The sequence below is a fragment of the Shewanella sp. 1CM18E genome, from assembly GCF_023161665.1.
GTDB lineage: Bacteria > Pseudomonadota > Gammaproteobacteria > Enterobacterales > Shewanellaceae > Shewanella.
Genome location: NZ_JALNTW010000001.1, coordinates 61125 through 176467, shown reverse-complemented (window position 1 = coordinate 176467; position 115343 = coordinate 61125). Strand labels below are relative to the sequence as shown.

Genomic DNA, 115343 nt, shown 5'->3' with positions numbered 1-115343 from the left:
CCCTAGTTTTAGCTGGCGTTGATATTTTGCTAATTGACTCTTCACATGGACACTCAGAAGGCGTTTTGCAACGCATTCGTGATACTCGTGCTAAATACCCAGACTTACAAATCGTTGGTGGTAACGTAGCAACAGCTGAAGGTGCGTTAGCACTAGTTGAAGCTGGCGTTAACGCAGTTAAAGTCGGTATTGGTCCTGGCTCTATCTGTACGACTCGTATTGTTACTGGTGTGGGTGTACCGCAAATTACTGCTGTATCTGATGCTGCAGCAGCGGTTAAGCACCTAGACATTCCAGTGATTGCTGATGGCGGTATTCGCTTCTCTGGTGATTTAGCTAAAGCACTTGCTGCTGGCGCATCGTGCATTATGGCTGGTTCTATGTTTGCAGGTACTGATGAAGCGCCAGGCGAAACTGAGCTATATAACGGTCGTGCATACAAGTCATACCGTGGTATGGGCTCTCTAGGGGCAATGACCCAAACTCAAGGCTCATCTGATCGTTATTTCCAAAGTGATAACGCAGCAGACAAGCTAGTACCTGAAGGTATTGAAGGTCGCGTAGCTTACAAAGGTAAGTTAAAAGAGATCATTCACCAGCACATGGGCGGTCTTCGTTCATGCATGGGTCTAACAGGTTGTGCAACGATTAAAGAGCTAAACGAGAAAGCTGAGTTTGTGAAAATCACCGCTGCGGGTATGGGCGAGTCGCATGTTCACGACGTAACGATTAGTAAAGAAGCACCTAACTATAGCACTCGTTCTTAATTAGTGTCTTAAATCTTAAGGGCGACATATAATGTCGCCCTTAAATTAAGCTAAGTAGTAAGTTCATAAAGTACTCATTGCTTAGTTAGTTAACAATAAAGAAAAAATAGAGATAAGGTACCCCATGAGCAACATTCATGAGCATAAGATCCTCATTTTAGATTTTGGATCGCAATACACTCAACTGATCGCCCGTCGTATTCGTGAAATCGGCGTGTATTGTGAACTTTGGGCTTGGGATGTTTCTGAAGAGCAAATTCGCGAATTTGCTCCAAACGGCATTATCTTAGCCGGTGGCCCTGAAAGTGTTACCGCTGAGAACTCACCACGCGCACCAGAATATGTGTTTAACGCTGGCGTACCTGTACTAGGTATTTGTTACGGCATGCAAACTATGTCTGAGCAGCTTGGTGGTAAAGTAATTCAAGGTGTGGGCGAAGGCGAGTTTGGTTATGCGCAAGTAGAACTACAAGCTGAATCGGCACTGTTTAAAGCAATTGAAGACGCAGTTAGCGAAACTGGCAAGCCATTACTTGATGTATGGATGAGCCACGGTGACAAAGTATCTGAAATCCCAGAAGGTTTCGTAGCCGTTGCTAAGACTGAGACTTGCCCATTTGCAGCTATGGCAAATGAAGACAAGCAGTTCTACGGCGTGCAGTTCCACCCTGAAGTGACTCACACTCGTCAAGGTAAGCGTATGCTTGAGCATTTCGCACTAGACATTTGTGCGTGTGAAGCAAACTGGAAACCAGCATCAATTATTGAAGATGCGGTAGCTCGTATTAAAGAGCAAGTGGGTGACGACGAAGTTATCTTAGGTCTATCTGGTGGTGTTGATTCATCAGTAGTTGCTATGCTTTTACACCGCGCGATTGGCGATAAGCTAACTTGTGTATTCGTTGATAACGGTTTACTACGTCTAAACGAAGCGCAGCAAGTCATGGAAATGTTTGGTGACCACTTTGGTCTAAACATTGTTCATGTTGATGCTGAAAACCGTTTCCTAGACGCTATGGCTGGCGAAGCTGAACCAGAAGCTAAGCGTAAGATCATTGGCCGCGTATTCGTAGAGATCTTCGACGAAGAATCTAAGAAATGCGTTAACGCTAAATGGCTTGCTCAAGGCACTATCTACCCAGACGTGATTGAGTCTGCAGGTAGTGCAACAGGTAAAGCACACTGCATTAAGTCACACCATAACGTTGGCGGTTTGCCAGATGATATGGAAATGGGTCTAGTTGAGCCATTACGTGAACTGTTTAAAGATGAAGTACGTAAGATTGGTCTAGAACTAGGTCTTCCATACGACATGCTTTACCGTCACCCGTTCCCAGGACCAGGTCTTGGTGTGCGCGTTCTTGGCGAAGTAAAGAAAGAATACTGTGACTTACTACGTCTAGCTGATGCGATCTTTATCGAAGAGCTACGCAAAGCCGACCTTTACAATAAAGTAAGCCAAGCATTTACTGTATTCCTACCAGTTCGTTCAGTGGGTGTTATGGGCGACGGTCGTAAGTACGACTGGGTTGTTTCATTACGTGCAGTAGAAACTATCGACTTTATGACGGCGCATTGGGCACACTTACCTTATGATTTCCTAGGTCGTGTATCTAACCGTATCATCAACGAAGTTGATGGTATTTCGCGCGTAGTTTACGATATTTCTGGTAAGCCACCTGCAACGATTGAGTGGGAATAATCTTCGGATTATAATTACGCTTAAATAAAGGTGCTTCGGCACCTTTTTTATTTGTACTGACGTGATGAATATTATCTTTGGAGCTTGGTTTGCCACAATTTGACTCAATAGAACAACAAGATCTTCATTTCATGAAAATGGCAATGGAGATGGCAACTAAGGCTGAAGAGAAGGGCGAAGTCCCTGTTGGAGCTGTGTTGGTTAAAGACGGTGAAGTAGTAAGCGCTGGCTTTAATTTTAGTATTGGCCTGCATGATCCAAGTGCTCACGCCGAAATGCAGTGTCTGCGCCAAGCCGGGCAAATTATGCAGAACTATCGTCTATTAGATACCACCTTATACGTTACTTTAGAGCCATGCGCTATGTGTGCCGGGGCAATTGTGCATTCACGTGTAAGCCGCTTAGTGTTTGGCGCTAAAGATCAAAAAACAGGTGCGGCAGGAACCGTAATCGATATCGTACGCCACAGTGCTTTTAATCATTTGGTCGAAGTGGATTCGGGTGTATTAGAGCAAGAGTGTGCTGAGCAGTTGAGTGCGTTCTTTAGACGCCGTAGAAAAGAGATTAAGGCGGCTAAAGCTTTGGCAAAACAACAAGCATTAGAATTGGGTGAAACAGCAACCCGACCTAAGGGTTGAAAAAGTTATCTTCAGACGGCTTAATAAAAACGAAAAATTGCTTCTGACGCCCGAGCACTTTTTGATGGCGTGTTTTTAGCTGGCTACGACGGCGTGCTGCAACATTGTTGATTGTTTTTTTTCTCATAATTAGCCCCACGATATTCGTTACTTTAGCTGCTTTGCTAACTGGTATTATTACTATTTAGCAAACTTTAATAGCGAAAGTCTACGCGAGAGTTATTAATCTTTGATGAATTTTGGGAATAAATGACTTGTGTGATGAAGTTGTCATTCCCGTTAGCTTATTGGTATAAGTCACCGCAAAGCTAAGTGGTGTTTAGCTAAGCGGAGGGGGAGTTTAATTGTCGGCTAGTTAATTTCAGGGGATGCATCAAGCAAAGGCTCTTGAGGCGCCTGTAAGTCAACCACTTTCTCTTGGATCTCAGCGGTTTGCAGTGGCTTATTCCTAAGTTCAAGCAGCATATTCTGGTTATCAATCCACACTAAAGTGTCGTAATAACGGCGAATGCTATCAACATAGTGCACAGCTTCATTACCGCGGGCATAACCATAGCGGGTTTTCTTGTAGTATTTACGTTTTTGCAGTAGTGGTAATACTGACTTTACATCGCGCCAAGCGCTAGGGTTTAAACCTTGAGCTTGTGCTAACTTACGCGCATCTTCAACATGACCTAAACCTATATTGTAAGAGGCAAGGGCAAACCACATCCGCTGACTAGCAGGGATCGACTCAGGTAAACGCTCAAGCATACTGTTTAAGTATTTCGCGCCGCCTTGAATGCTCTGATATGGATCAAGACGATTCTTAATACCCACTTGCTTCGCCGTAGGTAAAGTTAACATCATTAAGCCGCGCACACCGGTGGGCGAGCGAGCATTAGGATTCCAATGAGACTCTTGATAGGCCGTTGCAGCCAGTTTACGCCAGTCAATATCTCCAGCGTACTTTTCAAAGGTTGCTTGATACTTAGGTAGTTTATTGTCGATGGCACGAATGAATGCGCGAGTATCAACGTAATCAAAGCGCTTTACGTGAGCAAAGTACTTCTCATTTAAATGCGCCAATGTACCGCTGCGTTTTTCTATATGCCAAAAAGCCAATAATTCACTCATTAGCTTGTCGCTGTTATTAGGCGGCAACAGCCATACCACAGGTTGCTTCTGTTTTAGTACTAAGCCTTCACGCAGCTCCGGCATAAAGCGGCGGTTGATGTCTAAGCTGGTTGAGTCGGCAATAGTATAAGGAATATCGCCAGCTGCAATCATAGTGAGCAGTTCTTCTGCATCTTTATCTTTTTCTTGATTCCAGACTAAATCAGGATTGGATTTTTGTAATTCAGTCAAAGTATCGACAAAAGAGGAGTCGGTAATAACCGTTATTTCGCCTTTCAGCTTATCAATGCTCTTAGGTACAGGCGTACCTTGGCGATAGACTAAAACTTGGTTAACGCGATACAGCGGTGGACCAACTCGAAATTGCTCGCGTCTGGCAGGTGTGTCGCCAAGGCCTGCGGCTATGATGTCAATCTCACCGTTTTTCATGGCCGTATACAGCTCGCTAATATTAGCAAACGGCTGCATCTTTAATTCGAGACCGAGGTAATTGGCAAAACGCTCAGCCATTTCATAATCGTAACCTGAGTCACCCTGACCTGAAGTAAAGTAAATTTGCGGACCATATAAGGTGCCTACAACTAATTCCGTCTGCTTTGGTGGCTCAACGGGTTTTGCTTGCTCCACGACAACTTTCTGGCAAGCAGCCAGCAAAGCGATACAGCATAGAGTTAGCAAGATTTTTTTCATGATTTAGTCGTATTAGCACGTAAGTTAAAAAGAAACAGCCAGCGATTATATCACATTATAAGTCTTGGTAAAAAAGCGGCTTTTGCCTTGATGTATATTACTTTTATTATGAGCCTAAAATTGAATTTTGCGCATAATTGCCAACAATCGTCGGCTTTTGCGAGCCGTAAAAATCAAGGTACTTTTTTCTAAATAGGAAACACTGTTTTGTACAGCGACTACTGATGATTTGTGACAAACATTTCCCTATAATAGCGCCCAGATCTGACCCTGCAATTATAAATATAAGGTGAAAAGACGTGATGGAGATCATCCGCGGAGCCCCTGCACTTTCGGCGTTTAGAGTACAGAAGCTGATGCAAGCTTGTGAATCGGCAGCACTGCCAGTGCGCCAAATCTATGCCGAGTTTATCCATTTAGCCGATTTAAACGAATCGTTAAATGACACTGAAAATCAACAGCTTGAAAAAATTCTAACCTACGGCCCCGCTATTGAAGCGCACACGCCAGAAGGTCATCTCCACTTCGTTACACCCCGTCCCGGCACCATTTCTCCTTGGTCATCAAAAGCAACAGACATCGCCCACAACTGTGGACTTAATAAGGTAAAGCGTCTTGAGCGTGGTATTGCCTATTATGTTGTTAGTGATGAACTAAGTGCTGAGCAAACAAAAACCTTAACTGCATTACTACACGACCGTATGGTTGAAGTGATTTTGCCAAGCTTTGATGATGCAAGCGTATTGTTTGCGCGCACAGAGCCGGCAAAGTTCACTAGCGTTGATGTATTAAGTCAAGGACGTGCAGCGCTAGAGCAAGCCAATACAAAGCTTGGTTTGGCATTAGCTGATGATGAAATTGATTATCTCGTTGAGAACTTTACGCGCTTAGGCCGTAACCCGAACGATATTGAATTGATGATGTTTGCTCAGGCAAACTCTGAGCATTGTCGTCATAAAATCTTTAATGCAGATTGGACAATCGATGGTGAAGTTCAGCCAAAATCATTGTTCAAGATGATCAAAAATACTTTCGAGAAGACACCAGACAACGTGCTATCTGCCTATAAAGATAACGCTGCGGTAATGACAGGCTCAACAGCCGGTCGCTTCTTCCCGAAACAAGATGGCGTATATGGTTACCACACTGAGCCAATGCACATCTTAATGAAAGTTGAAACTCACAACCACCCAACTGCTATCAGCCCGTACCCAGGTGCAGCGACAGGTAGCGGTGGTGAAATTCGTGACGAAGGCGCAACAGGTCGTGGCTCTAAGCCAAAAGCGGGCCTTACAGGTTTTAGCGTATCAAACCTTAAGATCCCAGGCTTTGTGCAGCCATGGGAAGCGGATTACGGCAAGCCAGACCGCATTGTTACCGCGCTTGATATTATGACCGAAGGCCCATTAGGCGGCGCGGCATTTAATAACGAGTTTGGTCGTCCGGCGTTGGTGGGGTACTTCCGTACTTACGAGCAAGAAGTTAACAGCCACAACGGTGTTGAAGTGCGCGGTTATCATAAGCCAATCATGCTTGCGGGTGGCTTAGGTAATATTCGCGAAGAGCATGTACAAAAAGGCGAGATCACCGTTGGCGCTAAGCTAGTGGTACTTGGCGGCCCAGCGATGAATATCGGTTTGGGCGGCGGCGCGGCGTCATCAATGACATCGGGTCAGTCGAGTGAAGATTTGGACTTTGCTTCTGTACAGCGTGAAAACCCAGAAATGGAGCGTCGTTGCCAAGAGGTTATCGACCGCTGCTGGCAGATGGGTGATGCTAACCCAATCCAGTTTATCCACGATGTGGGCGCGGGCGGTTTATCAAATGCCTTCCCTGAGCTGGTTAATGATGGCGAGCGTGGCGGTAAGTTTGAGCTACGTAAAGTACCGTCTGATGAGCCAGGCATGAGCCCGCTAGAGATTTGGTGTAACGAATCACAAGAGCGTTATGTGATGTCAATTGCACCAGAGAATATCGAGCTATTTACCCAAATTTGTCAGCGTGAGCGTGCTCCGTTTGCGGTTGTAGGTGTTGCTACGGAAGAGAAAGAGTTAGTCCTAAGTGACGAACACTTTGAAAACCACCCAATCGATTTGCCACTTGAAGTGCTACTAGGCAAAGCGCCTAAGATGAGTCGCGACGTGGTGAGTGCTAAAGCTAACTCTGCAGCACTTGACCAATCAGGTATTGAAGTCAAAGAAGCGGCGCACCGTTTACTGCGTTTGCCAACGATTGCTGAAAAGACCTTCCTTATTACCATTGGTGACAGAACGGTAACAGGTCTGGTTAACCGTGACCAAATGGTTGGCCCGTGGCAGGTTCCAGTTGCTGATTGTGCGGTTACTGCATCAAGCTATGACTCATACGCGGGTGAATCTATGTCTATGGGTGAGCGCACGCCGCTTGCACTACTGGACTTTGGCGCATCGGCGCGTATGGCGGTTGCTGAATCCATTATGAACATTGCGGGTACTGATATCGGCTCGTTCAAGCACATTAAACTCTCTGCTAACTGGATGTCGCCAGCAGGTCACCCAGGTGAAGACGCTGGTCTTTATGAGGCAGTTAAAGCCATTGGTGAAGAGCTATGTCCTGACTTGTCACTGACAATTCCAGTGGGCAAAGACTCTATGTCGATGAAGACAGCTTGGGAAGAAAACGGCGTTCAAAAGACAGTAACTTCACCAATGTCATTGGTGATCACCGCATTTGGTGTGGTGCAAGATGTACGCAATACAGTCACGCCAGAGCTACGCAGCGACAAAGGTGACACTGACTTGTTATTGCTTGATCTTGGTCTTGGTCAAAACCGCTTAGGTGGTTCTTGCTTAGCTCAGGTCTACAGTGAGCTAGGTGACATCGCCCCAGATCTTGATAACTCGGCAACGCTGAAAGGCTTCTTTGAAACCATTCAGCCAATGATTGCCGATAAGTCGATTATTGCCTATCACGATAGAAGTGACGGTGGTCTTTATACCACACTAGTTGAAATGGCATTTGCTGGCCACACAGGTCTAAATGTTGATTTGAGTGCACTAGCAGGTACTGACGTTGAACGTCTGTTTAACGAAGAGCTAGGCGCAGTCATTCAGGTTCGTCGTCAAGACGCTGCTATTATCACTGAAAAGTTTGCCGCAGCTGGTGTACCTTGCCACAAAGTTGCTGAGCTGACGGAAACTGACAGCATTGCCATCTTTGATGGTGCACGTGAAGTCTTAACTGAAACTCGTACATCACTACGTACTATTTGGGCTGAAACCACGTACCGCATGCAAGCGCTACGTGATAACCCTGAGTGCGCTAAAGAAGAGTTTGAGCTTAAGCAAGACGCTAACGATTTAGGTCTAACCGTTGATTTAAGTTTTGATCCGAGTGAAGACGTTGCCGCGCCATTTATCTTAAAAGGCGTTGCACCTAAGATGGCTATCTTGCGTGAGCAGGGCGTTAACTCGCATATTGAAATGGCTGCGGCATTTGACCGCGCGGGTTTCGAAGCGATGGACGTACACATGAGTGACATCCTAAGCGGCCGTATTAGTCTTGAGCAGTTCCAAGGCCTCGTGGCCTGTGGTGGTTTCTCTTATGGTGACGTACTAGGCGCGGGTGAAGGCTGGGCTAAGTCGATTCTGTTTAATGAGCGTGCTCGTGAGCAGTTTAGCCAGTTCTTCGAACGTAACGATAGTTTCTCGCTTGGTGTGTGTAATGGTTGTCAGATGTTGTCTAACCTTAAAGACATTATTCCTGGCACTGAGTTATGGCCACACTTTGTGCGTAACCGCTCTGAGCGCTTTGAAGCGCGCTTTAGCTTGGTTGAAGTACAAAAGAGTCCATCGCTATTCTTCCAAGGCATGGAAGGCTCACGTATGCCGATTGCCGTATCACACGGTGAAGGTCGTGCTGAGTTTGCATCGCCTGAAGCGTTAACCGCTGCAGAAGCGTCTGGTACCATTGCACTGCGTTATGTTGACGGTAATGGTCAAATTGCTACTCAGTATCCGCAAAACCCGAATGGTTCGCCAAATGCGATTACTGCATTGAGTTCAACTGACGGTCGAGTGACAATCATGATGCCGCATCCTGAGCGTGTATTTAGAACGGTTGCTAACTCATGGCATCCAGAATCTTGGGGTGAAGATAGCCCTTGGATGAGAATGTTCCGCAATGTGAGAAAGTCAGTCGGCTAATGTACTGTTTGCTGATGTAAACAGTCACTTGCTAATAAAAAGCCCCTAAATATAGGGGCTTTTTTTTGCCTGAAATAATTACATGGTGCTTGTTTAGCCAAAGAAGTACCACTAAACAATAGATTACAGAGCATTTCTTGCTAAATAGATTGCTAATAAAAGCTTTTTGGCGAGCTATCACTAAGATTTTGGATAAGCTGAAGTTATCCGTAATCTTCATTATTCAGAATTTATAAAACATTTTTCGGCTTGGGTAATGAGCAGGTATAAAAAAGCCCCCCTTATTACTAAGGAGGGCCGCTTTGCGCTAACAAAACTTCAAGAATAATCTTGCATTAAACAGTCTTACTTACAGCTCTCTAGCTTTATAAAGTTCAACGAAAACACGCTGATAGCTAACAACTAGACGCTCGAATAATTTTGTCATAACAGTTTCTCCACATAGATAGATGATTTAAGCGGAGTTAGTCTTTACCGGGCTACTTCACCGGGTTGGCTAGACCGTCTCCTTAACTTGGTGCCCATTTTAGGCGAGGTCTAATTTTTGATCAAACGAGAAAAACTTCATTTAACTATTAGTTTTTATTATCCGAAAATTGACGCTTAATATTGGTTGTTTTTGTTGGTTTTGGTTATATGTATGTATTTAAAGGGTTTTGGAGAAAATTAATTTAGGTGGGGTTTTATTTAGGGATACGATAACTGTTGCTGGAATTGTTAATAATTGGTGTTTTGTCTGTTTAGCGTTAAATAAAATGTTTATTGGGTGAAAATAATTGTTTTGCTTATTTTTCAAGCGCTCCTAGCATGAGTATTTTGTGTTGTCAACGGGCTCTAGGGTGGAACTGTGTGCTTCACCTCAAAACCCGTTGAAACCGAATGCTTTGATTGATTTGAATCAATTTTGAATGTTATAAAAACACTGCGGATAACCTTATTTCGTCTTGCAAGTGACTGATATTAACTAATTTGTTTAATCTTTATTTGCGTATTCGAGAAGGGAGTCACAACAGCCATTGAAAATGTGATCGCAAGCGTGGGTTTGCTAGTGTTTTTGGCTTTGAAATACAAAATTTATGAATTAAACAACGAATCGCGGTTGAAGTTGGGTTTTTGTTATAAAAACTGACTGTTTTACTGCATTAATATTCCTATATAGGCAATCACTCTCGTTGATGGGGATCTAACGAAAGTGATTTGACGCACCACCTAAGGAGTCACAAATGATTTTAGAAGAGGTTGTTGACCTGTCGCGTTTCCAGTTTGCGATGACGGCCATGTATCACTTCCTATTTGTTCCCTTGACCTTGGGGTTAGCTTTCTTGCTAGCCATTATGGAATCACTTTATGTGATGACCAATAAGCAAATCTATAAAGATATGACCAAGTTCTGGGGTAAGTTATTCGGTATCAACTTTGCACTTGGCGTTGCAACCGGTCTGGCGATGGAGTTCCAATTCGGAACTAACTGGTCATACTACTCGCATTACGTTGGTGACATCTTTGGTGCACCACTTGCTATTGAAGGCCTAATGGCATTCTTCCTAGAATCTACTCTTGTGGGTATGTTCTTCTTTGGTTGGGATCGTTTCAGCAAACGTCAGCATTTAGCGGTAACTTGGTTAGTAGCCCTAGGTTCTAACATGTCTGCGCTTTGGATTCTGGTGGCGAACGGTTGGATGCAAAACCCTGTCGGTAGCACATTCAATTACGAAACCATGCGTATGGAAATGACGAGCTGGGGTGAAGTGTTATTTAACCCAGTAGCACAGGTGAAGTTTGTTCACACTGTGGCGTCAGGTTATGTTGCTGGTGCGATGTTCGTTCTTGCAATCAGTGCTTACTACATTCTTAAGAAGCGTGACTTACCGTTTGCCCGTCGTTCATTTGCGATTGCTGCAAGTTTCGGTATGGCGTCTATCTTGTCTGTAATCGTTCTAGGTGACGAATCAGGCTACAAGGTAGGTGAAGTACAACGCGTTAAGCTAGCGGCTATTGAAGCGGAATGGCACACTGAGCCAGCACCAGCTGCATTTACTGCAGTAGGTTTCCCAAATCAAGAAACTCAAGAAACAGATTTTGCGGTTAAGATTCCTTATGCAATGGGTATCATTGCGACTCGTTCACTTGATGAGCAAGTTACCGGTATCAAAGATCTGATTGCAGAGCATGAAGTGCGTATTCGCAACGGTATGGTCGCTTATGGTTTACTTGAGCAGCTACGTAACGGTGAAGAAACGCCTGAAATCCGCGCAGCATTTGAAGAAGCTAAAGTTGACCTAGGTTATGGTCTGCTATTGAAGCGTTACACTGATAAAGTCGTTGACGCGACAGATGAGCAAATCAAAGCTGCAGCTGATGACTCTATTCCAAACGTAGCACCTATGTTCTGGTCTTTCCGTGTGATGGTTGGCCTTGGTGTGATTATGTTGTTCGTTTTTGCAGCGGCATTCTGGCAAAGCACACGTCACCAAATCGACGAGAAACCTTGGGTGCTTAAAGCGGCACTTTATAGCTTACCACTACCGTGGATTGCCATTGAGTGTGGTTGGTTTGTGGCTGAATATGGCCGTCAACCATGGACGATCTCTGAAGTATTACCAACGTTTATGTCTGCCTCTAGCTTGTCTGTTGGCGACCTGATGTTCAGTATTATTTCTATCACGCTGTTCTATACCATCTTGTTAGTGATTGAGCTTTATCTAATGATTAAGTTCGCGCGTATTGGTCCAAGCTGTTTAAAGACGGGTCGCTATCACTTTGAAAAGCTTGATGCCTAAACTGGAGATCTGATTATGTTTGATTATGAAATGTTAAGATTCATCTGGTGGGCACTGATTGGTGTGCTTTTCATCGGATTCGCTGTCACAGATGGCTTTGATATGGGTGTGGGTGCCTTATTACCGATTATCGGTAAAGACGACACTGATCGCCGTATTATGATTAACTCAATTGCCCCGCATTGGGATGGTAACCAAGTTTGGTTAATCACCGCAGGTGGTGCATTATTCGCAGCTTGGCCTATGGTCTATGGTGTGTCTTTCTCTGGTTTCTACGTGGCAATGATGCTGACGTTGTTTGCATTGTTTATGCGTCCAGTAGGTTTTGACTACCGTTCTAAGATTGAAGATCCAAGATGGCGTAAGTCTTGGGACTGGGCACTGTTTGCAGGTGGTTTTGTTCCACCGCTAATTATCGGTGTTGCGTTCGGTAACTTGCTACAAGGTGTTCCGTTTAACTTTGACGAATACCTACGTGCTACTTACCACGGCGGTTTCTTCGGTCTACTTAATGGCTTTGGTATTCTAGCCGGCCTAGTGAGCGTGAGCATGTTTATGCTTCAAGGTTCTACTTGGTTACAAATGAAGACAGAAGGCGAGCTACGTGTTCGTGCTGCTAAGATGTCACAGTTGCTATCTGTAGCCCTGTTCGTATTCTTCGGTGCGGCTGGTGTATGGTTAGTTAACGGTATTGACGGTTACGTGGTGACTTCAGTTATCGACACATACGGTGTTTCTGACCCAACGCTGAAAACCGTTTCTGTTGAAGCTGGTGCTTGGTTAGTGAACTACGATAAGTACCCACTGACTATGGCATTCCCTGTAATTGGTTTACTTATGCCTATCCTAGTATTGCTATGTAGCCGCATGAACCGTTCTGGTTTTGCGTTCTTCTTTAGCTCATTAGGTATTGCTGCAGTGATCTTAACGTGTGGTGCAGCTATGTTCCCATTCGTTATGCCATCTTCACTAGAGCCAAACGTAAGTTTGACTATGTGGGATTCGACTGCAAGTGAAATGTCATTGACTGTAATGACTTGGGCTGCAATCATCTTTGTACCGATTGTACTTAGCTATACCGTTTGGACTTACTTGAAGATGTTTGGTCGCTTAACTCGTGACTTCATCGAAAAGAACAAGACCTCACTTTACTAATAAGGAGCCTAGATTATGTGGTATTTTGCTTGGATTTTAGGTGTATTGTTAGCCTGTTCGTTTGGTATTATCAACGCGCTTTGGCTTGAAAATACTGAGAACATGGACCGTGATGCTGAGAGCGAAGATTAATCTTCTGCAATCGTTAAATGGTTAAGCAAAGCCCCGCAATCGCGGGGCTTTTTGTTTTTAGTTTTACTTCATAGATATTATTACCAACTGGTAATAGTGAATTGCCAAAATAACTAGTTATCATTTTATTGTTATTTTCTATAATTCAGCCTTTTGCCAATGGTGTAGGATTCGTCTCTAGCCGTATCTCAAGTTAATCATTGAATTCTCAGCAGCTGCTTAGCTCATCTGTTTATCATTTTTGGAAGTCTTCATGTGGAATAAAATTCGTGGCTCTTTGCCTTTGCAGTTGATATTAGCTGCGTTCGCTGCTTGGTTGTTAGCAACTGGGATCACCGAGTTTAGTGCTCCGAGTGAAGTAAATAACATTAGTCAGCAGAGCTGGTATCAATTCTTGATGCTAGGTAAAACGGTTTATATCGGTTTGCTGAAAATGGTTGTCGGCACGATGGTGATGCTCTCTTTGGTTGAGGGCATAAGCAACATTGGCGCTATTACCAAATTAAAAACACTCGGTAGACGCACATTGGGCTTTTATGTGTTCACTACAACGATTGCGGTAAGCCTTGGTTTAGGTGCGTCTTTGTTAATGCCTGCATGGGAGCCTCTGACTCAAGCCGTTCCTTTGGCAGCTGGCACCAACTTGATTGAAGCAGAAGCCGCAAGTGGCGGCGCGATAGCGACCAAAATGCTACAGATGGCACTGGTAAACCCTGTGGCCGCAATAGCCAATGGTAACTTGCTCGCAGTGGTGGTGTTCTCATTCATGATAGGTATTTCACTGCTTATAGCATTGCCACAAGAACATGTGTTATTTGAAGTTATTCGCGGCATGAATAAAGGCATTAACACCTTAGTTGGCGGCATTATTCGACTTTCTCCACTGGCTATTTTCGCGATTATTCTTGAGTTTTCGATTGGCGGCAGTGAAGCCTTGTTTAGTCAGTTGGCGATGTTTGCACTATTAGTGTTTGGTTTAACCATGCTGCATGGTTTGGTGGTTTTACCTAGCCTGGCAAAGTTACTTACCGGCATAAAAATCCGCACCTTGTTTAAAGGGATTAGTGCGCCGCTCGCCATGGCATTTGCGACATCATCCAGTGCTGCAACGCTGCCGCTATCGATGAAAAGCGCAGAAGAGTTAGGTGTTACACCTGCAACCAGTAGTGTGGTGTTGCCACTTGGTTCAGTGATGAATATGGACGGTACAGCGCTGTTTGAAGGTGTGGCAGCTATTTTTTTAGCGCAGTTATTTGGTGTAGATTTAACTACAACAGGGCTAATCATGATTTTTTTGATGGCAATGGTATCGTCTATTGGCGCGCCGGGGATGCCATCTGGCTCAATGTCCGGGATGCAGTTGGTGTTACTTGCTGCCGGCATTCCATTAGAAGCCATTGCGATCTTATTGATTATCGAAAGACCGCTCGATACCTTCCGTACAGCGGTCAATGTTGAGGGCGATATAATTGCTGCCTTGGTGATCGATAAGTGGCAGCGTAGTTAATTAGAAGAGAAGCGCTAGGCACCAGTGGAACTAACCGTTACTTCATTGGTAACGGTTAGGTTAATTAACTCTTTGCTGTTATAGCTCAGCGCGATAGATAAATAGCGCAGTATCCATCACCATTTCCGATACCGGCGTGGTATTAAATTGCTCTGTTTGTTGGTCAACAATTTGATAGATTTTATCACCTATTTTGTCGAGTTCTTTGACGCTATAGCAATTTTTAGAGGTGCGTAGATCGCAGCCTTTCACCATTAAGTCGGTAGTAAAATAGGTCGCATATAGTGCAATTTCATTAGTGCTTTCATTTTTAGTGTGCAGCACTTTTATTTCGGCAACGCCATCAATGGTTTCATCGGTCATTAAGCGGTTTACTGCGCGTTGATATTCTTGTTTATAGGTTGCTGAGTCTTTACTAACAAACAGGTAAGAGTCAAAGCCAAGTTCTTCAAGTTGTAGGCCAAGATCGGTGGCAAACGTGTTACCAACCTCAAATAGAAAGCGGTTAGCCGCAAGGCTATTCTCATAAGTGGTATTGAGTCCTTCACCTGCAATAATCAGCAATTTCTTGCCTTCAACCGTGTTATTTTGCGGATTGGCACAACCAGCCATAAATAGCATAAACGATGCTATTAATAGTTTTCTAAACATACTTTCTCTTTATGAACTTAATTTAAGCAAAGGAATAGGGCGGACGGTAATGACAAACCGGCTCAAAATCAACAATAAAAAAGCAACAGCGAACTGTTGCTTTGCTCTTTCATTCAGCGTTTTGTTTTAGCCTGAAGCTTTGCATATGCTGTTATTTAAGATTATGCCTTAAACACACTGATCTTAGTGTTTATTTCGTTTGCGATAGTTGCTAAGCTCTCAGCAGAATCGACGCTTTCGCCTGCGCGCTGCTCGCCATCTCTGGCAAGTTCCGTTATCTGATGCAGATTACGGGTGATCTCTTCAGCCACAGCGCTCTGTTGCTCTGTGGCGCTAGCAATGCTACTTGCAGTAGTGGCGAGCTCGGCAATGCTGTTATTAATCTCCATTAACTGTGAAATAGCCTCATTGCCTTGGGCTGCAGAGGCGTCGCCAAGCTCATTGCTGTGATTCATCTGTCCGGCGGTAAGTTTAACTTGAGATTGCAACTGGGTAATGGTGTCAGATATTTCCGCAATAGAGGTTTGAGTGCGCTGTGCAAGGGTGCGTACCTCATCAGCTACTACTGCAAAGCCGCGACCTTGTTCACCTGCTCTTGCGGCTTCAATAGCAGCATTGAGCGCTAACAGATTGGTTTGCTCGGCAATGCTATTAATCACTTCAGTAACTTGACTAATCGCTTGGCTATTTTGATTGACCACTTCTACGCTGCTGTGGCTTTCAGACAACTGAGTGCTTAAATCTTGTAGGCCGCTAACTAGGTTACTTAAGTTGGCTTGGCCGCCTTTAGCCGCATTATCTACGCGCAGGCTCATGCTTGCACCTTCATTGGCGTGGTTAGCTACATCGCGCACTGAGGCTGACATCTCTTCAATCGCTGTGGCAATTTGATCTGTTTGTGCCATTAACGATTGTGCTTCTTTACCGTTTAAACGTGCTGTTTCTTGTGTTTGATTGGAGTGAGCCTGCAGAGCGGTAACCGACTGCTGTAGTGCTAATATAAGATCGCGCAGGTTGGTAGCCATTTTTGATGTGCTGTTAGTAATCAGGTCTACTTCATTTTTGCTGTTTGTGCTTGAGGCTGCAAAATACTGAGAAAGATCACCAGCACCTAACTTTTCTAATTGTGTTTGTAGTGTGCCAAGTGGCTTTAATGCTCTAACTAACACTTGAGAAAGCAATATGGTAATTACAATCATACCAATTACTGACACTGCCATGTTGATTTTCAGTAACGAGATACTTTCTTCATTTAGTTCTTTAGCATCAACTTGGCCAATTAGAGACCAGTTCCAACCTGGGATCTCAATAGTGTAAGCGTAGGCCTTTACGCCCTGATTATTGGTGTATTCCCAAGAGCCTTGATGAGTCAAAGCTTGCTCAATTGTTAGTCCATTGAGGTTGTCGGTACTGAGTTTACTGCCAACAGGGTGTTGACGATGTGCAACAATTGACGAGTCCAATTGGCGCACTAATAAATAAGAACCTGATTCTTCTAACTGTAGCTTGTTGATCGACTCTCTAAGTTGCACCAAGGAGCCACTAATATCAAAACCTGTATATAAAATACCGATGACTTCAGCGTTACTGTTTTTGATTGGACGGTAAATTGTCATGTAATCTTTGCCGAAAAGCTGGGCATAGCCTTCAAAATCTTTGCCTTGAAGCATGGCACTATAAGCTGGATGGTCTTTATCAAGATAAGAGCCTAATGCGCGTTTACCATCGGCATTTTTTAATGATGTTGAGATGCGGATGAACTCATTGCCATCACGCACAAATACGGTTGCGTTACCGCCAGTAAGCTTTGAGTATCTGTCTACTTTACTTTTAGAGGCGTTGATTTGCTCACGTTCATGCCTTAGTGCTGGAGTTGTTTTCCCCATGACTTTGACTGTTTTATCTGGCTTGTAGAAATTACCAGGATACATAGCGCGAAATACATCAGCGTTGCGCTCTGCAAGTGAGACTAAGCTTTCGTACTGTAACTCAATTAAATCTGCAGTAGCGGTAGTTTGCGCCTGCATAGCGCTAATGCCTTTATCACGCAGTACATCAGATGCTGTTAAATAAGATACACAACCTAGGAAGCCAAAAATGAGTACGGTAAGGAGGAGGGCAAGCATGCCGATTTGCTTTGCAATCGGCCAATTTTTATAGTTCATATCGAGTTCAATTCTTTTTTGCGGTAAGTTAAATCTAATTGATTTACAGAACAAAATAATTGATGTAGGTCTATAAGTGTTCGCTTTCTAAAGAAATCTTTACAGCTGAATATTGCTTGGTTTTTAAACTGTGATAGATAGCCATAATTTGAGTCGAGATAAGGTAGAATAGTGATAATGGTCTAAAACAAAAAGGAGAAAGCATATGTTGGGCGAAAACCACTTATTGACCCATGAGTTTCCGGAGTATTTGTCTGCCATTATCGAGCTTAAATCCACTAATAATACATTTTGCTTACTAGCAAAGCGCTATCATAAACTCGATCATCAAATTCGTGGCCTCGAACAGAATCAAGTTCCAAGTAGCGATGCTTACTTTAATCAACTTAAAGCTGAGCGAGTTAATCTTAAAGATCAGATCTACAGGTTATTGGTTGCCCACTCGAAACTGAGTAACTAATTTACATTAGCAATAATCAGGCAGAAATAGGTCGTTGGTGAGCTTTAGTGTGAGTCACAATTACTGAGCCTGTGGCACAACTTTTGTTAAAGCTGAGTTAGCCTTTGTTCTAGGTGCCATGATCAAGTGATACATAGTCGGCACCCAAACTAACGATAATAAGGTAGTTAACAACGTGCCGCCTGCAATAGCAATGGCAAAAGGTGGCCAAAAGCCGCCGCCAGCAATAATTAACGGCAAGAAACCACCGATAGTGGTAATAGTTGTTGAGCCAATATGCCGACCACAGCTTGTTACTAAATCAACAATTAACTTGGTATTTCCCGCTCGTGCATCAGCTTGCTCTTCAAGTTCGGCAATAATTACGATAGCAGCATTAATTGCTAAACCCATCAGGCCGAGTAAACCAATAATTACCGTAAAGCCAAAGGGATAACCGAATGTATAAACCGCGAGTAAACCTAAACCTGCTGATTGCATGGCGCTGAATAAAATTATGCCGGTGAGTCTAAAAGAGTTAAAAGACAAGACTACGGTAGCGAGTAAAAGTGTCACGACTAACACTAGATTTGACATTAAGTTACCGACCGCTTCATTGCGCTTGGCACTTTCCCCACCGAGCTCGATACGGTAACCACTTGGCAGCGCAATGTTCTGTAGTGCTCTACTGGCATTATCCACCACGGTTTGCGGCAATACTCCTGAGGTTAAATAGGCTTCAACTGTATTCACTCGCTGACCATCTCGCCGTGGGATCGCGCCGCGACTGACTTCAATATTACTGCTTGATATTGCTGATAGAGGAATACCGTTACCACTTTCAGAGACTAAGGTAATAGACGACAACTTAGTTTGCTGCTCACGCATACTGTCTGATAAGCGCACTCTTACCGGCAATGACTCGGTTTGCTCCAAAATGCTACCACCATTAATACCAGTGGTTGCCATTTCAACTTGTTTAGCAATATCAGTTAACGATAGGCCGCTCATTAAGCTGGCATCTTCATTGATCTGTAGCCACACTTTTGGCGCGCCGGCGCTCAATGTGGCACGGGTGTGGATAACATCTGCAGTGTCTGACAACACTTTGCGCACTTGCTCACCTAGCGTTTGCAATTGATCAAGATTCGGCCCAAAAATTCTCACTTCAACTGGTGCATTAAAAGGTGGGCCTTGCTCAAGCTTACGCACAATAATTTGTGCTTGTGGGTAGGCTTTATCTAATGACTTTTGTAACGCCGGAATTAAGCGATTAGCTGTAGCAAAGTCTTGGGTTTTGACCATGGCCTGCGCGTAATTACTTGCACCTTGTTGGCGTTGTAATAAGTTGTAATAGAAAGAGGGCGCATTACCGCCCACAACCCAATCAATGCGCTGTACGCCTTGAGTTTGTCTTAGGTCGAGATCAATTTTTTCTATTTGGCTGCGAGTTTGGCTAATGCTTGCTTGCGGCGCTAAATACACCTCTATTTGAAACATGTCCCTATCTGATGGCGGGAAGAATTGCTCAGTCATTTTACCAGCGGCAATAAAGCCCATAACAGGCAGCACACCAATTACAATCGCGGCAAGTAAAGGCCGTGATAGGGCTAAGGTTAACGTTTGGCGAAACGCTTGGCTCATAAAAGGAAGGTTTATGCCGTGGTGATACCAATGCGTGCCTTTGCCATCTACACCAAAGCGACCAGCAAGACCGGCAATAATAGTGTGAGAGATAATAAATGAGCCTAGCAGAGCAAAAATTACTGAGATGGCAATGCCGCCAACAAACTCACCTGCGGCACCGGGCATCAGCACAATTGGCGCAAATGCCAGCATGGTGGTAATTGTAGAACCTGCGAGTGGCAACCATAAGTGCTGTAAAGTCTGTTTAACCGCATTGAGTCTATCCATGCCTTTTTGGCGGCGCTGAGAGATCGCATCAACAATCACAATGGCGTTATCGACCATAATACCGAGGGCAACCACAAGGCCTGTTACCGACATTTGATGAATCGGTAGGCCAATAAACTTCATGCAAGCTAAGGTGAAGAGGGCGGTAAGAGGCAAAGATAATGACACGATTACGGCGTTTCTCAGTCCCAAAGTGAGCATCAACACCACAAGGATAATGATAAAACCGAGTAGCAGACTGCCAATTAAATCGCTGAGTCTTTCTGTGGTGTAACCTTCTTGGTCGAATAGCCACTCTATTTCAATATTGGCAGGAATACTGCTTTGTAAGTCGTTAACTACCGCTCTGACTTGTTCAAGCCATAAATCGACACGGGTATTACTTAGCATTCTAGCTGCGACCATGACACCTTGTTGGTGCTCAATTAACGCAATACTGCTGGCTGGCTCTTTGGGCTGGCGGCTAACACTCGAAATATCTGCTAAGCGAATAATTTGACCATCAGCAGTAATTTTTAAAGGCACTTGGGCTACACGGCTAATGGAGTCTAGTTCACCGGAAATCTCAACGAGAGCTTTAAAATGTTGGTTATTGATTTCGCCTGCAGACACTTTAGTGTCGGCATCTTGCAGAATTTGTGCAATAACTGCTGGTGATAAACCGAGTTGATTAACTTTGTGACCATCTAGCTGAACTAAGATCTCTTCATTAGGTTGGCCGTAAAGATTAACAAAATCAGTGCCACCTAGTAGGCGCAATCGACTTTGTAACTCTTTGGCATAACGATTGAGCATATCGGTACGTACTTCACCGCCACCCCGCCAAGCTATGCCTAAAATGGCGGTATTGGCGTAACCGAGTTGATCATCTAAGGTAGAGTTTTGCGTTGAGGTGGGTAACAAGCCCTTGGCATCGGCAATCAGATCTCGGGCTCTAGACCACACTGGTGCGGTTTCTAATACATCATCTTTTAGCTCTAGCTGGATCACTGAGATCCCCGGCCTTGAAGTCGATTGCACTAGTTTTAACTCTTCTAGTTGTCTTAGTTCACTTTCGAGCTCTTCTGTGACTAAGGCTTCAACTCGTTTAGCTGAGGCGCCGGGATAGTGAGTAATTACAGATGCGAAACGGTTGGTTATTTCAGGATCTTCCATTCGTGGCAAGCTAGAAATTGCCCCCAAGCCTGCAACAATCAATAACGCAATGACCAAGCTGATTAAGCGGCCATTTTCAACCAATGACTTAACCATGCTTTACCTCGTCGCCAACTGTGCTTGCTGGGTAACGAGCTGACCCGCAACGAGTTTATGTAGGCCTTGAGATACGTATTGCTCATTAGGACTTATTGCACCATTGATATAGGCCTTATCTTGCGCGGTATAAATAATTTCAACATCGCGCCGCTCAATGCTAAATAGATTGCCATCAGCTTGGCTTAAGATGTAGATATTCCACAAGCCTCGCACACCATCGGTAAGTGCACTAAGTGGCACCCAATAGCCTTGGTTTGCAATCGTTTGCTGATAGTTTAAATAGCTAAGCTCACCATTTATAACTTGAGCTGAGGTAGGTAAGGTCACGCGCAGATCAACTGTGCGAGTGACGGGATGAAGCTCTGCACCAATACCTGCAATTTCACCTAGAAATTGTTGATCTCTAACGGTGATATCGACGCTTTGCCCTGTGTTTAATGTGGTAGCGATAGTAACGGGTACGCCAATATAAGCCTGAATATTATTATGCTCAATGATAGTGTAAACCGGGCTGCCAAGATTGACGACCTCACCGAGGTTATGAGTACGTTTACTTATGACGCCATCAAAAGGGGCGAGTAAACTCGATTTGTCGATTTTTAATTGGTTAGCGAGTAAAGAGGCATTAAGACGAGTTTTGGCGGCCAATAAGCTGTTGAGTTGACCTTTTTGTTCATCTAATTGTTGCTCTGAGACATAGCCTTGCTGCTGTAAACCTAAGCTTCTATCTAATGTGGCTTTAGCTAAATCTAAGTCGGCTTTGTTCTGCGACAAACTTGCATTTAATTCATTTTGTTCTGCGAGTAGTAAGCGGGTGTCGAGCTTGGCAAGTAGTTGTCCTTGTTTAACATTATCACCACTGTCTACAGCAAGCTCTTTTATTTTTCCAGATAGTTCAAAGCCGATTGCGGTGGTATTACCTGAGCGAATAGTGCCTGAGAATGTTTGGCTAAATTGATATTCATCAGTCAATTCTAGTGAGTCAGCACTTACGGACTGGTAGCTAGGCTGAGGTTTATTCTCTACTACCGGGTCTTGGCAAGCTGATAGAAAAGAAACCGCAACCAAACCCATTAACCACTTTTGATGAGTTAGAAATCTTATCGTTATCATTGCATACAACCCATTTTGTTGCGCACTAAGGTACACAAGGTAGAATAAATGTTAAACTGGACTGCCTAGTCTAGTGTTTAAGAACTAGACTGTCTAGTCTATTTGGCTAATAAATGGACTGGGTAGTCTAGTCTATGCTTAAATAGAAAACTGAATGTGATTAAGGCTAATGGTTGGAGTTTTGCTGGATATGAATGCACCTGTATTGAATCGAAGTGAACAAAAAAGAGCGCAGATCTTACAGGCTGCAAAAGAGCTTTTTTGTGAGCATGGATTCCCTAATACCAGTATGGATGAGGTGGCAAAACTGGCTGGTGTGTCTAAGCAAACGGTTTATTCGCACTTTGGTTGTAAAGATGATTTGTTTGTCGCATCGATAGAATCTAAATGTTTAGTGCATGGGGTTAATCAAGATCTTTTGTCTGATCCAGCAAGTCCTGAAGTCAGTTTAGGGCTATTTGCTAAACATTTCGGTGAGGTGATAATTAGCCCAGAAGCGGTAACTGTTTTTAAGGCATGTGTATCTCAGTCTGATACTCATCCTGAGATCTCAGAGCTATTTTACAATGCAGGACCAAAGCATATTCTAGGTTTACTGGCAGATTATTTAGCTAAGGTAACACTGCTAGGCGTTTATCAGTTTAAGCATCCACATCACTGCGCGGTAAGGCTGTGTTTAATGGTTTTTGGCGAGGTGAGAATGCGCTTAGATTTAGGCCTCAATGTTGATGATTTACAGCCTGAACGCGACGCCTATGTACAAGATACAGTAGAGATGTTTTTAAAGGCTTACAAAGTCAGTTAATACGATTTAGTTAACTAAAAAGCACACTCGAGTCGAATATAGTTAGCTCAAACAACGAGTTCAAACAAATAGCCAAACAGTAATCCCATCACATTGAAAAAGCAGCTAATCGCTGCTTTTTTCGTATTATTAAGATATAACCATCTACTAAATAAAGTGTTCTACAATAATCAGATACAAAATGATCCTTTGGTCTTGAACGCGCGTAGGGTAGAGTCATACCAAATCTACAATTAACATTTACTTGAATAATTATTAGCTAATGGAGTTAGCAATATGAAAAAGTCCCTAGCAATAAGTACGCTAGCCTTATCTACGTTAGTTTCGTCGCCAGCTGTATTAGCAGAGCAGCAAACTCAATCCTCTTCATATCGACCAAGCCCATTTAGTTTAAGCGCCAGCAGAATGACTACTGGTACTGCAGATGTTGGTAATAATGAGTTGCAGCGTGATCAATGGATGTTTGACTTTAAAGCGAGCATGCCATTAGGTAACAAGTGGTTTATTGGCGCCGGTGTTGGTTACGACAACTTGGATTACGACTGGCGTTCACCGAATTTACAAGGTAACACTCAAGCGTGGGACAAAATTGAGCGTTATCGAGCGAGTTTGTCACTGTCATATCGTCCCAATAAAAACTGGATGTTTATGTTAGCGCCTAAGTTGCAATATGCTTACGCTGATAGTGCATCAACCAGCAATGCCGAAAGTTATGGTACCGTGTTATCGGGTATGTACCGCTTTGATTCCGGTAATGTATTAGGCTTAGGTGTGGCATACCTAAACGATATTGACGAAGTTAGGACAGTGCCTTTTGTTGCGGTGAGCTGGCAAATTACTGAAAACTTAAAATTAGGTAACCCGTTTTCGGCAGGCTTTAGTGGCCCGGCGGGTCTAGAGCTGAGTTATCAATTAGATCCTGATTGGAATATTGGCCTCGGTACATCAAAACGAACAAATCGGTTTTTAATCGCTGATGACAAAGAAACTGCCGAAATTGATGAGTGGGTTAGCTTTATTCGTTTAGGCTGGGATATTTCTAAAGCGGTTAGCGTTAATGCTTATGCAGGCTACTTCTTTAATGGTGAGTTGGAGCTAAATCCACAAGATACCACTGAAGATATCGACAACCAGGGCGCAGCAGCCCTGGATGTCACATTTAAATTTTAGATAGACTCTAAAGGTTAAATTACTGGCCCAACATAGCGTCTTTTAAGCTATCTTGGGCTGGTTCATTGCCTAACCAAATCTTTAATACTGCTTGGCGGAAATCTTCACCAGCAATAGTCGCCTGAGCTTGACCATTTTTATAAGCGGTAACACCCGTTACTTTATCCGCTAACAGTGTAAATTGATCACCTTCAACGATTTCTGCACTAAATAGCCCCATAAATTGCTCGATTTTTACAGCAATTGGCGCGGTATTACCATCAGTTGCATCGTCGAAGCCTTCATTAATGGCGTCTTTCATTTTATCGGCAGTGATCATGCCTGAGGTGATATTCAAGCGTACTGCAACACTTGGCGCATCAAGCGCTGCTTGAGCAGTATTAAGATTTACGGGTACATATAGGCTACCAACATATAAATCGATAAAGAACTTGCTACGCACGCCAGCGCCATTTAAGACCAGTGTTTGGCCCTCAACAGTAATAGAGTCATTAAGTTGTACGCCTGAGACTTCTTTAGCTTGTAGAGAAGATGACAGCAATACGCTAGTTGCAAGTAGTAGGGTAGAAAGGGATTTCATCATTATCTTTTATTCATCTTTTATTAAAAATGCGGCGACATTTAGCCGCGAGAACCTAATTGGAACTGCCCGCTTTGGTGAAATAGTGCGGTTTGTTTTTGTTTGGCTGAAATCAATAAAGGACCGTCGTCAAAGAACAGGAAGCACTTCCAGTTGCGGACAAATACGTCCCAACGTGTTTCAACCACTTGGTATTTTTCATAGCAAAAATACACAGGGGTATCGTCAGCCCAGTCAAAATGCTCGCCAAAACCTTCAGGTAGCTTTGGATCTTCGCTATCCCATGCACTTTGCCAATGTTCAGTTAACACCCAAGCACTGTCTTTGGCTGCCCAGTCACCTTTAGTGAATTGTTCGGTACGGCTACTTTTATTACTTATCCATTTATTCCAAACTTCCATCGATGATTTTTGATCAAGCGGTAAGATCAGCGCTTTGTCTTCATCAGTCACAGGAAGGTCTTTATGATTAAAGATCCACTTACGTTTGTATTGTTCAAATGGAATATAGGTATGTGCCAAGCGACGATCTCCGAAATCAAATCATAGAAAATTAATGGTGGCGATTATAAGGCTTTGTATGGGATTTAGATACCGCCGCTAACATAATGTTAGCGGCTTGAGGCGTTAAGCTATCTTGGCTAATTGATTAATTGCAATTTGATTGGTTGGGTCAAGTGCAAGAACTTGGTTGAAGACATCTCTAGCCGTTTGTATTTGTTCGACTTCATATAGAAATGCTCCCAACTTCAACCATATTAAGATGTCATTAGGGTATTTATCTAGGTAGTCCATATAGGTGTTCAGCGCGAGTTGAGCTTGTCCTTGGAGCTTGAGTAAATGTGCATATTGCGGCAGGTACTCATCGCTTAAACTTACCAATTGCTGTAATGCAAGGGCTGCAAGTTCTAGATGTCCGAGTTTTAGCGACAGGACACTTACCTGCTTAAACTCTACTTCAGTAAATAGCTCAGAACCTAACTCTAACAATGTCGTGAGTGCCTGTTGAGGTTCGCCCTGTAGCTCTAAACAATAGGAATAAGCTAAGTGATATAAGCGTTTTGCTAGCTCACTTTCTCTAGCGCGAGGCTTTAGTGTGCTAGCCATAAGCATGAGTCCTTGAAGGTTTTTCTTGATGACTAACGTCATTATCTTATTAAAGGCTTCTTCAAGCGAGTAACCTGCTGCCAGCTTTGACTGGTAACGCTGATGATCGGTTAGCCGTAGTTGAAACTCATTAATTAAAGGCTCTAGTGCTAATACCTCTTTACTTGATAGCTCACGAGTTAAATTGTGTGCCCATACGAGCGAACGCCCAGGTTGATTATCTTGTAGCCATTGCTCGATGAGTGGCTCAATGTCGTCAGGTTGGTTTACTTCGTTTAGGCGAGAGAGACAGCGCTGTTGTGCTCGCTTGAAAATGACTTCAAGCTTCTTAGACACGCTAATAAACGCCTCATAGTAGTTAGCTGTCATTTTCTCTATGTGTACTTGTGACCACTGACTGCTTTCAGTTGTAGAGAGGAAACGGCTAAATTCCAAGTAACCATAGAATTTAATGACTTTAGCGAGTTTACCGTGGTGCTTATTGATCTTGTGTTCAATTTTATCTAATTGCTCTGCTTGGCTCTGCTTTTGATTGAGCTTTAGCGCTGTGGTTGCCAATGTTAATATCGCCTGTAGCGATGATACGGCTTCACTCATCTGCTTTAGACAATATTGGTAGTGCTTTTTTAAATCAATGGTTTGCTTATCAACAAATGAAAATAGCGCTTGGTGACTACAGTTTGCAGCTTTAATAACGATTTTATCTAATGCTAGATGAGCTATATTGGGAATGATCGCGGCATTAGGTGAAAGGTTAATGACTTTACACTGAGGTAGAGTTGACACCTGATAGGCTAAAGCAGTTTTGGCTTCAGTTAGTTGGAAAATAGTCTCGGCTTTATCACCACAATAGGTCTCAACCCAATCTCCGATGTGCCCCATATTGGGACCGAGATTAGCCTCTAATGTGCCCGTGGTGTGGGTATGTCCTGTTTTCGAGTAGCAAAAATCTGCACCAGTGAGTAGTACTTGAGTAAAACCTAGCTCCGCTGCAATTGTTATAGCAGCATTAGTTACAGTTGGGCCAACAGATTTAATATTATCTTTATCATTAGTCTCATCCCATAGGAGACGGTTGCCAGTGAATAGGTGACGTCCACGCCATTGAGAAAGAATTCTGGAACAGATGTGATAGGAGTGAACGAGCAAAGAGCTATCATACAATGCCATCATTTCGCTATTGACCTCTAAGCTCAGCTCTTGAGGATCGACAGAGACAATAATTTGCGGTGCGATTCCCTCTTTGGTTAATTTGGCCGCGACGCGCGAAACCGCAATAATGAAGAGCTTGTCTTTATTATCCTTAATCCATGGTATGTGCTCATCTAATGAGGGGCCGCCCGCAGTCACAATACAGGTTTTGCCCTGATACCGCCCTTTTAGGATCGATGCCGGAATATGGTTTTCTGTTAAATTAAGCAGTTGTTGTTCTACGAAGATCTCTTGGTTAAAAGAGGTTTTATGTTCACATGTTGCTTGATTAACTGTAGTCATGACATCACTGCTCAGCTGGGCGTATTCGGCTAAGTGCTGAGCTCTTACACCGAGAGACTGGTGAACGACGAGCTTATCTTTAATGATGTAAACGGGATTACAACGGCTATTGAGGATCTCCGTAAGCTCATTAATTGTGCAAATAGAGACCTGCTGTTTTAATTCCTCGGGGATCTCGACATTGAGTAGCTCCAATACACTATCTAGTTCAACAAATATAAATTGGCTGTCGGCAGGTAGAACGGACTCAAGAACATAGTTGGCAAGTAATCCCGAGTCGATACCGATAACAACATGCAGCGTATTCTTTTTAGCAAACTCGACTTTAAATAGTTTGTCGAAGTGAGTTTTAGAATCAATAGTTTCAAAGATTTGGCGATTGACACTAGGTAAGTAGTATTCGTTAAACTGACTTATCGCAAAAGTATTAAAGGTATTTGAGTTTGTGCTTTGCATTTTGTCCTCAGTGTTTTGATCGCGGCTGCTTAGGAACCTGTTATTGCACGAGCATTACAGCTAGAAAATAGGTATTCTTTTAAGAAGCAATTTTAGTACCACCTTTATTAAATAAATAGGAGTTAGCTCCTATGAGAATGCTTATTTAGTGGTATAAAGACGTTTTCAGATCAATCGATGCTGTAGTATGTATGTTTTTGGTAGTTTACAGTCGATTTTCTCGATTAGGATCCAGGTGAGTGTTTTTATTTTATGGCACACTTTTTGCCATAAATTGTATTAAAGATAACCCAGTGATATTTTTTTGACAGCTTATATTCCTGAAGGGCGATGGTGAAGAATAATGTTTAATAATAAATCAATTTTGATAACGGGTGGAACAGGTTCATTTGGAAGAATGTACACAAAAACCATCCTTGAACGTTATAAACCAAAGCGTCTTATTATATTTTCACGTGATGAGCTTAAACAGTACGAGATGCAACAAGAATTTAATCAGTCTTGCATGCGCTACTTTATTGGTGATGTACGTGATGGCGATAGACTAAAGCAAGCGTTTCGTGATGTGGATTTTGTTATTCATGCGGCAGCACTAAAGCAGGTTCCCGCAGCAGAATACAACCCGATGGAGTGCATTAAGACCAATATTCATGGCGCAGAAAATGTGATTAAAGCCGCCATTGAAAATGGGGTAGAGAAGGTCATCGCACTATCAACAGATAAAGCTGCTAATCCAATTAATTTGTATGGTGCGACAAAGCTAGCATCAGACAAACTGTTTGTCGCTGCAAATAATATAGTCGGTGAAGGTAAGACGCGATTTTCGGCTGTGCGTTACGGTAATGTAGTTGGTTCTCGTGGCTCAGTTGTGCCGCTATTTAAGTCGATAGTGCTGAAGGGCGAGGCGTGCTTACCTATTACTCATGAAGAGATGACTCGTTTTTGGATCTCTTTACAGGATGGGGTCGATTTTGTTCTAAAAAACTTCTCACGTATGCAGGGCGGTGAGATATTTGTGCCTAAAATTCCATCAGTACGTATTACCGATCTAGCTAAAGCTTACGCGCCACATCTTGAGCATAAGATCATCGGCATTCGCCCCGGTGAAAAGATGCATGAAATCATGTGTCCAGCTGATGACTCCCATCATACAATCGAGTTTGATGATCACTTTGTGATAACACCGAGTATTACCTTTTTTGGCCGAAACAATGAGTACTCAACCAATATGCTAGGCGAGCAAGGCAAGTTAGTTGAGTTAGGATATGAATACCATTCAGGTAACAACCCGCACTTTTTGACACCGAGTGAAATTTTGGCCTTGGATGAGAGCTTGGGTTTATGATCCAATATGGAAAACAATGCATTAATCAAGAAGATATTGATGCTGTTGTGAGTGTGCTTAAGTCTGACTTTCTGACCCAAGGCCCACAAGTACCTTTATTCGAGTCACGATTAAGCCAGTTTACTCAAGTTAAGTACGCTGTAGCCGTTAATAGTGCAACCTCGGCGCTTCATATTGCTTGTTTAGCCCTTGGGGTCGGTAAAGGAGATAGAGTTTGGACCAGTCCTATTACATTTGTCGCTTCCGCTAATAGTGCGTTGTACTGCGGGGCTGACGTGGACTTTGTCGACGTCGAATTACTCACTGGTAATATGGACATGAGTCAGTTACGGCTGAAACTAGCAGATGCTAAGCGCAAAGGTTTGTTACCTAAGGTGGTGATCCCAGTTCATTTAGCTGGGCATTGCTGTGATATGAAATCCTTAGCGCAGCTGGCGACAGAGTACGACTTTAAGGTGATTGAAGATGCTTCTCATTGTATCGGCGCCCGCTATAGGCAGTCCCCTATCGGTAGCTGTCAATACAGTGATATTACGGTATTTAGCTTTCATCCGGTGAAGATCATCACTACAGCCGAGGGCGGCGCGGCAACAACTAATGATGCGACCTTAGCTAAGTCTATGCAGTTATTGCGTAGTCATGGTGTAACACGTGATGAACTGCATGCAGACCATAGTGATGAGGCTTGGTATTACGAGCAGCAGGCATTAGGCTTTAATTATCGAATGACTGAGCTGCAGGCTGCGCTAGGTGTTAGTCAGTTTAAGAAATTAACAGACTTAGTCAGGCGCAGAAATATCCTTGCAGATTATTATGCTGAGCAACTAACAGCACTAAATATTGAGTTTGTGGCGCCTGGTGAGGATAGTTATAGCGCTTGGCATTTGATGATTATATTGTTGCCTGAGCAGATCGATAGAAAGTCTGTTTTTGAACAGTTACGCGAGGCGAATATTGGCGTTAATGTGCATTATATTCCCGTACATACTCAGCCTTATTATGGCAAGCTTGGGTTTAAGGTTGGAGACTTCCCAGTAGCAGAAGCATTTTATCAGCGTATTATCACCTTACCATTGCACCCACAATTAGAGTTTGCTCAACTCGATTATATTTGTGAACAGTTAAAGTTCTTAACTTCCCGCTAAATTTATTCTATAAAATTGAAATAGCGGCAAAAAAATTGCCGCTATTTTAGCCATTCTTATGGCAAGTTTGTGATGAGTTTTGCTAATTGTTCGAGGGTTAATTCATCAATTACAACGTCTTGCGTTGTGGTTTGTTCTGTCCTGTTATTTAACCATTTAAATGCGAAACTGCGGGAGGACTGTCTATGCTTTATAGGCTCGAAAAGCTCAATGGCAAGGCTGTTATCCGCTGCAAGCTGATGTTTAAACTGCTCGATTTGCTGCTGTAATGACATGGGCAGCAGATAAAGTGTTAAGTGTTTGCCATCGTGTTTTAATGCGTCAATAAAAGCCTGCTCTTCATGGTATATTTGGCTATTTTGCGACCGTGTGGCTTGCAGAGTTTCCGTTGTCAGTACATGAAGTTGAGTACCTAAACCGTAGTGTTCCTGTAGCGCTGCCCCTAGCTTTACACTCAATTGATATAGTGCATCATTAGCGACTTGATAAGTACAATACAGTGATACCGACAGGTATTTCTGAGCTGCTTTTTTCTGTTTTACATGACCATTTATCAGCCTTAGAGAGGCTTCTTGTTTGAGAGTCTGTACGACCCACTTCAATGACACGATGGAATCGGCACTGTTTTGCGCATACCAACGTTGATATACCTGTTGCATAAAACGGTAGTCGGCATCAGTATCGACTGAAATCCTATGTTCTACGCCAGAGAAGTCATCACTGTCTTGGATTAATAATGGAGTTAGGCAATGGCATCTTTGATTAGCATAGCCGACATGCTCTTTCTCCATATCACTTACGCTATTCACAAACAGATTATCCCAACCTTGGCGAGTGTAAAATGCCATACCCTCATGTATAGAGCGCACATCTGGCGCTAGAGAAATACTATTGGCTTGTGGGTTTTGACGTAGTTGGTTCACAGCATGATCGATAAACTCAGGTTCAATTAGTGGGCAGTCCCCACAAATATAGACCACTATATCCGCTTGATACTGTTCGACGACGGCATTGATCCGTCCCATTAAGTCATTAACATCACCTGAGTAAGCGAGGCAATGGCTATTATCATTTGCCCAGTCTATGAGTGGCTGGTTGAATTCATCTAAAGTGGTAGCCAGTACGATATCTGTCAATGTTTGACAGCGATCTAGGCGGTTTTGAATATGCTGAATGATAGGCCTTCCGACAAGAGATAGAAGGTGCTTTCCTGGGAGGCGGCTTGAGTTTAGGCGAGCACCGACAATTGCTATAACGTTCATGGTTTAATTAATATCCGTTTTAAAACATGGAGTGATTTGATAGCTAAAGTTCAACAGCTCGCCATCAGCTTTGAGCGTTTCATCGGCCTCAGAAAGTGAAAACCAGGCACGATTTAAGTAACTATTATTTACCCTTTGGCTAGAAAGCATAGGCAGGGCGGCGCAAGACTGAGGTGACCAGCTGATCTTAAGACCTAGGTCGTCACAACCAGTGTAAAAGACACCTTCAGTTGCCCCTAAGGCACTATTTGCAGAAACAATTGATGAAACAGGGGTGCCATGGTTAAAGTCTTGCTCCGGGTGATATGTCTCCAGCAATTTGCCGCCATTGTGGCAGGCAAACCAATGGCGTTGTTTGCAGTTTAGGAGCGTAAGGTAACCGAGTCTGATCGTTGCTTCCGGTCGATGTCGATTTTTAAAATCGAAACCACACTCAATTTGCTCGTTTTCGAGTCGATACCATTTAGTTAGTTTTCCCTGTAGTGTTGCTATCTCTGTACTGATGATCAGCCCTGTACTAGTGTGAGTAATATTAAACTGGGTTCGGCTTAAGTCTGTGACTCTGTCTCTCTCACAGTAGCGCTCTATAACTAAATGGTTAGAATAAAAATCAGCGGCATAGCTGATATGATCAAAATAGCCGTGGGCAAGCGTACCAATAATAGGCTTAAAGTTGTGACGAGCAAAAGCCAAAGACTTTATCGCCATGCCCCGTTTGCCATTAAGCACCAGCTTAATTTGAGGGTGCTCGACAGTGAGTATGTTGCGCTCGCTACAGTGATACACTTGATAGTCGCTATTCGCTTTACGGGTCGCTTCTAAATCTGCTTTTGGTGCAGTCTGGGTTGCCGTCATGGCAATGGGGTAACGGTCCAGTAAGTCTTGGTAGCGCTTATGTGTAAGATGTGTGCGTAAATCACTGGCCCAGAGGCGGCAAAGTTCTCGCCACTGCTGTTCACTGACGTGTTCTAATTCCTTTAGCTGTGAATACTTTCTATAACAGAGGCTGTTAATGCTGAGATCGTTTCGTCCCGATAGCGCCCAGCGGGTTACGTTATATTTTGCCTGTTTTTTTACCGAAATGGGATGGGCTGGGGTCTGGACCTTTAGTGTGCTGTATTCTTGAGTCGCAGATAATAGCTCGCTTGGCATAACCCAGCGGTATTTTTGTTGGGACTTAATTTGAGTGAATAACTGCTCAATGCGATGCCATTCATCGACAAAGAGTGTCGCTTCAGTATGAAAACGCCCTGGCCGGTAGTTGAAGACTTCGGCATCGCTGCCATACAGAGAAAATGCCGTTACGCCGCGGGTCTCTGTGTCTAGATATTCGAAATATTCGGTTAGGGTCATTTCATCATGGGCATAGCGCTGAAACTTTTGAAAAGCGACGGCATGGTTCCAGATCACTTTGATAGTCCGTCCAGAAGCTGCGACAAGTTGCTGCGGTTGATAGCGAGATGATTTGTCCCAATCTGTATTGTGCGAAAAGGGATTATCCCACTCAACAACAACGGCATCAAAGCCACAGTCGATATAGCAATCTAATAGACCCGCTGATACGGCCTGCTCATTAATGTAGGCAACTTTAGGTTGATAATTGAGGAGGGCTTGATAACTTTTTTGCCCAAGTGACAAGTTTTGTATATTCACTTCCCAAGGCAGTAATGGCCCAATAATTTGGCTATCTCCGCTGGCAATAAGCTCACAACATCCCTCTGTCAGTAGCACTTTAAATTTGTCGATCCAGCTAGAGTCAACTGCTTGAATGCATTCGAGAGTATAAGCTGTGAGTTCAATTCCCAAAGGGATATTATTGCGCTCAATTAAATGCAGTAACGGCCAGTAACACAGATTGAGTACTCGCTGATGTTCGCTAGTGTCGATAGAGGAAAACGCTAAGTTCAAATGGAAAATCGCGTAGACATTGGGGAGCGGGGTGTTGGCCATAGGGACTCTTAACGCAATAAAACTTTTTAACAGTAGACAGCTTTATCGCTGTCAGAGGGATTTTAGTTTAAGCATAAATGAGGTGATTCTCAATCACTAGTCACGGTAATAGTTTGACCTAAGATGGTGAATTGCAGTAATAAACTAACTTGAGCCATAGCTTTTAGCTACAGGTGTTTTGGTGTGCTAACAAATTAGCACCGACAAGCTACCGTTTAGGCAACAAAAGTGTTAAAAATGCTGTTTATTACGCAGTAAGCGACTAACTCACTTGATACTGTGATCTTTGTGTTATCTTGCTGATGGTATTTCCTTCATAGCCGCTAAATATAGGTACTAGAGCAATATGACTATTCAGCATGTGATGTTTCGCTGTGATGCATCAATTCAAGTCGGAATGGGCCATATCGTTCGTTGCATCTGCTTAGCTAATGCCTTTGTTGAGGCTGGTCATAGAGTCAGCTTTGTCGTTAATAACGATGCTATTGCTATGCAGGCATTAGCGGGTCATGGCTTTGATGTGCAGTTGTTTGAGCACATTGATTATATGCAATGGTGTCAGCAAGTGATTAAGCAACAATGCCCTGATATCTTTATCGGCGATATTCGTGACGGTCTGCCTTTGCAGGCCATAGCTATGATGCAACAAGCGAATATTTTGACCGTGGCTATCGATGAACCGAGTGACTATCGTTTAGGCTGCGATTTACTCTTTTATCCTCCGAGCCCATTAGTGGAAGCGTTAGATTGGCAAGGCTTTAATGGCAAGCGATATGTGGGGTGGGATTATTTATTGGTCAGAGAAGCATTTTTTGAGCCATTTTTAAAGCCCCGCAATCAACCGCGTAAGGTATTGGTTATGATGGGGGGGACCGATCCTCATCGTTTAACCAGCGCTGTTGTAGAGCGGTTACGACAGTTGGACAGCGAATTGTCTTTGCATGTCGTTATAAAGCAGAGTCACCCAGACTACATGTCATTGAGCCGCGAACAGCAGTTGTCTATGAGTGTAACTCTGTATTCTAATCTTGCGAATATGGCGGAGTTAATGCGGCAGATGGACTTTGCTGTTATCACTTTTGGCATGAGCGCGTATGAGCTTGCCGTACTAAATATTCCTGCTTGTCATATTTGTACTCAGCCCGATCACCATATCGCCAGCCAAAGTTTTGCCGAAAAACAGCTCGCCAGAGCCATTGATATGACAGAGTTGGACAAAATTTGTTTATTTGAATCCGAACCGTGCTCAATTCCCAATGGCATAGACAATATTATGAGTAAAATACTCACTGCGCGATTTTTGCAAGTCAATGACCCCTCCTTTAAAGGTTAATGAAAAGGTCGCTCTAGCTTCAACATTACTTTTGGTGTTTTTTATTCGTCAAAAAATTATCGGTATGCATTTTGCTTGTCACAGCGAAGAATGCGTAAAGGAGAAGTAAACATGGCTGGCACAAACAGCGATGCTCAACAGCACACTGGTAACGTCATCGACAATCGTCATGGCTTTAATGTTATCGATTGTGAAGTATGCGGTTTTAAGCATGTATCGCCAATGCCTACGGCACAGGAGTTGGAGCAGGTTTATCGAGAAGAGTATTACACTAAAGATAAGCCATTGTTTTTAAGTCAAAGCAAAGAGGACGCGATCTGGTGGGAACGTGTTTTTGCCGACCGATTTGATACTTTTGAAACGCATCTACCAACGGGCAATCGGCGCGTCTTTGATGTTGGCGCCGGTCCTGGATTTTTCTTACATCACGGTAAGCAACGAGGATGGGTCACTCAAGGTATTGAACCCTCCAAACAGGCGAGTGAGCACGCCAGAGAACTGGGAATCGATGTGGTAAGCGATTTTTTAAATCCTACCAGCGTAAAGCAATTTGAACCTTTTGATGTGGTTCATGCTTGTAATGTGCTCGAGCATATTCCTAACCCTATTGAGTTACTGGAGTGTATTCATTTACTCGTCAAGGATGGTGGGTTGGTCTGTATCTCAGTTCCCAATGATTACAATCCATTCCAAAAGACCGTTAGAGAGGTCGATGGACTTGAGCCTTGGTGGTTAGCACCTCCTCACCACCTGAATTATTTTGATGTCAGTTCTCTGACTCAATTGTTGAATAACTCTGGGTTTGATGTCTTCTTGAAAGAGTCTAGTTTCCCAATAGATATGTTCTTGTTGATGGGGGATAACTACGTCGGTAACGATGAGTTAGGCAGGGCTTGTCATAAGAAAAGAATGAAATTTGAAATGAGCCTGATCGAGTCTGGTCAGAATGATCTGAAAAGGGCTTGGTATCAATCTATGGCTGAAATCGGTGTCGGCAGAGAGATCTGCATCTACGCCCGTAAGCGCAGTTGCTAATGCAAAATGAAGCCGCTTCAATAGGAATTAACATGATAAAAACAAGAGTATTAGTGCAAGCCAGTTCACGCTCATGGGCTGGTGGCGTCGATATCTGTATGGGGATGGTCGAGGACGAGATTGCTGTTGTTCGTACCATTCGCCGTGTCTTGAGCCATTTTACCGATTTAGAAGTCGTCTTGGTTGCTCCTGAGTTCGATTATGGCGGAGAGCTCGATGAGATCGTTAAGCTTATCGATGATGAGCGTCTTTCTTTGTATTACGGCCACGATGCGAGCCCGCTTAATCGAATGATTGATGCTTGTTCAGATTTAGCCGATAGCGATTATGTGATCAGAGTCGATGGCATTCATTTTTGCTTCGACCCTCAGGCTAGTTTAGCGATGCTGGATATCGCCATCAGTGAGCAATTAGATTGTATCAAGTTACCCGATGATTTTCCTGTGCACTTTACCTCAGAAGTCTTTCGTATCGGTGCACTAAAAGCGATCAATGATGAACTCACTCAGCCTGAGGACGCCAAGTTTCTCGTGCACCCTAAGTGCTACTTTTCGATGAACGCTCAGCGATACAAAGTTAAGTTTTTAACTGAGTTACCAAGCTATTCAGATGAATATTTGACTGAGTGCCGCCGCTTAGCAACGCAAATTTATGCGATTCCGCGCCAAGAGGTGAATGAGCATCGTATTGTCTCTGGTGACAGATTGGGCTTTCATTACGAGCTCGCCTTGCAGCATCTCAAGCCTGATATGAAGATTATCGATATCGCCTGTGCCGATGGTTACGGGGTCAACATTATGGCGAGTCATTTAAAAGAGGTTCACGGCGCCGATTTAGACGAGTTGAGTGTCGAGTTTGCTAAGAAAAATAACAGTGCTGCTAATACCGAATATTTTGTTGAAGACATTACTAAGTTGTCTTTTGCAGATGAGTCCTACGACGCAGTTACCAGTTTTGAAACCCTTGAGCATGTTCCTGAGCATGAGTGCCTAAGCGAAATAAAGCGCGTGCTGAAACCTGGCGGTGTCTTAGTGTTAAGTACACCTCAAAATAGCATAGGCCATATCCCCGTTAACTCTTGCCACCTTATTGAATATTCTCTCGATGAGCTGCTGGCACTCGTTAACCAGTATTTTATTGTCGTCAAAGTGATCGGTATCAAAGCGGGCATTATTTATGACGAAACAGACCCCTATGGCACCAATACTGTGCTTATCTGCGTAAAGCCTAATAGTAAGGATTGATAATGAAAACCCATCAATTAGTCGTGCCGACTCTCAATGAACTGAAACAGCAGTCGGCGGCGCAATTAACCCAATTAGCCGAAGATATTAGGCAGTTTCTTATTAGCAATATTTCTGCGACTGGCGGACATATCGGCGCTAACTTATCAGTGGTAGAACTCACTGTTGCCATTCATGCACTCTTTAACTCTCCAGACGATAAAGTGATTTTTGATACGGGTCATCAAGGTTATACCCATAAGATTTTAACGGGACGCGTGGATAACTTTGCCACATTAAACCAATATCGCGGCATGAATCGTTTCGTAGCCAGAGATGAAAGCGAGCATGACGCAATCGATGCATCCCATGCAGGTACTTCACTCTCTATAGCGTCAGGCTATGCCAAAGCCCTTAAGCTGACTTCGCCAGCTAATTATGTTGTTTCTTTGATCGGTGACGGCTCGATGGTTGAGGGAATGGCTTTCGAAGGGCTTAATTATTGTGCTGAAGATAAAGACAGTAAGCTGGTCATTGTGCTTAACGATAATGAAATGGCAATTGCAAAGTCTGTTGGAGGAATGCGTAACCTTACAGCAGGGGAAAATTGGCAGAGCAATAGCCGAGCCTTCTTCGAAGGGATGGGCTTTGCCTATTTGTTAGTAGAAGATGGCCATGATATGCCGACTCTGCTTGAGCAGTTAGCTGCTGCGAAGCAATTAGCGCGGCCTGTGATTGTGCATGTTAAAACCGAGAAGGGGAAAGGTTTGGCCTGTGCGAAAGATCATCCTTACAAGATGCACTTCTCTATGCCGTTCGATGCTGCCACCGGCAAAGGTGCTGCAGCGACGGTAGTTGGGCGCACCTACGCGGTTGTTGCAGCTGAAGCACTTAAACAAAAGATGGCAACGGATGAAGATGTTTTTGCCATGACCCCAGCTACCCCTTATGCATCATCATTGGATGAGTGCTTAGCATTGTTTCCTGAGCGTGCACTGGATGTAGGAATGGCTGAGCAACAAGCGGTAGGTATGGCTTGTGGTCTAGCGCTGGGTGGCAAAAAGCCTGTCGTCTGTATGCAAACGACCTTCATGCAACGCGCCTACGATCAGCTTATTCATGATGCTTGTTATATGGATTTACCTGTGACGGTATTTGGCGTGCGTGCTGGCTTTGCTGGATATGATGGCGCGACCCACCACGGAATTTATGATATTCCCTATCTGCGCTCATTCCCGAATATGCAGTTGGTATACCCAGCAAGCTCTGCTGCATTAACAGAGTTGATTGAGAAGCGCCTCGCCAATCCCAAGGGTCCTATGGTGATCCTCTATCCCTATGAGCCTATTCCAGATCCAGAACCCGATGCCGGTTTGATTGAGCCTTGTGGTCTATCTGTCCCAGTGCAGGGCCGTGATGGTTACTTAGTCTGTTTGGGCAACCGGTTAGTTGCGGCATATGAGCTTAGAGCACTATTAGCTGCGCAGGGCAAAGACTACGGCATCATCTGTGTGCAATCGATTAAACCTTTCCCTGCAGAGCGTTTTATTGAGTTAGTTGCGCAAACAAAGCACCTGATAACACTTGAAGAAAGCGTGCTTAATGGCGGTTTTGGCTCTCTAGTGCTAGAAACCCTTGCTGATGCAAACATATCTATGCAGGTACTAAGAAGCGGCGTTGATGACAAGTTTGTTCATCCAGGCAGCAAAGATGAGTGCAGCGCCGAGTGCGGCATGATGCCAGGGCAGATCATTGAGCAAATTGCACAGCAATGGCCAAACTATTTAGGAGTGACCAAGTGATGCGTTTAGCTGGTAAAGTTGCGGTTATTACTGGATCTTCAAGAGGCATTGGCGCCGCGATCGCACAGGAGTATTGGGCTCAAGGAGCCAAGGTCGTAATCAATTATGTCCATAGTGAAGCGCAAGCTAAGGCGTTAGCCGATAAGCTTAATTTGGATGGACACAGTGCCATTGCTGTTAAGGCTGATGTTACTGAGCGAGCCGAGATAAAGCAGTTATTCGAACAGACTGTAGCCGCTTTTGGAAAGATCGATATCTTGGTCAACAATGCGGGGATCAATAAGCGCGGTTGGTTTGATGAAGTGACCGATGAAGCTTGGGACGAGATAATGGGAGTGAATCTTAAAGGACCTTTTATCTGTTGCCAAGAAGTGTTCCCTTACATGCAAGCGCAGCAAGGCGGTCGTATTATCAATATTTCATCAGTAGCCGGACAATACCATGGCCCTAAAACGGTTCACTATGCGGTATCTAAAGCAGGACTCAATAGCCTAACTAAAGTGATCGCACGATATGGGGCAGAGCACAATATTCTTGTTAATGCCGTTGCGCCTGGTATCGTTCGTACGGATCAAACCGCCGATGAGATAGATAGTCCTGCGGGGCAAAAAGTGATCGATATGACCTTGCTAAAGAAGGCGGCTCGTATGGAAGATATCACCAGTGCTTGTGTGATGTTAGCCTCTGATGAGCAGCAATATATGACTGCTCAAGTATTAGCTGTGAGTGGCGGTGCTATTTTAGGAGCTTAATAGATGTCGCTAGCTAAATGTCATAAAACAGTACTGCTACTTGGTGGCAGTCGTGATCAGCTGTTTTTGATCAAAACAGCGAACAAGATGGGCTTGTACACGGTCGTTGTCGATGCAAACCCTGACTCTCCCGGGTTTGCGATTGCCGATGATTATGCTGTTGTCAGTACCATGGACTTAGTAGCCTTAAAAGCTTTTGTCGATGACTACCAAGAGCGACAGCGAAAAATTGATGCCGTGTGCGTTATGGGCAGCGATATATCACAATATGTCGCTCAGCTGGCTGAACATATTCAGGTGCCGCATATTCCTATTGAAGCGGCCATGATTACCACTAATAAGCTTAAGATGAAGCAATGTTTTGAGCGCCACGGTGTCGCTATTCCTTGGTTTTGCTTATTAGAAAGTGCCGAGCATTTAGCGCAGATAGCAGCTAAAAGAGGCTTGCCGTTAATCATCAAGCCTCTCGACCGTTCTGGTGCCAGAGGTGTGTTTTTACTGACGCAGGGCTCGGATTTGTCAGCGCTTTATGACAAGGCTAAAAGAGAGTCTTTTGCTGGTGACGTGATGGTGGAGGAGTACCTTGCAGGGCCACAGATTAGCACCGAGACCATCATGTATCGTGGGCAAGCCTATACACCTGGTTATGTCGATCGTAACTACGAAATGTTAAGTCGGTTTGCACCCAATATTATTGAGAATGGTGGTTGGCAGCCAAGTTTAATTCAAGGTGAAAAAAGAGCTAAAGTGGAAGCCTTAATTGAGCAAGCGGCTTTGGCTCTTGGCCTAACAGATGGTGTGATTAAAGGCGATATTGTGTATACCGATGTAGGCCCTAAAATTATTGAGGTTGCAACTCGCCTAAGCGGTGGTGATTTTTCTGAAAGTCTAGTTCCTTTAGGCCTCGGGATAAATTATGTCGAGGCAGCACTTAACATTGCCTTGGGCGAGCCACCAGAGTTAGAGAAGCTAACGCCAATTATCGACCAAGCGGTAGCGAATCGTTACTTCTTTCCAAAGCCAGGAAAAGTCACGTCTATCTCGGGAATTGAAACTATTCAAGCTGAAGATTTTGTTAAGAAGCTTGAGATCTGGTATCAAGTGGGTGATGTGGTACCTGAAACCACAAGTCACGCGAGTCGGTTCGGAGTCTTTATCGTCACCGCCGATGATCGTCAACAATTGGAGCAGAGAGTCAACTGGGTGTATGACACCTTAAAAGTCTCAACCCTGTAGCGTTAACCTGAAAGCCCTTAAGTAGCAATAAGGGCTTAATTAGATGGTGCGTCTAATCTCTAAGCTAACCTTAGGATTAGGCAATAAAAGAGACGAACCATCATCGCTATGGAGTTATGCGTTGGTTCACATTGATTAGCTAGAAAGTGCCTATCTCTCCCATGTTAATGCAGGAGCTGATTGAGCGTCATGAGTACTATTTACAGCTTAATGAGCGAATAGCAGGGCAAGACAAAAAGCTGAAACAGCTTGTCGAGCAAAATGAAGATGCTCAACTGCTGAAGTCTATCCCTGAAAGCTTGCACGGATCTGTTTAAATGGACGTAAACCATCTTCGGGATCGGCGCGCCACTCTCTATCTGCAGTTTCACAGGGGACGAATTGTTTAATAGGGTTACCATCAATAGCATCTATCAGTTTTGCCCCCCGAATAACCGGTGCTATCTGCTGTGGAAGCCAGCAATGTCCAGCTGCATATTCAGCACCTTGCTCATCTAAATCGAGATGAAACTCAATGGTGTCAGCTTGCCACTTATGAATTGCTCGGTTAAGTACAGCGGGGGATACGGTGTGATCAGACCAACCGACTTTCACCCCATATCTTTCTCTAAATGTTTGTAAAACAGCTAAGTTACATTGGTCTTCAGGGGTGGGATAAGCTGAAACACAATGCAATAGCGTAATATCATCGGCACCATGTTGTTTAAGCGTTGCAATCGCACCATCTATCTCTTCAATGGTTGCCATGCCGCTGGAGATCACAACAGGCAATTGGGTCTTGGCGCACTCAATTAATAAGTCTGTCCAAAGCAGCTCATAAGAGGCAATTTTGAAAAAATGTACATAAGGCTCAAGCTCTTTTACTGCTTTTAAATAAAAAGGCGTACAAGAAAACTGAATATTAAAATGCTCACAGGCTTCACGTAATGCTGGAATAAATTCAACAGGAAGTTCCCACTCTTTTCTGGCGCGATGCATTTCACTTTTCTCTAGAATTTCACTCGAGAAAAGCTGATCAATTTTAAAGAGCTGGAATTTGACCGCGTCACAGCCAATTGCGGCAGAAGTTTCAATAAATTCAATACAACGATCTAAACTTTTATGGTGGTTGCTAGACACTTCTGCAATAAATAACGGCTGACTCATACTTGGTGATTCCTAATGCTAAACTTGTCCATTTGCGCTTATTGGTCTTACGGGTTTACAGCAATTGTATAGGCTGATAAATGCGCGTAATCATATCACACTCAAACTTGATAACTTTGCTGAGTATTCAAAGCGATAATTTATACCAATCTTTAGGTAATACTATCGGCGGCGAAACCAATAAATTTAGCATTGTTGGAATTTAAACAGGGTTTTCAGGACATCAAATTAGATGATGCTGGCTTAGCAATAGTGAAGCGACACTACTTCATTAGCGCGAGATCTGGCTGATAATCACTAAATGCATATACAAAGGCATGTATATGGTCTCCCCACAGGGACTCGAACCCCGATCGATCGCTTAGGAGGCGACTGCTCTATCCTGTTGAGCTATAGGGAGACGATGTCGATTATACTGGTTTTGACTTAGATGAAAAGGCCAGATGAAAACTCTTTAAATTTAATTGCTTAATTAATGTTCGTTAGCCGTGTTTTTTAAAAAGAATGATTCATCCTATGGCGATTTTTATCAACTTCATATTGCCTCTTTTGTGAGTTTATGGACTCTTGAGCGCATATTTATGAGGTTATTCGATAACTATGCGCTTAATCATTGTATTTTTAGATTACATTTTTATGGCTAAATCACTAAGTTGTACATTAAGTGATGCCGCTATGCCTTCAAGTTCAGCGGTTGCGCTTTGCTGACTCACTTGGTCAATAGTGATGCTTGCTCTGCTCTTACTGGCCACTGCACGCATATTATCTAATCTGTCAGGCATGTTTTGCTGTAAAACAATCTGTAATTTATCACCAACTCTAACGCCATGCTGGCGCCCGAGGTTAATGATAATTCTATCGCCCTGCCTAGATACCACTTGCCCGAGTAGCGGTCGGCAATTTAGATTTTCATCAATGTCATGGCTAACTTGCGTGAGCACTTGGTCAATAGCTTCACCATATTCGGATTGCCAAAATAGTTCGCTATTTGAGTTCACGGTTTGCTGACGTTTAAATTCCCACTCGGCAGTTTCTCTGTATTGTTGGCTCCAGATTTTTTCGCCGCTAATAGCATGAAATAGTGAAACGCGGATTTGGAACGTACGTAGTGGGTCGTTATCCCACAGGCCTAGCGTGCTAGTAAATGGCTCGGTTGAAATATCAATGATTTCAGGCAATAGAATATATTGGCTATCGGTTATTTCACCTAGCCAAGTTGGCAGTCTATAGCCGCGAACATCCACTAACTCCTGCGCAATATCTAGACGCTCATTGGCATGCACTAACGGAAAGCCTGTATTAGATTGTTGAGTTAACGTCTCGGCTAAGCGCTCAGATAAGTTTTGTTCGAACAAGCCCAAATTGCCGTATCTTAACTGGGTGCGATCTTTGATCAGTGATTGCGGAATTAAGATTGCGGCCTTTAAGTCTCCAAGGCGACAGGTTGACTCGATAGGTTCGATTAAATCGAGTCTGATATTGACTGTCAGTACATTACTATCAATTTGCTCAGAAATCAGTTCGACGTTTTGGCTTTGGGCCTCATGGGCAAGGGTAAATGAGTCATCGATAAGTTGGCCATTATTGACTGTTTGCTGGCTTGTAAATTGAGCTCCAGATTTTAAAGTGGCATAACTTACCGCCTGATGAATGGCATCTTCACGTGCTTGCGCTACATCGTTATTAATTATCTCAGCTTGACCTGTCACAGAGATCCACTTGGCTTCTGCTGTGGGTATTATGCTTGATGCTGTTAAGCATAAAAAAATGGTAAGTGAATATAGCGTTGATCTCATCTCTGCTTCCAATAGTTAAAGCCAATTCTTTTGGGGCAAACGTCGCTTATCTGACACTAGCGCCTCATTCCAATGGTTAAGCAAATTTTGTGCCTGTAATACCAATCAGTATAAACATTTAGTCACTCAGCGAGAGTTTAGCGGTTTTGAGGCAAGGTCATTAAGTGCTCCTGCTTTAATGACATTCGCGGCATCCATGCAGCTCGCAACGAATGAAGAGCATAGTTGAACTAGGTTCAAGTTCCCTCTTTGTTTGTTAAGAGTCACAGCATCAGAATCGCTAAAACTCGCCATTCTGGAACGTTTTTGGCTGCCTACTTCTGCGTTAAATAACTTCACAAGGGAGCAACCATTCTTTCAGTTATTCGTCTTGAATTAGATTGCCAAAAATCGTTCTGAGCTGATCAAATTCTTATACTGATTGGTATAATACACGCTCACATCACTTTGCTAGCTACAGGCTGAGGATTTTCTAGAAATAGTCGCGAAAGCCAAGGGGCGTAGATGAAATACAAAACCAATAAAGTTATTTGGATTGCTGCCGATAACAGCATATAGAGTGAAACTCAGACTTGAGCAGACGCTAGCAACCTTGGTTGGCTTTTTGTTTAGGTTTTCTATTTGCAGTGAATAGCTATGACTATTGGCGCTACAAAAAGGCGTAAGAAAGTATGTATAAAACTATGATTTGTTTACCTGTGCTGTTTGCCTTAGGTTGTCAAACAATGTCACAGGATGAGGCACAACAATTAGAGAACAGTAGTTTACCGCAAACCAGTGCTGTTAATACTATCTCACAGCAAATAGTAAACAGTTTGACATTACAAAACGATAGTCTACGTCCAGATCAGCCGATAATTGTTACAACACCAGTACTATTAGATGATTTACAAACAACCAATGCACTTGGTTTGCAACTGCAACAAGGTTTGATTGCTGCAATGCATCAAAAGCAGTTTAATCTAGTGGATACTAATGTTGCTGAAGCGCTAAGAGTGACACCAAGCGGAGATTTCATTTTAACTCGAGATTGGCAGCAATTACCGGCTGATCTTGCGGTTGAACATGCGGTTGTTACTACGATGAGTTTATCAAGCGCGGGTATGGCGATTAATAGCCGTATAGTGAATGTGACGAACAATAGAGTAGTGTCAGCTGCGCAGGGCTTTATTAATTCAACAGCCATGAATGACTATATAAAGCCTTCAGAAACCGTTGTTTCAGCTCATGGACTTTTATATCGAAATGCTCAGGCAGCGCAAACAGTAACGGTTGTGGGAGATAAATAAATGAAAGCGATGTTATGTGTTTGCTTTGCGTTAATGCTAGCGGGCTGTGCAGCTCAAGACCGTTATGTTCAGTATGAAACTGAAGCGCCAAAATCATTTCCTAAGTTAACTGCCATAGGTTATGCATCACTTGATGTTCAACCTGCTACAGAGCAATCTCAACGAGTGTTAATGGCAATGCAGGCATCAAAAATTGCCGCTTACCGTGAACTTGCAGAGCAAGTTTATGGGCAGCAGTTAAGCGCTAATAGCCAAGTGAGTGATTGGATGTTGACCGCTGATGAGGTTCAGGCGTCAGTGTCAGGGATTATTCGCGGTGCTAAAGTCGTAAAAAGCTACCCAGCAGGTGAGCATTATGTGACTGAGTTAGAGCTAGATTTCGAACAAGTATGGGCGCTCTATCAACAGCAACACCGTTCGCAGCGAGTAAAGCAAGTTACGTATTTTTAAGAGATAGGGCGTTCGCAAGCTCACTTCGAGGACCTAGGGTGGACTTCGTCCTTCTAGGTGCTAGGAAAAACACAAGCAAAGACAAAGACAGACATTCTTATACTGATTGGTATTAACTTTTACTTAGGATTTAGAAGTCGCAACGCGACGCCCTCGAAGTGACGTAGTCACGTCCTAGTAGCGAAGCGTCCTTCTCAACAGCCTCAGTTTTACGCTTGCAGGTTATTACCTAAAGTTGAAATACTCGAGGTTTTACCTTTGCCATCATAGGTCAAGCTCGATGCATTTCTACTGACTTGCAAAGCTTGTGAGAACCGATTCAAGCTGGCTAAACTTAATTCGATTAATGATTCGTTTTCAGCATTAAGCTGTTGGCATTGCGCTAACAAAGCTTTAGCACTGCTCACTTGTGCAATTAGCTCGGCATCGGTTTTAAGTAAGTCAAGGTCAGGTTGCGCTGCAATCATCTCATCATTGTGCTTTAGGCTACTGAGTAAGTTTGCCTTGGTGCTGGCAAGCGCTAGCAAAGCATCGGCTTTTTGCTCATGCAATGCCTGCTTTTCTTGGCTTATCACTGCGTTTAGCTCAGTCAACACTTGGTGTTGCGAGCTAAGAAGTTGAGATAGATTTGTCATATTGCCTTGCTCAATTAGTCATGTTTGCCGCTAAAACTAGCTTAAGTCTTTAAGCTCATTTTCAAAGTTAGCAATGTTAGATGCAAGCTTATCAGGATCGATTTTGTAACGCCCTTCAGCAATTGCAGCCTTAATTTCATTTATTTTGTTTTGATCAACATCGGGCATATCGGCCATCTTCGTTTGCACGTTTTGAATTTGTTGAGCTTGAGCTGTAATAGACACTGAATCGCTTTTTTGAGGCGTCGGTGCTGCGCTAGCTGGAGCCGTTTGTGCGGGCGTTCCTTTTGCGCTTGTCCCTGTGCCAATTCGAGAATTGGCATGAGGGTTTACTTGTTTAATATCAATAGCCATTTTGAGATCCAACATTTTATAAAAAGAGTTTCTTACACATGCTATCGGCAGCATGATTGATTACTTTAGGCTTATTTTACATTCTTACTTCAACTTGGCCAACGGCAGTGACTTGTGCATCAAGGCTTTTATGAGAGTGGCTGTTCTTAATTCTAATTTTATCGCCAACATTGCCATCATGAAGGGCTTCGCCGACGGTTTTAATCACAAAGTTGTCTGAGCGGGCATAAATAGAAACGCTATCACCTTTACAGATAATACATAGCTGATTTTCAAAAATTGGCTGCCCAGGTACCACTCGCCTTTTTAGTCTAGCACCTACCACTTCAGACAAGTCTTCAAATTGGTGACCACGTAAGCTCGTTTGGTCTATGTATTCTATTGCTAGATCGCTCTCTGAGAGTAAATCACCGGGTCCCATTGTCGATTTAGCCACAACTACGGGGTAAAGGATATCAGCCCTAACGGATAGGAATATTTGCCACGGGTAACTTAAATCCGGGCTATTACAGCTGATTTTGACTGTATTAGTGCGCTTGATATCACGATTACTGGCAATTTCAGCCGTGATTGGTGGGTAGCAGTTTGGCAAATTGACTCGGGTGTCGAGGCTTTGTGGAGTGATCTGAATTTTGGCTTTTTCAGGCGCTTGAATTTTTTCTTCAACAGCAGCTATAGCTAATCGAGATAAGGTCGATATAGAAGGGATACTTGCTGGCTCGACTGCATATGTACGAGCAGATAACAAAATCGCGATTAAAACTAACCCAAAGTACAAATTCCTAATGAATGCAATTGCTTGATTCGCTAGAATGCTTCTGTATGGTGTAATTTTTGGGGCAGCAGTCATTGTTATCCTTATATATTGTGAGCGTCATTAGATTGTCGTGCTAGCTCATTGACCATCATTAAGCAAGTTGTGTGCCGAATACTGCAGTAGCAAATATCACCTGTATTACATAGCAAAAGGTGTATTTGCGTAACATTATCAAATGAAACAGATATAAACCTATATAAATAGGTAACAAGGCAAAAAATTGTATGTCGAATATTCTTGAATCAGTAAACAAACGAACTCAATTGGTTGGGCAAAACCGCCTAGAGTTATTGTTATTTAAGCTTAATGGACGCCAACGATTCGGCATTAACGTGTTTAAAGTAAAAGAAGTGCTACAGTGCCCGCCCTTAACTAACTTGCCTAAGCTTAACTCTAAAGTTCGTGGCGTAGCACATGTTCGCGGCATGACTATTTCAGTCATTGATTTAAGTGCGGCAACAGGTGGCCGCCCAATAGAGAACATCGAAAACAGTTTCATTATTATTTCTGAATATAACCGCAGTATCCAAGGCTTCTTGGTGAGCTCTGTTGAGCGCATCATTAATATGAACTGGGAAGCGATTATGCCTCCGCCTCAAGGGGCTGGTAAGTTTTCTTACCTAACAGCGGTAACTGAAATTGATAACGAATTGGTTGAGATTTTAGATGTTGAGAAAATCCTTGATGAGATCTCTCCTGTAAACACTAATACCAGTAAAGAGCTTGATGAAGCGTTAACGATTGATAGAGATAAGCATTATCATATTATGGTTATCGACGATTCATCGGTTGCTCGTAAGCAAATCATTCGCGCATTAACGTCACTTGATCTACAAATCGATACCGCTAAAGACGGTAAAGAAGCGCTAGATAAGCTAAGGGCAATTTCCGCTGAGCTAGACGATGTTTCAACAGAGATCCCACTGATTATTTCAGATATTGAAATGCCAGAAATGGATGGCTATACCTTAACTGCTGAAATCCGTGATGATCCTAAGCTTAAGAATATAAAAGTGGTGCTGCATACGTCATTAAGTGGTGTCTTTAACCAAGCCATGGTGCAGAAGGTTGGTGCTAATGACTTTATCGCTAAATTTAACCCAGACGAATTAGCAGCGGCCGTAAACAAGCACTTAAGTCTGTAATCTCGGTTACTTGGGGGCGAGGGCACTGTGGTTGACTTGTGTTTCTCTCCCCGCTGAGGTATAACGCTGCGTTCGTTTTTGGCTATTGCAGATACATCGGCGATAGTGCCAATGCGGTTTATTTTATTTAATTAGGATATAAGCGTGTCAAATAAATCTCTCGCTGAGAATGAGTACAATCAGTTTCGATTATTCTTGGAGCAGCATAGCGGTATTGTGCTGGGAGAAAATAAGCAGTATTTAGTGCGTAGCCGCTTAGCACCATTAATGGGTAAGTATAACTTACCGTCTTTATCTGATGTGGTTAAACACTCAATGAAACCTACTGAACGTCAATTGCGTACAGAGGTGATTGATGCCATGACCACTAACGAAACCTTGTGGTTTCGTGACCGCTATCCTTTCGAGTTATTAAGTAACTCAATTTTGCCAACTTTTAACCGCTTAGGTCGCCCAGTTAAAATATGGTCGGCAGCTTGTTCATCTGGTCAAGAGCCTTATTCTTTAGCAATGAGCGTGTTAGAACATCAGCAGCGTAAACCTGGTAGCTTGCCAAGTAGCGCAAGTATTCTAGCGACTGACTTATCGCCATCAATGCTAGAGCGTTGTAAAAATGCTGAATACGATAATTTAGCTCTTGGGCGCGGTTTGTCTGATGAGCGTAAGCGTCAGTTTTTTGATGCGTTACCATCGGGTAATATGGTGGTTAAGCCTAATGTAAAACGATTAGTTAACTTTAGAGCCCATAACTTACTTGAAAGTTACACCTTACTTGGCAAGTTCGACATTATCTTTTGCCGTAATGTATTGATCTATTTCTCTCCAGAGGCAAAGCGGAAGATTTTGCGGCAATTTGCTGCCGCACTAAACCCTAACGGCATTTTGTTCTTGGGGGCATCAGAGTCTATTGCTGGCCTGTCTGATGAATTTGATATGGTGCGCTGCAATCCTGGCATCTATTACCAAAAGCGCAGCTAGTGAGCGGCTTTAACTAAAATAAACGCGTCTATTATGACGCGTTTTTTGCATCTTGTTTGTGACCTTTTTTATCTATACCGTCCTTAACTTCTCGCAATTACCCTCTAAAAATCATAAATCGTTTATCCAGCTAATTTTTTGGCACAAGTATTGCTTTAATTTAGCAATGGAGCTTAGGAGGCAATTTTATGGCGATTAGTTTTGATAAAGCATTAGGTGTTCATCAACACACTTTGGGGATCCGTTCTCAACGTGCTGAAGTTTTGTCTTCAAATATAGCTAACGCCGATACGCCAAACTATAAAGCTCGTGATGTTGATTTTGCTAAAGCCATGACCGCAGCGCAGTCAAAGCAATCGGGTTTAACTATGGCTAAAAGTGATAGTAAACATTTTGATTTAGCAGCGCTAAGCCAGCAGCATGTGAGTTATCGCGTACCAAATCAACCCGATACAGGTGACGGTAATACTGTGGATATTCAGCAAGAGCAATCAGCGTTTATGCAAAACGCACTAGAGTATCAAATGTCATTAGGCTTTTTAGACGGGAAGTTCTCCGGTATGAAAAAAGCGATTAGAGGCGATTAATTATGAGCTTATTTAATATTTTTAATGTAGCAGGTTCAGGTATGTCAGCTCAGTCTGTGCGCTTGAACACTACGGCCAGTAATATTGCTAACGCTGATTCAGTCTCAAGTAGTGTTGGAGAGACATACCGCGCCCGTCACCCAATTTTTGAAGCCGAGATGAGCAAGGCACAGCAACATCAAAGTGCGTCTGCATCTGTTGCCGTTAAGGGCATTGTTGAAAGCGACTTGCCACTTAATAAAGAATTTGCGCCAGATCACCCAATGGCCGACACCGATGGCTTTATTTATAAGCCTAATGTCAATGTTATGGAGGAAATGGCGAATATGATCTCGGCTTCTCGCTCTTATCAAATGAACGTACAAGTCACTGAAGCTGCAAAATCAATGCTTCAGCAGACTCTTAGAATAGGCAAATAAACTCAGTGAAAGCTGGAGGTAAATTTTGAGCCTTATTAATCCGCTTGGCGGAACATCGGCAGCGCCAGGGGCAACCCAAGTTGGTGGGATCTCTCCTCAGAGTAATCCTATTTCGCCGCAAACAGCCCAAACAACGCAAAGTAACGTGGCTGCAGCGACTAATACTGAACAAACATCGACAGGTAATCCATTTCTTGACGGATTGCGCTTACCTGAAGAAAGCGCAGTACCGGAGCCTAACAACCAAGAGTTGACCCAAGAAGACTTCTTTGCACTTTTGAGTCAGCAGTTATCAATGCAGGATCCATTTAAGCCAGTTGAAAACGATCAGATGATCCAGCAGATGGCGTCGTTTTCAACGGTAGATGGTATTACTAAGCTGAACGAAGAGATTGTTAACCTTAATGCGTTAACCAGCTCTAGTCAGGCGTTGCAAGCATCGGGTCTTGTTGGGCAAAAGGTGCTTATCCCATCAGATACTGCGCATATCTCTGCGGAAGATACCAGTATGAAGGGCATCATTAGTACGCCTGAACCAGTCGATTCAATCACAGTGCGTATTGAAGATGAAAAAGGTCAGCTCGTTGACACTTACACCGTTGATGGTAGCGCGGGTGGCAACATTGATGTTAGCTGGGACGGTTTAGATAAGAATGGTGAGCCAGTTGCTGAGGGGAATTACACCTTTAAAGCTAGCGGTAAAGTTGATGGTACGAGTGAAGAATTGCCTGTGTCAACTTACGCCCATGTTACCAGCGTTTCGTTAGGTACTGCTGCAACCGGTGCGATTTTGAATCTACGTGGTGTTGGCGGCATTAAGATCAGTGATGTACTCGCTGTATCTGAAACCTAATTGCGAAAAGTTAGCATAAAAAAGTTAGCGGCAAATTAATTACGCAGCGCTGCACAGTGAGCTTGCAACGCTTCAAAATAGAATTACATAAGGACTGGGGTGAATCATGTCATTTAATATTGCATTGAGCGGGATTTCATCAGCGCAAAAAGATCTAAATACAACAGCAAACAATATCGCGAACGTTAATACCACAGGTTTTAAAGAGTCTCGTGCTGAATTTGCTGATGTGTATGCCAACTCTATTTTTTCAAATAGTAAAACGGCAGTGGGTGGCGGTGTTACAACAAGTCAAGTTGCCCAGCAGTTCCATCAGGGCAGTATGCAATTTACTAATAACTCACTTGATATGGCAATTAATGGCGGTGGATTCTTTGTAACCTCATCAGAAATTGGTTCACAAGATCACTCATATACTCGTGCGGGCGCATTTAAGTTCGACTCGAATAACTACATCGTAGATTCGGCCGGTAATTACCTACAAACATTCCCAGTGGATAAAGAGGGTAATTCGACTTCAGTGAGTTTAACTACAACTAAGCCGGTGCAAATTCCTGACACTGCAGGTAGCCCAGTTAAAACTGACAATGTGGGTATTCAGATGAACCTGAATGCCGGTGAGGGGACACTCGATCCTGCGGCGTTTGACCCTGATGATCCAGAAACCTTTAACAATTCGACTTCTGTGACGATTTATGACTCACTCGGTGAGCCACATATTTTAACCTCATATTTTGTTCGTCCACCTAATGCGGCTCATAACAATGAGAGTAACTGGGTAGCGTTTTATGCAGTTGATGGTAAGCCTGTTGATGTTGATCCTGCATCAGGTGAATACGCAACAGACACTACTGGTGATGGTGTTGCGGACTCAACGGCTAAAGCTGAAAACGCAGCTGGCTGGAAAGGCGCTGCAGTGTCATTTAATGCTACAGGTGGTTATGAAGGCAGCGACCCTGCGGTTATTACAACTGAAGCCTTAGGCGTTGGTGGCGCGAACGTATTAGGTCCTGGCGCAGATGGCAGTCAAAAATTGACGCTAAACTTTAATAATCCAACTCAGTTTGCTTCACCATTTGAAGTAACTGAGTTAACTCAAGACGGTACCACAGTTGGTCGCCTAACCAACGTTGAAGTAGGCGCTGACGGTCTTATCAATGCAAGTTACAGTAATGGCTCTACTGTGCCATTAGCGCGTGTAGCTTTGGTTGGCTTTGCTAACGAGCAAGGACTAACACAAGCGGGTAATACGTCTTGGAAAGCCAGTTTAGATTCTGGCCCTGCATTGGCGGGTGAGGCGAATAGCGGCACCTTTGGTAGTATTCGTTCATCAGCACTTGAGCAATCGAACGTAGACTTGACCACTGAGCTGGTGGATTTGATTTCTGCGCAGCGTAACTTCCAGGCTAACTCTCGTACTCTTGAAGTGAATAATACCTTGCAGCAATCTATCCTGCAGATCCGTTAATTTTTAACGGCAATTAAGCAAAAACACGTTGCCGCAAAGGCAACGTGTTTCCTCTTTCTACCGCTTTTGACCTTATAAAACATTTAATAACCACCTCAGACTAATCTCACCTTGCTTAAATCTTAACTTACTCACCAAGACTCTTTGGCACGATGTTTGCTTTGCTATTGTTTAGACGGAAGTTTGACGGAGTGTTAAGTGGACAAATTGCTCTATGTCGCAATGAGCGGCGCAAAACAGAATATGAATTCATTGGCTGTCAGTGCCAATAATTTGGCCAATGCGAATACCGATGGCTTTAAGGCCGATCTCGCTCAGGCGCGCTCTATGCAGGCCTTTGGTGAAGGCTTACCTACACGCGTTTTTTCAATGACTGAAACTCCGTCAGCTAATTTTGCTAGTGGTCCAATTAAAACGACTGGCCGTGATTTAGATATTGCAGTTAAGGGCGATGGCTGGATTGCTGTGCAAGCTGAAAATGGCGGTGAAGCTTATACCCGCTCTGGCAGCTTACGCTTTGATAATACTGGCGTATTGCGTAATGACAGAGGCACAGCTGTGATGGGCGACAATGGCCCAATTGTGTTGCCACTGCCAATTGAAAAAGTTGAGATCTCTCAAGACGGCATAGTGTCAGTTCGTCCATCTGGCGCTACAGCTGAAGTGATTGAAGAGGTTGCTCGGATCAAACTGGTTAATCCGGGTAATCAAAACCTAATGCGTGGAGAAGACGGTTTATTTCGTCTTATGTCTGGTGAGAATGCACCAGCCGATCCTAGTGTAGGGTTATTAAGCGGGGCTGTTGAAGGCAGCAACGTTAATGCAGTACATGAAATGGTATCTATGATTGACCTGCAACGTCAGTTCGAGATGCAAGTGAAAATGATGAAAACCGCAGAAGAGAACGACCGCGCATCTTCTGCCCTAATGCGCATAAGCTAGGAGAGATACTATGCATCCCGCTTTATGGATAAGTAAGACTGGTTTAGACGCTCAGCAAACCGATATTTCTGTTATTTCAAATAACGTGGCTAACGCCAGCACTGTAGGTTTTAAGAAAAGCCGCGCAGTCTTTGAAGATTTGCTTTATCAAAACGTTAATCAAGCTGGTGGTATTAGCGCATCAAACACTAAGTTACCAAACGGTTTAAGTATTGGTGCGGGTACTAAAGTGGTTGCTACCCAAGAGATGTTTACTCAAGGCAATATGCTAACTACTGATAACTCGTTAGATTTAATGGTTGAAGGGCCTGGATTTTTTGAGGTGCAATTACCAGACGGTACAGCGGCATATACCCGTAATGGTCAGTTTAGCTTAGATGATACTGGGCAAATAGTAACTCCTGGCTCGGGTTATGTGGTTCAGCCTGCGATTACGATTCCTGATGATGCAACTAGCATTACGGTTTCTGCTGAAGGTGAAGTGTCAGTCAAAACACCGGGTAACGCTGAAAACCAAGTTGTTGGCCAGTTAGCTATTTCTGATTTTATTAATCCGTCAGGACTCGATCCTATGGGACAGAACCTTTATCTAGAAACTGGAGCCAGTGGTACACCTATTCAAGGCACGGCTTCGCTTGATGGTATGGGCGCTATTCGTCAAGGCGCACTTGAAACCTCAAACGTTAACGTGACCGAAGAGCTTGTTAACTTAATTGAAAGTCAGCGTATTTATGAGATGAACTCAAAAGTTATCTCGGCCGTTGACCAGATGTTGTCTTACGTAAACCAGAATCTTTAAGCATTTTTAAGAGGCTTTAACTATGAAGCATTTGTTGGTGTTTGCCTTGATTGCGGTGATCTCTGGTTGTAATTCAACCAACGGAAAACCAATTGCTGACGATCCTTATTATGCGCCTGTTTATCCAGAAGCGCCGCCGACCAAAATCGCAGCCACGGGCTCTATGTATCAAGATAGCCAAGCGTCTAGCCTGTATTCAGACATTAAAGCGCTTAAAGTAGGCGACATTATTACTGTGTATTTAATGGAGCAAACTCAGGCTAAAAAGAGTGCTAACAACGAGATCTCTAAAGGTACCGACCTGTCACTAGATCCCATTTATGCTGGTGGCGGCAATGTGACCATTGGCGGTAATCCCATTGATTTGCGTTACAAAGACAGCATGAATACTAAGCGTGAGTCTGATGCTGACCAAAGTAATAGTTTGTCTGGCAGTATTTCTGCCAACGTAATGCAAGTGCTGAATAACGGTAACTTAGTCATTCGTGGTGAAAAGTGGATCAGTATTAACAATGGCGATGAATTTGTGCGCATCACAGGTATTGTACGCGCTCAAGACATCCGCCCTGATAACACCATTGACTCGCAACGAGTCGCCAATGCCCGCATTCAATACAGTGGTACAGGTACATTTGCTGAAGTGCAAAAAGTGGGTTGGTTAGCTTCGTTCTTTATGGGTAGCTGGTGGCCATTCTAGGTGTTAGCAACGCGCTAGAGTTAAGGATTTAGGATGATGAAATTTAAATTGGTTTTGCTATGTATGGTGCTGGCTTTATCGACTTTTGCGTTAAGTACGCCGGTAAAAGCGCAGCGCATTAAAGACATCGCCAACGTACAAGGGGTACGTAGTAACCAACTTATTGGTTATGGTTTAGTGGTTGGTTTGCCGGGTACGGGTGAAAAGACTCGCTACACCCAGCAAACGTTTAAAACCATGTTGAAAAACTTTGGCATTAACTTGCCAGACAATTTTCAACCTAAGATTAAAAACGTCGCGGTAGTAGCTGTGAGCGCTGATATGCCACCGTTTATTAAGCCGGGTCAAACCTTAGACGTCACCGTATCAAGCCTTGGTGAAGCCAAAAGTTTACGAGGCGGCACTTTGCTTCAAACCTTCTTAAAAGGTGTCGACGGTAATGTGTACGCAATTGCTCAAGGTAGCATGGTTGTCAGTGGTTTTAGTGCTGAAGGTATGGACGGCTCTAAGGTAATTCAAAACACCCCAACCGTTGGTCGTATTCCCAATGGTGCGATTATTGAGCGCACTGTGGCAACGCCATTTTCAACCGGCGATCACTTAACCTTTAACTTACGCCGCGCCGATTTCTCTACGGCAAAACGCTTAGCTGATGCGATTAACGATCTACTTGGCCCTGGTATGGCAAGACCACTTGATGCGGCTTCTGTGCAGGTGAGTGCGCCGCGTGATGTATCACAACGGGTATCGTTTTTAGCCACGCTTGAAAATATTGAAGTAGAACCTGCATCTGAGTCTGCAAAAGTCATTGTTAATTCTCGTACTGGTACGATTGTTGTTGGCCAGAACGTCAAATTATTGCCAGCAGCAGTAACCCATGGTGGCTTAACGGTGACGATTGCTGAAGCGACTCAGGTTTCTCAGCCAAACCCGTTTGGTAACGGTCAAACTGTGGTCACTACCGACAGCACAGTTGATGTAGCAGAACAAGATAGCCGCATGTTTATGTTTAACCCTGGAACCACGCTAGACGAGCTAGTTCGTGCGGTTAACTTGGTCGGGGCTGCCCCTTCAGATGTACTTGCTATTCTAGAAGCGTTAAAGATGGCAGGAGCTTTGCATGGTGAACTGATAATTATCTAAATATTGTCAGTTTTATTGGAAAGGTGTCATGGAAAAGCTGTCGAACGCATCGCAATTTCTGGATCTTGGAGGCTTGGACTCATTAAGATCCAGAGCACAAAAAGATGAAACCAGTGCGTTAAAAGAAGTTGCTCAGCAGTTTGAAGGGATCTTCGTGCAAATGCTGATGCAAAGCATGCGTGACGCTAATGCTATCTTTGAATCAGACAGCCCTATGAATAGCCAGTACACCAAGTTTTATGAACAGATGCATGATCAGCAGATGTCGGTAAACTTGTCAGGCGAGGGCATGTTGGGTTTAGCTGATCTTATGGTGCAACAGCTTGACCCTGCTAACAGCCCAATGACGCCAGCCTCAGTACTGCGCGGTGATATCAATGCCGGCTCTAAAGCAGCGGCATTAACCATGGATACTGCAGATGTAATGCAGATGCCAGCATTGCGCACTGTAAGTTTAAATAATATGACTACAGAAGCCGGGTTAATGAGTGCTGCCAACCAAATCACAGCGCAGCAAGTTAATCAGCCAAATAATCCAATTACAGCGGGCTCGAATCATGCCGTGGCTGCTAATCACGGTTTATTTTCAGCAAAACAGACCGATACCTTAGATTCATTGTTAAGTGGCAAAGTATTGCCGTCAGCGGCAGTCGATGCTGACAAGTCTCAGGCAAATTTCACTAGCCAACAAGAGTTTGTTTCGCGTTTGTATCCTCATGCTGAAAAAGCGGCAAAAGATCTAGGTACTACACCTGAAGTATTGATTGCTCAGTCTGCACTTGAAACTGGCTGGGGGCAAAAAATGGTTAAGGGCCAGCAAGGTCAGCAAAGTAACAACTTATTCAATATTAAAGCCGATAGCCGTTGGCAGGGTGAGCATGCCTCTGTTAACACGCTGGAATACGAGCAAGGTATAGCGGTTAAACAGCGAGCAAATTTCCGAGTGTATGAGGATATTGGCCAAAGCTTTAATGACTTTGTTGATTTTGTCGGTAATGGCGAGCGCTACCAAGAAGCGTTAAAACAAGCTGCAAATCCACAGGCTTTTATTCGTTCTTTGCAAGAAGCGGGTTATGCAACCGATCCGAAATACGCAGATAAAGTTATTCAAGTAATGCAAACCATTACTCGAGATTTTAAAGATGTCTTACAAGGGGTTAAATAATGCAAACACAAATTGTTCATCCTCTTGATTTAGGGAGTCAGTAATTATGTCTTTAGATTTAATGAATATCGCTCGTACGGGCGTGCTGGCTTCGCAATCACAACTTGCCATTACCAGTAATAACATTGCTAACGCAAATACTGCTGGTTATAACCGCCAAGTTGTTTCGCAATCGACTCTTGATTCTCAGCGTGTTGGTAATGATTTTTATGGTGCAGGTACTTATGTATCTGACGTTAAGCGCGTGTACAACGACTATGCGGCGCGCGAGCTGCGGATCGGCTCAACGGCTGTCAGTGAGTCGCAAACAACATTCACTAAGATGAGTGAGCTTGATCAGTTGTTTTCGCAGTTAGGTAAAGCGGTACCCCAAGGGTTAAATGACTTCTTTGCTAGCATGAACGCATTAGCAGATATTCCTGATGACATCGGTATGCGCGACTCTTTTCTTACTAGTGCTAAGCAGTTAGCAAGCAGCGTTAATCAAATGCAAAGTCATCTTGATGGCCAGATGACTCAAACTAACGATCAAATCTCAGCAGTGACAGATCGCATCAATGAGATAAGTACAGAACTTGGCAATATCAACCGTGAGTTGATGAAGTCGCAAGGCCAAGACATGCAGTTACTCGATAAGCAAGATGCGCTTATTTTGGAGCTTAGCGAGTATGGTTCGGTTAACGTTGTACCTTTAGAGTCTGGTGCTAAAAGCGTCATGCTTGGCGGCTCAGTAATGCTAGTTTCTGGCGAAATGTCGATGCAATTGGGTACTTCTCAAGGAGACCCTTACCCAAATGAGCTGCAGATCACCGCGCAATCGGGCGGTCAGAGTATGACCATTGACGCATCAAAGATGGGTGGTCAATTAGGTGCTTTAGTTAATTATCGTGACGACACGCTGATCCCATCACAAATGGAATTAGGGCAATTCGCGCTGGGCATTAGTGATGCATTTAACCAAGCGCAGGCACAAGGTATAGATTTAAATGGTCAGGTTGGCGCTAACATTTTTACTGATATTAATGATCCCGCAATGCAAATAGGCCGTGTTGGCGCATTATCAAGCAATACTGGTACAGCGGCACTAAGTGTCAATATAGACAATGCGGGTGATTTAACTGGTAGCAGTTATGAGCTTAAATTTACCGCCCCTTCTACTTACGAGTTAAAGGATTCCGCCAGCGGCAATGTTACGCCGCTTACGCTTAACGGAAATAAGCTTGAAGGCGCTGATGGTTTTAGCATCAATATTAATGCTGGCGCGATGGCATCGGGCGACACGTTTGAAATCAGACCAACAGCTGGCGCCGCATCTTCACTTTCTGTTGCAATGACCGATCCTAAAGGTATTGCTGCCGCAGCGACAAAAATTACTGCCGATGTGAGCAACTCAGGAAATACAGAAGTCAAACTCGTGAGTATTGATGACCGTAATGCCGCTAACTTTCCAACAAAGGGAGCAGAGCTTACATTTGAAATTGATCCTTCTGCAACGCCGCCGACTTATGAAGTGTTTGATGTTGACGGCACATCGCTAGGTGCAGCGGCGCCTTATACACCGCCAAGTATCAGTAGTCATGGTTTTACCATTGAAGTTGATTCTACAGCCACCTCTAAAGAGCGTTTCACTTTTGATTTGTCTTTTGCTGAAGGTGATAACAGCAATATGGTCAATATGGCAAAGCTCAATGAAGCCAAACTAATGAATGGCGGCAAAACCACGTTAAGTGATGTGTTTGAAGATACGACATTGTCGGTTGGCAGTAAGGCAAAATCGGCAGAGATTTCAGTTGGCTCTGCTGAAGCCATTTATAACCAAGCGTATACCCGTATTCAAAGTGTTTCTGGGGTAAACCTAGATGAAGAAGCTGCTAACTTAATGCGTTTTCAGCAATCTTATCAGGCATCGGCACGGATCATGACTACAGCCAATGAGATATTTAACACACTATTTAGCTCACTGCGTTAATTCAGTTAACGGCGAGAGCAAGGATTAGGAACGAACACCATGCGAATTTCAACCGCACAAATGTTTCATCAAAATATTAATAGTGTGACTAATAAGCAGTCGCAAACTAGCCAAATCATTGAGCAGTTATCTACCGGTAAACGAGTCAATACAGCCGGTGATGATCCTGTCGCAGCAGCTGGCATAGGTAATCTCAACCAACAAAATGCCGTTGTTGATCAATTTATCAAGAATATTGATTACGCCAAAAACCGCTTATCGATTACTGAAAGTAAATTAGGTAGCGCATCAACATTAGCCAGCAGTGCGAGAGAACAAGTGCTTAGGGCGGTAAACGGCACATTGACTGACAGTGATCGGCAAACTGTTGCCGATGAACTGCGCGGCACACTCGATGAGCTAATGACCATTGCCAATAGTAAAGATGAGTCGGGTAATTATCTGTTTGGTGGGTTTAATACTGGCACTCAACCTTTCACATTGGACGCTAGTGGCAATGCGATTTACCACGGTGATAGTGGTGTCAGAGAGACGGTTGTGGCGTCGGGCACAACGATTGGGGCCAATATTCCTGGCGACAAGGCTTTTATGAATGCCGCTAATGGCTTAGGTGACTATAGCGTCAATTATTTGGCCAGCCAAACTGGCGAATTTACTGTTGAAAGCGCAAAAGTGACAGATCCTGCGACACATACCCCAGATACGTTCACTTTTACGATGAATGGCAATGATTTAGAAGTCAGAGATTCGTCTAATGCTGTCCTCACAACGGTGACGGCTTTTGACCCGAGTAACCCAGTGTCCTTTAACGGTATGGAAGTTAAATTAGATGGCAAGCCTGCAGCAGGAGACTCATTTACGCTAGAACACAAGCCAGAGGTGAGTTTGCTCGATACCATTAGCAGTGCTATTGCACTGATTGAAGACCCAAATAAGGTGAATACGCCGGCTGGTAAATCAGAGTTGGCACAAATGTTGAATAATATCGACAGTGGAATGAACCAACTGGATGTTGCCCGAGGCGAAGCTGGTAATAGCTTAAAAAGCTTAGACAGTTACGCAGCAACCCATGAAGAAGAAAAAATTGTGAATAACTCGGCTTTATCTATGTTGGAAGATTTAGATTACGCCGAGGCGATAACGCAATTAGAGCAGCAACAGCAAGCTTTAAATGCCGCATCAAGCGTTTTTACTAAGGTCGGTACAGTGTCATTGTTTGATTACATATAAATAAGACGCACCACCTAAATAATTAGAATTCAAATTAACCGAAATTAGCCAAGCCTGAAGTCTTGGCGGTAAATTTAGATAAGGGAAATCACAATGGCTATTACCGTTAATACCAACGTTACATCAATGAAAGCGCAGAAGAACCTTAATGCTTCAAGCCAAGGTCTTGCAACATCAATGGAGCGCTTATCGAGTGGTCTTCGCATTAACAGTGCAAAAGACGATGCCGCTGGTTTGGCAATTTCTAACCGCCTAAATTCTCAGGTTCGTGGTCTTGAAGTGGGTATGCGTAACGCAAACGATGCTATCTCTATCGCACAAATCTCAGAAGGTGCGATGCAAGAACAAACTAACATGTTGCAACGTATGCGTGACTTGGCGATTCAATCTGAAAACGGTGCAAACAGCGCTGATGATTTAACTGCGATCAAAGAAGAAATGGATCAGCTAGTTACCGAGATCACGGCTATTGGTGATAGTACAGCTTTTGGTAATACTAAGCTGTTAACCGGTGATTTCTCAGGTGGTAAAAGTTTCCAAGTTGGCCATCAAGATGGTGAAGATGTTACTGTAACGGTAAAAGAGACTAATGCTACATCATTGTCGGTGACAGGTCTTGATGTGACAACATCTGCAGGTCGCGACACTGCAATCGGGCAAATTGATGCCGCGATTAAGAGTATTGATACTCAACGCGCTGAATTAGGTGCGGTACAAAACCGTTTGTCCCACAACATCAGTAACAGTGCTAACACGCAAGCTAACGTTGCCGATGCGAAAAGCCGAATAGTAGATGTTGACTTTGCCAAAGAAACAGCAGAGATGACTAAGAACCAAGTGTTACAACAAACGGGTAGTTCTATGCTTGCGCAGGCTAACCAGTTGCCGCAAGTAGCATTATCGTTGTTAGGCTAACAGCTTAATAAGCTTATTATTTCATAAGCCGATTATGAAGATACAAACTAGTCCACATTAGCAGATGACAGCTAATGTGGACTTTGTTTTTATATGCATTAAAGGTTATAAACATTTTTTGTTATTGTTTTTTATGAGTTTTTTATGTTTCTGTTTGAAAAGTGCATTTTTTTATAAAAAAAGCCTAAAGAATAAAAAATGGCTGCCGTTAAAGTTACTGTAACCCAATAGACCCGCCTGGCGTAAATAGACAGGCAAGTTTTAAAGCCAGGTATTAAAGAGGAAACAAATTATGGCTATTACAGTAAATACAAACGTGACTTCTATGAAAGCGCAAAAGAACTTGAATGCTTCTAGCCAAAACTTGGCTACATCAATGGAGCGTTTATCAAGTGGTCTTCGCATTAACAGTGCGAAAGATGACGCTGCGGGTCTAGCTATTTCTAACCGTCTAGATTCACAGGTTCGTGGTCTTGATGTTGGTATGCGTAACGCTAATGATGCTATCTCTATTGCACAAATTTCAGAAGGTGCAATGCAAGAGCAAACAAACATGCTTCAACGTATGCGTGACTTGGCAATTCAATCTGAAAACGGTGCAAACAGTGCCGACGACCTAACAGCCATCAAAGAAGAGATGGATCAGTTAGCGACAGAGATCACCTCAATCGGTGATACAACAGCATTTGGTAACACCAAGTTGATGACTGGTGGTTTCTCTGGTGGTAAAGATTTCCAAGTTGGTCACCAAGAAGGTGAAGATATCACTATTACTGTTAAAGCAACTAACGCAACAACACTTTCTGTTGGAACATTAGATGTAACGACTTCTGCTGGCCGTAATGCTGCAATTGGTAAGCTTGACGATGCGATTAAAAACATCGATAGTCAGCGTGCAGAGCTAGGTGCGATGCAAAACCGTCTATCACACAACATTAGTAACAGTGCTAATACTCAAGCAAACGTTGCTGATGCTAAGAGTCGTATCGTTGATGTGGATTTCGCTAAAGAAACTGCTGCAATGACGAAGAACCAAGTACTGCAACAAACGGGTTCTGCGATGCTTGCTCAAGCAAACCAATTACCACAAGTTGCTTTGTCTCTTCTTTAATTTTAACTCTCCAAGTGAGAGTCAAGATTGACAAGTAGTATAAAGGGGGATTCATTGCGGATCTCCCTTTGTTGTTTCTACTGTTTAGCGATATAAGCTGAGGTAGATAACTTCAAATAGCTATGGAGGTGGAGTATGACAATGGATGTAAGTGTAGTTGCAGCGAACTCGTCAATGGTCAATGTTGATGGTAAAGCTGCAATAACCGAAGCAGAACAAGCAACTCAGGCGCAAAAGGCACAGCAAGTTACAGCGCTGGCAAAAGATGCGGCTTTGCAAGAGGCTGATGCTGCACAAGCCAAAGAGCTGGACTCTGAAGCGTTGACTGACGTGACGGATGAACTCAATGATATGATGTCGCTAATGCGCAAAGGCTTAGCATTTAGAGTTGATGAAGACTCAGGTCAGAGCGTAGTCAGTGTGATGGACGTAGCCTCTGGCGATGTGATCCGGCAAATACCTAATGAAGAAGCGTTAGAACTAGCACAGAAACTTGCTGAAGTGGCGGGATTCTTGCTTAAGACTGAAGCGTAGTCGAACGTCAATTAAATTTTGTCTAGGGGGCAAAAATGGCATTAACAGCAACCGGTATAGGCTCCGGCCTTGATATTAATACTATTGTTGGGGTATTAGTTGATGCCGAAAAAGTACCTAAAGAAGCAATTTTTGACAAAACAGAAGCCACGATAGAGGCTAAAGTATCCGCGATTGGCACCTTAAAAAGTCAGTTGTCGACATTCCAAGATGCGCTTGAGAAATTAAGTGATCCTAACTCGTTAAATATCCGCTCAGTTTCAACAGGAGACAGCCCTTACTTTACAGCTACTGCTGACAAAAATGCGCAAGTTGGTAGCTATCAAATTAAAGTTGAGCAACTGGCTACAGCTCACAAAGTCGCTGGCGCAAATGTTGTCGACCCAACAGCCGCAGTCGGGCAAGGTAAACTCGATTTAGAAGTGAATGGCAAAGCGTTTTCGGTTGATATTGAAGCGGGTGATTCACTAGAGGCTATTGCCCAAAAAGTGAATGATTCAGCGGACAACTCTGGCGTTACTGCAACGATTATTAAAAGCGATGGTGGTAGTCGATTAGTTTTTAGCTCTGATGAAACTGGCACAGACAATCAGGTTAGCGTTACAGCCACTGATACTATTGGCTCTGGCTTAAGTGATATGTTTGGTGGTAGTAACCTAGAGACTTTGCAAGTTGCACAAAATGCTATTGTGCATATAGACGGTCAAAAAGTGACTTCGCAAAGCAATGACGTTGAAAATGCCATTACCGGTGTGACGCTTTCATTAACCGATGCCGATCTCAATAAGACTTCAACGTTGAAGATTGAGCAAGATAATGAAGCCGTTAAAGAAAACATCAAAGGCTTTGTCGATGCCTATAACACCTTAACAGAGTCAATTAATAAGTTATCAAGCTACGACATGGAGAAAGAGGAAGCTGCTGCGCTGCAGGGCGACTCCATGATCCGTTCAATCGAATCACAAATGCGTAATATGATCAGTAACCGTGTTGATGTCGATGGCGAAACTTTAGCGCTATATGATATCGGTATTGAGACAGATCGATATGGCAAGATGTCTATCAATGACGAAAAGCTAGACAAGATGATTGCTGAGGATATGGGCGCGATCGAGGGGCTTTTCACCAAAAAAGACTCGGGTATTGCGGTTGGCTTAGACAATTTAGTTGAAGGCTATGTGAAATCCGGCGGCTTAATCGATAGCCGCAATAATGCCTTAACCAATGATCAGCAACGTCTTGATGATCAACGTGAAGCTTTTAGTTTGAAGATGGAAATGCTTGAAGCGCGTTTGTTCAAGCAATTTAATGCTATGGACCTGCTTGTAGGTCAACTCAATCAACAAAGCGCAGGTTTAACTGACAGGTTAAACTCTCTTCCCGGCGTGATTAGTCAGTAAACGGTAAGCGAGGGGAGAAGAGTATGGAGCAGTTAAACCAATTAAACACAGAGATTGAGGCCATTTTAAATAAACTCAATCAGATACCTGCAGAAGATGAGGCGACTGATGAGTTGGTATCATACTTGCAGGAACTTGTAGGCAAACGTCAACTTTTACTCACCAGTGTTTTTGAACATGCCACTGCAGCGAATGCAGCTGAGTTAAAGCAGCAGCTACAAATGACACAATCGTTTGAAGCTAAAGCATTGATGATAAAAGAGCATAGGCAAGCATTGCTGCATGTGGGACGTAAAAATAAACGCCAGTTAAATGTCTACAAGACGATAGATTCAAATAGGTAGGTTTAAATGAGAAGTTCTCTCCAGTCATATCGTAAAGTATCGCTAGAAAGTGAAATCGCTGTAGCATCGCCACACCGAATCATTCAAATGATGTTTGATGGTGCATTGCAACGTATTGCTCAAAGCCGTTATGCAATTGAAAATAATGATCTTGCTAATAAAGGGATATTTATCGGTAAGGCCATCGGCATTATTACCGGTTTAAATAACAGCTTGAATATGGAAGCGCCTGGTGAGGTATCGAAAAATTTAAGCGATTTGTACGATTTTATGTTGCGCCGGATCTCTGAAGCTAACTTGAATAATGATGTGCAAGCGCTTGACGATGTAAGTAGTATCATCAGAACAATTAAAGAAGGCTGGGACGCGATTCCGCCTGAGCAACATCACATTGATTCACACGCGAGTGCGATATAAAAGTAACTAAAAAGGGAGGTTTGATAGCCTCCTTTTTGTCATCTGTCAAAAAGGTGACAAACAGTCACCATCAGTGAAGACTTTTTAAGCGAAAAACAAGTGAGTTTCTCATAAAGCTCATCAGGGGCTTGCTTATGGCGGGCTGATAATACACTATTCCTATCGGTAGTTAATTTTGTAAGTATTTTGAATAACTATCGGCTTGAAAAATAAGCTTGAAAAAAAGCAACCAACACTAATAATTAATGCGCTGAAATATTTGAGCCTAACGGCCTTCGGAATGATGCAAACAGATCAACGAATTCTACTGGTCGGTAACCAGTCTGAGCGAATTAATCGCTTGTCATGTGTATTTGAATTTTTAGGTGAGCAAGTTGAGTTGATCGATTTTGATAAACTTGACGTTTACACTAAGCAGACGCGCTTTCGTGCGATTGTTTTGCCGTCTGAAAATCAAACTCCAGAACTCATTCAGTCATTGACTGGCGCGCTTCCGTGGCAGCCAATATTACTGCTTGGTGATGCTAGCGATGTCAAAGCGTCTAATGTGCTAGGTGTTATTGAGGAGCCATTAAACTATCCGCAATTGACCGAGTTACTTCATTTCTGCCAAGTTTATGGCCAAGTTAAACGCCCTGAAACGCCAACGAGTGCGAATCAAACTAAACTGTTTAGAAGCTTAGTAGGCCGCAGTGAAGGTATCGCAAACGTGCGTCACTTGATTAATCAAGTGGCAAGCTCTGAAGCGACTGTATTAATCTTAGGGCAATCAGGCACTGGTAAAGAGGTAGTTGCTCGAAATATTCATTATATTTCAGATCGCCGCGATGGACCTTTTATCCCTGTAAACTGTGGCGCAATTCCTCCAGAATTATTAGAAAGTGAACTCTTTGGCCATGAGAAAGGCTCTTTTACAGGCGCAATTAGTGCCCGTAAAGGTCGCTTTGAATTAGCTGAAAAGGGCACTTTGTTCCTTGACGAAATTGGTGATATGCCATTGCAGATGCAAGTAAAATTATTACGTGTATTGCAAGAGCGCATGTTCGAGCGTGTTGGTGGCAGTAAATCTATTGCAGCTGATGTGCGAGTTGTTGCTGCAACTCATAGAGATCTAGAGAGCATGATCGAGCAAGGCGAGTTCAGGGAAGATCTGTATTATCGCTTAAACGTATTCCCAATTGAAATGCCAGCGCTATGTGAGCGTAAAGAAGATATACCGCTGCTGCTACAAGAGCTTGTCAGCCGCGTATATAACGAAGGTCGTGGCAGAGTTCGTTTTACTCAGCGGGCCATTGAATCACTTAAAGAGCATGCTTGGTCAGGTAACGTACGTGAACTATCAAACTTAGTTGAGCGACTCACTATTCTTTATCCGGGCGGACTCGTTGATGTGAATGATCTGCCGATTAAGTACCGACATATCGATGTGCCTGAGTACTGTGTTGAGGTGAGTGAAGAGCAACTTGAGCGCGATGCATTGGCTTCAATCTTTAATGATGAAGAGCCGATTGAGATCCCAGAAACACGTTTCCCAAGTGAGTTACCACCAGAGGGTGTTAACCTAAAAGATCTGTTGGCAGAGCTTGAAATCGATATGATTAGACAAGCATTAGACCAACAAGATAATGTGGTCGCACGAGCAGCTGAGATGCTTGGTATTCGCCGAACAACCTTAGTTGAGAAAATGCGTAAATACGGGTTAAGCAAAGATTAGTTAATCATATTTAACACCAAGAATTAATGAAAGCGGTTATATCCTAGATATAACCGCTTTTTTCAGCCCTAAACCACCTATTTCAGTAGGTGGTTATCATCAATTAGGCTTTGCCTGAACTACGTTCAATGGCATTTCGGAGTTAAGGTGATGTTTAGCTACTTATAAGCACGGCGACTTTTTGAAAGAAAAGGGTCCATGAAGGCGCGCTTATCGCATCTATGCGATACACGGCTTATAAGTTCATTTAAACATAACTTATAAGCTCAATTGATACATGAGCTTTGCTAATAGTGCGGTACAAGCTTCTAAATCAGGGATGATTTAGTAGAGCCTATAGGGATATATTTACGGCGTCTTGTTAACGCATGGTAGGAAAGCTCCCTTTCAGGGAGTTCACTTCATAAGGGCTAGCAAAGCTACCTTCTTCAGAAGGTGGAGCTTTTACTTATGCGGCATGCTACTAGTCTAATTCTTAAGGTGATTTTTGCCATAGTTCTACGTTGGCGTAAAATTTGCTTTAGCTCTGGTCAAATGCAGTTTTTTTGACGGAGTTACCATGTCCGCTATTTTGAAGCCACAACTTAATGCCAACGATGTGAAAGCACAATTGCGTCCGCAATTAGTTGATGTGCAACAAGCCGCTAATATGTCCAATCGAATGGATCATATTCTACAGGCGATGCCCTCTGGCGTAGTGATCATAAATGGTGACGGTATCGTGACTGATGCAAACCCGGTCGCAATTGAATTGTTAGGCAGTCCGTTAGAGGGCTTGCGTTGGCTGCAGATTATTAATCGCGCTTTTTCGCCGCAAGATGATGATGGCCATGAAGTATCATTGCGCAATGGCCGTCGTGTAAAGCTGGCTATTACGCCTTTAACGCCAGAGCCGGGGCAATTAATTGTATTAACAGACTTAACTGAAACACGATTATTGCAGAAAAACCTTTCTCACCTTCAACGTTTATCTGCCCTTGGAAAAATGGTTGCCACACTTGCGCATCAAGTACGCACCCCATTAAGTGCAGCGCTGTTATACGCATCTAACTTAGCAAGCCCTAAAATATCAGATGACGCGAGAAAGCGTTTTCAAGGTAAGTTAGTTGATAGACTTAATGAGCTAGAACATCAAGTTAACGATATGCTATTGATGGCAAAGGGCCGTCAGCAGCAACTTGATACTATTTTAACAATCGATGAAGTGGTCGATAATGTGTTAAGTAATTGCCAACCGATAGCGGAGCAGAAAAAGTGCGAGTTGATTTTTAATAATGACTCGAAACAAAAAATCCGCGCTAACGATGCCGCCCTGTGTTCTGCAATCAATAATCTGGTAATGAATAGCATGGAGGCCGGCGCTAACAAAGTTATTCTGCACGCTTTTGATACTGGCACAGCACTGCATCTTGATGTGATTGATAATGGCAAAGGCTTAGATGTTGAAATGCAGCACAAAGTACTTGAGCCATTTTTTACCACTAAGTCCCAAGGTACAGGTTTAGGTTTAGCGGTAGTGCAGTCAGTGGTTAATAATCATGGCGGCCGCATGCAGTTTAGTTGTCATCAAGGCAACGGATGCACAGCATCATTAAAATTCCCATTAATTTCAAAAAGTAGTGAAATCCAGCATGGAGAAACAGCTCATGTCTGAAGGTAAGTTATTGTTAGTTGAAGATGATGCTTCATTACGTGAGGCATTGCTCGATACCTTAATGCTGGCACATTACGAATGCGTCGATGTGGCCTGTGCTGAAGATGCTATTGTGGCGTTAAAAACAGAGCGCTTTGATATGGTCATAAGTGACGTACAGATGGACGGCATTGGGGGGATTGGTTTACTAAATCACCTGCAACAATATCATCCTAAAATCCCCGTTTTACTGATGACAGCTTATGCAACCATAGATAATGCAGTGAATGCGATGAAACTTGGGGCGGTTGATTATCTATCTAAGCCATTCTCACCAGAAGTGCTACTTAATCAGGTGTCGCGTTACATGCCCGCCAAAAGTATTGAGGGAACGCCCGTTGTTGCTGATGAAAAAAGCTTAGCCTTGTTAGCACTTGCCCAAAGAGTGGCTGCGTCTGATGCATCTGTGATGATTATGGGCCCTAGCGGCAGTGGTAAAGAAGTGTTAGCTCGTTATATCCATCAACATAGTCAACGTGCCAGTGAGCCTTTTGTGGCGATAAACTGCGCTGCAATTCCTGAAAACATGCTTGAGGCGACCTTATTTGGTTATGAAAAAGGTGCGTTCACAGGTGCATTTCAGGCGTGTCCCGGTAAGTTTGAGCAAGCTCAAGGCGGCACTTTGCTGCTTGATGAGATCTCAGAAATGGAAGTGGGTTTACAAGCTAAGTTACTGCGAGTGCTGCAAGAGCGAGAAGTTGAACGCTTAGGTGGCCGTAAAACGATTAAGTTAAATGTGCGCGTATTAGCAACGTCAAACCGTGACTTAAAAGCGATGGCTACATCAGGCGAGTTCCGTGAAGATCTCTATTACCGAATTAATGTATTTCCATTAACTTGGCCTGCGCTTAATCAGCGCCAAGCAGATATTTTACCGTTAGCAAGACATTTACTGCAAAGGCATGCTGCTATTGCTAGTCGCAATGAAGTACCTGAGTTTAGCGAATGCGCATGCCGACGTTTGTTAGCGCATCGCTGGCCAGGTAATGTCCGTGAACTTGATAATGTCGTGCAGCGCGCATTGATTTTATGTCTAAGTAATGAAATCACTGCTGCCGATATTATTATTGACTCGCTAGAACTGGATTTTAGCGCTGAATTACCCGCGTCAGATAATTCAAAACCAGCAGAACTTGATGGTTTAGGCGGGGAACTTAAAGCTCAAGAGCATGTGATTATTTTGGAAACCTTATCTCAATGTAATGGTAGCCGTAAATTGGTTGCCGAAAAACTGGGGATCAGTGCTAGAACCTTACGTTATAAAATGGCAAAAATGCGCGATTTAGGCATTCAAATACCAGCTTAAGCGTGTGGTTTTCGACTCTAAAATAGCAATGAAATAGAATGTTTACAGCAGCAGTATGGCGCAGGTTATTTTACCTGTTCCATATTTGCTGGTGTTTAGATTATCACTATAGCCATTGCGACTCTCTCCATTCAAAACCGGCTATACGGCTTCCTTACCTATCTGTTTTCACTTCCAATTAAATATTGGCAAGCTATTTGCTTTGACTTAGTCATATCAACATTTTCGTCAAGAAAACGACATGGGAGCTAAGTATGCAAATTGGTGCGAATTCTTTACTGCAAGAGATGCAGTCGCTAAATGGTCAAATTGGCACTTCTAGCATTCAAACTGGGATCACTCGCCAAGTGCAAAACACTTCTGGTGCTGATTTCGGCCAGTTACTCTCCCAAGCTGTTGGAAATGTAAGCGAACTTCAATCAAATGCTGCTAATCTCGCCACTCGACTTGATATGGGAGATACCACAGTGACATTATCTGATACCGTGATCGCTAGAGAGAAATCCAGCGTGGCATTTGAAGCAACGGTTCAAGTGCGTAACAAGCTCGTAGAAGCTTATAAAGAAATTATGAGCATGCCTGTTTAGGCCTTTAATCAGTAAAGCAGGGTGCAATTGTGAGTACAGAAATGGTCGTAGGAACAGGTTCAGGTTTAGCAACTGATCCACAAACATCAGGCGTGCAAGAAGAGCACAAACCAGGATTAATGGGCTCCTTAGGCGGCGTTGATATGCTGCGTCAGGTGACGATGATTTTGGCGCTGGCTATCTGTTTAGCGTTAGCTGTATTTGTAATGATTTGGGCGCAAGAGCCTGAATACCGTCCGTTAGGTGAAATGACCACCGCTGAGATGGTGCAGGTGCTTGATGTTCTTGATAAGAACCAAATCAAATACGAGATCCAAGGTGATGTCGTTAAAATCCCTGAAGATAAATATCAAGAAGTAAAAATGCTGATGAGCCGCGAAGGGCTCGACAATGTAGAAGCCAATAACGACTTTTTGAATAAAGACAGCGGCTTTGGTGTTAGTCAGCGCATGGAGCAGGCGCGTCTTAAACATAGCCAAGAACAAAACTTAGCTCGCGCAATTGAAGAACTACGCAGTGTTACCCGTGCCAAGGTTATTTTGGCCTTACCCAAAGAAAATGTATTTGCCCGTAATCGCTCAAAGCCTAGCGCGACAGTTGTTGTCAGCACCCGCCGAGTTGGATTGAGCCAAGAAGAAGTTGATTCGATTGTTGATATCGTTGCATCTGCTGTACACAATTTAGAACCAAATAAAGTTACCGTAACCGATTCAAATGGCCGCTTACTTAACTCTGGTAGCCAAGATGGTGTTTCAGCTATTGCCCGCCGCGAATTAGAAATCGTGCAGCAAAAAGAATCGGAATACCGCAATAAAATTGAATCGATTCTAATGCCAATCTTAGGCCCGGAAAACTTTACCGCTCAAGTTGACGTCAGCATGGACTTTACTGCCGTTGAGCAAACTGCCAAGCGTTATAATCCTGATTTACCTGCACTTAGAAGTGAAATGGTTGTTGAAAATAACTCTAATGGCGGCACCACTGGGGGGATTCCTGGCGCGTTATCTAATCAACCGCCAATGAACGCTGAGATCCCACAAGAAGTTAACGCCACAGAGGCTGCGACTCAAACATCTGGCAGCTCTCATAAAGAGGCTACCCGTAATTTTGAGCTTGATACCACTATTAGTCATACTCGCCAGCAAATCGGTACGTTGCGTCGAGTGAGTGTTTCTGTTGCCGTTGACTTTAAAAACGCACCGGTTGCTGAAGACGGTAGCGTGAGCCGTGTACCACGCACTGAGCAAGAGATCGCTAATATCCGTCGCTTGCTTGAAGGTGCAGTTGGTTTTAACACTCAGCGCGGAGATGTTATTGAAGTTGTTACCGTGCCATTTATGGATCAACTTATTGAAGCCGCTCCAGCACCAAAGATGTGGGAAGAGCCATGGTTTTGGCGTGCAGTTCGCTTAATCTTAGGTGCGTTAGTTATTTTGGTACTTATCTTGGCTGTTGTCCGACCTATGCTGAAAAAGCTGGTATATCCTGACAGCGTTAAAATGCCAGATGAGCCACAAATGGGCGGTGATCTAGCTGAAATTGAAGATCAATATGCCGCAGATACGTTAGGAATGTTACAGCGACCAGAAGCCGAATACAGTTATGCCGACGACGGTTCAATCTTGATCCCTAATCTGCATAAAGATGATGATATGATCAAAGCAATCCGTGCATTAGTGGCAAATGAGCCTGAATTATCGACACAAGTCGTGAAGAACTGGTTACTTGAAGATGACAAATGAGATTAGTGTAGAGGCAAAAACTGACGCGGCTGCGTTTAAGCCAAGTGATTTAAATGGCATTGAAAAAACAGCTATTTTATTGCTGAGTTTAAGCGAGAGTGACGCAGCGTCAATTTTAAAGCACCTTGAACCAAAACAAGTACAAAAAGTCGGTATGGCCATGGCGGCAATGCAAGATTTTGGTCAAGAAAAAGTAATAGGTGTGCATAAGCTGTTTCTCGATGATATTCAAAAGTATTCTTCAATCGGCTTTAATAGCGAAGAATTTGTGCGTAAAGCACTAACAGCTGCGCTAGGTGAAGATAAAGCCGGTAATCTGATTGAACAGATTATAATGGGCAGTGGCGCTAAAGGTCTGGACTCATTGAAATGGATGGATGCACGCCAAGTTGCAACTATTATTCAAAACGAGCACCCGCAGATCCAAACGATTGTACTGTCTTACCTAGAGCCAGATCAGGCTGCTGAAATCTTTGCTCAATTCCCTGAAAATACCCGTTTAGATCTGATGATGCGTATTGCTAACCTTGAAGAGGTGCAGCCTGCGGCTCTGCAAGAATTGAACGATATCATGGAGAAACAATTTGCCGGCCAAGGCGGTGCTCAAGCGGCGAAGATGGGCGGCTTAAAAGCTGCCGCCAATATTATGAACTACCTCGATACTGGAGTAGAAAGTCACTTGATGGAAACTATGCGTGAATCTGATGAAGAGATGGCGCAGCAGATCCAAGACTTAATGTTTGTATTTGAAAACCTAACCGATGTCGATGACATGGGCATTCAGGTATTACTACGTGAAGTGCAGCAAGATGTGCTGATGAAAGCATTGAAAGGCGCTGATGATCAGCTTAAAGAAAAACTGCTTGGCAACATGTCAAAACGTGCTGCTGAGTTACTCAGAGATGACTTGGAAGCGATGGGACCAATTCGTATCAGCGAAGTTGAAGTTGCGCAAAAAGAAATTCTATCGATAGCGCGTCGCTTAAGCGATAGCGGTGAAATTATGCTTGGCGGTGGCGGCGGTGAAGAGTTCTTATAATGACTGAACCTAAAAAGCCCCAAGGTGCGAGCCTTATCAGCGCGGAAGATTTTGGTCACTGGGATCTGCCTGATATTAGCCAGGAGCTCGACCCTCAATCATTGAATATGTTTGGTCGCAATAGTCTGCAGCTACCAGAAGATGATGAGTGCGAAGCAGAATCTATCTTGCCACCTACTTTGAGCGAAATTGAAGATATTCGAGCTCACGCAGAGCAAGAAGGGTTCGCTGAAGGCCAAGACAAAGGTTACAGCGAAGGGCTTGAAAAAGGTCGTTTAGAAGGCTTAGAGCAAGGCCATAATGAGGGCTTTTCTCAAGGGCAACAACAAGGCTATGAAGAAGGCCTACAATCTGCAACAGAAATGATTGCGCGTTTTGAACAGTTAATTGGTCAATTTGAAGCACCACTGGCGATCCTTGATACTGAAATTGAGAAAGAGTTACTAGCAACCAGCATGACGCTGGCAAAAGTCGTGATTGGCCATGAGCTAAAAACCTACCCTGAACATATTTTATCTGCGCTGCGTCAAGGTGTTGACTCCTTGCCAATCAAAGAGCAAAAGGTCAATTTACGTTTAGCACCTAGCGATGAAAAACTGGTGAGAGAGCTTTATTCGCAAGCTCAATTGGAGCGTAATCGTTGGGAAATCGAAATCGATCCAAGCCTAGGCGCTGGTGATTGTATTATCGATAGTGGTCGCAGCCATATTGATATGACGGTTGAAACGCGTATGCAACATGTGTTTAGTGAACTCGATAAGCATCAGCAAGACTTAACTCAACTTAAAGAGCAGCAAGAAGAGTCATTATTAGTCACTCGTGCGCAAAGTGTGCCACAGACTCATGCTGAAGCGGATCAAATAGACTCGGTTAACGCCGAAGCGGCCACATCAAACAGTCCTGAAGGTGAGCATGACAACACGTCAGCACCAACTGCGCAGTAAACTCGCACAGCATCAGCAAAAAATTCATCCTTTTGTAGTTGAGGCAAGTGGTCAGCTGGTACGAGTGGTTGGCTTAACACTTGAAGCAACGGGCTGCCGCGCAGCCGTTGGCAGCTTGTGCGCAATTGAAACCATGGCCGGCAATCTTATTGCAGAGGTGATTGGGTTTGATGATCAGCTGCTATACCTAATGCCGATTGAAGAGCTTCGTGGCGTATTACCTGGTGCTAAAGTCACCCCACTTGGTGAGCAGTCAGGCCTTAACGTAGGTTTATCTTTGCTAGGCCGAGTATTAGATGGTAGCGGCCAACCCATTGATGGCTTAGGTAACTTAAAAACAGATCAAAAAGCGTCAAGTCATGTTGCGGCAATCAACCCGCTAGCAAGGCGAGCCATTAGTGAGCCGCTAGATGTGGGCGTAAGAGCAATTAACGCCATGCTAACTGTTGGTAAAGGCCAACGTATGGGCTTATTTGCGGGCTCTGGTGTGGGTAAAAGTGTGCTGCTTGGTATGATGACTCGTGGTACCAACGCCGACATTATTGTGGTTGGCTTAGTCGGCGAGCGTGGCCGAGAGGTTAAAGAGTTTATTGAAGAGATTTTAGGCCCAGAAGGACGAGCACGTTCTGTGGTTGTTGCAGCGCCCGCCGACACGTCACCTTTGATGCGTCTTCGCGCGTGTGAGACGTCGACTCGTATTGCTGAGTACTTTCGAGATCTCGGCTATAACGTCCTGCTGTTAATGGATAGTTTGACCCGCTACGCCCAAGCTCAGCGTGAAATTGCTTTAGCTGTTGGTGAGCCGCCAGCGACTAAAGGGTATCCGCCGTCAGTATTTGCAAAGCTGCCTAAACTGGTAGAGCGCGCTGGCAATGGTGGCGGTACACAAGGCTCTATTACTGCGTTTTATACCGTATTAACCGAAGGCGATGATCTACAAGATCCTATTGCGGACGCTTCACGTGCGATTTTAGATGGCCACATTGTTTTATCACGCCAACTGGCAGACTCTGGTCATTATCCTGCCATTGATATTGAAGCTTCTATCAGCCGTGTTGCCCCAATGGTGATAAGTGCTGAACATCTAGAAGCTATGCGTAAAGTAAAACAGGTTTATTCGCTTTATCAGCAAAACAAGGATTTGATTTCGATTGGTGCATATAGCCAAGGTAGCGATCCACGTATCGATAACGCCATTCGTTTACAGCCCGCTATGAATGCGTTTTTACGCCAAACCATGAAAGATTCAGTGACGTTTGAAAGTAGTGCATTAATGTTGAGTCAAATGGGCGCCCAATGCCAAGTTTAATCAACGTAACAATTGCAAAAACGAGCCTGAGAAAACAGTGCTTAGTAACACTCGCTTTGACCAATATAGGTGCAGTGAAACATGGCTAGACCCGACCCATTACACTTGGTATTAAAATTGGCGGTGGAGGCTGAAGAGCAAGCATCTATGCAGCTTCGCTCTGCTGAATTTGAGTTACAAAGACGCCAGAGTCAATTGACAGCCTTACAAAACTATCGTCTAGACTATATGAAGCAGATGGAGCAGCAACAAGGGCAGAGTATCAGCGCAAGTAATTATCATCAGTTTCATCAGTTTGTAAGACAAGTTGATACCGCGATTGGTCAACAGATTCATGCGGTAAAAGAAGCTGATAATCAAAAGCAGCACAGGCAAGTTAATTGGCAAACCAAGCAGCAAAAGCGCAAAGCGGTTGAGTTGTTATTGGCTAATAAAGCTGAGAAAGCGAAATTAGCTGAATTACGTAGCGAGCAAAAGATGATAGACGAGTTTGCATCGCAGCAGTTTTATCGCAGACGCTAGTTGCGAGCAGCAAATTATTGAAAATGTTCAGCCTGCTCCCGGGCATTCATCATACCAATAACGCTGCATTTTCTTACCGTTCCCCTTTTCGAATAACACTCCATTATTTAGAAGTTAAAATTGCTTTTCTGGCACCAGTATTGCATTCACTACGGTTAATACACAATAAATGGCACATAAAGCCGTTATTTTGACTTGGTAACCGCATAGGTTCAGTTCGGTTTGTTAACGCTGATGGAGAAATCATGCAGCAGATGAACAATATTTTTCTTAGCAGCCCTGAACAAGGGAAAAAGGCTGTTCAGTCTCAGAGTCAGTCTGGCATAGAGAGTCGCTCTAGCAGTCTTACTAACGCACAAGACGCTAATCGTTTTTCAACTGAGCTTGAGAAGGCGGCCAACTCTGAACAGGTAAGTGTTGCAAATCAATCTCTTAACGAAGAAACTCAAGAGTCTAACAAAGATAATCAGGCTGCGAATGATGATGGCTTGAAAGAATCCAAACGCCTAAGCGAATCAAACAAAGACACTGCAGGCAACAATAGCGGAGATGCTGAGTTTACAGATAAAGATGATGTCAGCCATGTGCTAGCGCAAATCAATTTAGCTAGCCAATTTTCTGCGGGGAATGAAACCGATAGTCAGCTTGCCGCTCACGGCGAAAGCTTGCCGTTATCAACCGAGGCAGACAGCGATGCGGCTATCGATGACCTAACAGATCTTAGTGTTGAAACATTACCTGATGAAGTTTTACTGACATTAAGCATGCAGTCTGGTTTAACTGAGCAAGAATTGTCTCAGTTGTCAGTTCCAGAATTAAAGGCGCTGTTACAACAAGGTAATTTTGTTGATGCTAGCGGTAAACCAAGCGCTGAATTATTAGCTGCAATGTCTGTTGCTAATGGCGCTAACATCAACAGCTCTAACTCCGGAGTTAGCGCAACTGCTGGACAGACTGCAGATATGAATAGTTCAAATTCTGCAGCGATGCAAAATACAGTCGATAGCAACAAGCTTGATGAAACAAAGCTTGCAAATGACAGTAAACTGCCAAATGAAAATAAAGACATTTTTGGTAAAGAGCTTAACGCTGCTGGAGCCAATGCTGCTGAGTTATCAAAATCGACTAAACAAGGTGAGCTTAATGCTGGCAGCAGTGCAGCGAATCAAGCAGCTAACAGCACAGTTGCAAATGAGCTATTAAAAAATGCAGAACTTACGGTCAAAATGAGCCCAGCTCAGGCTGGATTAGAAGCTAACTTAACCAGCGAACTGAGCTCTGTACAAGACAGCAAATCATTGACGGCGCTGCAGCAACAATTGCAGCAAACCGCAGCTAATCGTCAAGAGCTCCCGCAATTACATGCATCGTTAAAGCAAGCTGGCGAAGCTACACCTTCAATGCAGCAGATGATCCAACGATTTGCGCCGGTAATGAACCAGCAGCTGATCACTATGGTAAGCAACGGTGTGCAGCAAGCTGAGATCCGCCTCGACCCTCCTGAACTAGGGCAGATGATGGTGCGCATTCAAGTTCAAGGCGATAACACTCAAGTGCAATTTCAAGTAAGCCAGCACCAAACAAGAGATCTTGTTGAGCAAGCCATGCCAAGATTGCGGGAAATGCTAGCTGAGCAAGGTATGCAGCTCACCGATGGTCAAGTGTCACAAGGTAACGGTGGCCAAGGGCAGGGCGAAGGGACTAACGAGCGTGGAAGTGGCTCAGGAATGCACGATGTGGATGAAATTTCAGCAGAAGAGTTGCTGGTAAGGTCAAATCTATCAACAAGTTCTGCTTCAGGTATAGATTATTACGCATAAGCAGGTAACCTATAGCAAATAAAAACAACCGCTAAAGGCGCTCGCGCAAATTGGCGTAGCGACGGAGAAGCCAAATGGCAGAAGAAGCAAGCTTAGAGCTAGAAGACAATACTGAGCCTAAAAGTAAAAAGAAGCTGATTTTATTTGGCGTTATCGGTGTTGTGCTTATTATCATTATTGCTGTTACTGCATGGATGTTATTAAGCTCTGATGATGCGCCAGTCGCGAATCCTGGTGAAGACGTTGTTGTAGAGCAGCCGGTTTCCAGTGGTAAAGAAGCATTTTACGCTGCAATGCCAAGACCTTTCTTATTTAACTTATCTGATAATGGCCGCACGCGTTTAGTTGAAATTAAAGTGCAGCTTATGGTGCGTGGTACTGATGACGATACGCTGATTAAGAAACACATTCCTTTGATTGAAGATGCGTTGCTAACCACTTTTAGTAGTGCAGATATTCAAAAGATGAGCTCTCCTGCAGGTAAAGATGAACTGCGTTTGCTAGCGCTGAGAAATGTGCAAAATACACTGCAACCAGTAACCGGTCGTACAGTGGTGGAAAAAGTATTATTTACTGGCTTTGTCATGCAATAAAGTGAGGCGAAGCAAAGTTCGTAAAGTCATTGCCGTAAATTAATAGGCGATAACTTATTAAGTTTTAGTTTATAACGTAACAGTTGATGAAAGTAGGTTTTTAAAGTGAAGGCGATATCGTGAGTGACTTATTAAGCCAAGACGAAATTGATGCGCTGCTCCATGGCGTCGATGATGTTGATGAAGACATTATTGATGATAATGAGCTAGACGCACGCTCCTATGATTTCTCGTCGCAAGACAGAATTGTTCGTGGGCGGATGCCAACGCTTGAGATTGTTAACGAGCGTTTTGCGCGTCATTTACGGATCAGCATGTTTAACATGATGCGCCGCGCAGCAGAAGTGTCGATCAACGGCGTGCAAATGCTTAAGTTTGGTGAGTACGTACATACCTTATTCGTCCCAACCAGCTTGAATATGGTGCGTTTTAGTCCGCTAAAAGGCACTGCATTAATCACCATGGAAGCGCGTCTGGTATTTATCTTAGTGGATAACTTTTTTGGTGGTGATGGCCGTTTTCACGCTAAAATCGAAGGTCGCGAATTTACCCCTACTGAACGTCGTATTGTGCAGCTGCTGCTTAAAATAATCTTCGAAGATTATAAAGATGCATGGGCACCAGTGATGGATGTGCAGTTCGATTATCTTGACTCAGAAGTTAATCCGGCTATGGCCAACATTGTTAGCCCAACCGAGGTTGTTGTGGTTAGCTCATTCCATATTGAAGTCGATGGTGGCGGTGGTGATTTCCACATTACGATGCCGTACTCGATGATTGAGCCTATCCGTGAACTACTCGATGCCGGTGTACAAAGTGATACTCAAGACACAGACATGCGTTGGTCTCAAGCTTTGCGCGATGAGATCATGGATGTTGATGTGGGTATTGATGCCACAGTAGTTGAACATAAAGTCACATTAAGAGAAGTGCTTGAGTTTAAAGCCGGTGATGTGATCCCCGTTGAGCTACCTGAACACATTATTTTGAAGGTTGAAGATTTACCAACTTACAGATGTAAGATGGGCCGCTCAAAAGAAAATCTAGCGTTAAAAATCTGCGAGCAAATTCCGCGACCAGAAACAGTAAAATCAGAGTTGCAGCTTGTCACTCACAAAGGACGAGCGCGTGATCGCTCAGAGATATAAGGTAGAAAGTAAATGAGTACAGATACGGATGATTGGGCTGCAGCGATGGCAGAGCAAGCGATTGAAGAAGCAAAGGCAGTAGAGTTGGACGAGTTTAGTAACGATAGTACGCCATTGAGCGAAGAAGAAGCATCAAAGCTTGATGCGATTATGGATATTCCAGTAACCATTTCGATGGAAGTGGGCCGCAGTTTTATTAATATCCGTAATTTACTGCAATTAAACCAAGGCTCAGTTGTTGAGCTTGATCGCGTTGCAGGTGAACCGCTTGATGTTATGGTTAACGGCACCTTAATTGCCCACGGTGAAGTGGTTGTGGTGAATGATAAATTCGGCATTCGTTTAACTGACGTGATTAGCCAAACAGAGCGAATTAAAAAGCTAAAATAATAAAAATATTAGGGATTGTTGATGAGCTTTAATTTGGTTTTAGCCAGCCTTGCTGGTGCTGAGACGCAAGTGAGTACTGCGGCTAACGTAACGAGCAATACCGCAAGCTCTGCATCAAGTATTGCGACGCTTTCAAGTATGGTTGGCGGGCTCATTGTTGTTTTGGTTCTTATTTTCTTTTTGGCTTACCTAGTAAAGCGCTTTAATTTGGTGCCGAGTAGCCAAGGAGTATTAAAGACCATTGCTGTAACGCCATTAGGCCAAAAAGAGAAACTCGTTTTGGTCGAAGTAGATGGTCAACAATACTTGCTTGGGGTAACGCCAAATCAGGTGAGCTTGGTGGATAAGTTAGCGCAACCTGTTGAAGTTGCAACAGAGTCCTTTGCCACCCGTCTAAGACAAGCGAAGCAATCACAATGATGAAATGGATTTTACTTGTTGCCGGATTGGCGATGTCGGTGTCTGCGCCGGCATTGGCCGAAAACGGCATTTTGCCTGCGGTAACAGTATCAACTGGCAGCGACGGTTCTACCCAGTACTCAGTAACGATGCAAATTTTGTTACTGATGACAGCGCTAAGCTTTATTCCGGCGATGGTTATTATGTTGACCTCGTTTACGCGGATTATTGTGGTGCTGTCAATTTTGCGTCAAGCTATTGGTCTGCAGCAAACGCCATCTAATCAAGTGTTGATCGGCATTAGTATGTTTTTGACATTTTTTATCATGTCACCTGTGTTTGATAAAATTTATGATCAAGCGGTACAACCTTACATTGAGCAAGGTATGCCGCTACAAGAAGCATTTACTTCAGGTCAGGGGCCGCTAAAGGATTTTATGTTAGCGCAAACACGGCTAACTGATTTGAATACTTTTATTGAGATCTCTGGCTATCAGGGCATTAATGAGCCTGAAGATGCCCCGATGACAGTGATTATTCCAGCTTTTATTACTAGCGAACTCAAAACTGCATTCCAAATTGGCTTTATGTTATTCGTGCCTTTTTTAGTGCTGGATTTAGTGGTTGCCAGTATTTTGATGGCCATGGGTATGATGATGTTATCGCCAATGATTGTATCATTACCCTTTAAAATCATGCTTTTTGTGCTGGTTGATGGTTGGAGCCTAGTGATGGGTACATTAGCGAATAGTTTTGGATTATAGGTAAGCTATGAGTCCTGAAGCACTGATAGATATCTTCCGCGAAGCACTGGCTGTGATTGTAATCATTGTATCGATGATTATTGTGCCAGGCCTTATCATTGGTCTTATTGTCGCAGTGTTTCAAGCCGCTACCTCGATTAACGAACAAACACTGAGTTTTCTACCACGTTTGTTGACTACCTTATTGGCTCTAATGTTAATGGGTCATATGTTAGTGCAGATGATGATGGACTTCTTTTTTCAGATGGTGGACATGATCCCCCAAGTGATTGGCTAACTCATGAAAGTGCTAGGTTAACTATGGAGATAATGCTCGATACCATAATGGATGGTATTGCTGGTTATCTTTGGCCGTTAACACGGATCTCTAGCATGTTTATGGTCATGGCAGTATTTGGCGCAACCACCACTCCCACCCGTGTTCGCTTACTATTGTCGGTTACCGTAACTGCAGCAGTCGCCCCGGTATTACCTGCAATGCCAAGTATTGATCTGTTTTCACTTAGCGCCGCATTCGTTACTGCTCAGCAGATTATTATTGGCGTAGCCATGGGCTTTGCCACATTGCTATTAATGCAAACTTTTGTATTAACCGGGCAAATTATTGGTATGCAAACCAGTTTAGGTTTTGCTTCTATGGTCGACCCAAGCTCAGGTCAACAAACTCCGGTAATTGGTAACTTTTTCCTGCTGTTAACGACGATGATTTTTCTCGCGGTAGATGGTCATTTATTACTGATCAAAATGGTCATAGCCAGTTTTGACTCTATTCCTGTGTCAATGCAGGGGCTAAGCCTTACAGGTTATCGCTTATTTACTGAATTTGTGGGTTATATGTTTGGCGCTGCACTAACAATGTCGTTATCAGCGATTGTAGCGCTATTAACCATTAACTTAGCCTTTGGTGTGATGACGCGAGCGTCACCGCAACTAAACATTTTTGCAGTGGGTTTTCCGGTGACTATGGTCGCGGGGCTCTTTATTTTGTGGTTAACCTTATCTCCTATCATGTCGCATTTTGATGAGGTGTGGCGTGAAACTCAAATACTATTGTGTAATGCATTGGAGCTGCAGTGCAAAGTTGATGGCGGGCTTAACTAATGTTAAGCGCTTATATTACTTTTATTTGGCAAGCGGTACTAATCGTGCCCGGGCTTTGCCTCCTCGATAAGGGAGGTCGTCTCTAAATGTCGGAGAATGACAGCAGCCAAGAAAAAACAGAAGAAGCAACCTCCAGAAAACTGCAACAGGCCAAAGACAAAGGGCAGGTTGCACGCTCGAAAGAACTCGGTACCTCTGCAGTTCTCATCGCGGCATCGGTCGGCTTATTAATGACCGGACCAGATATGGCGCAAGCACTGCACAACATTATGACCAAGCTGTTTACCTTAAGCCGTGACGATATCTTTGACACTAATCAAATGATGAACGTTTGGGGCATGGTTGGTAGCGAGCTTGCAGTGCCTCTATTTGGTTTTATCTTGTTTTTAGCGCTAATTGCCTTTGCTGGTAATGTTGCCTTAGGCGGGATGTCTTTTTCCGTTAAAGCCTTTATGCCTAAAGCCAGTAAGATGAGCCCGGTTGCAGGCTTTAAGCGGATGTTTGGTGTGCAGGCATTAGTTGAGCTTACCAAAGGAATCGCTAAGTTTTCGGTAGTGGCTATCACGGCTTATTTACTGCTAACGATTTACCTCAATGACATTTTATTACTGTCACAGGAGCATCTTCCCGGCAATATTTATCACGCAATGGATATTGTGGTGTGGATTTTCATTCTGCTGTGCGCCTCGACATTTTTAATTGTGGTGATTGATGTGCCATTCCAAGTATGGAATCACGCTAAGCAGCTAAAGATGACGAAGCAAGAAGTTAAAGATGAATACAAAGACACTGAGGGTAAACCTGAGGTTAAAGGCCGTATTCGTCAACTACAACATGAAATGTCACAAAGACGTATGATGGGCGAAGTGCCCAATGCTGATGTGATTGTGGTTAACCCTGAGCACTATGCTGTGGCGGTTAAATACGACGCAGCTAAATCTACTGCACCGTTTGTAGTGGCTAAGGGCGTTGATGAAGTCGCTTTTAAAATTCGTGAAATTGCCCGCGAGCATGATGTCGCTATCGTGTCGGCGCCACCTCTTGCCAGAGCTATTTTCCATACAACCAAAATTGATCAAGAGATCCCCGAAGGACTCTTTACCGCGGTAGCACAAGTATTGGCGTATGTTTTTCAGTTACGTCAATATCAGAAAGGTAAAGGGCGACGTCCAAATCCTATTCCGGTGAAGCAACCTATTCCTGATGAGTTAAAGCATTAATAGTTTAAGGTTTTGAGTAAAAAAACAACGTTTGGCTGCGTTGATATTCTTTGCGTATCGCTTTCAGGGTATAGTCGTCAAAATAGGCATAAACCAATAATTGGTACAGTATTTGCTGCCTAAGCAGCAGACGTCAAAGATCGGACTCAGGGTGAATGGAATTTAAAGCAAGTCTAGGCCAATTAAAACAGATAAAGCCTGCGCATTTAAAAGGTATTGGTACGCCATTATTGGTTTTAGCCGCTCTGGCTATGATCATTTTGCCTATGCCTGCATTCCTGCTCGATATTCTTTTTACTTTCAATATTGCTCTCGCTTTAGTGGTACTTTTAGTTGCTATTTATAGTGACCGCCCATTAGATTTTGCTGCATTTCCCACAGTTCTGTTAGTCGCAACCTTGTTACGTCTTGCCCTTAACGTAGCCTCAACTCGTGTGGTTCTGCTTGAAGGTCACAATGGTGGCGATGCCGCAGGTAAGGTTATCGAAGCTTTTGGCTCGGTAGTGATTGGTGGTAACTACGCAGTTGGTTTGGTGGTGTTCTTAATTCTTATCATCATCAACTTTGCTGTTGTGACAAAAGGTGCAGGGCGAATTTCAGAGGTAAGTGCTCGCTTTACCCTTGACGCTATGCCTGGTAAGCAAATGGCAATTGATGCTGACTTAAACGCCGGCCTACTAACACAAGAACAAGCTCGACTAAGGCGTGCAGAAGTGACCCGTGAAGCGGATTTTTACGGTGCGATGGACGGTGCGTCAAAGTTTGTAAAAGGTGATGCCATTGCCGGTATTTTAATTCTGGTTATTAATATCGTCGGTGGCTTTATTATCGGTATAGCTCAGCATGATTTAGATTTTGCTTCTGCGGTAGAGATTTACACCTTGCTTACCATTGGTGATGGCCTAGTTGCCCAGATCCCAGGTTTGTTATTGTCAATTGCAGCGGCTTTAATGGTGACCCGCCAAAACGAGTCTGGCGATATGGGCGAAATGGTTATGGGGCAGATGTTTGACAGCCCTAAAGCATTAACCATTGCTGCTGCCGTAATGTTTGTAATGGGTATCGTGCCAGGGATGCCGCATTTTGTATTTCTTTCATGTGCAGCACTCGCTGCAGGCGGCGCGTATTTTATCAAGAAGAAACTTGAAACTGACCGCGAACGCGCACTTGAAGTTGCTAAAGCTGGACCTACAGAGCCAAGAGATACTCAGCCGAAAGAGTTGAGTTGGGATGACGTACAACATGTTGACACGATTGGACTTGAAGTGGGTTATCGCTTAATTCCGCTTGTTGATAAAGGCCAAGGCGGCGAATTACTCGGCCGTATTAAGGGCGTACGTAAAAAACTGTCTCAAGAGTTAGGTTTCCTAGTCCCCGCGGTGCATATCCGCGACAACTTAGATTTGTCACCCAATGCTTACCGGATCTCATTGATGGGGGTTTCTTCTGGTGAAGCTGAAATTCGTCACGACTGTGAGTTGGCGATTAACCCTGGGCAAGTTTACGGCAAGCTCGATGGTATCGAGACTAAAGATCCTGCCTTTGGCTTAGATGCGGTTTGGATTGCGCCAGCAATGCGCGAGCACGCGCAAACTCTTGGCTACACGGTAGTCGATGCTTCAACGGTAGTGGCCACTCACATCAGCCAGTTATTGAGCAATAATGCGGCTAAATTACTTGGCTACGAGGAAGTACAGCAATTACTTGAAATGCTTGGTAAGCACTCACCTAAGTTAGTTGATGGCTTTATACCTGATGTTATGCCGTTAGGTACAGTGGTTAAAGTGATGCAAAACCTACTTAATGAAGGCGTGTCTATTCGTGACATGAAGACCATAGTACAAACCTTACTTGAGTATGGTCCAAAGAGTAATGACACCGAAGTGTTAACCGCAGCGGTGCGTATCGCATTAAAACGCATGATTGTTCAAGAGATCAGCGGACCTGAACTTGAAATTCCCGTCATAACTTTGGCGCCAGAGTTGGAACAAATGTTGCATCAGTCAATGCAAGCAACAGGTGGTGATGGTCCAAATATTGAACCTAGCCTTGCAGAACGTATGCAAAAGTCGTTAGTTGATGCAACGCAGCGTCAAGAAATGGTTGGACAGCCGGCAATTTTATTGACGTCAGGCATGTTACGTTCAACATTATCGCGCTTTGTTAAGCACACGATTCCAAATTTACGAGTCATCTCTTATCAAGAGGTGCCCGATGAGAAGCAAATACGCATCGTCTCGGCAGTAGGTCAGTAGAGGTCGAATAATTGAAGATTAAAAGATTTTTAGCAAAAGACATGCGATCGGCCTTAGCCCAAGTAAAAGAAACCTTGGGCTCAGATGCGGTGATCATGTCGAATAAAAAAGTTACCGGTGGCATCGAAATTGTTGCAGCTGTTGACTATGACGAGCCAAAGCCAAAAATCGCAACGCCTAAACCAACGGCGCAAATGTTTACTGATTTATCTGAGGAAAGAGTCACGCTGGGTGGACAAACTGCTCGCTCGCCTAATGTAAGAGCGCAAAGCCAAAGCAAACCAACGCCAGCACCAGACTCATTACAAGCATTACTTGAGCGTCAACAAAGTCGTATTAGTCAGCAAACGTCATCGACTCGCAGCGATGATTTAGATATGCCGGAGTGGGCTAAAGGTTTGCAGGCACAAATGCCACAAAAGGCTGAGCCTAAGAAAGCTGAGTTTACCCCTAATCGCACGCCAGACAGTTATAACAGCGCTAAAAATAACAGCGCAGAAATGGATGCGATGAAAGAGGAACTCGCTTCTATTCGCAGTTTATTAACGCACCAAGTTAGCAGTTTGATGGTTGAGCAGAAAAAACGTGTTGATCCTGTCGGCGCAATGCTCGAAAGCAAATTGCTTGAAGCTGAATTTTCACCGTCGATTGCCAAAAAATTGTCGAGTTTAAGTGAGCACTATACTCCTGCTGAACTTGTGGCTTCGTTGCCACGCAGTCTTGCAAACTTACTTGATAACCAAGGCGACGATATTGTTCGTAAAGGCGGTGTGGTCGCTTTTGTGGGGCCAACAGGTGTCGGAAAGACGACGACTGTGGCTAAATTGGCGGCTCGATTTGCGGCGCATCATGGTTCAGATCAAGTTGCATTAATTACCACCGACCATTATCGCATTGGAGCCTTTGAGCAATTAGCAACTTATGGCAAAATAATGGGATGTCCTGTAAAACAGGCCCATGATTTTAATGAGTTAGAACAAATTCTGTATCAATTTAGAAATCGTAAACTGGTTTTAATTGATACCGCAGGCATGGGCCAAAGAGATCAGCGCTTATTTCAGCAGCTCGATAGCTTGGCGGCAAATAGCAGATTACCTATTCGTAGTTATCTGGTAATGTCTGCAACAGGTCAGCGTCGTGTGTTAGAAGATGCTGTAAAGCAGTTTACACGTATTCCGCTTTCGGGCGCGGTACTAACAAAATTAGACGAATCAATATCGTTAGCGCCAGCGTTAAGCGTATTAATTCAAAGTGGGTTGCCATTAAGTTATGTTACTGATGGGCAAAGAGTTCCTGAAGATATGCAGGTGGCTGATACTTTATCTTTAGCCAATCACGCATTAGCTGCATTAGATAACGAACCCAGAGAACAATTACAGAATAATGACGGGTCAAGCGAAATGACCTACGCATTTGAGTGAAACCATGACTCCAGATCAAGCAAGCGGTTTACGTATGATGAATCAGCCAAATAATGAAAAAGTAAAAGTAATCGCCGTATCAGGTGGTAAAGGCGGCGTGGGTAAAACTAGCGTCTCAATTAACACCGCCGTAGCGTTGGCCGAAAAAGGTAAACGCGTATTGGTATTGGATGCCGATTTAGGTCTCGCTAACGTCGATGTGATGCTAGGTTTGCGCGCTGAGCGAAATTTATCTCATGTTTTGTCCGGTGATGCCGAATTAGATGATGTGATTTTAAGAGGCCCGAAAGGGATCGGGATTATTCCGGCCACTTCAGGTACTCAAGCTATGGTTGAGTTAACTCAAGCGCAGCATGCTGGTCTTATTCGCGCATTTAGTGAAATGAGAACTCAGTTTGATATTTTGATTGTTGATACTGCAGCAGGCATTTCTGACATGGTGCTGAGTTTTTCTCGCGCCTCACAAGACGTACTGATTGTGGTTTGTGACGAGCCAACATCAATTACCGATGCTTATGCACTAATTAAAATCCTAAGTCGTGAGCATGGTGTGTTCCGCTTCAAAATTGTTGCAAATATGGTGCGCAGTTTACGAGAAGGTATGGAACTTTTTGCCAAATTAAGTAAAGTGACAGATCGATTCTTAGATGTCGCTTTAGAGTTAGTCGCGACAGTGCCATTTGATGAAAATTTACGTAAATCAGTACGTAAGCAAAAATTGATTGTTGAGGCGTTTCCGAAGTCTCCAGCTGCAATTGCTTACCAAGGTTTAGCAAATAAAATCATGAGCTGGCCGGTGCCATCACAACCTGGTGGTCATTTAGAGTTTTTTGTTGAGCGCTTAGTTCAGCGCCCTGATTATCAAGAGGATAAATCGGGTGAATAAAGCGGCTGCGTATACTCGTTTTGATAATAAGACGTCTATCGTTGAACAGTATGCACCGCTTGTAAAAAGAATAGCCCATCATCTTTTGGCTCGTTTACCTGCATCTGTGCAGTTAGATGATTTGTTACAGGCCGGTATGATGGGGCTTCTTGAAGCGTCATCAAACTTTGACGGCAGTAAAGGCGCAAAATTCGAAACCTTTGCCGGTATTCGAATTCGCGGTTCAATGTTAGATGAAATTAGACGCGGTGATTGGGTGCCGCGTTCGGTACACCGTAATCAACGCCGAGTTGCACAAGTTATTGATGAACTTGAGCAAGAGCTTGGGCGTGATGCAAAGGATACCGAAATTGCTGAACGACTTGAGATCCCGATGGAAGAGTACTACGCCATTTTAAATGACGTATCCGTTGGTAAAGTGGTTGGTATAGAAGATTTAGGTGTGGCAGTTGAAGGCGTGAGCGCTGAAGAAAGCCATGCAGATGAAGCGTTCGAGTCGCTTGCAGAAGTTGAGTTTCACTCAGCTTTGGTCGCTGCAATTAAGTTGTTACCAGAGCGGGACGCATTAGTTTTGTCACTTTATTATGATGAAGCATTAAATTTAAAAGAGATTGGCGCCATTTTAGAAGTCAGTGAATCTAGAGTGAGCCAGATCCTTAGTCAGGCAATGTTGAGGCTTAAAGGCAAGCTTAAGCATTGGACGCAAGATTAAAATTAGCAATATTGTTAGCACATTACACGCGCAGTTAAGCGCGATCCGCGGAGGAAACCTTGGATAAGAATATGAAGATCCTTGTTGTTGATGACTTTTCAACAATGAGACGGATCATTAAGAACCTATTACGTGACTTGGGGTTTAACAACACTCAAGAAGCTGATGACGGTTCGACAGCCCTACCTATGTTACAAAAAGGCGACTTTGACTTTGTCGTTACCGATTGGAACATGCCAGGCATGCAAGGTATTGACCTACTAAAAGCGATCCGCGCTGATGACAACCTAAAACACTTACCAGTGTTAATGGTCACTGCAGAAGCTAAGCGTGAGCAAATTATTGCTGCGGCGCAAGCGGGTGTAAATGGCTATGTTGTTAAACCATTTACTGCTGCGACGCTAAAAGAAAAATTAGATAAGATTTTTGAGAGACTCGGTTAATTAGGGATGAGCAATGCTGCAAGAATCTATACCGCTGATTACTCTCGAGCAAGCGCAAAGGCTAGTGATACTCCTTAATCAGGGAGAGCAAGATCAAGCAGATGAATTGGTTCGAGAAATCGCTGCGCCAATCCAAAAGGAACTTTTTGATGAAGTTGGACGTTTAACCAGACAGCTTCATAGCGCTATTGCTGACTTTCAGTTTGATAGCCGTTTAATTGAATTAGCCAATACAGAAATCCCAGATGCCAAAGAGCGTTTGACTTATGTCATTGATATGACAGAGCAAGCTGCGAATAAAACTATGGATGCTGTAGAGGAATGCCTGCCACTGGCTACTGAGCTCAATGATAATATCCAAGCAATTAAACCCGCTTGGGATAAGCTAATGCGCCGCGAACTTCCTTTGACTGAATTTAAAGCACTTTGTCACGATATACAGTTATTTGTTGATAGAAGTGAGTCAGATGCAAGCCGAGTGAAAGAGCTTTTAAATCAAATTCTTCTCGCGCAAGATTTTCAAGATCTGACTGGGCAAATGATCCGTAGAGTCATTGATTTAGTCAGAGAAGTTGAAAGTAGTTTAGTGTCTATGTTGACCGCATTTGGTGAACAGCCGGAAAACGCCGCTGATGACAAACCAAAGCGAAATGTGGAAGCCGAAGGTCCTATTATGAATGCAGAGCACCGCCAGGACGTGGTGACGGGTCAAGACGAAGTTGACGATCTGCTTTCGAGTTTAGGTTTTTAAGGGAGTCAAATAATGTCCTTTGATGTTGATGAAGAGATACTGCAGGACTTTTTGATTGAAGCCGGTGAAATTTTAGAGCTTCTTCAGGAACAACTCGTTGCGTTAGAAAATAACCCTGATGATACTGATTTATTGAATGCTATTTTCAGAGGATTCCATACCGTTAAAGGTGGTGCAGGCTTTTTAGGCTTATCGCCTATGGTTGACGTTTGTCATGAAGCTGAGAACACGTTCGATCTTTTACGAACTGGTAAACGTAGCGTTTCCGCCAATCTAATGGATGTGATTCTTCAGGCTGTAGACTCCATCAACTCAATGTTTGCTGAAACTCAAGCCGGCCAGCCCCAATCGCCAGCAGAGCCTGCATTATTGGCCCAATTAAAAACCTTAAGTGCTGGTGAATTACTGGCGTCTGAATTGTCGCAAGCGTCAGCAATAGTTGAAGAAACAACTGGATCTGAATCAACAATAGAGCCAACTATTGTTGAAGAGTCAAAGCAGCCAACTGAATCTCTCACTCAAGTAGAAACTACGAATGAGAACGCTAATAGTAGTAGCATCGATGATATCGATGAAGCTGAGTTTGAAGCGCTGTTAGATGCGTTGCATGGCACTGGTAATGGCCCGGGAGTAAGCGCTTCTGCTGCGGAATCTATTAGTGTTACAAACTCCTCATCAGATGACATCACAGATGATGAATTTGAATCACTGCTTGATGAGCTTCATGGTTCTGGTCAGTTCAAAACACCGTCAGCAGTTCCAGCAAGCGCTGAGCCTGATAGTAATGATGTTGACTCTGATGAAATTACTGATGATGAGTTTGAGAAGTTACTCGATGAGCTTCATGGCTCTGGCGTCGGCCCCGGTAGTACTAGCCAAGGTAGTTCAGTTACTGCTATCTCGAGCACAAATACGCCGCAAGCCAATAACTCAGCCACAGTAGTTCAAGCGATAACGACTTCACAGCAAGCTGAGCCACAAGAAACAGTTCAACCGCAAGCTGCTATCGTACCGCCACAGGCTCAACCTCAACCTCAACCGGTTGCTAAAGCTCCTGTTAAGCCTGCTGGCAATAATATGCCACAAGCCGAAACCACTGTGCGTGTTGATACCTCAAGACTCGATCAAATCATGAATATGGTTGGTGAGCTGGTACTTGTTCGAAATCGTTTATTAAGTCTTGGGGTTGCCCGTGAAGATGAAGAGATGTCAAAGGCATTGGCAAATCTTGATCTCGTCACCGCTGACCTGCAGGGCGCGGTAATGAAAACGCGCATGCAGCCAATTAAAAAGGTATTTGGCCGCTTCCCTCGTGTTGTTCGAGATCTTGCGCGTACCCTTAATAAAGAGATTGATTTAGTCATGGTTGGTGAAGACACTGACCTTGATAAAAACTTGGTTGAGGCATTAGCCGACCCGTTAGTTCACTTAGTGAGAAACTCAGTGGATCACGGTATTGAAATGCCGGATCTTCGTGAAGCTAACGGTAAGCAGCGTACAGGTACTATTACCCTATCAGCTAGCCAAGAAGGCGACCATATCCTCTTGAAAATTGAGGATGATGGTGCGGGTATGGATCCTGAGAAGTTAAAGTCTATTGCTATAAGCCGCGGCGTACTTGATGAAGATGCCGCAGCGCGAATGACCGACGAAGAAGCATATAATCTTATTTTCGCCCCAGGCTTTTCAACTAAGGTTGAGATTTCTGATATTTCAGGCCGCGGTGTGGGTATGGATGTGGTTAAAACTCGCATTACTCAGCTTAATGGTTCTGTTTATATCGACTCTCAACAAGGTAAGGGAACTCGCTTAGAAATTAAGGTTCCACTAACTTTAGCAATTATGCCGACCCTAATGGTTGAAGTTGCTGAGCAAGTGTTTGCATTGCCACTTTCAAGTGTGAATGAAATATTCCATTTAGACTTGACTAAAACCAATGTGGTCGACGGTCAGCTAACGGTTATTGTGCGCGATAAAGCGGTACCGTTATTTTACTTAGAGCAATGGTTGTCACGCAAAGCTGGCAGTTTTAGCCATGGTGATAAACAACATGGCCACGTTGTTATTGTGCAATTAGGCACAATGCAAATTGGTTTTGTCGTTGACTCGCTAATTGGCCAAGAAGAAGTGGTGATTAAGCCATTAGGTACATTATTGCACGGCACGCCAGGTATGGCTGGTGCAACAATTACATCTGATGGTGGTATTGCACTTATTCTAGATGTACCCGGCTTACTTAAGTATTACGCGCGCAATAAAAGCTAATAAGTTGTTTAGGAATAACAGAGCGTGATGTTCTGTTATTCCTTTTGCATACAGCATTGAGCAGTCCTGAAATGCGGTATAGGAATTTTAATGGGCATAAAAGTTTTAGTCGTTGATGATTCAAGTTTTTTCCGACGACGTGTAAGTGAAATTGTCAATCAAGACGCTGAACTAGAAGTTATTGGCACCGCCAGCAACGGTGTTGAAGCGGTTAAAATGGCTGCTGAGTTAAATCCGCAAGTGATCACCATGGATATAGAGATGCCTGTAATGGATGGCATCACAGCTGTAAAACAGATCATGGCGAGTAAACCTATTCCTATTTTGATGTTCTCTTCTCTAACCCATGATGGTGCTAAAGCCACGTTAGAAGCATTAGAAGCGGGAGCATTAGATTTTTTACCCAAGCGTTTTGAAGATATCGCCAGCAATAAAGATGACGCGATTTTATTATTGCAACAGCGTATTAAGGCGCTGGGGCGTAGACGCTTATTTAGACCAATCGCTAGAGCAACAACTACATCGGATAAAGCTTCGTTAAGCAATGAGCTTAAGCGACCAAGTTTAGCTAGTCATACTTTACGACAACCAGCGCATGTTGCGGCAAATGTTGCTGTAGCCGAAAAGGTTGGCAGAACATCTAGCGTAACTCGGGCGAGTGGCAAAAAATACAAAGCCTTGCTAATCGGCACCTCTACTGGTGGTCCTGTTGCGCTGCAAAAAGTGCTAACGCAATTGCCGGCGAATTATCCGCATCCGATTTTGCTAATCCAGCATATGCCAGCGGCCTTTACACCAACATTTGCGACTCGTTTAAATAGTTTATGCAAGATTGAAGTTAAAGAGGCTGTTAGTGGTGATGTGCTTAAACCTGGCTGTGCATACTTGGCACCTGGTGGCATGCAGATGATGTTAGAGCGAGGCGGTGCGTATGGCCGCATCAAGGTGATAGCTGGCAAGGCTGAAATGAATTATAAGCCAAGTGTTGATATCACTTTTGCGTCAACGTCGAAGGTCATCGGTGGCGATGTATTAGCCGTTGTACTAACGGGGATGGGCGCTGATGGACGTGAAGGCGCAAGAATGTTGAAATCTGTAGGTGCAACGATCTGGGCACAAGATGAAGCAAGTTGTGTGGTGTATGGTATGCCACAAGCTGTGACAACATCAGGCATTGCTACCAAATCTATAGCGCTAGAACAGATGGCTGATGCGATTTTAAAAGAGACTGCTAATGGCTAAGGCCATTGATAAGCGTGTTAAGTATGGCTTAGACATGGTTTGTCAGCGCGGGGAAATCAACACCTTGTCGCTACTGGCGATATTTTTGCTTAGCGTTACAGCTGTCAGTTTCGGCTCTCTTTATTTTGATAGCCAGCACAAAAACAAGCTGTTAACGGCAGAAGTGGCGGAGCTTAAAAACTCACAAGTGTTACTGATGGTACCTGATGAACAAGCTGCTGTAATGGCTGATTGGATGGCGAACAATCCACAGTTTGTACAATCTTTTGTTGAGAAGGCTAGAAAGGGAGAGTCGACTGTATTACCGATTGGTCCAGGAGTCGGTAATAATAGCGCTAATATCAGCAGTGTAACTGAGCCTAACAATCATGCTGCGCAAGCTTACGCTCAAAGGCAAACTCAGCCTCAAAAGCAAGTTAGGCAACAAGTTGAAGAGCAAACAGTATTGCCATCAAATCTTTCGGAGCAAAAAGTACCACAGCCGAATACAAATCTAGCAAAGCCGTACTCCGAAAAAGCGAGCACCGTAAGTGTAGAGTCTAATGCTGTAATAAAAAATGCTAAACATGAGCCACCAAGTAAAGCCGTCACCGTGGAAGAGTCAGAAGATGGCGTTAAGTTAATCCGTTTGCCCCATGGCGGCGTTAGAGTGACCACAAGAGAGCCCGACTCCTAAACCCGGTTGCTACTTGAATATTTGGCTTACAACTACTTTAGCCGTCACACATAAAAACCAGTCATATAAAGAGATAGAGGATCACCAGTTGAAGATCTGGACGATAGCAAACCAAAAAGGCGGAGTGGGAAAGACAACAACTGTTGCCAGTCTAGCTGGTGCGTTTGTTAAACGGGGTCAAAGAGTGCTGATGGTGGATACTGATCCACATGCATCGCTTGGTTATTACCTTGGAATTGATAGCGAGCAATTGCCTAGTTCTTTATATAACTTGTTTTTAAATAATAAAAGCTTAACTGCAGATAGCGTGCAAACGCATATCGTACCTACTAATGTTGAAAACCTTGACCTGATGCCAGCTACAATGGCACTAGCTACGTTAGATCGCAGTCTTGGGCATCAAGAGGGGATGGGCTTAATTCTTAAAAAAGCCCTGCAATTAGTCGCAGATAGATATGACGTTGTGCTAATTGATTGCCCACCCGTGCTTGGTGTATTAATGGTTAATGCTCTGGCTGCGAGTGAGCATATTATTGTGCCAGTACAAACAGAGTTCTTGGCACTTAAAGGTCTAGACCGAATGGTCAAAACAATGTTGTTGATGGGACGTTCCAAGCGTATTCAATACAGCTATACCATAGTGCCAACCATGTACGATAGACGTACTCGTGCTGCAACCGCAGCGTTATTACAATTGAGTCAAGATTATAGTGATGAACTTTGGCAAGACGTTATTCCCGTGGATACTAAATTTAGAGACGCAAGTTTGAGTCATTTACCTGCATCCCATTACGCGCCTAGCAGTCGTGGCGTCAAAGCCTACGAGCGCTTATTAAATTATTTAGTCAATAAAGGTACAACGCATGTCAAGATTGGTTGATGACGCTGTATCGGACTATTTCACTCTGTTGTTAACTGAGCCTGAGTCGCAAAAGTTGACTCAGACAGAAGCAGAGTTAAAGCCTTGCATCAACAGGCGTTCACTTGAGCAGTTATTTGCCGACTCCAAGGCTATGTCAACTGATGACGCCGAAGAGTGCAGTTTAAGTGTTGAGCAAGCGCCATTACAAACACAAGAGACAGCTGCGTTAGAAACTGCGCCACAACAGAGCGTGCAAGCAGAGGTCTCAGCTGCTTTACCACAAGATGTTGCTGCAATTGTAGAGAACTGCCAACACGACGCCAGCTTGCCTGAACTGGATATTGTGGCTCAAGACTCTACAAAAGAGCTGGCTGCGAAAGAGCCCACGAGCAACGAGCTGGTTTCGACACAAGCCTTGCTCGACAGTTTAGATGAAGAGTTTCAAGTGCTGTTTTTTAAAGTGGCTGGTTTAACTTTGGCAGTACCGCTAATTAGCCTGGGTGGCATAGTAAACTTACAAGCCTTAACGCCATTAATTGGCCGTCCAGTTTGGTATAAAGGCGTGCAACAACACAGAGGCTCACAACTGAATGTTGTTGATACTGGCGCTTGGGTAATGCCTGAAAAATATACTCAAGAACTTGCAGATCAAGTTAATTATCAATATGTGGTTGCGCTGCAAGACAGCAACTGGGGATTAAGTTGTGAGTCTTTGGTAGATACTATCAGTATCAAAAAGTCAGCGGTTAATTGGCGTAGCCAAGCTGGTAAACGTCCATGGTTAGCAGGCGTTGTAAAAGAGCAGATGTGCGGTATTTTAAACGTTGCAGCATTAGTACAAATGCTGCAAGCCGGTTTAGGGCACCAAGATAGTATTGCTTAAACGCGCAAGTAAGCCTTCAAGGTGTGATTTGCGCTATAAAGACTAGAGATAACTAGTCGATATAATAAATTGAGCAGGCAAGAGTATTGGATCTCTGCATAGAGCGAGATATGCTTAAGCTTAAAAACAAATAGCCATAAATTTAATAGGCTAGCATTTCTGAAATGAATTTTATCAGTAACTCGTTTTACAGGTTACTAGGGTTTATTAGATAGCCACAGAGCTATTGATTGAGGGATTTATGACAAGTTCAAATAGTGTGGCCGTTGCGGCAGGTAATGATGATGCAGTATTACAATGGGTAACATTTAAGCTTGATAATGAAACCTATGGCATTAATGTTATGCAGGTTCAGGAAGTATTACGTTATACCGAAATTGCACCTGTACCGGGTGCGCCTCATTACGTGTTAGGGATCATTAATCTACGTGGAAACGTAGTAACAGTTATTGATACCCGCTCACGCTTTGGTTTAGCTTCTGCAGACGTTAATGATTCAACGCGTATCGTGATCATTGAAGCTGAAAAGCAAGTAATTGGTATTTTGGTCGACAGCGTTGCTGAGGTGGTTTATCTACGTCGTTCTGAAATCGATAATGCGCCAAATGTTGGAACAGAAGAGAGCGCTAAATTCATTCAAGGTGTCAGCAACCGTGAAAATGAGCTGCTTATTTTGGTTGATTTAGATAAGTTACTTTCTGATGAAGAGTGGATGGAGTTAACTCAAATCTAACTCTTTAACGACTCTTAGTTAATGACTCTTAATGAATAGCTCTAGCTAATGACTTTAGCTATGTTGCTTGCAGTGTTAGGTAGCATATTCAACTAAGCTATCTGACACTGATGATTGCGCTAATTTACCCTTTTAGAAGATATATTAATGACTGTTGAAGAAATTTTAATTGTTGCAGTGTTAGTTTTAGCTGTTATTTTTTGCGCTTTGATTGTTTATTTGCAAAAGCAAACAACTAAGCTGCGCTCAACAGTGGATGCTCTTACAGTTTTGGTTAAAGAAAGCGACAAACAAAGAGATACTGTTAAACGGGAGCTGCTAGAGCTAAGAAGCGGCACTATTGGCGTTGGTAGACGTATGCTAGAGCTTGAGAAAAAGCTAGCCCAGCAAGACGCCAAACTCGAGGAGGGAACTCAGCAAGATCCGCAAGCGAGATTGTATTCTAGAGCAATGAAAATGGTTGCCTTAGGTGCGGGAGTTGAAGAGCTTATAGAGGAATGTGAACTGCCAAAGGCTGAAGCAGAATTGTTGATTCGCTTACATGGTAAAAATTAACTTAACATCGCTACTGTTTACTAATAGGGTGCAAGCCAGTACAAATGATTAAACTGGCACTTCCTTATATTTGCTCCATTATTTTATTATGCATATTGTCCCATTTCTCGGGAAACTTACCTTCTAGCACATATACAAATGCAATGAGCTCGGCAATTAAGCCATAGAGTTCGCTTGGGATCGCTTCTCCCACTTCTAACTGCTGTAAGAAGTTGGCCAAATGTTCATCTTGATGAATGTGAACACCTGCTTGCTTCGCTAGGGCAATGATCTCTTCAGCGAGCAAATCTTCACCTTTGGCCACCACAATGGGGGCTGCTCCGGTCTTATAGCTCAGTGCAGCAGCTTGTTTAGCTTTTGTTTTTGATGTCATGTTATACCTTGGTTTTCACTAAGTAATGTTGTCCGGGCAAAATTGATGCGGCAATCGCAGCTGTTTTACTTTCTAGCTTCACATTTTCAAAACCTAGTTCAATGAGTTTGTATCTGAGAGAAGTGCTTAAGAGTTTTACCTTATTAGTTGTCGCAGCATCATCAGAGCTAAAGCTAAGTGTCAGTGTTGGTTTTTGATTTACTGTTTGCTGTATTTGGCCATTAATGAGCAAAGCCGCTGCAGACAAATTGAATTTAAGCTGTAACTGCCACACACTGCTATTATCGCTGCCTTCTGTATCATGTTTACTGATCTGTCCCTCAAGGTGTTCTTGATAATGGTTAATCGAATAGGGGATAACAAAATAGAAGTTAGTCGTTTGCTCTGATAAGTCAGACGCTTGTTGATATAGTGAAATATTGCGCAGAATATCGGCAAAAGCGTCTACTTTTACTGCTGTTTGCAACAACGTCAGTAGCGGTTCGGGTAAGGCGAGTTTATCTTGCAGTGCAATAAGCTGTTTGCTTAACTCGGGTGAAATATTAGCTTTACTATGTAATGCAATTAACAGCTGAGTGATAAGACTGATCGTTGTGATATGGCTGTGACTGCTACTTTGTTGCCATTCAGATGGAGCGAGGGCTAGCTTACTCATTTCAATCAGGATTTGCTTGAGTTTTTGTGGCTGAGCAAGTTCAGTTATCGCATCACTTCTAATTGATGGTAGCAACTTAGTTAATTCAGTAGCTAGATCACTATGTGATGGCGTAGGGAGTTGGCAAGTAACAGGCAAACCACCGGCTTTAATTAGTGCATTATTCAGTGACTGATGAGTGATAGGCGGTGCCTTAGTGCTGTTTGAGTTACTATTGAGCACCTTTTTATCGCGGTTTTGATTAGTACTGCCAGCTTGAGCCGACTGCTCAGCGTTCGGATAAGCTGATTGACGTGCAAGTGTTACTGCTGCCAGCTCGGAAAAGAGGTTTTTATAGCTTGCTGTCATATTAAGCGGGCTGCTTGTGGGCATGGTTTCATCAGCGGGATCGCAAGCTTCTTCAACTCGCGAATGCGAGTCTTGGGTTAGCTGAACTGTTTGCTCAATCTTTATCTGGCTTAGCGTCAACAGTAACCGGCCATTTTTTAATACAATCGCCGCTGTATAGTGTCCGTCAATAATAGTGGTCGGCAGCGAAATGCTTGAGCCTGCATCAAAAGCCAATATATTGTTTTTAACCCGAGTTTTTCCTAACGAGTAACCCTCTTTACGGCCAGCGAGTTGCTCGAGTTTTTTGATTTGCTCTGGGCTTGAACTTAGCATGTGTAATAGTGCTGTAGGTAAGGGGAGTTGATAGGCTTGCCCAAGGCCAATTAGACTGGCTATTCTTGTTGCAGCTTGAGTTTGCACTATATTTAATATTAGCCGTTGCGCACTTTGTAGTTGCTGTAGCGTGCTAAGAGGTAAACGATTAAGTAAGTACTGCTGCTGCGAGAAGCAGACCTTTGCGCCTTGCTCGGTAACTTGCAACGTAACTGGCACCAATAATTGACTGAATTTAACAGCAGTATCGGCTAGTTGTGTACTAGCAGAAGAAATCACTGTAGAAGTTTGAACATTTTGCATATCCAGCCCGTATTAAAAGACAGATCATGAGTAAGTGGTGAATCGTTAATCGGTTATAGCAAACTTGGTTAGCGTGGCAAATGACAAGACAACAATTTAGATATGTTTGTTCACAAATTTCTATTTGATCTTACTGAGTTACTCAGTATCCTTAGCCGTCTTTACCGTAAATTCAAAGACTTTAGTCTTTAAAGTGATGCGGTTTTATTGAATAACACTGTCGATTATATCGGCATAGGCATGAACTACTTTAGTTAAAGGTGTTTTTTGCCGGCAAAGACTGCGAGTAAAGATTGATATAACGGCTTAAGCGTGAGTCTGGTAACCGGCTGCCGATGGGGCACTCTGTTGGCAAAGGCTAAATTTGTATTTTTAACAGTTTTATATACCGTTCTGGTCCTGCGTATAGAGTTTGGGTAACCGGAAACATTTCAAAGAGACAATTATGAAGTTTAAATGGATTGTGCTTTCTCTGGCTATTTATGGAATGCCCGCAGCGGCGAATACAGAGCAGAAGACTTCTTCTGAAAGTACGACTTCTGCTGTGACCGAACAAAGTGAGCCTCAAGTAACTGTTACTTATAATGATCCCCGAGATCCTATCGAGGGCTTTAACCGCACTATGTGGGATTTCAACTACCTGTTTTTGGACAGATATTTTTATCGGCCTGTAGCTCATAGTTATAATGATTACGTGCCTCGTCCAGTGAAAACAGGGATCAATAACTTTGTGTTGAATCTAGAAGAACCATCAACTCTAGTAAATAATACGTTACAGGGGAAATGGGGCTGGGCAGCGAACGCAGGCGGACGTTTTACCGTAAACAGTACACTCGGCTTGCTTGGCGTCATAGATGTCGCTGAAATGATGGGCATGAGCCGTAAACAAGATGCATTTAATGAAGTGTTAGGTTACTACGGTGTACCCAATGGTCCATATTTTATGGCACCATTTATTGGCCCCTATGTTACCCGAGAACTCGCAACAGATTGGATTGATGATCTATACTTTCCTTTATCTGAGCTGACATTTTGGCAGTCAGCATTAAAATGGGGTCTGAAAAACTTGCATAATAGGGCGTCGGCAATTGATCAGGAGAGATTAGTTGACAATGCCTTGGATCCATACACTTTTGTAAAGGATGCTTATTTTCAGCATATGGACTACAAAGTATATGATGGTGACATTCCACAAAGTGACGACGATGACGAGTTACTCGATGAGTATATGCAAGAATTGGAATAGCATTTAACCAGCGGATTAATAACAATAACTGCTTCGCTGCAGCGTGAACTAGAACAAGGACGTGTGTTTTCGCTATTGTCATTAAAGGGCAATTATGGCGCTAACAAACTTAACTGTACTTTTTGTGGAAGACGACCCAGTCTTCCGCAAGCTTGTCACGTCTTATCTAGATAGTAGAGGGGCGAGGGTCATTGAAGCCGATAACGGTGAGCTCGGCCTCGAACTATATAAAAAGCAAAGCTTTGATGTTGTGATCGCAGACTTAAGCATGCCTAAACTTGGTGGTTTGGATATGCTTAAAGCAATGAATCAGTTTAAACCTGGGATCCCAACAATTATTATTTCAGGTAATCAAGGGATGGCCGATGTTGTTGACGCTCTCAGGCAAGGTGCTAGCGATTACCTTGTTAAACCGGTAACAGACCTATATCTAATTGAAAATGCAATTCACGAGTGCTTAAACCATTCACTTGAAGACTCACTCAATATTGATGAGCAAGAGTCTTTATCTTATTTAGAGCTAAACGATAACCTCGCGCTACTTGAGCAATGCAGTGAAGCTGCTAAGAGTGTTCAGCAACAATTATTCCCGCCAAGCAGTATTGAATATCCAAGTGTTATTATTGATTACAGCTTGTTTAATACTGATGAAGTAAGTGCACACTTTATCGATACTGCAATGTTAGATGATGATCATGTGATGATGTATATGGCACATTTTGCTCCCCATGATAATCGTGCAGCATTCGCATCTGTGCTGCTTAAAAGCTTCGTCAATCATAAGCTAAAGCTCTATAGAAACGGTGTGTCGAATGTAATCACCGAGCCGTTTAACATGCTGGTTTATTTAAATGACAGAATGACTAACTCAGGATTAGGCTTGTTGGTGGACCTCACTTATGTTGTGGTTGAACTAAAACATTTTAGGGCGGCTATTGCTCAAGCTGGAAGTGAGTTTAGGTGCTATTTAAAAAATGCTGAAGGGCTATCACCTATCGCGCTCCAAGAAGCATTGCAAATTGGTATGGCACAGTGGAGCAAACCAAGCATTCACTTTAGAACCTTGGTATATGGCGATAAACTTTGTATATCAACTCAGGTTAGTGAACACAAACAACAGCTAATTGATGATGAATTTTATGGTTTAGTACACAAACCAAATGTAACCCCGGGTGGCTTTATTCAATTATCTTTAAGTTAGACACAGTTACAGGTTATTTTGATTGGCGACTTTAAAGTGTGCTGCATTTTGCAAATGCAGCGCTCAGGGTAGCTTTTAAAGGTTATAGACAGCGACTCTTGTGTACACAAACCTTAATTTATAAGTCAAAGACAGCTCGTAACCGCGTAATAAAAAAGCCTCGTATATACGAGGCTTTTAAGATCTAATTTGACTCTAATGTAACTTAGTCGTGAGAGACATAGTTATTTTAGAAAAGTTATTAACGTCTAATTGCTTCATGTTCAGCAGTTACCGCAATTTCTTCTTCTAATGCTTGTTCTTCAGAATGGTGAGAACTGTCTTCAGCACCGTGCATCCAGTCAACAAGCTTGTCTGCCATAAAGTATAAGAGCACGCCTGAGATAGCGGCTGTGATGGCGATACCTGCGAAGATAGACATTGCATTTGCAAGCTGTTCTTCTTTACCACCACCATGACCTATTAATGAGCCAACGATCCCACCGATTTTATTTGCAGCAGCAATAAATAGGAACCATGCACCCATCATTAGAGAGGCGATACGCAGTGGAGCAAGTTTAGTCACCATAGATAGACCGATAGGTGATAAACATAGCTCACCCATTGTATGGAAGAAGTATGCACCTACTAACCACCACATGCTTGATTTAGCATTAGCGTCGCCGCCCATCTCTAAAACAGCACCGATCATGAATAGGAAACCAATACCTAATAAAATAAGGCCTAACGCGAATTTAACTGGAGAGTTAGGTTCATTCTTACCTAAGCGGACCCAAATTGAGGCAATTACTGGTGCAAAAATAACGATGAACATAGCGTTAAGAGACTGGAACCAAGTTGTTGGTACTTCCCAGCCGCCAATCATACGATCAGTAAAGTCGTTGGTGAAAATATTCATCAAACCACCGGCCTGCTCAAAGCCAGCCCAGAAGATAATAGTGAACAGACCCATGATCATAATCACTTTAATACGATCACGTTCAATCTTAGTTAGCGGTTCCTTACGAACCTCGCCGCTAGCGGCAGCTTTTTCTTTCTCAAGCTGGGCAGCTGGAACACGGCCGATGTCGCCAAGTAGTTTTTGAGCGAATACAAACTGAATAATAAGAGAAAGTACCATACCAATACCGGCACAGATAAAGCCAGTTTGGAAGTTACCATCATAATAGGCAACAACAGAACCTACGATAATACCAGATAAGAATGCACCAACGTTAATACCCATATAGAAGATAGTAAACGCACCATCACGACGGTGGTCGCCTTCTTCATACAAATCACCAACCATAGTTGAGATATTTGGCTTGAATAAACCGTTACCAAGGATTAGTACACCTAGACCAATGTAAAATACTTCAGCTTCCATTCCTGGCACCCAAGCATGAGGTGTACCTAGAATAAATTGACCTGCGGCCATCAAAGCGCCACCAATCATAATAGCTCGGCGTTGACCTAAATAATTATCAGCTAACCAACCACCAATAAGTGGGGTTAGATAAACTAAGCCAGTAAACGTGCCATAAAGAGAAAGTGCATCAGCTTGGGTCCAACCCAGACCGTGACCACCTTGAGATTGTACTGCGTCAACTAGATATAAAACCAAAATTGCACGCATAGCGTAATAACTAAAACGTTCCCATAACTCCGTTGTAAACAACAGGAACAGTCCTTTAGGATGCCCGAGCATGGTCCCCTGGGGTTTTGCTGCGTTCATGTTTTTCCACCTTCACTTGTGATTGCCTGCAACTGAAATTTTCGTTGCAGAAATTTATTTTCTTAAATTATTTCGGTCAAACACGATGCAATCGACTAGGAATGTAAATTCTTTTGTGGATTTGTAGCGTGCTTAACTGTTTTATTGTTGGCTTGTATTCTGTTTTTTCTGATCTGCCGCAAAAAATAGCGCCAAATGCGATAAAGCCTACCTTATATACCCTTTATGAGGCGATAAAGTCAATTTTGAACGTGCAATTGGTGGGTTAGTGAGCAGTTGAACGTTATGCGTACTTATACATACAGGAAATACGTTATCGCCAGCATTTTGACGCGATTCTAGTTTTAATAAATAAGTGGAGTTTGTTAATATGCCTGCCGTGGATAGGACGTCACGAACCTATATTAACTGAAGGAAGAAGCATTGGCATGAAGGCATGGTATTTGATTTATTGTAAATCTCGAGGAGAAGCTCGAGCACAGCAAAATCTGGCACTTCAGCACATTGAAACCTATTTACCCACCTATCCTGAAGAAAAGAAGGTTAAAGGGCAAAGTGTTGTTAAGCGTGTATCCCTATTTCCTAGTTATCTTTTTGCTTACTTTGATCCCCTGATCACTAGCGTATCAAAAATCCATAATACTCGTGGTGTAGTGAGAATTGTCGGCTGTAAAGAGCTAATGACTGCCATTGACGATAGCGTTATCCATGCGATCAAAATGCGTGAACATAAAATGCTTTCGCTAGAGTCTTCTGAGAATCCAGAAAAAGTTGTAGAGCAGGAATTTACAGTTGGAGACAAAGTACGTTTTACTGAAGGGCCATTTGTAGAGCTTGAAGGAATATTTGGTGAACAAAATGGTGAAAAGCGCTGTTTTGTTTTGTTTGAATTAATGGGCAAACAGCAAAAAGTCGCAGTTGAACGCAGCGCGATAAAGCTGATTTAGTTTGTCCCATTCTTGTGAGTTGTAGCTTTGTTGTTACTGCTTTGCGGCTTTGATATCTTTTTGGGTCGCAATATAAACCTTTAGGTTATAGAGTAAGAAATTACTTGGTAGCTGTGTAGGATATTTGCCATAGGCAATCAGTTTTTGAAATATTTTATATAAAAAATATGCATTAATAATTAAAGAGTGATTGTATTTTTATGCGCTAATTTACCTTGTATACAGTGGCTTGTTAGTGAGAGCAACCTCAGGCGTAATATAGGGTTTCTTTATTAATCACCTTTTTTACAATCATTTTTTACTGGCTTTATTTTTAATCTGGGCTACCAGTATAGTTTGAAAAGTTCTAGGAAGTGCAGAAACTTTCAGCAGTCATAGTGCTTGAGGCGGAGGAACTGCTGCTTAGGCACAACTTCTTATGTATAATACGGCGCGGTAGTATTTAGCGATGTTATTGCTTTGTGTGAAAATCGCCCGGCAAAAGCTATCCAGTCAAAGTTAAATGAGCGCTTTTAAATCTCAGGTTACTCACGTATTGGCGATTTAGCCATCTGTGAAAGCTTGTTGGGTGTTTTTAGCTTGGAAAGCGAATTTGGAATTAAGCCATTTAGTTTATGGGCTTAATCTGATGAAAAATTAATACTCTTTTGGGAGTGTCTGCACTGCAGACGGGCATTTTGGAAGCCGTAATCCATGGGCGGTAGCGTGTCTAAAAGCAAGTATCCTGATGCAGATTAGGTTGAAATATTAGAATGGGTTACGCCATTTTTGAGGCCTGTACTTTAGTGCGTTTAATGTTGGCTAGACTGCTGCGGTTAGCTAACTTCTTTGTCTCACGGACAAAATGTTATAGACAATAATACTCTTATTTTGTCAGTTGCAGCCTAATCTAGTGCTAAAACAATTTTTAAAGCATTATTTAAGAGCTACATCTTAATAATCAATATTACCTTTTTATTCTAAGTCCTTTTTCGGAGAACACCGGTGCTAAACAAGACTAAAAAACTCATCATAGCTGGTATGTCGGCGCTGATCTTATTGTCAGGGCAGGCAAACGCAATCGCGCCTTCCCCACAAATGATTGAGCAATTTAAAAATCTTCCAGCATCGGAGCAACAGCGCTTAGCTAAGCAATATGGCATCGATCCTTCTATGCTAGGTGGCTCATCAGAACAAGCACCGATTGAGAACCCAGAGGTTGTGCAACAGCGTGCACCAGCCACTCAGGTTGTAGACCAGTCAGTTAATGCCAAAAATGAATTAGATTTTGAGCAAGATAGTAATAAAAATGAGCTAAAGCGTTTTGGTTATGACTTATTCGAAGGCGAACCAACAACTTTTGCCCCTGTTTCTGATGTTCCAGTTCCTAGTGAATACTTAGTAGGCCCTGGCGACAATATTAAGGTTCAGCTTTACGGCAAAGATAACAAAGAATACGACCTTGTTATTAACCGCGAGGGTGTAATTCAATTCCCTGAACTTGGTCCAATTTCGGTAGCGGGTTTAACCTTTAGTGAAGTGCGCGATACGTTATCAAGTCGTATTACCCAACAAATGATTGGTATTGAATCTAATATCACAATGGGCGAATTACGCTCAATTCGCATTTTTGTTGCAGGTGATGCCTACAAACCTGGCTCTTATACAGTTTCAAGCCTATCAACCATTACCCAAGCTCTGTTCGTTGCTGGTGGCGTTAATGAAATTGGCTCCCTGCGTAATATTCAAGTAAAGCGTAAAGGAAAGCTTGTAGGCAGCATGGATTTATATGATCTGCTGCTACGTGGTGATGCATCCGGCGATATTAACCTTCGCTCTGGCGATGTGGTTTTCATTCCTTCAGTAGGCGGTTTAGTTAGCGTTACGGGTGAAGTACGCCGCCCTGCTATTTATGAGCTAAAGCAAAATGAAACTATGGCTCAGGTTATTGAAATGGCAGCAGGTATTAAGCCAGGTGCGTACCCAAGACAAAGTAGTGTTGAGCGTTTTAACGACAATAGCCTAAAGTCTATTTTGAATGTTGACTTAACAACTAAAGCAGGCAGAGCGACTAAAGCACTTGCTGGTGATGTTATTCAAGTTAAGAGCGCAACAACGCAATATGAAGATGCTATCACAGTGGTTGGTGCTGCGGTTCGTCCAGGTAAATATCAATGGTACCAAGGACAAAAAATCAGCGACCTTGTTCCATCTATTTGGGGCGATTTAAATGTGTCAGTTGATCTTGAATATGCGATTGTTGTACGCGAAATAAACAAGCAAGGTGATATTCAGGTTTACCAGTTCTCGCCAGTAAAAGCGATTAACAGTAAAGAAGCTTCACAAAACTTAACGCTTCAAGCTCGCGATAAAGTGATTTTCTTTAATTTCAGCGATTTGACGCAAAACCGCTATGAGCTAAACAAGTTAGTTAAGCAACGTGTAGAGAAAGTACAATCTTTAGCTGGCAATTCGTTAATCGGTAATGATTTATTCGAAGCGGGATTCTCACAACTAAGTCAGCAAAAATTTGCTGAACGTTCTGAGTTAGGTGGTGTAGCAATTAATAGTAAGGTTCAAGATACTGATCCTGTAGCTAAGGCTGTTAAGGGCGAAGTCAACAAAATGTTGATAAACCTTTTTGAAGATCGCGCGCTGATTGAGTTAAGTGGGGTGATGAATCGAGGTGAACTGCTTTACCCAATTATCATGAAGCTCAATAGCCAAGGTAGAGTCGGCGCTGGTGTTCAAGCGGTTGCTATTAACGGTCGAGTGAATAACCCCGGCATTTATCCGTTAACAGTTAATGCTCGCATAAAAGATTTAGTTGTAGCTGCAGGCGGGCTAGAAGAGGGTGCGTATACAGCTCGTGCAGAATTAACAAGCACATATACAACTGTCGATGGTTCAGCCATAAAGCACACTAACATTGGCTTAGAAGCAGCATTAAATGGTGACGAGACACAAAACATCGTCATTAAAGGTCGCGATATTTTAACCGTGATGACTACACCAGACTGGCAAGAGAACAAGTCAGTTGAAATTCGCGGTGAAGTCAAATTCCCTGGTACATATAACATCCGCCGTGGTGAGACTCTAGCAGATGTATTACAACGTGCTGGTGGATTTACTGAGTATGCTTATTTACCATCATCTGTATTTGTTCGTGAGTCTGTGCGTCAACAAGAGCAGCTTGAAATCAAGAAGCTAGCAGATCAACTGCGCCGTGATATTGCAACACGCGGTGTTTCTAAAGACGGTAATGTAGTTAATTACTCAGATGCACAAATGATGCTTACCGATCTTGAAACAATCAAAGCAGTTGGCCGTTTAGTTGTCGATTTATCAGCGATATCTGTTGGTATTAAGCAAGCAGACCTGCAGTTAGAAGATCAAGATGTTCTATATATTCCATCGACTAAGCAAACCATTGCTGTAATGGGTGAAGTTCAGCATGCGGCAACTCATAGGTTCAAAGAAGGCCAAACTGTTGACCAATACTTAGCAATGTCTGGTGGTGCTAGAGAACGAGCTGATGATGATAGAACTTATGTTATCAAAGCAGATGGTTCAGTGATGCTGCCAAGTCGTTCAGTTTGGTTCAGTAGCGAAACCAGCTTACAACCAGGTGATACAATCATTGTGCCGCTTGATACAGAGTACAAAGATAACCTAACGCTTTGGACGCAAGTAACAAGCATCATCTACAACACAGCAGTTGCATTCGCCACAGTCGCAAATCTTTAAATAAAAGTTTGAGACCGAACAGAGCCTAGCTTATGAATGTTAGGCTCAACTAGCCAAGGATGGCATTCAGTGAATTTATTTGCATTTCAAAACTTAGATGTCTGGAAGCGAGCTTGTCGTTTAGCTTGTGACATCTATACAGAATTGGAGACATGTCGCGATTTTGGATTAAAAGACCAAATGACGCGAGCTGCAGTTTCCATTGCCTCAAATATTGCAGAGGGTGAAGAAAGAGAATCTAAAGCCGAGTCGGCAAGATTTCTTTATTTTGCTAAAGGCTCTTCAGGTGAACTTGCCACTCAAATTTACATCGCAATAGAAATAGGCGTAATTGAAAAGCAAAATGGTTTCAAGCTAATCAAGGAAGCTAGAGAAATTTCAGCAATGCTAGGTGCTTTGATAAAGATTAGAAAAGGCTGCGTTAGAGAATCAGCAGCTGAATACAATATCAAACCTAACATCTAATTTAAAATTACAAGCGGAACCTGCACCTAGAACCTAGGGCCTAGGACCTTTATATAATGAATAAAGACATACAACAAACAAACACTGACGCTAAGTTCCCTCATATGAACTCCGTTCATAATCCCGCAGACGACGAAATCGATCTTCGCGAACTCTTTTCAGTCATCTGGCAAGGGAAATGGTTGATTATTGCGGTTACAGCAGTTTTTGCTATCGGTTCTGTTATTTTTGCACTTGCACAGCCTAATACCTATAAGTCTCAAGCATTATTAGCTCCTGCAAGTGACGAGCAAGGCGGTGGACTAAGCGCATTAGCAGGACAGTTTGGTGGGTTAGCCAGTATGGCGGGCATTAACTTAGGTGCAGGTGGCGGTGTTGATAAAACCCAGATGGCAATTGAGGTGATAAAGTCACGTCAATTCGCGAGTGATTTTATTAAGTCTCATAATATCTTGCCTGACTTAATGGCTGCGGAGAAGTGGGACATGTCTACTGATATGCTTGCTTACAATGCTGAATTATATGACGCCCAAAATAAAGTATGGGTGCGCGAAGTTAAAGCACCATTTAAGGCTGAGCCTTCTATGCAAGAAGCATATAAAGAATTTAGCAAAATTATTTCAGTAAACTCGGCAAAAGATACTGGAATGGTAACGATATCTGTTGAGCATTTGTCACCATCAGTTGCGAAACAATGGGTAGATTGGTTAATTCAAGACATTAATAAAGTAATGAAAGAGCGTGACGTTGCTGAAGCGATTCGAAGTAGTGAGTTTTTAAATAAACAGATTGCGCTCACAAACGTAGCTGACATTCGTTCAATTCTTTATAAACTTATCGAAGAGCAAGCTAAAACGATTATGTTTGCTGAAGTACGTGATGAATACGTATTTAAAACAATCGATCCTGCATTAGCTCCAGAAGAAAAAGCAGGCCCTAAAAGAGCGCTAATATGTGTACTGGGTACAATGTTAGGCGGTATGTTAGCTGTAATGATTGTTTTAATAAGGCATTTTTTGAGAAAAGATTCTCTAAAACCTAAAACCTAAAACCTAAAACCTAAAACCTAAAACCTAAAACCTAAAACCTAAAACCTAGAGCTTAGAGTCTAGATCTGCTTATATCCGGACTGTTTTTAGGTAATTGGAACTAGAAATAGCCTGTAAAGCTTCATAAGGGACAGCGCTTATTTAGAAATAAAATCCGCTGTCTATAAAGTGGATTAATGGTTCTCAGCTTGGTTATAAAGGCTGGGATTAGAAAGTGTGATTATTCAATTCACAATGCTAAATTGAACTTGTTTTTAGACAAGTAATACATCTTGGAAACATAAATATGAAAATCTTAGTCACAGGTGGAGCAGGATTTATCGGCTCGGCAGTCGTGCGTCATATCATCAATAATACACAAGATAGTGTTATCAATGTCGATAAATTAACTTACGCTGGTAACCTAGAATCCTTAGCAAGCATCGAGCCAAATGAACGGTATGTGTTCGAACAAGTTGATATTTGTGACCGCGCCGAATTAGACCGAGTTTTCGCACAATGCAAGCCTGATGCCGTTATGCATTTAGCTGCAGAGTCACACGTTGATCGCTCAATCACTGGCCCTGCCGATTTCATCCAAACAAATATCGTCGGCACCTATACGCTTCTTGAAGCGACAAGGTCGTATTGGAACACATTATCTGTAGATGCTAAGCAAGAATTTCGTTTCCATCACATATCAACCGATGAAGTTTATGGCGATTTACCGCACCCTGATGAAGTCGAAAGTGTAGAAGAATTACCATTATTTACAGAAACGACATCCTATGAACCATCAAGCCCATACTCTGCTTCTAAGGCTAGTTCAGACCACCTTGTTCGCGCTTGGTTAAGAACCTATGGCTTACCGACGATAGTAACAAACTGTTCTAATAATTATGGACCATACCACTTCCCTGAAAAGCTGATCCCACTGGTGATTTTAAATGCATTAGAAGGAAAGCAATTACCTATTTATGGTAAAGGCGACCAGATTCGGGATTGGCTATATGTTGAAGATCACGCTAGAGCACTTTATAAAGTCGTTACAGAAGGTGTTGTAGGTGCAACCTACAACATTGGTGGTCATAACGAAAAGCAGAACTTAGAAGTCGTTCAAACCATTTGTTCTATTTTGGATTCTTTAGTACCAAAAGAAACTCAGTACAAAGAACAAATTACTTATGTAACTGATAGACCAGGCCACGACAGACGCTATGCTATTGATTCTAGCAAAATGCAGCGTGAGCTTGATTGGACGCCATTGGAAACGTTTGAATCAGGCCTTAAAAAGACAATTGAGTGGTATTTAACTAACCAAGAGTGGTGTCAACACGTACAAGACGGAAGTTACCAACGTGAAAGCCTAGGTGTAGAAAAATCGACACCGAGGGAGGAAGTATAATGAAAGGGATTGTATTAGCCGGAGGTAGTGGTACTCGTTTATATCCATTAACTCGTGGTGTATCAAAGCAACTTCTGCCAATCTACGATAAGCCAATGGTGTTTTATCCTATTTCAACCCTTATGCTTGCAGGTATTAGAGATATCTTAATCATTACAACTCCTGAAGATAACGCAGGTTTTAAACGATTATTAGGTAATGGCGCTGATTTTGGAATTAACCTTCAGTATGCTATTCAAGCAAATCCAGACGGGTTAGCGCAAGCTTTCATCATTGGTGAAGAGTTTATAGGTGATGATAGTGTATGTTTGGTGCTTGGAGACAATATTTTTTACGGCCAATCTTTCTCAAATACACTAAGAAGCGCTGCTTTGCGTGAGTCTGGCGCAACAGTTTTTGGTTATCAAGTAAAAGATCCAGAGCGTTTTGGTGTGGTTGAATTTGATGAAGATATGAAAGCTATATCGATTGAAGAAAAGCCTAAAATACCAAAATCCAACTATGCGGTTACGGGTCTTTATTTCTATGATAATCGTGTCGTTGAAATGGCTAAACAGGTTAAACCCTCTGACCGTGGTGAACTTGAAATTACAACATTAAATGAAATGTATCTTAATGATGGCTTATTGAACGTTGAATTATTAGGTCGTGGCTTCGCTTGGTTAGATACAGGCACTCATGAAAGCCTTCATGAAGCATCTTCTTTTGTTCAAACCATAGAAAATGTTCAAGGGCTGAAAGTAGCCTGTTTAGAAGAAATCGCATGGCGTAATGGTTGGTTAAGTGATGAGCAGGTGTTAACGTTTGCCACACCTATGATGAAAAATGAGTACGGTCAGTATCTGAATCGTTTAGTGACTGGAAACCAGAAGAAGGCAGTATACTAATGCGAGTACTAATTACAGGATGTTATGGGCAAGTAGGTTTTTGCCTTACAGAGAAATTAATTAAGGATGAAAATACAACAGTATTATCCCTTGATAGAGACAGCCTTGATATTACTAATCAAACAGCTGTTAATGCAGTTGTTAACAAATTTAAACCTACGATCATTATTAATGCGGCTGCACATACCGCAGTCGATAGAGCTGAAGAAGAAGTTGAACTTTCTTATGCTATTAATCGTGATGGGCCTAAATATCTAGCACAAGCTGCCCAAGACGTAGGCGCAGCAATACTTCATATATCAACTGATTATGTCTTTGAAGGCAATAAAGTTGGTGATTACGTTGAAAGTGACCTTACTAGCCCACAAGGTGTTTATGGCGAAAGTAAGTTAGCTGGTGAAATAGAAGTAGGACAAGCGTGTGGTAAACACATTATTCTTCGTACTGCTTGGGTTTTTGCTGAAAATGGCAATAACTTTGTAAAAACAATGCTTCGTTTAGGAGCAACTCACGATTCATTAAGTATTGTTGGCGACCAATTTGGTGGACCAACATACGCAGGTGACATTGCTAACGCGTTAATACAAATCGCTAAGCGGATAGAACAAGGTGATTTTATTGAGTTTGGCATATATCACTTTTCTGGTTTACCACATGTAAGTTGGTACGAGTTTGCAGAAACTATTTTTGATACAGCTGTCTGCCAAGACCTAATCCCCAAAAAGCCTAGTCTTCATAGCATTACTACAGAGCAATACCCTACACTAGCAAAGCGTCCTAGTAACTCACGTCTTAGTACTGAAAAGATTAACAATGTATTTTCTATTACTGCCAGTGACTGGAAAACGGCATTAAATAATATTCAAGTATATGCAGGATAAAACCATGAAAGTTATAGATACTAGTATTCCTGATGTAAAAATTATAGAAGCAAGTGTGTTTGGTGATGAACGCGGTTTCTTTATGGAAACCTGGAATCAAAAGAGATTTGAAGAGCTAGTAACAGGTAAACCTACAAGGTTTGTGCAAGACAACCATTCAAAATCCAAAAAGGGAATTTTACGTGGATTACATTACCAAACTGAGAATACTCAAGGAAAACTAGTTCGAGTTATTTCTGGTGAAGTGTTTGATGTTGCAGTAGATATTCGAAAAGGTTCACCAACATTCGGTCATTGGGTCGGAGAATATCTTTCAGCTGATAATAAGCGCCAGCTATGGGTTCCAGAGGGCTTTGCACATGGTTTTTACGTAACTAGTAATGAAGCTGAGTTTGTTTACAAGTGTACTGACTATTATAATCCTAAGGCCGAGGTCTCTATAAAGTGGAACGATAGTTTACTTCATATCGACTGGCCATTAAACTCTGCGCCAATTTTGTCGGACAAAGATTGTAAAGGAGTTGACTTTAACGAGATTAATTTTTACCAAGATCAAATGAAATTTTAGACATTTGTGAAAAATAAATCATTAATGGCTCAAATAATAAACTTTGTTTTTAAGTGAGCATTTTTTAGTAGTTCACTCGTGCTACTTCATGGGACTAGGTCATATAGCTGTTAAATCGATAATTTCATTTATTATTTAAGTATCTGATATAAATGAATTCATAGTTAGTTTGTAGCAAAGATTAATTCTATTTTTAGTTTATATTTTAATGTGGGGGGAAGAGTGTTAAAAAAATTTTTGTCTTTTTCTACCATAAAAGTTGTAGGCCTTGCACTTTCTGTTTTATATGTTTTTTACTTAGGTAAACTACTTCAACCGGAAGATTTAGGTGTTTATTATCTATCAATTACGCTTTTAACATTTTTAATGGCAGTATCTCGCTTAGGTTTTGATAATTATGTCTTAAAACAAGTATCAATTTACTATAGGGATGGCGACTTCGAAGCAATTGTAAATCTATTAAGTAATGTTAGGTTTAAGATACTGATTATGTCTTTAGTTTTATCTTTGCTTGCATTAAGTTTTCAAGATGTAATTGAATTTTATTTTTTTGATGGTAAAGAACTTAAGGAAAAGTACTATTATATTATAGGGTCATTATTTTTCTACAATATGTCTTATATTTATTCGGAGTCTTGTAAGGCATCTGGTTTCTTAAACTTTTCTATTGTATTGCCAAGCTTACTTTTTCCTTTAATTAATGTGACTGTGCTCTTTCTCGGTGTATTATTGGGTTTCAATGTTTATGATGTAGTTTTTATTTCAATATTAATATCTACAGTATTGATGTTTGTGGTTTCATCAATCTATTATTATATGAGAGTTATCTCATCGGTCAAAAGTCTTTTCTTTACCTATAGAAAATATAATATTGATCGGAGACAGTTGGTTAGCTTTTATTTTATTGCGATATCCAACTTTATTTTTGCAACGATAGATACGATTGTTCTTGGCGCTTTATCGAGTAATTCGGATGTAGGTATTTATAATGTAATCCTAAGGTTTGCTTTGCCTTTTAGCATTACTTTGATTGCAATAAGTAGTATTTATAGTAGCAAGTTTGCAATTATGAATTCTAATAGTGATAGGTTGGGAGTGAAAAGGCTTTATAAAAAGCTGACAAGAGTCTCCTTTTACATAGGAATTATCTATTTTGTTATAATCATTTTTTTTGGGAATGAATTACTCCTTTTTTTTGGTGAGCAATATAGTGCAGGATTCATTCCCCTTATTATAATTGCTTTCGGAAATTTTATTTTGTTAGCTACTGGCCCAAGTGCAATCGTTCTTATGATGTGCGGCTATGAAGGTATGTATAAGAACTTATTATTGGTTTCAGGTTGTTTTAATATTGCAGTTAGCATTTTATTTGTCTCTTACTATGGTCTACTTGGTGCTGCCATTTCTACAATGCTTAGCCTCGTGTTTAAGAATATAGTTTCGTATTTTTTAGTTTATAAGTGTGTGAAAGATGAATGATAAAGAAAATATAAGTAAAAGCGAATTACATGTATTAATTATTTGGGAAGAAGCTAGGTATAAAGAGACTGAAATAATTAATGATCTTTCTAATAATTTTAATGTCAGAGCTAGATATAATATCACCTGGAATAATGGGAATGCATATAAAAATTTCTCTAGGTTTTATGCGATAAAAGCTAGGTATGCAAAAAGTAAAATGAAACATTGCGGCACAGGCGAGTTCATTTTATTAATTGTTGAAGATAAAGAACCAATCTATTCATACCGGAAAACAAATGACGGAGAAGAGTTGGTTAATAAGAGGGTATTTGACTGTAAAG

102 protein-coding genes, 1 tRNA gene and 1 pseudogene (2 of these 104 cut by a window edge) are annotated in these 115343 nt (G+C 43.0%); 84 read left to right on the top strand and 20 right to left on the bottom strand.

Features of this window, described 5'->3' with window-relative positions:
• From guaB to tadA, 3 genes are all read left to right on the top strand, one after another.
• Positions 1-767 carry the 3' portion of an IMP dehydrogenase gene (gene guaB, locus MSG37_RS00780; RefSeq protein WP_220781142.1) on the top strand. Its footprint begins 706 nt before the window's first position, so the window shows 767 of its 1473 coding nt (coding positions 707-1473); its start codon lies off the left edge, out of view; its stop codon occupies positions 765-767.
• A 124-nt stretch (positions 768-891) separates the two neighbouring features.
• Positions 892-2469 (top strand): glutamine-hydrolyzing GMP synthase, encoded by a 1578-nt coding sequence (guaA, locus tag MSG37_RS00775; protein WP_248468674.1) that lies wholly within the window; start codon positions 892-894, stop codon positions 2467-2469.
• A gap of 89 nt (positions 2470-2558) precedes the next feature.
• Positions 2559-3107: a tRNA adenosine(34) deaminase TadA gene (gene tadA / locus MSG37_RS00770; protein WP_282446538.1), complete on the top strand. Its 549-nt coding sequence runs from the start codon at positions 2559-2561 to the stop codon at positions 3105-3107.
• Here tadA and MSG37_RS00765 read toward each other — a convergent pair.
• On the bottom strand, positions 3097-3234 hold the full coding sequence (locus MSG37_RS00765) for a hypothetical protein (protein ID WP_248468673.1): 138 nt from the start codon (positions 3232-3234) through the stop codon (positions 3097-3099). The two genes, tadA and MSG37_RS00765, sit on opposite strands and share 11 nt — an antisense overlap.
• Positions 3235-3458: 224 nt before the next feature.
• Positions 3459-4913, bottom strand: a complete 1455-nt coding sequence (mltF, locus tag MSG37_RS00760; protein WP_248468672.1) for a membrane-bound lytic murein transglycosylase MltF — start codon at positions 4911-4913, stop codon at positions 3459-3461.
• Positions 4914-5215: 302 nt separating this feature from the next.
• Between mltF and purL the strand changes: the two genes are divergently transcribed.
• From purL to MSG37_RS00735, 5 genes are all read left to right on the top strand, one after another.
• Positions 5216-9097 carry a phosphoribosylformylglycinamidine synthase gene (gene purL / locus MSG37_RS00755; protein WP_248469123.1) on the top strand — a complete coding sequence of 1294 codons (3882 nt, stop codon included), beginning with the start codon at positions 5216-5218 and terminating at the stop codon, positions 9095-9097.
• Between the two features lie 1223 nt (positions 9098-10320).
• The gene (locus MSG37_RS00750; protein WP_248468671.1) at positions 10321-11877 is read left to right on the top strand and encodes a cytochrome ubiquinol oxidase subunit I; all 1557 of its coding nucleotides are present in this window, start codon (positions 10321-10323) and stop codon (positions 11875-11877) included.
• 15 nt (positions 11878-11892) lie between these two features.
• Positions 11893-13032: a cytochrome d ubiquinol oxidase subunit II gene (gene cydB, locus MSG37_RS00745; protein WP_248468670.1), complete on the top strand. Its 1140-nt coding sequence runs from the start codon at positions 11893-11895 to the stop codon at positions 13030-13032.
• Between the two features lie 15 nt (positions 13033-13047).
• Positions 13048-13164, top strand: a complete 117-nt coding sequence (cydX, locus tag MSG37_RS00740; protein ID WP_220781134.1) for a cytochrome bd-I oxidase subunit CydX — start codon at positions 13048-13050, stop codon at positions 13162-13164.
• 253 nt (positions 13165-13417) lie between these two features.
• Positions 13418-14671: a dicarboxylate/amino acid:cation symporter gene (locus MSG37_RS00735; protein WP_248468669.1), complete on the top strand. Its 1254-nt coding sequence runs from the start codon at positions 13418-13420 to the stop codon at positions 14669-14671.
• Between the two features lie 78 nt (positions 14672-14749).
• Here the strand turns inward: MSG37_RS00735 and MSG37_RS00730 are convergent, their stop codons facing one another.
• Together MSG37_RS00730 and MSG37_RS00725 are read right to left on the bottom strand one after the other, a co-directional pair.
• Positions 14750-15322, bottom strand: a complete 573-nt coding sequence (locus tag MSG37_RS00730) for a hypothetical protein (RefSeq protein ID WP_248468668.1) — start codon at positions 15320-15322, stop codon at positions 14750-14752.
• A gap of 161 nt (positions 15323-15483) precedes the next feature.
• The gene (locus tag MSG37_RS00725) at positions 15484-17487 is read right to left on the bottom strand and encodes a methyl-accepting chemotaxis protein (RefSeq protein WP_248468667.1); all 2004 of its coding nucleotides are present in this window, start codon (positions 17485-17487) and stop codon (positions 15484-15486) included.
• A gap of 205 nt (positions 17488-17692) precedes the next feature.
• Here MSG37_RS00725 and MSG37_RS00720 point away from each other — a divergent pair, with 205 nt between their 5' ends.
• Positions 17693-17947: a DUF465 domain-containing protein gene (locus tag MSG37_RS00720; RefSeq protein ID WP_248468666.1), complete on the top strand. Its 255-nt coding sequence runs from the start codon at positions 17693-17695 to the stop codon at positions 17945-17947.
• 60 nt (positions 17948-18007) lie between these two features.
• Here MSG37_RS00720 and MSG37_RS00715 read toward each other — a convergent pair whose 3' ends face one another.
• Complete coding sequence (locus MSG37_RS00715) at positions 18008-21091, bottom strand: efflux RND transporter permease subunit (protein WP_248468665.1); 3084 nt, start codon at positions 21089-21091, stop codon at positions 18008-18010.
• A gap of 3 nt (positions 21092-21094) precedes the next feature.
• Positions 21095-22207 carry an efflux RND transporter periplasmic adaptor subunit gene (locus MSG37_RS00710; RefSeq protein WP_248468664.1) on the bottom strand — a complete coding sequence of 371 codons (1113 nt, stop codon included), beginning with the start codon at positions 22205-22207 and terminating at the stop codon, positions 21095-21097.
• 190 nt (positions 22208-22397) lie between these two features.
• Between MSG37_RS00710 and MSG37_RS00705 the strand changes: the two genes are divergently transcribed.
• Both MSG37_RS00705 and MSG37_RS00700 read left to right on the top strand, forming a co-directional pair.
• Positions 22398-23012, top strand: coding sequence for a TetR/AcrR family transcriptional regulator (locus MSG37_RS00705; RefSeq protein WP_248468663.1), 615 nt, complete (start codon positions 22398-22400; stop codon positions 23010-23012).
• A 276-nt stretch (positions 23013-23288) separates the two neighbouring features.
• Positions 23289-24182, top strand: coding sequence for a DUF6268 family outer membrane beta-barrel protein (locus tag MSG37_RS00700; protein WP_248468662.1), 894 nt, complete (start codon positions 23289-23291; stop codon positions 24180-24182).
• A 19-nt stretch (positions 24183-24201) separates the two neighbouring features.
• Here the strand turns inward: MSG37_RS00700 and MSG37_RS00695 are convergent, their stop codons facing one another.
• The 3 genes from MSG37_RS00695 to MSG37_RS00685 form a co-directional block, all read right to left on the bottom strand.
• Complete coding sequence (locus MSG37_RS00695) at positions 24202-24762, bottom strand: chalcone isomerase family protein (protein ID WP_248469122.1); 561 nt, start codon at positions 24760-24762, stop codon at positions 24202-24204.
• A 41-nt stretch (positions 24763-24803) separates the two neighbouring features.
• Complete coding sequence (locus MSG37_RS00690) at positions 24804-25283, bottom strand: DUF2947 domain-containing protein (protein WP_248468661.1); 480 nt, start codon at positions 25281-25283, stop codon at positions 24804-24806.
• Positions 25284-25388: 105 nt separating this feature from the next.
• Complete coding sequence (locus MSG37_RS00685) at positions 25389-27818, bottom strand: 6-hydroxymethylpterin diphosphokinase MptE-like protein (RefSeq protein WP_248468660.1); 2430 nt, start codon at positions 27816-27818, stop codon at positions 25389-25391.
• A 343-nt stretch (positions 27819-28161) separates the two neighbouring features.
• Here MSG37_RS00685 and pseB point away from each other — a divergent pair, with 343 nt between their 5' ends.
• Both pseB and pseC read left to right on the top strand, forming a co-directional pair.
• On the top strand, positions 28162-29163 hold the full coding sequence (pseB, locus tag MSG37_RS00680; protein WP_248468659.1) for a UDP-N-acetylglucosamine 4,6-dehydratase (inverting): 1002 nt from the start codon (positions 28162-28164) through the stop codon (positions 29161-29163).
• Positions 29160-30308, top strand: a complete 1149-nt coding sequence (pseC, locus tag MSG37_RS00675; protein WP_248468658.1) for a UDP-4-amino-4,6-dideoxy-N-acetyl-beta-L-altrosamine transaminase — start codon at positions 29160-29162, stop codon at positions 30306-30308. Before pseB ends, pseC begins: the two co-directional genes overlap by 4 nt.
• A 56-nt stretch (positions 30309-30364) precedes the next feature.
• Here pseC and MSG37_RS00670 read toward each other — a convergent pair whose 3' ends face one another.
• Both MSG37_RS00670 and MSG37_RS00665 read right to left on the bottom strand, forming a co-directional pair.
• The gene (locus MSG37_RS00670; RefSeq protein WP_248468657.1) at positions 30365-31570 is read right to left on the bottom strand and encodes an NTP transferase domain-containing protein; all 1206 of its coding nucleotides are present in this window, start codon (positions 31568-31570) and stop codon (positions 30365-30367) included.
• A gap of 3 nt (positions 31571-31573) precedes the next feature.
• Positions 31574-33520, bottom strand: coding sequence for a glycoside hydrolase (locus MSG37_RS00665; RefSeq protein WP_248468656.1), 1947 nt, complete (start codon positions 33518-33520; stop codon positions 31574-31576).
• A 346-nt stretch (positions 33521-33866) separates the two neighbouring features.
• Between MSG37_RS00665 and MSG37_RS00660 the strand changes: the two genes are divergently transcribed.
• The 7 genes and pseudogenes from MSG37_RS00660 to MSG37_RS00630 form a co-directional block, all read left to right on the top strand.
• The gene (locus MSG37_RS00660; protein WP_248468655.1) at positions 33867-34853 is read left to right on the top strand and encodes a hypothetical protein; all 987 of its coding nucleotides are present in this window, start codon (positions 33867-33869) and stop codon (positions 34851-34853) included.
• Positions 34854-34964: 111 nt separating this feature from the next.
• On the top strand, positions 34965-35888 hold the full coding sequence (locus MSG37_RS00655) for a class I SAM-dependent methyltransferase (RefSeq protein ID WP_248468654.1): 924 nt from the start codon (positions 34965-34967) through the stop codon (positions 35886-35888).
• A gap of 32 nt (positions 35889-35920) precedes the next feature.
• Positions 35921-37132, top strand: a complete 1212-nt coding sequence (locus MSG37_RS00650; protein ID WP_248468653.1) for a methyltransferase domain-containing protein — start codon at positions 35921-35923, stop codon at positions 37130-37132.
• Positions 37133-37134: 2 nt separating this feature from the next.
• Positions 37135-38913: a 1-deoxy-D-xylulose-5-phosphate synthase gene (locus MSG37_RS00645; protein ID WP_248468652.1), complete on the top strand. Its 1779-nt coding sequence runs from the start codon at positions 37135-37137 to the stop codon at positions 38911-38913.
• Positions 38913-39665 (top strand): 3-oxoacyl-ACP reductase family protein, encoded by a 753-nt coding sequence (locus MSG37_RS00640; RefSeq protein WP_248469121.1) that lies wholly within the window; start codon positions 38913-38915, stop codon positions 39663-39665. Before MSG37_RS00645 ends, MSG37_RS00640 begins: the two co-directional genes overlap by 1 nt.
• Before the next feature lie 3 nt (positions 39666-39668).
• Complete coding sequence (locus MSG37_RS00635; RefSeq protein ID WP_248468651.1) at positions 39669-40901, top strand: ATP-grasp domain-containing protein; 1233 nt, start codon at positions 39669-39671, stop codon at positions 40899-40901.
• A 143-nt stretch (positions 40902-41044) separates the two neighbouring features.
• Positions 41045-41194, top strand: a pseudogene (locus MSG37_RS00630) (IS110 family transposase); the annotation flags it as partial.
• Here MSG37_RS00630 and MSG37_RS00625 read toward each other — a convergent pair.
• The 3 genes from MSG37_RS00625 to MSG37_RS00615 all read right to left on the bottom strand — a co-directional run bounded on the left by MSG37_RS00625 (position 41187) and on the right by MSG37_RS00615 (position 43843).
• A complete protein-coding gene (locus MSG37_RS00625) occupies positions 41187-42047 on the bottom strand; it encodes an N-acetylneuraminate synthase family protein (RefSeq protein WP_248468650.1) in 861 nt (286 codons plus the stop codon). The pseudogene MSG37_RS00630 and the gene MSG37_RS00625 overlap by 8 nt on opposite strands.
• A gap of 324 nt (positions 42048-42371) precedes the next feature.
• A tRNA-Arg gene (locus tag MSG37_RS00620) sits at positions 42372-42447 on the bottom strand.
• Positions 42448-42673: 226 nt separating this feature from the next.
• Positions 42674-43843: a flagellar assembly protein FlgT gene (locus MSG37_RS00615; protein WP_248468649.1), complete on the bottom strand. Its 1170-nt coding sequence runs from the start codon at positions 43841-43843 to the stop codon at positions 42674-42676.
• Between the two features lie 671 nt (positions 43844-44514).
• Between MSG37_RS00615 and MSG37_RS00610 the strand changes: the two genes are divergently transcribed.
• Together MSG37_RS00610 and MSG37_RS00605 are read left to right on the top strand one after the other, a co-directional pair.
• Positions 44515-45132 carry a FlgO family outer membrane protein gene (locus MSG37_RS00610; RefSeq protein WP_248468648.1) on the top strand — a complete coding sequence of 206 codons (618 nt, stop codon included), beginning with the start codon at positions 44515-44517 and terminating at the stop codon, positions 45130-45132.
• Positions 45133-45582, top strand: a complete 450-nt coding sequence (locus MSG37_RS00605) for an LPP20 family lipoprotein (RefSeq protein ID WP_248468647.1) — start codon at positions 45133-45135, stop codon at positions 45580-45582.
• Positions 45583-45791: 209 nt separating this feature from the next.
• Here MSG37_RS00605 and MSG37_RS00600 read toward each other — a convergent pair whose 3' ends face one another.
• The 3 genes from MSG37_RS00600 to flgA form a co-directional block, all read right to left on the bottom strand.
• On the bottom strand, positions 45792-46217 hold the full coding sequence (locus MSG37_RS00600) for a flagellar protein FlgN (RefSeq protein WP_248468646.1): 426 nt from the start codon (positions 46215-46217) through the stop codon (positions 45792-45794).
• A 36-nt stretch (positions 46218-46253) separates the two neighbouring features.
• Positions 46254-46571, bottom strand: coding sequence for a flagellar biosynthesis anti-sigma factor FlgM (gene flgM, locus MSG37_RS00595; protein WP_248468645.1), 318 nt, complete (start codon positions 46569-46571; stop codon positions 46254-46256).
• 76 nt (positions 46572-46647) lie between these two features.
• The gene (gene flgA, locus MSG37_RS00590; protein WP_248468644.1) at positions 46648-47421 is read right to left on the bottom strand and encodes a flagellar basal body P-ring formation chaperone FlgA; all 774 of its coding nucleotides are present in this window, start codon (positions 47419-47421) and stop codon (positions 46648-46650) included.
• A gap of 191 nt (positions 47422-47612) precedes the next feature.
• Here flgA and MSG37_RS00585 point away from each other — a divergent pair, with 191 nt between their 5' ends.
• The 50 genes from MSG37_RS00585 to MSG37_RS00340 all read left to right on the top strand — a co-directional run bounded on the left by MSG37_RS00585 (position 47613) and on the right by MSG37_RS00340 (position 97479).
• Complete coding sequence (locus MSG37_RS00585; protein WP_248468643.1) at positions 47613-48533, top strand: chemotaxis protein CheV; 921 nt, start codon at positions 47613-47615, stop codon at positions 48531-48533.
• Positions 48534-48671: 138 nt separating this feature from the next.
• Positions 48672-49511, top strand: a complete 840-nt coding sequence (locus tag MSG37_RS00580; protein WP_248469120.1) for a protein-glutamate O-methyltransferase CheR — start codon at positions 48672-48674, stop codon at positions 49509-49511.
• Between the two features lie 188 nt (positions 49512-49699).
• Positions 49700-50098: a flagellar basal body rod protein FlgB gene (flgB, locus tag MSG37_RS00575; protein ID WP_248468642.1), complete on the top strand. Its 399-nt coding sequence runs from the start codon at positions 49700-49702 to the stop codon at positions 50096-50098.
• A gap of 2 nt (positions 50099-50100) precedes the next feature.
• Positions 50101-50517: a flagellar basal body rod protein FlgC gene (gene flgC / locus MSG37_RS00570; protein ID WP_028768665.1), complete on the top strand. Its 417-nt coding sequence runs from the start codon at positions 50101-50103 to the stop codon at positions 50515-50517.
• A 109-nt stretch (positions 50518-50626) separates the two neighbouring features.
• Positions 50627-51370, top strand: coding sequence for a flagellar hook assembly protein FlgD (gene flgD, locus MSG37_RS00565; RefSeq protein ID WP_248469119.1), 744 nt, complete (start codon positions 50627-50629; stop codon positions 51368-51370).
• Positions 51371-51476: 106 nt separating this feature from the next.
• The gene (gene flgE, locus MSG37_RS00560; protein WP_248468641.1) at positions 51477-52838 is read left to right on the top strand and encodes a flagellar hook protein FlgE; all 1362 of its coding nucleotides are present in this window, start codon (positions 51477-51479) and stop codon (positions 52836-52838) included.
• Positions 52839-53036: 198 nt separating this feature from the next.
• The gene (gene flgF, locus MSG37_RS00555; protein ID WP_248468640.1) at positions 53037-53780 is read left to right on the top strand and encodes a flagellar basal-body rod protein FlgF; all 744 of its coding nucleotides are present in this window, start codon (positions 53037-53039) and stop codon (positions 53778-53780) included.
• Between the two features lie 10 nt (positions 53781-53790).
• Positions 53791-54579: a flagellar basal-body rod protein FlgG gene (flgG, locus tag MSG37_RS00550; protein WP_248468639.1), complete on the top strand. Its 789-nt coding sequence runs from the start codon at positions 53791-53793 to the stop codon at positions 54577-54579.
• Between the two features lie 22 nt (positions 54580-54601).
• Entirely contained in the window at positions 54602-55276 is a 675-nt protein-coding gene (gene flgH, locus MSG37_RS00545; protein ID WP_248468638.1) for a flagellar basal body L-ring protein FlgH, read from the top strand.
• 36 nt (positions 55277-55312) lie between these two features.
• Positions 55313-56419 (top strand): flagellar basal body P-ring protein FlgI, encoded by a 1107-nt coding sequence (locus MSG37_RS00540; RefSeq protein ID WP_248469118.1) that lies wholly within the window; start codon positions 55313-55315, stop codon positions 56417-56419.
• Between the two features lie 28 nt (positions 56420-56447).
• On the top strand, positions 56448-57584 hold the full coding sequence (gene flgJ / locus MSG37_RS00535; protein ID WP_248468637.1) for a flagellar assembly peptidoglycan hydrolase FlgJ: 1137 nt from the start codon (positions 56448-56450) through the stop codon (positions 57582-57584).
• 46 nt (positions 57585-57630) lie between these two features.
• A complete protein-coding gene (flgK, locus tag MSG37_RS00530) occupies positions 57631-59553 on the top strand; it encodes a flagellar hook-associated protein FlgK (protein ID WP_248468636.1) in 1923 nt (640 codons plus the stop codon).
• A 39-nt stretch (positions 59554-59592) separates the two neighbouring features.
• Positions 59593-60783: a flagellar hook-associated protein FlgL gene (gene flgL / locus MSG37_RS00525; RefSeq protein WP_248468635.1), complete on the top strand. Its 1191-nt coding sequence runs from the start codon at positions 59593-59595 to the stop codon at positions 60781-60783.
• A 93-nt stretch (positions 60784-60876) separates the two neighbouring features.
• A complete protein-coding gene (locus MSG37_RS00520) occupies positions 60877-61698 on the top strand; it encodes a flagellin (protein ID WP_248468634.1) in 822 nt (273 codons plus the stop codon).
• Between the two features lie 292 nt (positions 61699-61990).
• A complete protein-coding gene (locus MSG37_RS00515) occupies positions 61991-62809 on the top strand; it encodes a flagellin (RefSeq protein ID WP_248468633.1) in 819 nt (272 codons plus the stop codon).
• A 141-nt stretch (positions 62810-62950) separates the two neighbouring features.
• A complete protein-coding gene (locus tag MSG37_RS00510) occupies positions 62951-63343 on the top strand; it encodes a flagellar protein FlaG (RefSeq protein ID WP_248468632.1) in 393 nt (130 codons plus the stop codon).
• A 35-nt stretch (positions 63344-63378) separates the two neighbouring features.
• Positions 63379-64743 carry a flagellar filament capping protein FliD gene (gene fliD / locus MSG37_RS00505; protein ID WP_248468631.1) on the top strand — a complete coding sequence of 455 codons (1365 nt, stop codon included), beginning with the start codon at positions 63379-63381 and terminating at the stop codon, positions 64741-64743.
• A gap of 23 nt (positions 64744-64766) precedes the next feature.
• Complete coding sequence (locus MSG37_RS00500) at positions 64767-65087, top strand: hypothetical protein (RefSeq protein ID WP_248468630.1); 321 nt, start codon at positions 64767-64769, stop codon at positions 65085-65087.
• A gap of 6 nt (positions 65088-65093) precedes the next feature.
• Entirely contained in the window at positions 65094-65504 is a 411-nt protein-coding gene (fliS, locus tag MSG37_RS00495; protein ID WP_248468629.1) for a flagellar export chaperone FliS, read from the top strand.
• 280 nt (positions 65505-65784) lie between these two features.
• Positions 65785-67218: a sigma-54 dependent transcriptional regulator gene (locus MSG37_RS00490; protein ID WP_282446536.1), complete on the top strand. Its 1434-nt coding sequence runs from the start codon at positions 65785-65787 to the stop codon at positions 67216-67218.
• Positions 67219-67777: 559 nt separating this feature from the next.
• A complete protein-coding gene (locus tag MSG37_RS00485; RefSeq protein ID WP_248468628.1) occupies positions 67778-68872 on the top strand; it encodes an ATP-binding protein in 1095 nt (364 codons plus the stop codon).
• Entirely contained in the window at positions 68865-70217 is a 1353-nt protein-coding gene (locus MSG37_RS00480) for a sigma-54 dependent transcriptional regulator (RefSeq protein ID WP_248468627.1), read from the top strand. The genes MSG37_RS00485 and MSG37_RS00480 overlap by 8 nt, the downstream gene beginning before the upstream one ends.
• A gap of 254 nt (positions 70218-70471) precedes the next feature.
• Positions 70472-70804, top strand: coding sequence for a flagellar hook-basal body complex protein FliE (gene fliE, locus MSG37_RS00475; protein ID WP_248468626.1), 333 nt, complete (start codon positions 70472-70474; stop codon positions 70802-70804).
• A gap of 41 nt (positions 70805-70845) precedes the next feature.
• Positions 70846-72546, top strand: a complete 1701-nt coding sequence (gene fliF / locus MSG37_RS00470) for a flagellar basal-body MS-ring/collar protein FliF (protein WP_248469116.1) — start codon at positions 70846-70848, stop codon at positions 72544-72546.
• Positions 72536-73585, top strand: coding sequence for a flagellar motor switch protein FliG (gene fliG, locus MSG37_RS00465; protein WP_248468625.1), 1050 nt, complete (start codon positions 72536-72538; stop codon positions 73583-73585). Before fliF ends, fliG begins: the two co-directional genes overlap by 11 nt.
• On the top strand, positions 73585-74529 hold the full coding sequence (fliH, locus tag MSG37_RS00460) for a flagellar assembly protein FliH (RefSeq protein WP_248468624.1): 945 nt from the start codon (positions 73585-73587) through the stop codon (positions 74527-74529). The genes fliG and fliH overlap by 1 nt, the downstream gene beginning before the upstream one ends.
• Positions 74498-75838, top strand: coding sequence for a flagellar protein export ATPase FliI (fliI, locus tag MSG37_RS00455; protein ID WP_248468623.1), 1341 nt, complete (start codon positions 74498-74500; stop codon positions 75836-75838). Before fliH ends, fliI begins: the two co-directional genes overlap by 32 nt.
• An 81-nt stretch (positions 75839-75919) precedes the next feature.
• Positions 75920-76360 (top strand): flagellar export protein FliJ, encoded by a 441-nt coding sequence (fliJ, locus tag MSG37_RS00450; RefSeq protein WP_248468622.1) that lies wholly within the window; start codon positions 75920-75922, stop codon positions 76358-76360.
• Between the two features lie 245 nt (positions 76361-76605).
• Positions 76606-78180, top strand: a complete 1575-nt coding sequence (locus tag MSG37_RS00445) for a flagellar hook-length control protein FliK (protein WP_248468621.1) — start codon at positions 76606-76608, stop codon at positions 78178-78180.
• 74 nt (positions 78181-78254) lie between these two features.
• Entirely contained in the window at positions 78255-78773 is a 519-nt protein-coding gene (gene fliL, locus MSG37_RS00440; RefSeq protein WP_248468620.1) for a flagellar basal body-associated protein FliL, read from the top strand.
• A gap of 119 nt (positions 78774-78892) precedes the next feature.
• Positions 78893-79921 carry a flagellar motor switch protein FliM gene (gene fliM / locus MSG37_RS00435; RefSeq protein WP_248468619.1) on the top strand — a complete coding sequence of 343 codons (1029 nt, stop codon included), beginning with the start codon at positions 78893-78895 and terminating at the stop codon, positions 79919-79921.
• Between the two features lie 12 nt (positions 79922-79933).
• Positions 79934-80311 (top strand): flagellar motor switch protein FliN, encoded by a 378-nt coding sequence (gene fliN / locus MSG37_RS00430; protein WP_248468618.1) that lies wholly within the window; start codon positions 79934-79936, stop codon positions 80309-80311.
• A 21-nt stretch (positions 80312-80332) separates the two neighbouring features.
• Positions 80333-80731, top strand: a complete 399-nt coding sequence (gene fliO / locus MSG37_RS00425; RefSeq protein WP_248468617.1) for a flagellar biosynthetic protein FliO — start codon at positions 80333-80335, stop codon at positions 80729-80731.
• Complete coding sequence (gene fliP / locus MSG37_RS00420; RefSeq protein WP_248468616.1) at positions 80728-81474, top strand: flagellar type III secretion system pore protein FliP; 747 nt, start codon at positions 80728-80730, stop codon at positions 81472-81474. The genes fliO and fliP overlap by 4 nt, the downstream gene beginning before the upstream one ends.
• Positions 81475-81481: 7 nt before the next feature.
• Positions 81482-81751 carry a flagellar biosynthetic protein FliQ gene (locus MSG37_RS00415; protein ID WP_248468615.1) on the top strand — a complete coding sequence of 90 codons (270 nt, stop codon included), beginning with the start codon at positions 81482-81484 and terminating at the stop codon, positions 81749-81751.
• A 23-nt stretch (positions 81752-81774) separates the two neighbouring features.
• Positions 81775-82575: a flagellar biosynthetic protein FliR gene (fliR, locus tag MSG37_RS00410; protein WP_248468614.1), complete on the top strand. Its 801-nt coding sequence runs from the start codon at positions 81775-81777 to the stop codon at positions 82573-82575.
• An 86-nt stretch (positions 82576-82661) separates the two neighbouring features.
• On the top strand, positions 82662-83795 hold the full coding sequence (flhB, locus tag MSG37_RS00405) for a flagellar biosynthesis protein FlhB (RefSeq protein WP_248468613.1): 1134 nt from the start codon (positions 82662-82664) through the stop codon (positions 83793-83795).
• A gap of 155 nt (positions 83796-83950) precedes the next feature.
• Positions 83951-86050, top strand: a complete 2100-nt coding sequence (gene flhA / locus MSG37_RS00400) for a flagellar biosynthesis protein FlhA (RefSeq protein WP_248468612.1) — start codon at positions 83951-83953, stop codon at positions 86048-86050.
• Between the two features lie 11 nt (positions 86051-86061).
• Entirely contained in the window at positions 86062-87471 is a 1410-nt protein-coding gene (gene flhF / locus MSG37_RS00395; RefSeq protein ID WP_248468611.1) for a flagellar biosynthesis protein FlhF, read from the top strand.
• A 4-nt stretch (positions 87472-87475) separates the two neighbouring features.
• Positions 87476-88357 (top strand): MinD/ParA family protein, encoded by an 882-nt coding sequence (locus MSG37_RS00390; RefSeq protein WP_012154630.1) that lies wholly within the window; start codon positions 87476-87478, stop codon positions 88355-88357.
• Entirely contained in the window at positions 88350-89069 is a 720-nt protein-coding gene (locus tag MSG37_RS00385; protein ID WP_248468610.1) for an RNA polymerase sigma factor FliA, read from the top strand. The genes MSG37_RS00390 and MSG37_RS00385 overlap by 8 nt, the downstream gene beginning before the upstream one ends.
• Before the next feature lie 59 nt (positions 89070-89128).
• The gene (gene cheY, locus MSG37_RS00380) at positions 89129-89512 is read left to right on the top strand and encodes a chemotaxis response regulator CheY (RefSeq protein WP_012276572.1); all 384 of its coding nucleotides are present in this window, start codon (positions 89129-89131) and stop codon (positions 89510-89512) included.
• Between the two features lie 13 nt (positions 89513-89525).
• A complete protein-coding gene (locus MSG37_RS00375; RefSeq protein WP_248468609.1) occupies positions 89526-90263 on the top strand; it encodes a protein phosphatase CheZ in 738 nt (245 codons plus the stop codon).
• Positions 90264-90275: 12 nt separating this feature from the next.
• On the top strand, positions 90276-92528 hold the full coding sequence (locus MSG37_RS00370; RefSeq protein ID WP_248468608.1) for a chemotaxis protein CheA: 2253 nt from the start codon (positions 90276-90278) through the stop codon (positions 92526-92528).
• Positions 92529-92618: 90 nt separating this feature from the next.
• Complete coding sequence (locus MSG37_RS00365) at positions 92619-93770, top strand: chemotaxis response regulator protein-glutamate methylesterase (protein WP_248468607.1); 1152 nt, start codon at positions 92619-92621, stop codon at positions 93768-93770.
• On the top strand, positions 93763-94446 hold the full coding sequence (locus MSG37_RS00360; RefSeq protein WP_248468606.1) for a hypothetical protein: 684 nt from the start codon (positions 93763-93765) through the stop codon (positions 94444-94446). The genes MSG37_RS00365 and MSG37_RS00360 overlap by 8 nt, the downstream gene beginning before the upstream one ends.
• An 88-nt stretch (positions 94447-94534) precedes the next feature.
• Positions 94535-95326 carry a ParA family protein gene (locus MSG37_RS00355; RefSeq protein WP_248468605.1) on the top strand — a complete coding sequence of 264 codons (792 nt, stop codon included), beginning with the start codon at positions 94535-94537 and terminating at the stop codon, positions 95324-95326.
• A complete protein-coding gene (locus MSG37_RS00350; protein ID WP_248468604.1) occupies positions 95310-96191 on the top strand; it encodes a CheW domain-containing protein in 882 nt (293 codons plus the stop codon). The genes MSG37_RS00355 and MSG37_RS00350 overlap by 17 nt, the downstream gene beginning before the upstream one ends.
• Before the next feature lie 241 nt (positions 96192-96432).
• Complete coding sequence (locus MSG37_RS00345; protein WP_248468603.1) at positions 96433-96924, top strand: chemotaxis protein CheW; 492 nt, start codon at positions 96433-96435, stop codon at positions 96922-96924.
• Between the two features lie 147 nt (positions 96925-97071).
• The gene (locus tag MSG37_RS00340; RefSeq protein ID WP_248468602.1) at positions 97072-97479 is read left to right on the top strand and encodes a DUF2802 domain-containing protein; all 408 of its coding nucleotides are present in this window, start codon (positions 97072-97074) and stop codon (positions 97477-97479) included.
• Between the two features lie 64 nt (positions 97480-97543).
• Here the strand turns inward: MSG37_RS00340 and MSG37_RS00335 are convergent, their stop codons facing one another.
• Positions 97544-97852, bottom strand: a complete 309-nt coding sequence (locus MSG37_RS00335; RefSeq protein WP_248468601.1) for an EscU/YscU/HrcU family type III secretion system export apparatus switch protein — start codon at positions 97850-97852, stop codon at positions 97544-97546.
• 1 nt (position 97853) lies between these two features.
• A complete protein-coding gene (locus MSG37_RS00330) occupies positions 97854-99473 on the bottom strand; it encodes a hypothetical protein (RefSeq protein WP_248468600.1) in 1620 nt (539 codons plus the stop codon).
• 445 nt (positions 99474-99918) lie between these two features.
• Here MSG37_RS00330 and MSG37_RS00325 point away from each other — a divergent pair, with 445 nt between their 5' ends.
• Positions 99919-100719, top strand: a complete 801-nt coding sequence (locus MSG37_RS00325) for a VacJ family lipoprotein (protein WP_248468599.1) — start codon at positions 99919-99921, stop codon at positions 100717-100719.
• 94 nt (positions 100720-100813) lie between these two features.
• Entirely contained in the window at positions 100814-101920 is a 1107-nt protein-coding gene (locus MSG37_RS00320; RefSeq protein WP_248468598.1) for a response regulator, read from the top strand.
• A 241-nt stretch (positions 101921-102161) separates the two neighbouring features.
• On the opposite strand, the gene MSG37_RS00315 is transcribed toward MSG37_RS00320, so the two are convergent.
• Entirely contained in the window at positions 102162-103634 is a 1473-nt protein-coding gene (locus MSG37_RS00315; protein ID WP_248468597.1) for a peptide MFS transporter, read from the bottom strand.
• Between the two features lie 428 nt (positions 103635-104062).
• On the opposite strand from MSG37_RS00315, the gene rfaH reads away from it, so the two are divergent.
• From rfaH to MSG37_RS00265, 10 genes are all read left to right on the top strand, one after another.
• A complete protein-coding gene (gene rfaH, locus MSG37_RS00310) occupies positions 104063-104581 on the top strand; it encodes a transcription/translation regulatory transformer protein RfaH (RefSeq protein WP_248468596.1) in 519 nt (172 codons plus the stop codon).
• Between the two features lie 984 nt (positions 104582-105565).
• Positions 105566-108307 (top strand): SLBB domain-containing protein, encoded by a 2742-nt coding sequence (locus tag MSG37_RS00305; protein WP_248468595.1) that lies wholly within the window; start codon positions 105566-105568, stop codon positions 108305-108307.
• A gap of 69 nt (positions 108308-108376) precedes the next feature.
• Positions 108377-108772, top strand: a complete 396-nt coding sequence (locus MSG37_RS00300) for a four helix bundle protein (RefSeq protein ID WP_248468594.1) — start codon at positions 108377-108379, stop codon at positions 108770-108772.
• A gap of 56 nt (positions 108773-108828) precedes the next feature.
• Complete coding sequence (locus MSG37_RS00295) at positions 108829-109821, top strand: Wzz/FepE/Etk N-terminal domain-containing protein (RefSeq protein ID WP_248468593.1); 993 nt, start codon at positions 108829-108831, stop codon at positions 109819-109821.
• Between the two features lie 286 nt (positions 109822-110107).
• Entirely contained in the window at positions 110108-111205 is a 1098-nt protein-coding gene (gene rfbB, locus MSG37_RS00290; RefSeq protein ID WP_248468592.1) for a dTDP-glucose 4,6-dehydratase, read from the top strand.
• Positions 111205-112092: a glucose-1-phosphate thymidylyltransferase RfbA gene (rfbA, locus tag MSG37_RS00285; RefSeq protein ID WP_248468591.1), complete on the top strand. Its 888-nt coding sequence runs from the start codon at positions 111205-111207 to the stop codon at positions 112090-112092. The genes rfbB and rfbA overlap by 1 nt, the downstream gene beginning before the upstream one ends.
• Entirely contained in the window at positions 112092-112973 is an 882-nt protein-coding gene (gene rfbD / locus MSG37_RS00280; protein WP_248468590.1) for a dTDP-4-dehydrorhamnose reductase, read from the top strand. The genes rfbA and rfbD overlap by 1 nt, the downstream gene beginning before the upstream one ends.
• 4 nt (positions 112974-112977) lie before the next feature.
• Complete coding sequence (rfbC, locus tag MSG37_RS00275) at positions 112978-113541, top strand: dTDP-4-dehydrorhamnose 3,5-epimerase (protein ID WP_248468589.1); 564 nt, start codon at positions 112978-112980, stop codon at positions 113539-113541.
• A gap of 222 nt (positions 113542-113763) precedes the next feature.
• Positions 113764-115020 carry an oligosaccharide flippase family protein gene (locus MSG37_RS00270; RefSeq protein WP_248468588.1) on the top strand — a complete coding sequence of 419 codons (1257 nt, stop codon included), beginning with the start codon at positions 113764-113766 and terminating at the stop codon, positions 115018-115020.
• On the top strand, positions 115013-115343 hold the 5' portion of the coding sequence (locus MSG37_RS00265; RefSeq protein WP_248468587.1) for a hypothetical protein. 824 nt of this gene lie beyond the right edge of the window; 331 of the gene's 1155 nt are visible here — the first part of the coding sequence; the start codon lies at positions 115013-115015; its stop codon lies beyond the right edge, outside the window. Before MSG37_RS00270 ends, MSG37_RS00265 begins: the two co-directional genes overlap by 8 nt.

What these genes read in the sequence shown, in the direction of transcription:
- guaA (WP_248468674.1), top strand. Translation starts at nt 892, where the DNA reads ATGAGCAACATTCATGAGCATAAGATCCTCATTTTAGATTTTGGATCG.
- MSG37_RS00765 (WP_248468673.1), bottom strand. Translation starts at nt 3,234, where the DNA reads ATGAGAAAAAAAACAATCAACAATGTTGCAGCACGCCGTCGTAGCCAG.
- mltF (WP_248468672.1), bottom strand. Translation starts at nt 4,913, where the DNA reads ATGAAAAAAATCTTGCTAACTCTATGCTGTATCGCTTTGCTGGCTGCT.
- purL (WP_248469123.1), top strand. Translation starts at nt 5,216, where the DNA reads ATGGAGATCATCCGCGGAGCCCCTGCACTTTCGGCGTTTAGAGTACAG.
- MSG37_RS00750 (WP_248468671.1), top strand. Translation starts at nt 10,321, where the DNA reads ATGATTTTAGAAGAGGTTGTTGACCTGTCGCGTTTCCAGTTTGCGATG.
- cydB (WP_248468670.1), top strand. Translation starts at nt 11,893, where the DNA reads ATGTTTGATTATGAAATGTTAAGATTCATCTGGTGGGCACTGATTGGT.
- cydX (WP_220781134.1), top strand. Translation starts at nt 13,048, where the DNA reads ATGTGGTATTTTGCTTGGATTTTAGGTGTATTGTTAGCCTGTTCGTTT.
- MSG37_RS00735 (WP_248468669.1), top strand. Translation starts at nt 13,418, where the DNA reads ATGTGGAATAAAATTCGTGGCTCTTTGCCTTTGCAGTTGATATTAGCT.
- MSG37_RS00730 (WP_248468668.1), bottom strand. Translation starts at nt 15,322, where the DNA reads ATGTTTAGAAAACTATTAATAGCATCGTTTATGCTATTTATGGCTGGT.
- MSG37_RS00725 (WP_248468667.1), bottom strand. Translation starts at nt 17,487, where the DNA reads ATGAACTATAAAAATTGGCCGATTGCAAAGCAAATCGGCATGCTTGCC.
- MSG37_RS00720 (WP_248468666.1), top strand. Translation starts at nt 17,693, where the DNA reads ATGTTGGGCGAAAACCACTTATTGACCCATGAGTTTCCGGAGTATTTG.
- MSG37_RS00715 (WP_248468665.1), bottom strand. Translation starts at nt 21,091, where the DNA reads ATGGTTAAGTCATTGGTTGAAAATGGCCGCTTAATCAGCTTGGTCATT.
- MSG37_RS00710 (WP_248468664.1), bottom strand. Translation starts at nt 22,207, where the DNA reads ATGATAACGATAAGATTTCTAACTCATCAAAAGTGGTTAATGGGTTTG.
- MSG37_RS00705 (WP_248468663.1), top strand. Translation starts at nt 22,398, where the DNA reads ATGAATGCACCTGTATTGAATCGAAGTGAACAAAAAAGAGCGCAGATC.
- MSG37_RS00700 (WP_248468662.1), top strand. Translation starts at nt 23,289, where the DNA reads ATGAAAAAGTCCCTAGCAATAAGTACGCTAGCCTTATCTACGTTAGTT.
- MSG37_RS00695 (WP_248469122.1), bottom strand. Translation starts at nt 24,762, where the DNA reads ATGAAATCCCTTTCTACCCTACTACTTGCAACTAGCGTATTGCTGTCA.
- MSG37_RS00685 (WP_248468660.1), bottom strand. Translation starts at nt 27,818, where the DNA reads ATGCAAAGCACAAACTCAAATACCTTTAATACTTTTGCGATAAGTCAG.
- pseB (WP_248468659.1), top strand. Translation starts at nt 28,162, where the DNA reads ATGTTTAATAATAAATCAATTTTGATAACGGGTGGAACAGGTTCATTT.
- pseC (WP_248468658.1), top strand. Translation starts at nt 29,160, where the DNA reads ATGATCCAATATGGAAAACAATGCATTAATCAAGAAGATATTGATGCT.
- MSG37_RS00670 (WP_248468657.1), bottom strand. Translation starts at nt 31,570, where the DNA reads ATGAACGTTATAGCAATTGTCGGTGCTCGCCTAAACTCAAGCCGCCTC.
- MSG37_RS00665 (WP_248468656.1), bottom strand. Translation starts at nt 33,520, where the DNA reads ATGGCCAACACCCCGCTCCCCAATGTCTACGCGATTTTCCATTTGAAC.
- MSG37_RS00660 (WP_248468655.1), top strand. Translation starts at nt 33,867, where the DNA reads ATGACTATTCAGCATGTGATGTTTCGCTGTGATGCATCAATTCAAGTC.
- MSG37_RS00655 (WP_248468654.1), top strand. Translation starts at nt 34,965, where the DNA reads ATGGCTGGCACAAACAGCGATGCTCAACAGCACACTGGTAACGTCATC.
- MSG37_RS00650 (WP_248468653.1), top strand. Translation starts at nt 35,921, where the DNA reads ATGATAAAAACAAGAGTATTAGTGCAAGCCAGTTCACGCTCATGGGCT.
- MSG37_RS00645 (WP_248468652.1), top strand. Translation starts at nt 37,135, where the DNA reads ATGAAAACCCATCAATTAGTCGTGCCGACTCTCAATGAACTGAAACAG.
- MSG37_RS00640 (WP_248469121.1), top strand. Translation starts at nt 38,913, where the DNA reads ATGCGTTTAGCTGGTAAAGTTGCGGTTATTACTGGATCTTCAAGAGGC.
- MSG37_RS00635 (WP_248468651.1), top strand. Translation starts at nt 39,669, where the DNA reads ATGTCGCTAGCTAAATGTCATAAAACAGTACTGCTACTTGGTGGCAGT.
- MSG37_RS00625 (WP_248468650.1), bottom strand. Translation starts at nt 42,047, where the DNA reads ATGAGTCAGCCGTTATTTATTGCAGAAGTGTCTAGCAACCACCATAAA.
- MSG37_RS00615 (WP_248468649.1), bottom strand. Translation starts at nt 43,843, where the DNA reads ATGAGATCAACGCTATATTCACTTACCATTTTTTTATGCTTAACAGCA.
- MSG37_RS00610 (WP_248468648.1), top strand. Translation starts at nt 44,515, where the DNA reads ATGTATAAAACTATGATTTGTTTACCTGTGCTGTTTGCCTTAGGTTGT.
- MSG37_RS00605 (WP_248468647.1), top strand. Translation starts at nt 45,133, where the DNA reads ATGAAAGCGATGTTATGTGTTTGCTTTGCGTTAATGCTAGCGGGCTGT.
- MSG37_RS00600 (WP_248468646.1), bottom strand. Translation starts at nt 46,217, where the DNA reads ATGACAAATCTATCTCAACTTCTTAGCTCGCAACACCAAGTGTTGACT.
- flgM (WP_248468645.1), bottom strand. Translation starts at nt 46,571, where the DNA reads ATGGCTATTGATATTAAACAAGTAAACCCTCATGCCAATTCTCGAATT.
- flgA (WP_248468644.1), bottom strand. Translation starts at nt 47,421, where the DNA reads ATGACTGCTGCCCCAAAAATTACACCATACAGAAGCATTCTAGCGAAT.
- MSG37_RS00585 (WP_248468643.1), top strand. Translation starts at nt 47,613, where the DNA reads ATGTCGAATATTCTTGAATCAGTAAACAAACGAACTCAATTGGTTGGG.
- flgB (WP_248468642.1), top strand. Translation starts at nt 49,700, where the DNA reads ATGGCGATTAGTTTTGATAAAGCATTAGGTGTTCATCAACACACTTTG.
- flgC (WP_028768665.1), top strand. Translation starts at nt 50,101, where the DNA reads ATGAGCTTATTTAATATTTTTAATGTAGCAGGTTCAGGTATGTCAGCT.
- flgE (WP_248468641.1), top strand. Translation starts at nt 51,477, where the DNA reads ATGTCATTTAATATTGCATTGAGCGGGATTTCATCAGCGCAAAAAGAT.
- flgG (WP_248468639.1), top strand. Translation starts at nt 53,791, where the DNA reads ATGCATCCCGCTTTATGGATAAGTAAGACTGGTTTAGACGCTCAGCAA.
- flgH (WP_248468638.1), top strand. Translation starts at nt 54,602, where the DNA reads ATGAAGCATTTGTTGGTGTTTGCCTTGATTGCGGTGATCTCTGGTTGT.
- MSG37_RS00540 (WP_248469118.1), top strand. Translation starts at nt 55,313, where the DNA reads ATGAAATTTAAATTGGTTTTGCTATGTATGGTGCTGGCTTTATCGACT.
- flgJ (WP_248468637.1), top strand. Translation starts at nt 56,448, where the DNA reads ATGGAAAAGCTGTCGAACGCATCGCAATTTCTGGATCTTGGAGGCTTG.
- flgK (WP_248468636.1), top strand. Translation starts at nt 57,631, where the DNA reads ATGTCTTTAGATTTAATGAATATCGCTCGTACGGGCGTGCTGGCTTCG.
- flgL (WP_248468635.1), top strand. Translation starts at nt 59,593, where the DNA reads ATGCGAATTTCAACCGCACAAATGTTTCATCAAAATATTAATAGTGTG.
- MSG37_RS00520 (WP_248468634.1), top strand. Translation starts at nt 60,877, where the DNA reads ATGGCTATTACCGTTAATACCAACGTTACATCAATGAAAGCGCAGAAG.
- MSG37_RS00515 (WP_248468633.1), top strand. Translation starts at nt 61,991, where the DNA reads ATGGCTATTACAGTAAATACAAACGTGACTTCTATGAAAGCGCAAAAG.
- MSG37_RS00510 (WP_248468632.1), top strand. Translation starts at nt 62,951, where the DNA reads ATGGATGTAAGTGTAGTTGCAGCGAACTCGTCAATGGTCAATGTTGAT.
- fliD (WP_248468631.1), top strand. Translation starts at nt 63,379, where the DNA reads ATGGCATTAACAGCAACCGGTATAGGCTCCGGCCTTGATATTAATACT.
- MSG37_RS00500 (WP_248468630.1), top strand. Translation starts at nt 64,767, where the DNA reads ATGGAGCAGTTAAACCAATTAAACACAGAGATTGAGGCCATTTTAAAT.
- fliS (WP_248468629.1), top strand. Translation starts at nt 65,094, where the DNA reads ATGAGAAGTTCTCTCCAGTCATATCGTAAAGTATCGCTAGAAAGTGAA.
- MSG37_RS00490 (WP_282446536.1), top strand. Translation starts at nt 65,785, where the DNA reads ATGATGCAAACAGATCAACGAATTCTACTGGTCGGTAACCAGTCTGAG.
- MSG37_RS00485 (WP_248468628.1), top strand. Translation starts at nt 67,778, where the DNA reads ATGTCCGCTATTTTGAAGCCACAACTTAATGCCAACGATGTGAAAGCA.
- MSG37_RS00480 (WP_248468627.1), top strand. Translation starts at nt 68,865, where the DNA reads ATGTCTGAAGGTAAGTTATTGTTAGTTGAAGATGATGCTTCATTACGT.
- fliE (WP_248468626.1), top strand. Translation starts at nt 70,472, where the DNA reads ATGCAAATTGGTGCGAATTCTTTACTGCAAGAGATGCAGTCGCTAAAT.
- fliF (WP_248469116.1), top strand. Translation starts at nt 70,846, where the DNA reads ATGGTCGTAGGAACAGGTTCAGGTTTAGCAACTGATCCACAAACATCA.
- fliG (WP_248468625.1), top strand. Translation starts at nt 72,536, where the DNA reads ATGACAAATGAGATTAGTGTAGAGGCAAAAACTGACGCGGCTGCGTTT.
- fliH (WP_248468624.1), top strand. Translation starts at nt 73,585, where the DNA reads ATGACTGAACCTAAAAAGCCCCAAGGTGCGAGCCTTATCAGCGCGGAA.
- fliI (WP_248468623.1), top strand. Translation starts at nt 74,498, where the DNA reads ATGACAACACGTCAGCACCAACTGCGCAGTAAACTCGCACAGCATCAG.
- fliJ (WP_248468622.1), top strand. Translation starts at nt 75,920, where the DNA reads ATGGCTAGACCCGACCCATTACACTTGGTATTAAAATTGGCGGTGGAG.
- MSG37_RS00445 (WP_248468621.1), top strand. Translation starts at nt 76,606, where the DNA reads ATGCAGCAGATGAACAATATTTTTCTTAGCAGCCCTGAACAAGGGAAA.
- fliL (WP_248468620.1), top strand. Translation starts at nt 78,255, where the DNA reads ATGGCAGAAGAAGCAAGCTTAGAGCTAGAAGACAATACTGAGCCTAAA.
- fliN (WP_248468618.1), top strand. Translation starts at nt 79,934, where the DNA reads ATGAGTACAGATACGGATGATTGGGCTGCAGCGATGGCAGAGCAAGCG.
- fliO (WP_248468617.1), top strand. Translation starts at nt 80,333, where the DNA reads ATGAGCTTTAATTTGGTTTTAGCCAGCCTTGCTGGTGCTGAGACGCAA.
- fliP (WP_248468616.1), top strand. Translation starts at nt 80,728, where the DNA reads ATGATGAAATGGATTTTACTTGTTGCCGGATTGGCGATGTCGGTGTCT.
- MSG37_RS00415 (WP_248468615.1), top strand. Translation starts at nt 81,482, where the DNA reads ATGAGTCCTGAAGCACTGATAGATATCTTCCGCGAAGCACTGGCTGTG.
- fliR (WP_248468614.1), top strand. Translation starts at nt 81,775, where the DNA reads ATGGAGATAATGCTCGATACCATAATGGATGGTATTGCTGGTTATCTT.
- flhB (WP_248468613.1), top strand. Translation starts at nt 82,662, where the DNA reads ATGTCGGAGAATGACAGCAGCCAAGAAAAAACAGAAGAAGCAACCTCC.
- flhA (WP_248468612.1), top strand. Translation starts at nt 83,951, where the DNA reads ATGGAATTTAAAGCAAGTCTAGGCCAATTAAAACAGATAAAGCCTGCG.
- MSG37_RS00390 (WP_012154630.1), top strand. Translation starts at nt 87,476, where the DNA reads ATGACTCCAGATCAAGCAAGCGGTTTACGTATGATGAATCAGCCAAAT.
- MSG37_RS00375 (WP_248468609.1), top strand. Translation starts at nt 89,526, where the DNA reads ATGCTGCAAGAATCTATACCGCTGATTACTCTCGAGCAAGCGCAAAGG.
- MSG37_RS00370 (WP_248468608.1), top strand. Translation starts at nt 90,276, where the DNA reads ATGTCCTTTGATGTTGATGAAGAGATACTGCAGGACTTTTTGATTGAA.
- MSG37_RS00365 (WP_248468607.1), top strand. Translation starts at nt 92,619, where the DNA reads ATGGGCATAAAAGTTTTAGTCGTTGATGATTCAAGTTTTTTCCGACGA.
- MSG37_RS00360 (WP_248468606.1), top strand. Translation starts at nt 93,763, where the DNA reads ATGGCTAAGGCCATTGATAAGCGTGTTAAGTATGGCTTAGACATGGTT.
- MSG37_RS00350 (WP_248468604.1), top strand. Translation starts at nt 95,310, where the DNA reads ATGTCAAGATTGGTTGATGACGCTGTATCGGACTATTTCACTCTGTTG.
- MSG37_RS00345 (WP_248468603.1), top strand. Translation starts at nt 96,433, where the DNA reads ATGACAAGTTCAAATAGTGTGGCCGTTGCGGCAGGTAATGATGATGCA.
- MSG37_RS00340 (WP_248468602.1), top strand. Translation starts at nt 97,072, where the DNA reads ATGACTGTTGAAGAAATTTTAATTGTTGCAGTGTTAGTTTTAGCTGTT.
- MSG37_RS00335 (WP_248468601.1), bottom strand. Translation starts at nt 97,852, where the DNA reads ATGACATCAAAAACAAAAGCTAAACAAGCTGCTGCACTGAGCTATAAG.
- MSG37_RS00330 (WP_248468600.1), bottom strand. Translation starts at nt 99,473, where the DNA reads ATGCAAAATGTTCAAACTTCTACAGTGATTTCTTCTGCTAGTACACAA.
- MSG37_RS00325 (WP_248468599.1), top strand. Translation starts at nt 99,919, where the DNA reads ATGAAGTTTAAATGGATTGTGCTTTCTCTGGCTATTTATGGAATGCCC.
- MSG37_RS00320 (WP_248468598.1), top strand. Translation starts at nt 100,814, where the DNA reads ATGGCGCTAACAAACTTAACTGTACTTTTTGTGGAAGACGACCCAGTC.
- MSG37_RS00315 (WP_248468597.1), bottom strand. Translation starts at nt 103,634, where the DNA reads ATGAACGCAGCAAAACCCCAGGGGACCATGCTCGGGCATCCTAAAGGA.
- rfaH (WP_248468596.1), top strand. Translation starts at nt 104,063, where the DNA reads ATGAAGGCATGGTATTTGATTTATTGTAAATCTCGAGGAGAAGCTCGA.
- MSG37_RS00295 (WP_248468593.1), top strand. Translation starts at nt 108,829, where the DNA reads ATGAATAAAGACATACAACAAACAAACACTGACGCTAAGTTCCCTCAT.
- rfbB (WP_248468592.1), top strand. Translation starts at nt 110,108, where the DNA reads ATGAAAATCTTAGTCACAGGTGGAGCAGGATTTATCGGCTCGGCAGTC.
- rfbA (WP_248468591.1), top strand. Translation starts at nt 111,205, where the DNA reads ATGAAAGGGATTGTATTAGCCGGAGGTAGTGGTACTCGTTTATATCCA.
- rfbD (WP_248468590.1), top strand. Translation starts at nt 112,092, where the DNA reads ATGCGAGTACTAATTACAGGATGTTATGGGCAAGTAGGTTTTTGCCTT.
- rfbC (WP_248468589.1), top strand. Translation starts at nt 112,978, where the DNA reads ATGAAAGTTATAGATACTAGTATTCCTGATGTAAAAATTATAGAAGCA.